This window comes from Enterobacter sp. 725m/11 (genome assembly GCF_011683705.1).
GTDB classification, from domain to species: domain Bacteria; phylum Pseudomonadota; class Gammaproteobacteria; order Enterobacterales; family Enterobacteriaceae; genus Enterobacter; species Enterobacter bugandensis.
In genome coordinates, this window is record NZ_JAAQOK010000002.1 from 57,672 (window position 1) to 173,014 (window position 115,343).

Consider the following 115,343-nt stretch of genomic DNA (forward strand, 5'->3'; position numbering starts at 1 on the left):
ACAACCAGCACGATCAGCAGCATGATAATGGAGGCGATCAGCATCGCGGTACTGTGGCGCTGCCAGAACGCCATCGGCAGACGAAGCGTTACCAGCGCCAGGCAGAACGCCAGAATGATGTACAGCCCGTCACGCTTGGCGAACAGAAAGGGATCGTTCGCCAGACGCTGTCCAACGGGCATAGAGGCCGACGTCACCATGATAAAGCCGATCGCCGCCAGCCCCAGCGTCAGCCAGAACAGGGTGCGGTCGTACATAATCAGGCTATCGGAATCTTTATCCCGGGAAGCCATCACCCAGCCTTTCAGCGCCGCAAACAACCACACCAGAATTCCAAATCCTGGCAGGCGCGGCATTTTCAGGTGAGGGAGAGATAAACGCATCAGCCTAACTCCTTCGCAAGGCGGATAAAGACATCGCCACGCTGTTCGAAATTTTTAAACTGATCGAGGCTGGCGCACGCCGGGGAGAGCAGAACCATGTCGCCAGGCTGCACGCGCGGGGCAATCAGGCGCATCGCCTGTTCCATCGTTTCAGTTTGCTCAGCAACTTCCGGGCGTAGTTCAGCCAGCTCGCTGCCGTCACGGCCAAAGCAGTACAGGCGGATGTTATCGCCGGTGAGGTACTGTTTCAGGGAGGAGAAATCAGCAGATTTGCCGTCGCCACCCAACAGAAGATGCAGGGTGCCGTCAACGTGCAGACCGTTCAGCGCGGCCTCCGTGCTTCCCACGTTGGTCGCTTTAGAGTCGTTAATCCAGCGAACGCCGTTATGCTCCAGCGCCAGCTGGAAACGGTGTGCCAGGCCGGAAAACGTGGTCAACGCTTTCAGGCTGGAAGAGCGCGGCAGCCCTACGGCATCTGCCAGCGCCAGCGCCGCCAGGGCATTGGTATAGTTGTGCTGGCCGGAAAGCTTCATCTCCTTCACGTTCAGCACCTTTTCACCTTTCACGCGCAGCCAGGTTTCGCCCAGCTGGCGGTTCAGATGATAATCACCCATGGTGATACCAAAGCTGATGCAGCGCTCGTCCGCGCCGCGCACCGGCATGGTCAGCGCGTCGTCGGCGTTAACCACGCAAACTTTGGCATTTTCGTAAACACGCAGCTTGGCCGCGCGATACTGCTGCAGACCAAACGGATACCGATCCATATGATCTTCCGTCACGTTGAGGATCGTTGCCGCCGCCGCATGCAGGCTGGAGGTGGTTTCAAGCTGGAAGCTGGAAAGTTCCAGAACGTAAAGCTCGCAGCCTTTGTCCAGCAGCATCAGCGCGGGCAGGCCGATATTGCCGCCTACCCCTACGTTCATGCCCGCTGCTTTCGCCATTTCACCCACCAGGGTAGTGACGGTGCTTTTGCCGTTAGAACCGGTGATCGCGATAACCGGCGCCTGCGCTTCGCGGCAGAACAGCTCGATATCGCCGACAATCTCAACGCCCGCATCCGCAGCAGCGCTCAGTGAAGGGTGCGCCAGCGCCATACCCGGGCTGGCGACAATCAGATCGGCTGCCAGCAGCCAGTCATCATTCAGACCACCAAGGTGGCGTTCAACCTGTTCCGGCAGTTTGTCCAGACCCGGCGGAGAGACACGCGTATCCATCACGCGCGGAGTAACGCCGCGCGCAAGGAAAAAGTCCACGCAGGAGAGGCCGGTGAGGCCTAACCCGATGATAACGACTTTTTTACCCTGGTAATCTGCCATGATTAACGTACCTTCAGCGTTGCCAGGCCAATCAGCACCAGCATCAGCGAAATAATCCAGAAGCGCACAATCACGCGCGGCTCCGGCCAGCCTTTCAGTTCATAGTGGTGGTGGATCGGCGCCATACGGAAGATGCGCTGACCGCGCAGCTTGAAGGAGCCGACCTGCAAAATCACCGACAGGGTTTCAACCACAAACACGCCGCCCATGATCACCAGCAGGAACTCCTGACGCAGCAGCACGGCGATAATGCCCAGCGCACCGCCCAAAGCCAGAGAACCGACGTCACCCATAAAGACCTGCGCCGGATAGGTGTTGAACCAGAGGAAGCCCAGCCCCGCGCCGACAATCGCCGTACAGACGATCACCAGCTCACCCGCGTGACGCAGATAAGGAATGTGCAGGTAGTTCGCAAAGTTCATGTTACCGGTCGCCCACGCCACCAGCGCAAAACCAGCCGCCACGAAGACGGTTGGCATAATCGCCAGACCATCCAGGCCATCGGTCAGGTTAACGGCGTTACCGGTACCAACAATCACAAAGTAGGCCAGCAGGATGTAGAACAGCCCCAGCTGCGGCATCACGTCTTTAAAGAAGGGCACCACCAGTTCGGTGGCAGGCGTATCTTTTCCTGCCAGATACAGCGCGAAGGCAACGCCCAGCGCAATCACTGACATCCAGAAATACTTCCAGCGTGCAATCAGGCCCTTCGTGTCTTTGCGGACGACTTTACGGTAATCATCCACAAACCCGATAATGCCGTAGCCCACCAGTACGGTCAGCACGCACCAGACGTACGGGTTAGACGGATAGGCCCACAGCAGTACGGAAACGACGATCGCGGTCAGGATCATGATCCCGCCCATCGTCGGCGTACCGCGCTTGCTGAAGTGCGACTCCGGACCGTCGTTACGTACGACCTGACCGAAAGAGAGTTTTTGCAGACGGGCAATCATGCGCGGGCCCATCCACAACGAGATGAACAGCGCAGTCAGCAGGCTGACGATGGCGCGAAACGTCAGATACGAAAAGACGTTAAAGCCTGAATAATATTTGACCAAATGTTCGGCCAGCCAAACTAACATGTCCCGTTCTCCTGTAATGCGTGCACAACCTCTTCCATGGCGGCACTACGTGAACCTTTCACTAACACTGTCACAATTTGTTTTTCTGTAATTAATGCCTTAAGGCGCTCAATCAACGCGGCTTTGTCGGCAAAATGTTCGCCAACGCCGCTGGCATGGCTAATCGCCTGGCTCAGTTTTCCTGCGCTCAGCACGCAGTCCAGTCCCGCCGCTTTCGCCGCTTCACCCACCTGGGTATGACAGGCTTCGCTTTCATCGCCCAGCTCCGCCATGTCGCCAACCACCATGACGCGGTAGCCCGGCATTTCAGATAGCACCTGCACCGCCGCCGTCATTGAGCCGACGTTCGCGTTGTAGGAGTCATCAAGCAGCAATTTGTTTTCTGCAAGCGGGATCGGGTACAGGCGTCCCGGCACGGCTTTCAAATTCGCCAGCCCGGTTTTAATCGCCTCGTGTGACGCTCCCACCGCCGTCGACAAGGCCGCTGCCGCCAGCGCATTGGCGATGTTATGGCGTCCCGGCAGCGGTAACAGCACGTCTACGTCACCCGTTGGGGTAGCAAGCGTGAATTCCGTACCGTGCGACGTCACATGGATATTGGTCGCGGTAAAGTCACTGTTGGCCGCGTTCGGCGAGAAGCGCCAGGTTTTACGCGAGCCAATGATGCTCTGCCAGTTCAGCCAGTCGTTGTTGTCGGCATTGAGAATGGCAATGCCGTCAGCAGGCAGACCGGTGTAGATTTCGCCTTTCGCTTTCGCCACGCCTTCCAGCGAGCCAAAACCTTCCAGATGCGCTGCCGCAAGATTATTCACCAGCGCCGCTTCCGGGCGAGTCAGGCTCACGGTCCAGGCGATTTCGCCCTGGTGGTTTGCCCCTAACTCGATCACCGCAAACTCATGCTCTTTGGTCAGGCGAAGTAATGTCATCGGCACGCCGATGTCATTATTGAGGTTGCCTGAGGTATAAAGCGTATTACCGCACTGGCTGAGGATGGCCGCCGTCATCTCTTTCACTGACGTTTTGCCCGATGACCCGGTCAGCGCGACAACGCGAGCAGGCACCTGCTGACGAACCCAGGCGGCCAGTTCACCGAACGCGAGACGCGTATCGCTCACCACTATCTGCGGCAAATCGATATCCAGCCTGCGGCTGACCAGCAGCGCGCCAGCGCCGTTTTCTTTGGCCTGTCCGGCAAAATCATGCGCGTCAAAACGTTCGCCTTTCAGCGCCACAAACAGACAGCCCGCGGTCACTTTGCGGGTGTCGGTGGTGACCGCGTCAATGGTCAGATCCTGGCCCAGCAGCTCGCCGTGCAGTACCGCAGCGGCCTGGCTTAAGGTGATGCTAATCATGCGACGACTCCCAGCAGACGCGCTGCCGTTACGCGGTCGGAGTAGTCCAGACGACGATTGCCAACAATCTGATAGTCTTCATGACCTTTACCGGCCAGCAGAACGACATCATTTTCTTTTGCCTGCATGATGGTGTTTGTCACGGCTTCCGCGCGGCCTTCCACCACACGGGCGCGACCGGCGTCCAGCATACCCGCCAGAATGTCGTTGATGATGGCGCGCGGCTCTTCGGTACGCGGATTGTCATCGGTGACCACAGGAATGTCCGCGAACTGCTCCGCAATGGCGCCCATCAGGGGACGTTTACCTTTGTCGCGATCGCCACCGCAGCCGAAGACGCACCAGAGTTTACCGGTGCAGTGCAGGCGTGCCGCTTCCAGCGCTTTTTCCAGCGCATCCGGCGTGTGGGCATAATCGACAACCACGGTCGGTTTGCCCGGCGCGCTAAACACTTCCATACGGCCGCAAACCGGCTGTAGACGCGCTGACGTTTTCAGCAGTTCCGCCATCGGATAACCCAGCGCCAGCAGCGTTGCCAGCGCCAGCAGCAGGTTGCTGACGTTGAACGCCCCCATCAGGCGGCTTTCGATTTCACCGTCACCCCAGGAAGAGGCAAAGCGGATCGTCGCGCCACTGTCGTGATAGTTAACGTCAACGGCCTTCAGCCAGCGGCCGTGGCAGTTCGGATTGATATGGTCTTCCATCGACACCGCTACCGCGTCTGGCAGCTTCGCAAGCCAGCGGCGGCCCACTTCGTCGTCGGCGTTGATAATGGCATGGCCGTAATGGTGAGTTGAGAACAGCAGCCATTTCGCGGCTTCGTAGTGTTCCATATCACCATGATAATCAAGGTGATCGCGGCTCAGGTTGGTGAACACTGAAGCAGCAAACTTCAGTGCCGCAACGCGGTGCTGTACCAGGCCGTGCGAAGAAACTTCCATCGCGGCAAAGGTTGCCCCCTGCCCTGCCAGACCGGCAAGCACGTGCTGTACGTCAACCGCAGAACCGGTGGTGTTTTCCGTCGGGCTCACTTTGCCCAGCAGGCCGTTACCCACGGTACCCATCACCGCACCGGTTTCACCCAGCAGCTGAGCCCACTGCGCCATCAGCTGCGTGGTGGTGGTTTTTCCGTTCGTGCCCGTCACGCCAACCAGACGCAGCTGGTCGGAAGGTTCGTGATAAAAACGTCCAGCCAGTGCAGAGAGACGCTCATTCAACTGGCTGAGATAGATAACCGGCACCCCGTGCATTTCACGGATCTCACCGTCGGTTGCCTCGTCTTTAGCCTCAGCAATAATGGCAGCCACACCTTGCGCAATCGCCTGCGGGATATAACGACGCCCGTCCGCCTGATGACCAACCACCGCCACAAAAAGATCGCCAGAAGCAGCCACGCGGCTGTCCAGTACCATCTCTCGCAGTGCTCGCTCCGGTGCATTTGGCACCCACGGAGCGAGAAGGTCGCGCAAATTACGATCTGCCACCTGTACCCTCGCCTTGATTAATTACAAATTCACTTTTTTCGCCCGTCGCCAGCGCATCTGGTTCAACGTTCATGGTGCGTAACACGCCACCCATGATGGCGCCAAACACAGGCGCGGAAACGGCGCCGCCGTAGTATTTACCCGCCTGTGGATCGTTAATCACGACCACCAGCGCAAAACGCGGATTGCTTGCAGGCGCAACGCCTGCGGTATAGGCAATGTATTTGTTGATGTAGCGGCCGTCTGGCCCCACCTTTTTCGCCGTACCGGTTTTAATGGCGATGCGATAGCCTTTGATGGCCGCCTTCACGCCGCCGCCGCCCGGCAGCGCCACGCTTTCCATCATGTGCACAACGGTACGAACTATGGATTCCGGGAAGATACGCTCGCCCGGAACCGGTGGATCAACTTTGGTGATGGACAGCGGGCGATAGACGCCATAGCTGCCAATCGTTGCGTAGACTCGCGCTAACTGTAACGGGGTTACCATTAGCCCGTAGCCGAAAGAGAAGGTGGCCCTCTCTATGTCAGACCACCGTTGTTTTTGAGGATATAAGCCACTGCGTTCTCCGACCAACCCCAAATTGGTCGCCTTTCCAAGTCCAAAACGTGAGTAAGTCTCTACTAACGCTGAGGACGGCATCGCTAACGCCAGCTTTGAAACACCGACGTTACTCGACTTCTGTAACACCCCGGTCAGGGTCAATTCGCTGTAGCGCGCCACGTCTTTAATCTCGTGGCCGTTAATACGGTAAGGGATCGTGTTCAGGACCGTGTTTTCATTGACGATACCGCGCTGAAGCGCCGTCATCACCACCATCGGCTTCACCGTGGAGCCTGGTTCGAACACGTCGGTAATCGCCCGGTTACGCATCGCATCTTTTGCGGTGCCGGTAAAGTTGTTCGGGTTGTAGGAAGGACTGTTGGCCATGGCCAGCACTTCTCCGGTGCTGACATCCACCAGCACGGCGCTGCCGGATTCTGCCTTGTTAAACGCCACGGCGTTGTTCAGCTCGCGGTAGACCAGCGCCTGCAGGCGCTCGTCGATACTCAGAGCCAGGTTGTGCGCAGCCTGGCTGTCCGTAGAGGAGATATCTTCAATGACGCGCCCGTAGCGGTCCTTACGCACAATTCGCTCGCCAGGCTGCCCGGTGAGCCACTTATCGAAGCTTTTTTCAACGCCTTCAATCCCCTGGCTGTCGACGTTGGTGAAGCCGATGAGGTGAGCGGTTACTTCGCCGGACGGATAGTAACGACGGGATTCTTCGCGCAGATGAATGCCCGGCAGCTTCAGTTTTCGAATGTAGTCCGCCATGTCAGGGTTAACCTGGCGCGCCAGATAGATAAAACGCCCTTTCGGGTTCGCGTTGACGCGGGAGGCTAGCTGATCCAGCGGCATTTTGAGCGCATCTGAAAGCGCTTTCCAGCGGTTATCAAGCGTGATGCCACCGGCGTCGTGCAGCTCTTTCGGGTCGGCCCAAATCGCTTTCACCGGCACGCTCACCGCCAGCGGGCGACCTGAACGGTCAGTGATCATTCCGCGAGAAGTCGACACTTCCTGAACGCGAAGGGAGCGCATATCTCCCTGGCGTACCAGCATGTCAGGGGCGATGATTTGCAACCACGCCACGCGTCCCAGCAGGAAACCCAGCGCCAGTAAAATGCAGCCGCAAAGCAACGCAAAACGCCAACTGATGAAGTTGGCCTGTTCTTCCTGACGTTTTGGTTTAAGCGTTTTTGCCGCTGCTTTCATGCGTCGCGTGTTCCCTTATTTTTGTACTACGATATTTTCCTGGGAAGGATCAACATGCTGCAGTTGCAGCTTTTCCGTTGCGATCCGTTCAACCCGGCTGTGATCGCCGAGCGCGTTTTCTTCAAGGATCAGATTTCGCCATTCAATATCCAGCGCATCGCGTTCCAGCACCAGCTGCTCGCGTTGCGCAGTCAATAAACGTGTATGGTGAGCTGTGGTCACCACCGTAACTGCCGTAACAATGATGCAAATGAACAGGCAGAGTGGCAGTTTCCCGAATCGCAAAAGATCGTCGCCGATCACGCCAGGCAAGGCATGGCGCTCGTTGCTTCCTAACGATCCCTTAACTTTGCTTAGGGTTTCTGTCACTCTGCCGATCATGCGTTCGTCCTCTCTGCAACTCGCAGCACTGAACTACGGGCACGTGGATTCTCTGCCACCTCTTCTTCGCCCGGCATCAACTTGCCTAATGCTCGCAACTGACGGCCCCCCAGCTTCCTGAGTTGTTCTTCCGTCATCGGCAGCCCCGCTGGAACCTGAGGACCGCGGCTCTGTTCACGCATGAAGCGTTTTACAATGCGGTCTTCCAGCGAATGGAAGCTGATGATGGATAACCGCCCACCCGGGGCTAGCACGTCGAGCGAGCTTTTTAGCGCCAGCTCTATTTCCTCCAGTTCACTGTTTACCCAGATGCGAACCGCCTGGAAGGTACGGGTCGCGGGATGTTTGTGCTTATCCTTCACCGGCGTCGCCGCCGCAATCACTTCGGCCAGCTCTTTGGTGCGGGTCATTGGCTCAACGCGGTTGCGCTCAACGATGGCGCGCGCAATGCGCTTGCCAAAACGTTCTTCGCCGAAGGTTTTGATCACCCAGGCAATATCTGCTTCGTCAGCGGTCTGCAGCCATTCGGCGGCAGACTGGCCGCGCGTCGGGTCCATACGCATGTCCAGCGGACCGTCGCGCATAAAGGAGAAGCCGCGTTCTGCATCATCAAGCTGGGGTGAAGATACGCCAAGATCGAGAAGAATCCCGTCGATCTTGCCCGTGAGACCGCGCTCGGCCACGTAATCCGCGAGCGCAGAAAAAGGTCCATGCACGATGGAAAAGCGTGGGTCATTGATGGTCTGTGCCACGGCAATCGCCTGCGGATCGCGATCGATTGCCAGCAGTCGCCCTTCCTCTCCAAGCTGGGAGAGGATCAAACGCGAGTGACCACCGCGACCAAACGTGCCATCAATGTAGATGCCATCCGGACGAATATTCAGGCCGTTCACGGCCTCGTCCAGTAACACCGTTTTATGTTTATAATTTTCCATCATATTTATAGAGACAAGTCCTGCAGCCGTTCCGATAAAGTTGCGGAATCAGACTGCTCAGCGTCGATATCTTCCTTGACCTGTTGATACCAGGTCGTTTCGTCCCACAGTTCAAACTTGTTGAACTGCCCGACCAGCATCACTTCTTTGGTCAGACCGGCATGTTGCCGCAGCACGGGCGCAATCAGTAATCGCCCGGCGCTATCCATCTGACACTCACTGGCATGTCCCAATAACAGCCGCTGCACGCGGCGCTCTTGCGGGTTCATGCTCGACAGTCGCGACAGCTTTTGCTCAATGATTTCCCATTCAGGTAAGGGGTAAAGCAGCAGGCAGGGGGAGTTGATGTCAATGGTGCAAACCATTTGACCCGAAGCATACTCAATCAGCTGGTCGCGGTATCGGGTTGGGACCGATAAACGCCCTTTGCTGTCGAGATTGACTAACGTAGCTCCACGGAACATGCCAGTCTCACCCCTCCTCACCACTTTAACCCACAAATTCCCACCTAAAGGAGTTTACGGAGCGAGGGAAAAGCTTGTCAAGCCAGGACTCTCCCTGTAGAGACCCGAAAGCCCTCTATTTACAGAGATAAACTGTCCTGGTTAATAACTGCACAACTGGCGAGGCAAATTAACGTTATGAATATTTGTAAGAAAAAAACCGAATATGCACACTAGCGTTAAGGCTCACTCAATATCATCGCAGATAAATATAAAGTGTCAGTTTGCGACGCGGGCAGCATTTTATGACAGATTGTCAGGGGATAACAGCGCCAGATTCACTCAATCGGTCGGTGGAAGCGGCGGTTGCGTTGCTGGCCGGTCGGGGGGAAGGAAAAACGTCTGAATATTCATCGACCGAAGAGGGTTTGTAACAAAGTAATACAAAGAGAGGCTTTTAAAAATCGCTTCATGATTCTTTAAGGACCATTTTAAACGGCAAAATGAATTAAGAAAAATAGTAGATTAGGATCTCTCAAGAATTATCCTAATTTCACTGCGGGAATTAACTCGGCGAATTATTCCAGTAAAAAGGGGCGGTTTTTCGCCGCCCCGTCATTTCATTTATGGCGGCTCAAAATTCCGCGATGATAGAGATTACGTTTGATACGCGTCAGACCCGGCTTCGGTTTGCGCGGCTCATCCAGGCTCGCCAGAACAATCTCCAGGACGCGTTCCGCTACATCTCGGTGACGCTGGGCCACCGCCAGCACCGGGCACTGAAGGAAATCGAGAAGCTCGTTATCCCCAAAAGTGGCGATCGCCAGGTCAGAGGGAAGCTTGCCTTCACGACGCAAGGTGACATCCATTACCCCCTGCAGAAGGGCAAATGACGTGGTGAACAGCGCCTGGGGCATTGGGTGCGTCTCCAGCCATTTTTCGAACAGCTGCGCAGCGGCTTCGCGTTCATAGCTGTTGGCATAGAGATAGTGGACTTCACGCGGATCGTCTTTCCAGGCGGTTCTGAACCCTTGCTCACGCAGGAAGCTTACGGAAAGCTCGGGCAGCGCGCCAAGATATAGCACCGTTTCAGCGGGGAAGGTTCTCAGCTCAGCGGCCAGCATTTCCGCGTCATCCTGATCGGCACCCACTACGCTTGTGAAATGCTCACGATCGAGCGCGCGGTCCAGCGCCACGATGGGGAACGGATCGTTCGCCCAGCGCTGGTAAAACGGATGCTCCGGCGGTAAGGAGGTCGAGACGATGATGGCATCGACCTGACGCTGGAGCAGATGTTCAATGCAGCGCATCTCGTTATCGGGCTGGTCTTCAGAACAGGCTATCAGCAGCTGGTAACCGCGCTGGCGGGCCTGACGTTCAAGATAGTTGGCGATACGGGTATAGCTGGTGTTTTCCAGATCCGGGATCACCAGACCAATAGAGCGGGTGCGCCCGGCACGCAGGCCGGCAGCGACAGCATTCGGATGGTAGTTATGCTCACGAACCACCGCCATAACTTTTTCAACGGTCTTATCGCTGACGCGGTACTGCTTTGCTTTGCCGTTAATCACATAGCTGGCCGTTGTTCGTGACACGCCGGCTAGCCGGGCGATTTCATCCAGTTTCACAATTGCCCCTTAAAAAAAGAAAAGAGTCCATGGCCCTGTCAAGGTTATGGTTAAATCTTTTAACATCTAAACGCAGAAAAGCCTTCGCGGCAACCGCTTTTATCTGCGTTGTCGGCTGATTACGCAAAAAAAGCCCGGCTTTGGTGACCGGGCTGAAAGAGGCGAACCTTTTTAACAACTACCGCATGATTTTCTCGCCGCGTGACAGACCAACGATCCCCGATCTCGCCACCTCAACAATTTTTGCTACATCTCGCACAGATGCCAGGAAAGCGTCCAGCTTGTCACTGGTTCCGACCAGTTGAACCGTATAAAGAGAAGGCGTGACGTCGATGATCTGTCCGCGGAAGATATCCGCATTGCGTTTGACCTCTTCGCGCCCGTAACCGCTGGCCTGTATTTTGACCAGCATGACCTCACGCTCAACGTAAGCGCCCTGCCCTAGCTCGCTTACGCGCAGCACATCGACCAGCTTATGCAGCTGTTTCTCGATCTGCTCAATTACCTTGGCATCGCCAACGGTCTGAATCGTCATACGCGACAGCGTCGGATCGTCCGTTGGCGCCACGGTCAGGCTTTCAATGTTATAACCACGCTGCGCAAAAAGCCCAATGACGCGCGACAGTGCGCCAGACTCGTTTTCCAGTAATACCGATAATATCCGGCGCATATCAGGTTCTCTCCGTTTTGCTTAACCACATCTCGTCCATACCGCCGCCGCGAATATGCATCGGATAAACGTGCTCGGTTCCATCAACGATGACATCCATAAAGACGAGGCGGTTGTTTTTAACGTGCTCAAGCGCTTCGGCGAGCTTCGTTTCCAGCTCAGCCGGATCGGTCACCCGCATCCCTATATGACCGTAAGCTTCAGCAAGACGAACAAAATCCGGCAGCGATTTCATATATGACTGAGAGTGGCGGCCCGAGTAGATCATATCCTGCCACTGCTTCACCATACCGAGATAGCCGTTATTGAGGTTGAGCACCAGTACCGGCAGCTCATATTGCAGCGCGGTGGAAAGTTCCTGAATGTTCATCTGAATACTGCCGTCTCCGGTCACGCAGACGACGGTTTCATTGGGCAGCGCCAGCTTCACGCCCAGCGCGGCAGGCAGGCCAAAGCCCATCGTGCCTAAACCTCCCGAGTTGATCCAGTGACGCGGTTTATCAAACGGATAATAGAGGGCGGCAAACATTTGATGCTGGCCCACGTCAGAGGTCACATACGCGTCGCCTTTCGTCAATCGCCATACCGTTTCGATGACCGCCTGCGGCTTAATATGCTCGCTTTGGGTGTCATATTTCAGACACTGCCGCGCGCGCCATTGCTCAATTTGCTGCCACCAGTCACGGATTTCATCCAGCGGTTGCGCTGTGTTTTCCAGCGCCAGCAGATCCAGCATTTGTTCAAGGACCTGTCGCGCGTCGCCGACGATAGGTACATCAGCCGACACCGTTTTTGAAATTGACGTCGGATCGATATCAATGTGCAGCACGGTGGCGTTCGGGCAATACTTCGCCAGGTTGTTGGTCGTACGATCGTCAAAACGCACGCCGACGGCAAAGATGACGTCAGAATGATGCATCGTCATGTTGGCTTCATAGGTACCGTGCATACCCAACATGCCGAGCGCCTGACGGTGGGTGGCGGGAAACGCTCCGAGTCCCATCAGCGATGACGCAACAGGAAGATTGAGCTTTTCAACCAGTTCACGAAGCTGTGCCTCACACGCTGAATTGACGGCCCCGCCACCGACATAGACCACCGGTTTTTTAGCGGCCAGCAGCGTTTGCAGCGCGCGTTTGATCTGACCTTTGTGGCCCTGTGTTGTTGGGTTGTAAGAGCGCATGCTAACCGATTCCGGCCAGACATAAGGCAGCTTGTTTGCAGGGTTCAGGATATCTTTAGGGAGATCGACCACCACCGGCCCCGGGCGCCCGCTTGCCGCCAGCCAGAACGCCTTCTTCAGAATGCCAGGAATGTCTTCGGTTTGCTTGACCAGGAAGCTGTGCTTCACGACGGGACGCGAAATCCCGACCATGTCGCACTCCTGAAACGCATCATAGCCAATCAGTGATGTCGCGACTTGTCCGGAAAGGATCACCAGTGGAATAGAGTCCATGTACGCGGTCGCAATGCCGGTAATGGCGTTTGTCGCACCGGGCCCCGACGTGACCAGGACCACGCCCACTTCACCCGTCGCACGCGCCAGGCCATCGGCCATATGTACCGCCGCCTGCTCATGGCGTACCAGCACATGGTCAATACCCCCTACCGTATGCAGTGCGTCATAAATATCGAGGACCGCGCCGCCAGGATAGCCGAACACTTGCTTTACGCCCTGATCGATCAGCGACCGGACGACCATTTCCGCGCCAGACAACATCTCCATGCTTTGCCTCCAGGCATTTTGTTATAGACGGACCGCCGAATTCATTTCCGCACCGTCTTGCGATCGGGATGAACCCGTCTTCTATTTTGCAGAGTGATACTTACCTTAACCGCTCGTTATGAGGCAGGCAATTCGCAAACCAGGAGAGAGAAGAGGCAGTGAAAGCAGAAAAAACAGACATTGTCAGAGGATATGGTTAATTCATCTGAAATTAGGGGATGAGATGATAAATCATCGCTGAAAAGCGCGGCGATGTAGAAAATCATCTATTTTTACGGGCCTGGCAGCCGCCAGATAAAATACGCAACAGAACAAAATATTAATAAAAGAAACAAAACCAGGATAAATCACATGCAAAGATGCAATTTATCCTGACTCGATTACCGACGGCAGATGCTAATAAGTAGCTCTTCCATCCACTGATGTCCTTTATCCCGTCCAGCAGCTTCATGCCAGGAGAGATAGCAGGTGCGGCTATTTAGCTTGAGCGGCAGAGGCAAAATTTGCAGATTTAACGCGCCAGAGAACTCTTCTGCCAGCCAGCGTGGGGCAATTGCCACCAGCTGCGTCTGGGAAACGACGTTTAACACGCTGACCATGGCCATCCCCTGATAAGCCACGCTCGCCTGTTTCTCCGCAGTGTCGTACCAGGGCAGGCTAAAGGAGGCATATCTGTCGAGCGCAACAACGGCATGCTGTTCGCTATAAACGTCACTTTCTCGTAACGGCGCATTCAGTCGTGGATGTTTTTTGCTGGCAACCAGCACCATTTCATCTTTAAACAGCGGTACACAGGAAAATTCAGGACGGCGGAATTCTTCATAACCCAGGACGAATTCGATTTCCTGGTAACGTAACTGGTGTTCGGTGTTTTGATTTAAGGACGATTTAAAGACGAGATTAATATTAGGTGCGATCTCTTCAACTTTATTATAAATAATTGATGTCAGATAATTATCTAATGGACTGCAGACGCAGAGATGGAATACTCGCTCACTGCTTAAGGGTTCAAAGCCCGAGCCCGGCAGCTCATTTTGCACCAGCTGCAGCGCCTGGCGGATGGAGCCGAAAAGCTGGAAAGCCCGCGCTGTAGGCTGGATCCCTCTTCCATAACGAACAAACAATTCGTCGTTGAACATAACCTTAAGCCTGGCAACGGCATTACTTACGGCAGGCTGTGACATCCCCAGGGCTTGTGCCGCACGCGTGATATTCTGCTCCTGCATGACAGCATCAAACACCGTCAGTAGATTAAGATCCACCGTGCGTAACTGTGGTTTAATTCCATCAGTAATCTGTGGTTGTTTAATATTATTTTCTGGCACTTCTGACTCCACTGTCACGCTACACTCCCTTCGCCAACGCACTGTAATAATTTCGAAAAATATGATTTACCATGCAGATACGACCAGCGAAAGAAAATTGTTTAAAAATCGGAATATATAAAGATTATCTAATAATGCTATAATACAAAACGGCACAAAGGATATGCTTAACTTTAGTGTTTGAATGAAACCATAAACCAAATCAATATACAATAACCATCCAGTTAAGGATGACTTAAGTATAATTAAACTGTTATCGACATTGAGCAGAATTAAGTTAACAATCTGTTATCAATGATTCTATTTGAAGGGAGAAAAAGCTCTCTCAAAAAAAGATAACTCGATGATAGTAAAACGGTTTAAAGAGAAAGCATTTGTGAGGACTGCGTCACCTGAAAAATACCCGTTATGTTTATTCGTTTCTGCAAATGTTTTTTAAGTCCAAAAATAGACAATTAGTTAAGTTAAAAATCAAAAACCCAGCACAATAAGCTAAACAACACACCCTCTCTGTTTAGCCTTCTGGGGCCGTTTTTACCATCAGGGGTTGACATGCACAGCGGTATCCAGTACCACTAAAAGCATATTGAATTTAACGGAGCACGATTCATGACACGCACCATTCGTTTCATCGGTCTACTACTACTAAACGCATCCACTGTGCGCGGTAGACTGGCGGGCGAAATTCAGCGTTGAATCGTCACCAGTAAGACTAAAAACCCGCGCCACTGCGCGGGTTTTTTTATGCTCGTAGCAAGGCGCCCTAAGACTGACAAGGACCTAACCCATGAGCCAGCAAGTCATTATTTTCGATACTACTTTACGTGACGGTGAACAGGCATTACAGGCAAGCCTGAGTGTAAAAGAAAAACTGCAGATTGCGCTGGCTCTCGAGCGTATGGGCGTCGACGTGATGGAGGTTGGTTTCCCCGTCTCCTCTCCGGGTGATTTTGAATCCGTACAGACTATCGCCCGCACCATTAAAAACAGCCGCGTGTGCGGTCTGGCGCGCTGCGTAGAGAAAGACATCGACGTTGCGGCTGAGTCGCTGAAGGTGGCCGAAGCCTTCCGTATTCATACCTTTATTGCAACCTCACCAATGCACATCGCAACCAAGTTGCGCAGCACGCTGGATGAGGTCATTGAACGCGCGGTATACATGGTTAAGCGCGCACGCAACTACACCGATGACGTTGAATTCTCCTGTGAAGATGCGGGCCGTACGCCGATTGAAGACCTGGCGCGCGTAGTCGAAGCCGCCATCAACGCGGGCGCTAAAACCATCAACATCCCGGACACCGTCGGCTATACCATGCCGTTTGAGTTCTCCAACATCATTACCGGCCTGTATGAGCGCGTACCTAACATTGATAAAGCAATCATCTCAGTACATACCCATGATGATTTGGGCCTGGCCGTAGGCAATGCCATCGCTGCGGTGCACGCCGGTGCACGTCAGGTAGAAGGTGCAATGAACGGTATCGGTGAACGCGCGGGCAACTGTTCACTGGAAGAAGTGATCATGGCGATCAAGGTGCGCAAAGACATCATGAACGTGCACACCCGCATCAATCACAACGAAATCTGGCGTACCAGCCAGACCGTCAGCCAGATTTGCAACATGCCGATCCCGGCTAACAAGGCGATTGTTGGAACCGGCGCGTTCGCCCACTCCTCCGGTATTCACCAGGACGGCGTGCTGAAAAACCGTGAAAACTACGAAATCATGACTCCGGAATCCATCGGCCTGAACCAGGTTCAGCTGAACCTGACCTCCCGTTCCGGTCGTGCGGCAGTGAAACACCGGATGGAAGAGATGGGCTATCAGGACAGCGATTACAACATGGATCAGCTGTACGACGCGTTCCTGAAGCTGGCCGACAAGAAAGGCCAGGTATTCGATTACGACCTGGAAGCGCTGGCCTTCATCAACAAACAGCAGGAAGAGCCAGAGCACTTCCGTCTGGACTATTTCAACGTGCAATCCGGCTCCAGCGACATCGCTACCGCCTCGGTCAAGCTGGCCTGCGGTGATGAAATCAAAGCGGAAGCCGCCAACGGTAACGGCCCTGTGGATGCCATCTATCAGGCGATCAACCGCGTTACCGAGTACGACGTAGAGCTGGTGAAATACGACCTGACGGCGAAAGGGCACGGTAAAGACGCGCTGGGTCAGGTGGATATCGTCGTCAACTATAATGGCCGCCGTTTCCACGGTGTGGGCCTGGCGACAGATATTGTCGAATCCTCCGCGAAAGCGATGGTGCACGTCCTGAACAACATCTGGCGCGCCGCTGAAGTCGAAAAAGAGTTGCAACGCAAAGCTCAGAATAAAGAGAACAACAAGGAAACCGTGTAATGTCCAAGAACTACCATATTGCTGTGTTGCCGGGTGACGGTATTGGTCCGGAAGTGATGGCACAGGCGCTGAAAGTACTGGAAGCCGTTCGCTCGCGTTTTGCGATGAAAATTACCACCAGCCACTACGACGTGGGCGGTATTGCGATTGATAACCACGGAACGCCATTGCCGAAAGCCACCGTTGAAGGCTGCGAAAATGCCGATGCCGTGCTGTTTGGATCCGTCGGTGGCCCAAAATGGGAACACCTGCCGCCAGCAGAGCAGCCAGAGCGCGGCGCGCTGCTGCCGCTGCGTAAACATTTTAAGCTGTTCAGTAACCTGCGTCCGGCTAAGCTGTATCAGGGGCTGGAAGAGTTTTGTCCGCTGCGCGCGGATATCGCGGCCAACGGTTTCGACATCCTGTGCGTGCGTGAGCTGACGGGCGGGATCTACTTCGGTCAGCCAAAAGGTCGCGAAGGCAGCGGTCAGCACGAGAAAGCGTTTGATACCGAGGTGTACCACCGTTTCGAAATTGAACGTATCGCCCATATCGCCTTTGAATCTGCACGCAAGCGCCGCCATAAGGTGACCTCTATTGATAAAGCGAACGTGCTGCAGTCGTCCATTTTGTGGCGCGAGATCGTCAGTGAAGTCGCTAAGCAGTACCCGGACGTTGAGCTGTCGCATATGTACATCGACAACGCGACCATGCAGCTGATTAAGGATCCGTCCCAGTTTGACGTGCTGCTCTGCTCCAACCTGTTCGGCGATATTTTGTCTGACGAGTGCGCGATGATCACCGGCTCTATGGGCATGCTGCCATCCGCCAGCCTGAATGAAGAAGGCTTTGGCCTGTACGAACCGGCGGGCGGTTCCGCGCCGGATATCGCAGGCAAGAACATTGCGAACCCGATTGCGCAGATCCTCTCCCTGGCCCTGCTGCTGCGCTACAGCCTCGATGCAGGCGACGCAGCAACCGCAATTGAAAACGCCATTAACCGGGCGTTAGAAGAAGGCGTCCGTACCGGTGACTTAGCGCGCGGCACGGCAGCAGTCAGTACTGATGAAATGGGCGACATCATTGCCCGCTATGTCGCTGAAGGGGTGTAATCATGGCCAAGACGTTATATGAAAAATTGTTTGATGCGCACGTTGTCTACGAGGCGCCAAACGAAACCCCGCTGCTGTACATTGACCGCCACCTGGTGCACGAAGTGACCTCTCCGCAGGCCTTCGACGGCCTGCGCGCGCACAAGCGTCCGGTGCGCCAGCCGGGTAAAACCTTTGCCACGATGGATCACAACGTCTCCACCCAGACCAAAGACATCAATGCTTCCGGCGAGATGGCGCGCATCCAGATGCAGGAGCTGATCAAGAACTGCAACGAATTTGGCGTGGAGCTGTACGATCTGAACCACCCGTATCAGGGCATCGTCCACGTGATGGGACCTGAGCAGGGTATTACGCTGCCGGGCATGACCATCGTCTGCGGCGACTCCCATACCGCGACCCACGGCGCGTTTGGCGCGCTGGCGTTCGGCATCGGCACATCGGAAGTTGAGCACGTTATGGCGACGCAGACTCTGAAACAGGGCCGCGCCAAAACCATGAAGATTGAGGTGAAGGGCAAAGCCGCGCCGGGTATCACCGCGAAAGATATCGTGCTGGCGATTATCGGCAAAACCGGCAGCGCAGGCGGTACCGGTCACGTGGTGGAATTCTGCGGTGAAGCCATTCAGGCGCTGAGCATGGAAGGCCGTATGACCCTGTGCAACATGGCGATTGAGATGGGTGCTAAAGCAGGCCTGGTCGCACCGGACGAAACCACCTTCAACTATGTGAAAGGCCGTCTGCACGCGCCGAAAGGTCAGGATTTTGACGACGCGGTCGCGTACTGGAAAACCCTGAAAACTGACGACGGTGCCAACTTTGATACCGTTGTCACGCTGCAGGCGGAAGAGATTGCGCCGCAAGTCACCTGGGGTACCAATCCTGGCCAGGTCATCTCCGTCAACGACAGCATTCCTGACCCGGCTTCCTTCGCCGATCCGGTCGAACGCGCCAGTGCGGAAAAAGCGCTGGCCTATATGGGGCTGAAACCCGGCGTACCGCTGACCGAGGTGAACATTGATAAGGTGTTCATCGGCTCCTGCACCAACTCCCGTATCGAGGACTTACGCGCGGCGGCAGAGATTGCCAAAGGCCGCAAAGTGGCGCCGGGCGTGCAGGCGCTGGTGGTTCCTGGCTCCGGTCCGGTGAAAGCCCAGGCGGAAGCGGAAGGACTGGATAAGATCTTTATCGAAGCAGGCTTCGAATGGCGTCTGCCGGGCTGCTCAATGTGTCTGGCGATGAACAACGACCGTCTGAATCCGGGCGAGCGCTGCGCCTCCACCAGCAACCGTAATTTTGAAGGCCGTCAGGGCCGGGGTGGACGCACTCACCTGGTCAGCCCGGCAATGGCCGCCGCTGCGGCAGTCACCGGCCATTTCGCCGATATTCGCAGCCTGAAATAAGGAGACAATCATGGCAGAGAAATTTACCCAACATACGGGCCGTGTTGTCCCGCTGGACGCCGCTAACGTCGATACGGACGCGATCATTCCGAAGCAGTTTTTGCAGAAAGTGACCCGCACTGGTTTTGGCGCACACTTGTTCAACGACTGGCGTTTTCTGGACGACAAAGGCGAAGTGCCAAACCCGGAGTTCGTCCTGAACTTCCCGGAATACAAAGGTGCATCCATTCTTCTGGCGCGGGAAAACTTCGGCTGCGGCTCCTCGCGTGAGCATGCGCCCTGGGCGCTGACCGACTACGGCTTTAAGGTGGTTATCGCCCCGAGCTTCGCGGATATCTTCTACGGCAACAGCTTCAACAACCAGTTGCTGCCGGTGACGCTGAGCGACGAGCAGGTCGATGAACTGTTCGCGCTGGTTAAGGCAAATCCAGGGATGGCATTTGAGGTGGATCTGGAAGCGGAAGTGGTGAAAGCCGGGGATAAGACCTACAGCTTCAGCATTGATGCCTTCCGTCGCCACTGTATGTTGAACGGTCTGGACAGCATTGGCCTGACGCTCCAGCACGAGGACGCCATCTCAGCGTACGAGAAAAAACAGCCTGCGTTTATGGGCTAAAGGCAATGGCCCGCAGGGCGCGGGCCATTGATAAGGGTGCGTTGAGGCTCAACCACTCTGGAGAGGCGGGGACACTTCCCCCGCCAATACCGCTAACGTTTCGCTTCGTAAGCCAACACTGCCGCCAGCTCTGTTTTCTCCTGTCTGAAGTGCAACTCACACAGCGAATCACGCACCATCCAGGTGAAGATCAATAGCGTCGTACAGATCAGAAACAAACCTAACAGCAGAGTACGTTTTGGCATTCCAGCCTCCTTATTGCTTTTCGGCAATGAAGAGACTAACCTCGCAATGATCGTTGTGAAGTTTGTCTCCCCATCAGTTTTTTGATGTGGGACTCTCCACTGTTTGCCTCTTGCGAAAGCCTGAGGCAAACAGCCTCAAGCACCCGTCACGCACTCTATGCGCCTTCTCTGTATCTGTCAGAAAATCGTTTCATTTCGTGAAGCCGCCTTCCAGAATCAAACATCCTTGACCCGGCAGGTCAGCCCAAGCGTTACCACCGAAATCGCCGCAATCATCCAGTAAACCGAGGCATGACCATAACTTTGCGCCAGCGCGCCCTGAATCACTCCCGCCAGAATAACGCCCGTCGAAATACTGTTGGTAAAAAGCGTAGTCGCAGAGCCGGCGCGGCCGGGCATGAGATCCTGGAACCAGAGCATGCCGATCCCGGCAACGATGCCAATGAACACGGCATTAAACAGCTGCAGCGCCAGCAACGCTTCACGCGAATGGAAAAGGAGCAGCCCCGCGTAGAACAGCACCCCAGCCGCCACGGCAACGATCATCATCCGACGCTTTCCGAAGCGCTTAACGTAATACCCCGCCAGAATCATCGCCGGAATTTCCAGCCCGGCGGCGGTCCCCATTAAGATCCCCGCAAGCTTGTCCGGTAGGTCTAGATCGCTGCTGATCCACAGCGGCATATCAATAATGTACATGGTGTTGCAGGTCCACATCAGCGTGGAGGCGATAAACAGCATCCGCACGTTTTTATCCTGCCAGCCGCTCACCTGAGTGATGGGCTTATCCGTCGTCTGCTCAACCCGGGCGACAGACGGCAGCGCAAAGGCAATCAGAGCCAGGCTGATAATAAAAATGCCTGCCGCGATAGAAAACATGACCGTAAAGCCATAGTTCAGCGCCAGCATGAAGGCCAGCGGCGGGCCGATGACCCACGCCAGCGAGAGCTGTGCGCGCATCACCGAGCTGAACATCACCACCTCTCGCGCCGAGCTGTCGGCGTATTCACGGGCCAGCGCGAACAGCTGCGGCATGGCGGTGTTCGCCAGAGAGGCCAGCAGCACGCCGCAGGTGATGAGCGTCAGGTAATGACGGTTAAAGGCAAAAAGCAGCGCGTTGCCCACGGCCATGGCGCAGCAAAAGAGGATCAGCCTGCGGCGATCGCCCTGGCTGTCGGATCGTTTCGCCAGCCCCAGGCTAACGAGGATCCCGGCAATTGCGTTAACGGTATAAAACAGGCCCACCCAAAACGGCTGCGCCCCCACCTCACGGCTGAGAAACAGACTCAGCGTCGGCGCCTGTAGCGCACCGGCCACGCCCATCATGAAGGCCACCAGCATAAAAGCGGCGTACACGCCATTCAGGCGGCGCCCCATCGTCATCAACCACAGCATGCGCAAGTCCTTGTGAAAGCGAATCGAAATTGGGTGAAAGAATAAACGAAAAAAGCCAGCAAAAACATTTTGCTGGCGGGTGATAAACACCAATACTCAGTCACACATGATCGAGGCGAGTTAGCGAGAAGAGGTCGGTTTCGTAACGTCCCACTGCATCAGATCTTCCAGGATTCTCAGCCGGTGCTCTGCACACTGGCGGGCCAGCCAGGACACTCCCTTTGTCGCTGAAAAGTACTGCTGATAAAACTGACGTGCGGTAGACCTCTTCATAATTTACCTCCTCACTTCATCGGGAAGCATTATTGGCTTAATATAGGGATTAATAAATTGCTGATTTTTTGTCAGGAGTTCCTCTTTTATGCCATCCGGTCGACTGCAACAACAATTCATTCGCCTGTGGCAGTGTTGCGAGGGTCAATCGCAGGAGACCACGCTTAACGAGCTGGCAGAACTCCTCAACTGCTCTCGCCGCCATATGCGCACGTTACTCAACACCATGCAGCAGCAGGGCTGGCTAAGCTGGGAGGCCGAGGCGGGACGCGGCAAGCGCTCACGCTTGACCTTCCTGTATACCGGCCTGGCGCTGCAGCAGCAGCGGGCGGAGGATCTGCTGGAGCAGGACCGTATCGATCAGCTGGTACAGCTGGTGGGCGACAAAGCCGCCGTGCGCCAGATGCTGGTCTCACACCTGGGACGCAGCTTTCGCCAGGGACGCCACATTCTGCGGGTGCTTTACTATCGTCCGATGAAAAATCTGTTGCCCGGTACGGCATTGCGACGTTCTGAAACCCACATGGCCCGGCAGATATTCAGCGGTCTGACGAAAATAAATGAGGAAAACGGGGAACTGGAAGCGGATATAGCGCACCACTGGCAGCAGATTTCCCCTCTGCACTGGCGTTTCTTTTTACGCCCGGGCATTCACTTCCACCATGGCCGCGAGCTGGAGATGCGTGACGTTATCGCCTCTTTAGAGCGCGCCCGCACGCTGCCGCTCTATTCGCATATCACGCGGATCCACTCCCCAACGGCCTGGACGCTGGATATTGAGCTGTCCCAGCCAGACAACTGGCTGCCGTGGCTTCTGGGCTACGTGCCCTCGATGATCCTGCCTGCCGAGTGGCGATCCCTGAACAATTTTTCCAGCCAGCCGATCGGTACAGGCCCCTACTCCGTTACGCGCAATAACAGCAATCAGCTGAAGATCCGCGCCTTTGATGACTATTTTGGCTATCGGGCACTGATCGACGAAGTGAACGTCTGGGTGTTACCGGACCTCAACGAAGAGCTGAGCGCAGGCCTCACCCTGGAGGGGCCCACAACCAGCGAAAAGGCGTTCGAGAGTCGCCTGGAGGAGGGCTGCTACTATCTTCTTTTTGACAGCCGCAGCCACCGCGGAGCAAACCACGACGTCCGCAAGTGGATCAGCCATATTCTGGCCCCGGCTAACCTGATTTATCACGCTGAAGAACAATACCAGACCTGGTGGTTTCCGGCCTATGGCCTGCTTCCGCGCTGGCACCATGCTCAGCCGGTGCGCAGTGAAAAACCCGCCGGGCTGGAGACCATCACCCTCAGCTACTATCGCGATCACATTGAGCACCGGTTTATCGCGAGGATCATGAGTAAACTGCTGGCGGCCGAAGGCGTGACGCTGGCGATACAGGAAGTCGATTATGATGAATGGCACCGCGGGGATGTCGTCAGCGATATCTGGCTCAACAGCGCGAACTTTACGCTGCCGCTTGATTTCTCGCTCTTTTCACACCTGTATGAAGTGCCTCTTATTCAGCACTGCATCAGCCGGGACTGGCAGCAGGACGCCGCGAAGTGGCGGGCAGGAGAGATGGATCTGGCCGCGTGGTGCCAGGAACTCCTGACCGGGCAGACGATCGTACCGTTGATCCACCACTGGCTGCTGATCCAGGGGCAGCGCAGCATGCGCGGCCTGCGGATGAACACCCTGGGCTGGTTTGATTTTAAATCAGCCTGGTTTGCGCCGCCGGAGCCATAACGCTTTCGTAATATTCACCAAATCATTACAATAGCGCCGTTCTCAACGGGGTGCTGCATCACAGATGTGCGCTGAGATAATACCCGTCGAACCTGATCCGGATAACGCCGGCGAAGGGATTTGAGGCTGTTTCTCAAAATCCTTTGCCACTCAACCCTGAGGTGCAAAGTGTTAAAAAACGTTCTTCCTCTGCTGGCGCTGGTTGCGCTGCCTGTTTTTGCTAAGCCTGTTCTGACGGTCTATACCTACGACTCCTTCTCCGCCGACTGGGGCCCCGGCCCGGTGGTTAAAAAAGCCTTTGAAGCCGACTGCAACTGCGAGCTGAAGTTCGTGGCGCTGGAAGATGGCGTGTCGCTGCTTAACCGCCTGCGCATGGAAGGGAAAAACAGCAAGGCCGACGTGGTGCTCGGGCTGGATAACAACCTGCTGGAAGCCGCCACTCAAACTAAACTGTTTGCCAAAAGCGGCGTAGCGGCAGATGCCGTCAACGTGCCGGGCGGCTGGAAAAACGACACCTTCGTTCCTTTCGATTACGGCTACTTTGCGTTCGTCTACGATAAAAACAAGCTGAAGAACCCGCCGAAGAGCCTGAAAGAGCTGGTCGAAAGCGACCAGAAATGGCGCGTGATATACGAAGATCCGCGCACCAGCACGCCGGGTCTGGGCCTGCTGCTGTGGATGCAGAAAGTCTACGGAGACAAAACGCCGGAGGCGTGGCAAAAGCTGGCTGCGAAAACCGTTACGGTCACTAAAGGCTGGAGCGAAGCCTATGGCCTGTTCCTGAAAGGCGAAAGCGATCTGGTGCTGAGCTACACCACCTCTCCGGCCTATCATATTATTGCCGAGAAGAAAGACAACTACGCGGCTGCGAATTTCGCTGAAGGTCACTACCTGCAGGTTGAAGTGGCTGCCCGCACCGCCGCCAGCAAACAGCCGGAACTGGCCGAGAAGTTCCTGAAATTTATGGTCTCCCCGGCATTCCAGAACGCCATTCCGACGGGCAACTGGATGTACCCGGTTACCGACGCGACGCTGCCGGCAGGCTTTGAGCAGCTGAACAAACCGCAGACCGCGCTGGAATTTACGCCGCAGCAGGTTGCCGCGCAGCGCGCCGCATGGATAAGCGAATGGCAACGCGCCGTCAGCCGCTGATCCCCGGCTGGTTAGTTCCCGGACTGATTGCCGCCATACTGATGGTGGTCGTCAGTCTGGGAGCGTTTCTGGCGCTGTGGTTTAACGCGCCAGAGAGCGATCTTCCCGCGCTCTGGCACGATAGCTATCTCTGGCACGTCATCCGTTTCTCCTTCTGGCAGGCGTTTCTTTCCGCGCTGCTGTCAGTCATCCCGGCCATTTTCCTTGCGCGCGCCCTCTATCGCAGACGTTTCCCCGGCAGGCTGGCCCTGCTGCGCCTGTGCGCCATGACGCTGATCCTGCCCGTACTGGTGGCCGTTTTTGGTATTCTGAGCGTATACGGTCGCCAGGGCTGGCTGGCCTCGCTCTTCGCGTCTTTAGGCCTGGAATGGACCTTCTCCCCTTACGGCCTGAAGGGCATCCTGCTGGCACACATTTTCTTCAATATGCCGATGGCGACGCGCCTCTTTTTGCAGGCGCTGGAGAACATACCCGGCGAGCAGCGCCAGATTGCCGCCCAGCTTGGCATGCGCGGATGGTCATTCTTCCGCTTTGTCGAATGGCCGTGGCTGCGACGTCAGATTGCCCCGGTGGCCGCGCTGATCTTTATGCTCTGTTTCGCCAGCTTTGCGACCGTGCTTTCTCTCGGCGGCGGCCCGCAGGCCACCACCATTGAGCTGGCGATCTATCAGGCATTAAGTTACGACTACGATCCGGGGCGCGCCGCGTTGCTGGCGATCGTACAGATGGTGTGCTGCCTGGCGCTGGTGTTACTCAGCCAGCGGCTGAGCAAAGCGATCCCCGCAGGAAGCAATAATCTTTCTGGCTGGCGCGATCCGCAGGACAGCCTGCACAGCCGCATCTCGGACGTGATGCTGATCGCGCTGGCGCTCCTGCTTCTGCTGCCGCCGCTGCTGGCCGTGATCGCCGATGGCCTCAACAGGAATGTGGTATCGGTACTTCAACAGCCGGTCCTGTGGCAATCCACATGGACCTCATTGCGTATCGCGCTGGCAGCCGGGCTAATCTGCGTGACGCTGACCATGATGCTGCTCTGGAGCAGCCGCGAGCTGTACGCGCGACATGCCCGTAAAGCCGGACACGCGCTGGAACTGACGGGCATGCTGATCCTGGCGATGCCGGGCATTGTGCTGGCGACCGGCTTCTTTTTACTGTTTAACAGCACCATCGGCCTGCCGGAAAGCGCCGACGGCATCGTCATTTTTACCAACGCCTTAATGGCCATACCGTACGCGCTGAAGGTGCTGGAAAACCCGATGCGGGATGTTAACAGCCGGTACAGCGCCCTGTGCCAGTCCCTTGGCATTATGGGCTGGCGGCGGCTGAAAGTGGTCGAACTACGCGCCCTGAAGCGACCGCTCGCCCAGGCGATGGCCTTCGCCTGCGTGCTGTCGATTGGGGATTTTGGCGTGGTGGCCCTCTTTGGCAACGAGGATTTCCGCACGCTGCCGTTCTGGCTTTATCAGCAAATTGGCTCCTACCGCAGCCAGGACGGTGCCGTCACGGCGCTGCTCCTGTTACTGCTGTGCTTTGCCTTATTTACCGTTATCGAAAAACTTCCGGGGCGTGATGTTAAAACTGACTGATGTAACCTGGCTTTACCAGCACCTGCCAATGCGTTTTACCCTCTCCGTTCGTCAGGGAGAGCGAATTGCGGTGCTTGGCCCAAGCGGGGCCGGTAAAAGTACCCTGCTCAATTTGATTGCCGGTTTTTTGCAGCCTGTCAGCGGGTCGATAGTCATTGATAATGGCGAGTATACCTACGCTCCGCCGGCTAAGCGCCCGGTGTCGATGCTGTTTCAGGAAAACAATCTGTTTAATCACCTTACGGTGTGGCAGAACATCGCGCTGGGAATCGATCCGGGGTTAAAACTCAATGCTGCGCAGCGTCAGAAGCTGGAGGCGATTGCCGAACAAATGGGCCTGTCCGCGTTGATTTCCAGACTGCCCGGTGAGCTTTCCGGCGGCCAGCGTCAGCGCGTGGCGCTGGCACGTTGTCTGGTGCGCGAACAGCCGCTGCTGCTGCTCGATGAACCCTTCTCGGCACTCGACCCGGCCCTGCGCCAGGAGATGCTCTCGCTGGTGGAAGAGGTTTGCCAGCGCCAGCAGATCACGATGCTGATGGTTTCGCACAGCATTGAAGATGCCGCACGCATTGCGCCGCGATCGGTAGTGATCGCGGAGGGACGGATTTTTTGGGATGGAGAAACAGAAGAACTTCTGAGTGGTAACGCGGGGGCGTCTTCATTGTTGGGCATTCGTGCGGTCTGACGCCCTCACCCTGGCCCTCTCCCACGGGGAGAGGGAAAACACCTTAACGGCTCACCACCTTCAGCAGGATCTCGCCGTACACCGGCATCAGCGGATGACGAATCAGCGCGACCAGCGCCACCACCGCCACGCCCAGCGTCAGCGGGGCCAGCCATAGCAGGCGCGCGCGCGGGAGATAGCGCGTCAGGCGATCGACGCTGGCTTTCGCGCTGCGCCATAGCCGCCAGCAAAGCCAGGCCGCCAGCCACAGCAGTACCGCCGTTCCCAGCAGCAGCCACTTGAACTCACCGCTTTGCATACCGTCAGGGATATCAATGGCCGCACCCGCGAGGATCCCCGGCAGGAAGTAAAACGGCGGCCAGAATACGCAGCCGATAATGTTCGGCACCACGAATTTTGCGACGGGCAGATCCAGCATCCCCGCCACCATCGGCACCAGCGGACGCGTTGGCCCGACAAAGCGGCCTACCAGAATGGTGAACATGCTGTGCTGGTGCAGCGCATGTTCGGTTTTATCCAGCAGCGCTTTGTTCTTTTTCATGAACGACCAGCGGTGCAGCGGCTTCTTAAAGCGCCAGCCCAGCCAGAAGGAGATCCAGTCCCCCAGCAGGCAGCCGATAATCCCGGCCAGCCACGCCTGCCAGAAATTGACCTCACCGCTGCCGATAAGCGCCCCAAGCCCCGCCATCATCACGGTGCCAGGCAGGATCAGCCCAACCAGCGCCAGCGATTCCAGAAACGCCACCAGCGCCACAGCGATAAGCGAGTACATAACGGACTGGGTAATAAAGTGTTCCAGCAATGCCTGCATAACTATTCCGGTCAGAAAACGAATCAGCGATTCTGCTTAGCGCCCCGCACCGCGTCAAGGCATCAATTGTCTGAATAGTTTACAGGATGCTCCTGAAGTTCACCTGAATGTTTACCGTTTATTCACATCCCGCGCGGAATTCACTGGGACTGGCGCCGGTGCACTTCTTAAACACGCGAGAGAAATAGAGCTGATCTTCAAAGCCCACGTTGCGTCCGACGGTCGCGATAGGCATCCGGGTGGTGCTGAGCAATAGCTTTGCCTGGCTGATGCGCTGATCCTCACGCCAGCTCAGCACGCTCACGCCAAGCTGCTGGCGGAACAGGTGTGACAGGCGGGACGGCGAAAGACAGACGTGCTGGGCAACGCTGGCGATATCAAACTGGCTGTCGGCCAGATGGTCGCTGATGTACTGGCAGGCGTCGCGGACGCGGTTATCCAACGGCGGGTTAAGCGACTCGTTGATCGCCTCCATGCGGCGCAGCAGCACCTGCTCAAGCAGGTTGATCGCCAGCAGTTCGGCATAGCGCCCGCCCGCCTGCCCCGCCTCAATAATTTGTGCGAACAGTTCACGAAACTGCGCCAGATGCGCCTCATCCGGACGATAAAAACCGGTTTGCGCGAAAATAGCCGGCCATGAGAGCCACTCCTGCCAGTAGGCGCGCGGGCGGAAATAGACCCACTGGTGATACCACTCTTTGGCGTCCGGGTGACGCCCGTAGTGGTGGATCTCCCCCGGCGGGAACAGCAGCATATCGCCCGGGCGGCAAACAAACTGCCGATCGCCGTTTTTGATCACCCCTTCCCCGCGTACGGTCAGGTTCAGAATATACCCTTTCATGCCGAGCGGCCGGTCGACGTAAAAATCGAGATACCCCTCGGCCTCAATTGGCGTCAGCCCCGCCACCAGATGGGCGTTAAATGAGTATCCCGGCAGCAGGGGATCGTTTTGCGGTTCGGCCATAGATTCAGTTCTCCCAAGGGTCCTGAAGGAAACCATTTGTCCATATCGTTAAAAGCAGTATAAAAATGGCCTGCGAAAAGATCCAAAAAGCATCACGCCTCTTTTACGTCCGCCATGTTTCAGCCTTTTCCCCTGATTTTTCTGCCGGCACGGGCAGAGAAGCAGTAACAAAAGTGTCTATAAGTGCGGCAGAAATGTCCACATTGAATATTTGCACGGCGTCACACTTTCCGTCGTAACAGCAATTTAGTCCATAAGATTAGCGGATCCTGCCTGACGATTTTTATCCCCAGTCTCTAATGTTCTTCCATACCTGTTTCGGATGGAGCAACACCATGGCAATTGCAATTGGCCTCGATTTTGGCAGCGACTCGGTTCGCGCGCTGGCAGTGGACTGTACGACTGGCCAGGAGATAGCAACCAGCGTTGAGTGGTATCCGCGCTGGCAAGAGGGGCGCTACTGCGACGCGCCAAACAACCAGTTCCGTCACCACCCGCGCGATTACATTGAATCGATGGAAGCGGCGATCAAAACCGTGCTGGCTGAACTGACTGACGCCCAGCGGGCCGACGTCGTGGGGATTGGTGTCGACAGCACCGGTTCAACGCCAGCCCCGGTGGACGCTGAAGGCCGCGTGCTGGCGCTGCGCCCGGAGTTTGCCGACAACCCGAACGCCATGTTCGTGCTTTGGAAAGACCATACTGCCGTGGAAGAGGCGGAAGCCATCACCCGCTTATGCCATCAGCCGGGCAAAACCGACTACTCGCGATACATCGGCGGCATCTACTCCAGCGAATGGTTCTGGGCCAAAATCCTGCACGTTACCCGCGCGGACGCTTCGGTCGCCCAGGCCGCGGCATCCTGGATTGAGCTGTGCGACTGGGTTCCCGCCCTGCTCTCCGGCACCACTCGCCCGCAGGATATCCGCCGCGGCCGCTGCAGCGCCGGGCATAAATCCCTGTGGCATGAAGGCTGGGGCGGTCTTCCTCCGGCAGCGTTCTTCGATGAACTTGACCCGATCATCAACAAAAATCTGAAATACCCGCTCTTTACCGACACCTTCACCGCCGATATTCCGGTCGGCACGCTCTGCGAAGAGTGGGCGACGCGTCTCGGCCTGCCGCAAAGCGTGACCATTTCCGGCGGCGCGTTCGATTGCCACATGGGTGCCGTGGGTGCGGGTGCGCAGCCTAACACGCTGGTGAAAGTGATCGGCACCTCTACCTGCGACATCCTGACGGCAGATAAAGCCAGCGTCGGCGACCGCGCGGTGAAAGGGATCTGCGGCCAGGTTGACGGCAGCGTGGTGCCAGATTTTATCGGCCTCGAAGCCGGTCAGTCCGCGTTTGGCGATATCTACGCCTGGTTTGGCCGGGTGCTGGGCTGGCCGCTGGATCGGCTGGCGGAAACGCACCCTGAACTGAAAACCCAGATTACCGCGAGCAAAAAACAGCTCCTGCCGCAGCTCACCGAAGCCTGGGCAAAAAATCCGTCCCTCGACCACCTGCCGGTGGTGCTGGACTGGTTTAACGGTCGCCGCACGCCGTTTGCCAACCAGCGCCTGAAGGGGGTGATTACCGATCTCAACCTGGCGACCGATGCCCCGGCGCTGTTCGGCGGTCTGATTGCCGCCACCGCGTTCGGCGCGCGCGCCATTATGGAGTGCTTCACCGAACAGGGCATCGACGTGAACAACGTGATGGCGCTGGGCGGTATCGCCCGTAAAAACCCAGTGATTATGCAGGCCTGCTGCGACGTGCTGAACCGTCCGCTGCAGATTGTGGCCTCCGATCAGTGCTGCGCGCTGGGCGCCGCGATTTTCGCTGCCGTGGCCGCAGGCGTTCATGCGGATATCCCGACCGCGCAGCAGCACATGGCAAGCGCCGTCGAAAACACGCTCCAGCCGCGTGTCCAGCAGGCACAACGCTTTGAACAGCTTTATCAGCGCTACCAGCAATGGGCAAAAAGCGCCGAGCTTCACTATCTCCCTGTCGCCGCCCCGGCCAAAAGCACCGCGGACACTACGGCAACCCTGACCCATTAAGGACACGATGATGACCATTTTTAATAATTATGAAGTGTGGTTTGTGATTGGCAGCCAGCATCTGTACGGACCGGAAGCGCTGCAGCAGGTAACGAAACACGCGGAGCACGTGGTTAACGCGCTGAACGCGGAAGCCAAACTGCCGTGCAAACTGGTGCTGAAGCCGCTGGGTACGACGCCGGACGAAATCACCAATATCTGCCGTGACGCCAACTACGACGACAAATGCGCCGGCCTGGTCGTGTGGCTGCACACCTTCTCACCGGCCAAAATGTGGATCAACGGCCTGGCAATCCTCAACAAACCGCTGCTGCAGTTCCACACCCAGTTCAATGCCTCCCTGCCGTGGGACAGCATCGACATGGACTTCATGAACCTGAACCAGACCGCGCACGGCGGCCGCGAGTTCGGCTTCATCGGCGCGCGCATGCGCCAGCAGCACGCTGTGGTCACCGGCCACTGGCAGGACGGCAAGGCGCAACAACGCATTGGCTCCTGGATGCGTCAGGCGGTCTCTAAGCAGGATACCCGTCACCTGAAAGTGGTGCGTTTCGGCGACAACATGCGTGAAGTGGCGGTGACCGACGGTGACAAAGTGGCCGCGCAGATCAAGTTCGGCTTCTCCGTGAATACCTGGGCGGTGGGCGACCTGGTGCAGGTGGTGAATGAAATCAGCGACGGCGACGTGAGCGCGCTGGTGGACGAGTACGAGAGCAGCTATCGCCTGACGCCTGCTGCACAAATCAACGGCGACAAGCGCCAGAACGTGCTGGATGCCGCGCGCATTGAGCTGGGCATGAAGCGTTTTCTGGAACAGGGCGGCTTCCATGCTTTTACTACCACTTTTGAAGACCTCCACGGGCTGAAACAGCTGCCGGGCCTGGCCGTACAACGTCTGATGCAGCAGGGCTACGGCTTTGCGGGTGAAGGCGACTGGAAAACTGCCGCTCTGCTTCGCATCATGAAGGTGATGTCGACCGGTCTGCAGGGCGGCACCTCCTTTATGGAGGACTACACCTACCACTTCGAGAACGGCAACGATCTGGTGCTCGGTTCGCACATGCTGGAAGTGTGTCCCTCCATCGCGGTTGAAGAGAAACCGATCCTTGACGTGCAGTACCTCGGCATCGGCGGCAAAGCGGATCCGGCCCGTCTGATCTTCAACACCCGTACCGGTCCGGCCATCAACGCCAGCCTGATCGACCTCGGCGACCGCTTCCGCCTGCTGGTGAACTGCGTCGATGCGGTTGAAACCCCGCACTCTCTGCCGAAGCTGCCGGTCGCCAATGCCCTGTGGAAAGCGCAGCCGGACCTGCCAACCGCGTCAGAGGCGTGGATCCTGGCGGGTGGCGCGCACCACACCGTCTTCAGCCACGCGCTGGACCTGAACGATATGCGCCAGTTTGCCGAGCTGCACGATATCGAGCTGACCGTGATTGATAACGACACCCGTCTGCCAGCCTTTAAAGATGCGCTGCGCTGGAACGAAGTCTATTACGGTTCAAAACGCTAAGTACGTAATGCCCGGTGGCGCTGCGCTCGCCGGGCAGGGAGACAACGATGTTAGAAGATCTCAAACGTCAGGTACTTGAAGCCAACCTGGCGCTGCCAAAACATAACCTGGTGACCCTGACCTGGGGCAACGTCAGCGCCGTTGACCGGGAAAAAGGGGTATTCGTGATCAAGCCTTCGGGCGTGGATTACACGGTGATGACCGCAGAGGATATGGTCGTGGTCAGCATCGAAACGGGTGAAGTGGTGGAAGGTAACAAAAAACCGTCGTCCGATACGCCCACCCACCGTCTGCTGTATCAGTCCTTCCCGACTATCGGCGGCATCGTGCATACCCATTCGCGTCACGCGACCATCTGGGCGCAGGCGGGCCAGTCCATTCCGGCCACCGGCACCACCCACGCGGACTACTTTTACGGCACCATTCCCTGCACGCGTCTGATGACCGATGCGGAGATTAACGGTGAGTACGAATGGGAAACCGGGAACGTGATCGTCGAAACCTTTGAAAAACAGGGGATCGACGCGGCGCAAATGCCCGGCGTACTGGTGCATTCTCACGGCCCGTTTGCCTGGGGTAAAAACGCGCAAGACGCGGTGCATAACGCAATAGTGCTGGAGGAAATCGCCTACATGGGGATCTTCTGCCGCCAGCTGGCACCGCAGTTGCCGGATATGCAGCAAACCCTGCTGGATAAACACTACCTGCGCAAGCACGGCGCGAAGGCCTATTACGGACAATAAACTGTATATATCCCCAGCATAAAACATTCAACCAGGCTATAATCAGGCCTGGTTTTGTTTTTGGGATAACGGCGTGGCACAAGCGCAAGAAGGCTTTTTACTGACCCGACACTGGCGGGATACCCCTCAGGGCACCGAGGTTGCGTTCTGGCTGGCGACAGACAACGGCCCGCTGCACGTTACGCTTCCTCCTCAGGAGTCCGTGGCGTTTATCCCTGAAGGCCACGTCGAGAAGGTAAAGCAGCTGCTGCGCGGTGAAAACGGCTGGCGCCTCACGCCTCTTGAGCTAAAAGATTTCCATCGTCAGCCGGTGTATGGCCTTTACTGCCGCGCCCATCGCCAGCTGATGCGCTACGAAAAACTGCTGCGCGAAGCGGGCGTGACGCTCTACGAAGCGGACATTCGTCCGCCGGAACGCTTTCTGATGGAGCGGTTTATTACCGCCCCCGTCTGGGTTGACGGCGCTGAGCAAAACGGCACCCTTATCAACGCTCGCCTCAAGCCTAATCCGCATTATCGCCCCCCGCTAAAGTGGGTTTCCCTGGATATCGAAACCACCCGTCACGGCGAACTGTACTGCATCGGCCTGGAAGGCTGCGGGCAGCGGGTTGTCTATATGCTCGGGCCGCCGAACGGCGATGCGTCCGCGCTCGATTTTCAGCTTGAGTACGTCAACAGCCGACCGCAGCTGCTGGAGAAGCTTAACCAGTGGTTTGCCGAGCACGACCCGGACGTGCTGATCGGCTGGAACGTGGTGCAGTTTGACCTGCGCGTACTGCAAAAACACGCAGAGCGGTATCGCATCCCACTGATGCTCGGGCGCGGAAATACGGAGCTGGAGTGGCGTGAGCACGGCTTTAAGAACGGCGTGTTCTTTGCGCAGGCCAACGGCCGCCTGATTATCGACGGCATCGAGGCGCTGAAATCCGCGTTCTGGAATTTCTCCTCCTTCTCTCTGGAAGCGGTAGCGCAGGAATTGCTCGGTGAAGGCAAATCCATCGACAATCCGTGGGACCGCATGGACGAGATTGACCGGCGCTTCAACGAAGACAAACCGGCGCTCGCTACCTATAACCTGAAAGACTGCGAGCTGGTGACGCAGATATTCCACAAAACCGAGATCATGCCGTTCCTGCTGGAGCGTGCGACGGTAAATGGCCTCGCGGCTGACAGGCACGGCGGCTCGGTAGCCGCCTTTAGCCACCTCTATTTCCCACGAATGCACCGTGCGGGCTATGTTGCGCCCAACCTCGGGGACATACCGCCGCAGGCCAGCCCCGGCGGCTACGTGATGGACTCCCGCCCAGGACTGTATGACTCGGTTCTGGTGCTGGACTACAAAAGCCTCTACCCGTCAATTATCCGCACTTTCCTTATTGACCCGGTGGGGCTGGTGGAGGGGATGGCGCAGCCAGACGACGCGCACAGCACCGAAGGTTTTCTCGGAGCACGCTTCTCGCGCGAAAAACACTGTCTGCCGGAGATTGTGGGGAACATCTGGCACGGCCGCGACGAGGCGAAACGTCATGGCAACAAGCCGCTCTCGCAGGCCCTGAAAATTATTATGAACGCTTTCTACGGCGTGCTGGGTACCAGCGCCTGCCGCTTCTTCGATCCGCGTCTGGCGTCGTCCATCACCATGCGCGGACACGACATCATGCGTCAGACCAAAGCGCTGATTGAATCCCGGGGCTATGACGTTATCTACGGCGACACGGATTCAACCTTTGTGTGGCTTAAGGGCGCACATTCAGAAGACGACGCCTCACGAATCGGCAAAGAACTGGTGGCCTTCGTAAACGACTGGTGGCAGGAACATTTGCAAAAAGAGCGGTTAACCAGCGCATTAGAACTGGAATTTGAAACCCACTTTGCCCGCTTTTTAATGCCCACCATCCGCGGTACTGACCAGGGCAGCAAGAAGCGCTACGCCGGGCTGATCCAGGAGGGTGAAAAGCAGAGAATGGTGTTTAAGGGGCTGGAGACGGTGCGCACTGACTGGACGCCGCTGGCCCAGCAGTTCCAGAAGACGCTCTATCTGCGGATCTTCCGCAACGAGCCCTATCAGGACTACATCCGCGAAACCATCGCCAGCCTGATGGCCGGCGAGCTGGATGACCAGCTGGTGTATCGCAAGCGCCTGCGCCGCCCGCTGGCGGAGTACCAGCGCAACGTCCCGCCCCACGTGCGCGCCGCGCGCCTGGCGGACGAAGAGAATGTACGCCGTGGCCGCGCGCCACAGTATCAGAACCGGGGGACGATAAAATACGTCTGGACAACGAACGGGCCGGAGCCCGTTGATTACCAGCAGTCGCCTCTCGATTACGATCACTACCTGACCCGCCAGCTTCAGCCGGTTGCGGAGGGAATTTTACCGTTCATCGACGACGATTTTGCTACACTTGTGACAGGGCAACTTGGCCTATTTTGACGCGTGACGAAATGGCTGCCATCCAGTACCATAGCGCCCTTTCCATTCCCGGACCCATTTTTCGATGACCGTCTTTTTTGACGGGGGTCGAACTATTGCCTGCAATTAAAGATTAGAGCCGAACAACTATGCCTTTTACACTTGGTCAACGCTGGATCAGCGATACAGAAAGCGAACTTGGATTAGGAACCGTCGTTGCCGTTGATGCGCGCATGGTTACCCTCCTCTTCCCTGCTACCGGTGAAAACCGCCTGTACGCTCGCAATGACTCCCCTGTGACCCGCGTAATGTTCAATCCGGGCGACACCGTGACCAGCCACGAAGGCTGGCAGCTAAAGGTTGAAGACGTAAAAGAAGAGAATGGACTGCTCGCCTACATCGGAACGCGTCTTGATACCGACGAGACGAACGTCATCCTGCGTGAAGTGCTGCTCGACAGCAAACTGGTGTTCAGCAAGCCGCAGGACCGCCTGTTTGCCGGGCAAATCGACCGTATGGATCGCTTCTCGCTGCGCTACCGCGCGCGTAAGTTCCAGAGCGAACAGTACCGCATGCCGTGGAGTGGCCTGCGCGGCCAGCGCACCAGCCTGATCCCCCACCAGCTGAATATCGCCCATGACGTGGGCCGTCGCCATGCGCCCCGCGTGCTGCTTGCTGACGAAGTGGGCCTGGGTAAAACCATCGAAGCGGGCATGATCCTACACCAGCAGCTGCTCTCCGGCGCTGCCGAGCGCGTGCTGATTGTCGTGCCGGAAACGCTGCAACACCAGTGGCTGGTGGAGATGCTGCGCCGCTTTAACCTGCGCTTCTCCCTGTTCGACGACGAGCGCTATGCCGAAGCGCAGCACGACGCGGACAACCCGTTTGAAACCGAACAGCTGGTAATCTGCTCGCTGGATTTCGTGCGCCGCAGCAAGCAGCGTCTTGAGCATCTGTGCGATGCCGAATGGGACCTGATGGTCGTCGACGAAGCGCACCACCTGGTGTGGAGCGAAGATGCCCCAAGCCGCGAATATATGGCGATTGAACAGCTTGCCGAGCGCGTGCCCGGCGTCCTGCTGCTGACCGCAACGCCGGAGCAGCTCGGTCTGGAAAGTCACTTCGCCCGTCTGCGCCTGCTCGATCCAAACCGTTTCCACGACTTCGCTCAGTTCGTGGAAGAGCAGAACAACTACCGTCCAGTTGCGGATGCCGTCGCGCTGCTGCTGGCGGGTAAACGTCTCTCAAACGATGAACTTAACACTCTGAGCGATCTGATTGGCGAGCAGGATATCGAGCCGCTGCTGCAGGCTGCGAACAGCGACAGCGAGAATGCGGGATCCGCGCGTAAAGAGCTGATCGACATGCTGATGGACCGTCACGGCACCAGCCGCGTGCTGTTCCGCAACACCCGTAACGGCGTGAAAGGGTTCCCGAAACGCGAACTGCACACCATCAAGCTCCCGCTGCCGACGCAGTATCAGACGGCGATTAAAGTCTCCGGCATTATGGGCGCGCGCAAAACTCAGGAAGAGCGCGCGCGTGACATGCTCTACCCGGAACAGATTTATCAGGAATTTGAAGGCGATACCGGCACCTGGTGGAACTTCGACCCGCGCGTGGAGTGGCTGATGGGCTACCTGACCGCGCACCGCTCCCAGAAAGTGCTGGTGATCTGCGCCAAAGCCGCCACCGCTCTGCAGCTGGAACAGGTTCTGCGCGAGCGCGAAGGCATTCGTGCCGCCGTGTTCCACGAAGGCATGTCCATCGTCGAGCGCGACCGCGCGGCGGCGTGGTTCAGTGAAGAGGACAGCGGCGCGCAGGTGATGCTGTGCTCCGAAATCGGTTCTGAAGGGCGTAACTTCCAGTTCGCCAGCAATCTGGTGATGTTCGATCTGCCGTTCAACCCGGATCTGCTGGAGCAGCGTATCGGCCGTCTGGATCGTATCGGCCAGGCGCATGATATTCAGATCCACGTGCCGTACCTGGAAAAAACCGCTCAGTCGGTACTGGTGCGCTGGTTCCACGAAGGTCTGGATGCGTTTGAGCATACCTGCCCAACGGGCCGCACCATTTATGACCAGGTGCATGGCGATCTGATCGGTTACCTGGCCGCGCCGGAAAATACCGACGGTTTTGACGATCTGATTAAATCCTGCCGCGAGAAACATGAAGCGCTGAAGGCGCAGCTTGAACAGGGGCGCGACCGCCTGCTGGAGTTCCACTCCAACGGTGGCGAAAAAGCGCAGGCGCTTGCCGAGAGCATTGAAGAACAAGATGACGACACCAGCCTGATCGGCTTCTCCATGAACCTGTTCGACATTGTCGGGATTAACCAGGACGATCGTGGCGAGAACCTGATCGTGTTAACCCCGTCAGACCACATGCTGGTGCCCGATTTCCCGGGTCTGCCGGAAGATGGCTGTACCATCACCTTCGAGCGTGACGTGGCGCTGTCCCGCGAAGATGCTCAGTTCATCACCTGGGAACACCCGCTGATCCGCAACGGGCTGGATCTGATCCTCTCCGGAGATACCGGCAGCAGCACCATCTCCCTGTTGAAAAACAAGGCGCTGCCCGTAGGCACGCTGCTGCTGGAGCTGATCTATGTTGTGGAAGCGCAAGCGCCGAAACAGCTGCAGCTCAACCGCTTCCTGCCGCCAACGCCGGTGCGTTTGCTGCTGGATAAAAACGGTACGAACCTGGCAGGACAGGTGGAGTTCGAAAGCTTCAACCGCCAGCTGAGCGCGGTGAACCGCCATACCGGCAGCAAGCTGGTGAACGCGGTGCAGCAGGACGTGCACGCCATTCTCCAGCAGGGCGAAATCCAGATCGAAAAAGCGGCCCGAGACCTGATTGACGCCGCGCGCAATGAAGCCGACGAGAAACTGTCTGCCGAGCTGTCCCGTCTGGAAGCGTTAAAAGCGGTCAACCCGAACATCCGCGACGACGAACTGGCGGCAATTGAAAGCAACCGTCAGCAGGTGCTGGAAAGCCTGAATCAGGCGGGATGGCGTCTCGATGCCCTGCGTCTTATCGTTGTGACGCATCAGTAAACGGAGCGCAAGATGGTGATGGAGCCGTATAATCCGCCGCAGGATCCCTGGCTGGTCATTCTGTATCAGGATGAACACATCATGGTGGTCAATAAACCCAGCGGCCTGTTGTCCGTGCCGGGCCGTCTGGATGAGCACAAAGACAGCGTGATGACGCGCATTCAGCGCGATTATCCGCAGGCCGAGTCCGTCCATCGCCTGGACATGGCCACCAGCGGCGTGATTGTGGTGGCGCTGAATAAAGCGGCGGAGCGCGAGCTGAAGCGTCAGTTCCGCGAGCGCGAGCCGAAGAAGCAGTATGTTGCCCGCGTCTGGGGCCACCCGGCGCAGGCGGAAGGGCTGGTGGATTTACCGCTGATTTGCGACTGGCCGAACAGGCCAAAGCAGAAGGTGTGTTATGAAACCGGCAAGGCCGCGCAAACCGAATATGAAGTGCTGGAGTACGCACCGGATAATACTGCGCGCGTCCTGCTTAAGCCGATTACCGGACGTTCACACCAGCTGCGCGTGCATATGCTTGCGCTGGGTCACCCGATTCTGGGTGACCGCTTCTACGCCCCGCCAGAGGCCCTGGCGTTAGCGCCACGCCTGCAGCTCCATGCGCAGACGCTCACCATCACCCACCCTACTTTCGGTAACGCGATGACGTTTAAAGCCCCGGTGGACTTCTGAAAAAAAAGCCCGACATTGTCGGGCTTTTTCTTATTTGAAACCTTTCTTCTCTTTAATGAGCTCGTACGCCTTCTGGATTTCCTGCGCTTTTTGCTTCGCCATCTCCATCATTTCCGGCGGTAAACCTTTCGCCACCAGCTTGTCAGGATGATGCTCGCTCATCAGCTTACGGTAGGCACGTTTAATCGTGGTTTGATCGTCCGTGGGCTTCACGCCAAGCACGTTGCAGGCATCTTCCAGCGTCGGGCCACGCTGCGCCTGCTGCCATGCACCGCCGGAAGACTGCTGGTGATAGCCGCCGCCAAACTGGGCGCCGCCCTGCATCATGCGCAGGAACTGGTCAAACTGCATACGGGAGATACCCAGTTCTTCCGCAATAACGTACAGGACATCGCGTTCATTGGGGTGAAGCGAGCCGTCGGCAAACGCCGCCTGGATTTGGATTTCCAGAAACATCCGAATTAAATCAAAACGTCCGAAGCAGATGCTGCGGAACTGGCGCATCTTTTCACGCAGCGGATAGTTATCCGATTTACCGATGCGAAACGCATTCTGCGCCGCCAGGCGGGACTCACCATGCAGGTTCATGCGATCCATAAAAACGCTGGCAATCTGAATATCCGCTTCGGTCACGCGGCCTTTGGATTTGGTTAAGTGCCCCATGACCTCAAAGGTGGTGGAGAAAAAGAGCGACTGGCGCTCGCGCTGATTGGCAAACCAGGCCATTTTGCGGCTGCGTGCCTTATCAAACATATGGCCAATGATAAGCCCAAGCACAATTCCCCAGAATCCGGCACCCATGATGATGGCGAACGCAACGCCGATTATTTTACCCCAATACTGCATATACTCCCCGGATAGTCATATTCCCTGCCGACGCAACGTCATCATCACAGTGTTCAAGCCACGGTCAATTGAAGGACATCGCCTATAATTTGCTTTATCATACTCGTCATTCGATAGCGAGCCTAACACTCTGGCGCGCAAACGGGCAGGATTAACGCTGGTACTGCGCTGATGAGTAAGATAGTCTCTGAGCGTTTGTAAGCCGTAGCCACTGATGACGGAACAATAAAATATAACGTATGAAAAAACGTATCCCCACCCTCCTGGCCACAATGATTGGCTCCGCCCTGTACAGTCAACAGGGGCTGGCGGCCGATCTCGCCTCGCAGTGTATGCTTGGCGTCCCAAGTTATAATCGCCCACTGGTGGAGGGCGATACAAATAGCTTGCCGGTAACCATTACTGCCGATAGCTCCAAAGGTACTTATCCTGACAATGCCACGTTTACGGGCAATGTGGATATTAACCAGGGCAATAGCCGCCTGCAGGCTGATGAAGTGCAGTTGCACCAGAAGCAGCCGGAAGGCGCGGTCGAGCCGGTACGAACGGTGGATGCGCTGGGTAATGTGCACTATGACGACAATCAGGTCATCCTGAAAGGTCCGAAAGCCTGGTCAAACCTGAATACCAAAGATACTAACGTCTGGGAAGGTGATTACCAGATGGTGGGTCGCCAGGGACGCGGTAAAGCGGACCTGATGAAACAGCGCGGTGAAAACCGCTATACGATTCTGGAGAATGGCTCCTTTACATCATGTCTGCCGGGTTCAAATACCTGGAGCGTGGTCGGGAGCGAAGTTATCCATGACCGTGAAGAGCAGGTCGCAGAGATCTGGAACGCACGCTTTAAGCTGGGTCCGGTGCCGGTATTCTACAGCCCTTATCTCCAGCTTCCCGTAGGTGACAAGCGTCGCTCGGGCTTCCTGATCCCGAATGCCAAATACAGCACCACGAACTACTTTGAGTTCTACCTGCCGTATTACTGGAACATCGCGCCCAACATGGACGCCACGATCACGCCGCACTATATCCACAAGCGCGGCAACATCATGTGGGAGAACGAGTTCCGCTATCTGACTCAGGCCGGTGCAGGCCTGATGGAGCTGGATTATCTGCCGTCGGATAAGGTCTTCCAGGATGAGCACCCTACAGAAGGCGATAAACACCGCTGGCTATTCTACTGGCAGCATGCCGGAGTGATGGATCAGGTGTGGCGCTTTAACGTTGACTATACCAAAGTTAGCGACTCATCTTATTTTAACGACTTTTCGTCTAAATACGGTTCGAGCACGGATGGCTATGCCACGCAGAAGTTCAGCGTAGGCTATGCGGTGCAGAACTTTGATGCAACCGTCTCAACCAAACAGTTCCAGGTATTCTCTGACCAGTCCACGCCTACCTATGGTGCAGAGCCGCAGCTGGACGTTAACTGGTATCAGAATAATGTAGGTCCATTCGACACCCGGGTTTACGCTCAGGCGGTACATTTCGTGAACACGGATTCGGACATGCCGGAAGCTACGCGTGTTCACCTGGAGCCGACGATCAATCTGCCGTGGTCTAACAACTGGGCAAGCCTGAATACCGAAGCCAAGCTGATGGCGACGCACTATCAGCAAAAAAATGTTGATAATTACAACACCACGAACAATGCGCATCTGGAAGAGTCGGTTAACCGAACGCTCCCGCAGTTCAAAATGGACGGGAAGCTGATCTTCGAGCGTGATATGGGCCTGCTGGCGGATGGTTATACCCAGACGCTTGAGCCGCGTATGCAGTATTTGTACGTGCCATATCGCGATCAGAGCAAGATTCAGAACTACGACTCGTCTTTACTGCAGTCTGACTACAGCGGCCTGTTCCGCGATCGTACTTACGGCGGTCTGGACCGTATCGCATCCGCTAACCAGTTAACGACCGGCGTCACAACACGCGTTTATGATGATGCCGCCGTTGAACGTTTTAACGTTTCTGTTGGTCAAATCTACTATTTCACCGAGTCACGTACCGGTGATGACAACATTCAGTGGGAGAAAGACAACAAAACGGGATCGCTGGTATGGGCGGGAGACACGTACTGGCGCATGACTGACCGTTGGGGCCTGCGCGGTGGTGTGCAATATGACACTCGCCTCGATAATATCGCCACAAGCAGTGCCGCTATTGAGTACCGTCGCGATGAAGACCGCATGGTACAGTTGACGTATCGTTATGCCAGCCCGGAATATATTCAGGCAACATTGCCTTCTTATGCAGGCGCAGAACAGTATAAAGACGGCATCTCGCAGGTTGGTGGTGCAGCAAGCTGGCCTATCGCCGACCGCTGGTCAATCGTAGGCGCTTACTACTTTGACACTAACGCGAATAAGCCAGCGGACCAGATGGTAGGTCTGCAATATAACTCCTGCTGTTACGCGCTGCGCGTCGGTTACGAGCGTAAGCTTAACGGCTGGGACACTGTAAACAATCAGAGCAAATACGATAACGTGATTGGCTTTAATGTCGAACTGCGCGGCCTGAGCTCCAACTACGGCCTGGGCACGCATCAGATGCTGCGTTCGAACATTCTGCCGTACAGTAGTTCTTTGTAATGTGCTTGATTTACAACGTAATCCGCTTTGCGGTTAATTGAAATGGAAAAAGTATGAAGAACTGGAAAACGCTGCTGCTTGGTGTCGCTATGGTTGCGAATACCAGCTTCGCGGCCCCCCAGGTTGTTGATAAGGTCGCCGCTGTCGTTAACAACGGCGTCGTGCTCGAAAGTGACGTTGATGGTCTGATGAAATCCGTGAAGCTCAATTCGGGCGAAGCGGGTCAGCAACTTCCGGATGACGCCACGCTGCGCCACCAGATCCTGGAGCGTCTGATCATGGATCAGATTATCCTGCAGATGGGTCAGAAAATGGGCGTGAAGGTGACCGACGAGCAGCTCGATCAGGCTATCGCTAACATTGCAAAGCAGAACAACATGTCGCCGGACCAGATGCGCAGCCGTCTGGCCTATGACGGCATCAGCTACGCTACCTACCGTAACCAGATCCGTAAAGAGATGCTGATCTCGGAAGTGCGTAACAATGAAGTGCGTCGTCGCGTCACGATCCTGCCTCAGGAAGTGGATGCGCTGGCAAAACAGGTGGGCAACCAGAACGATGCGAGCACAGAGCTGAACCTGAGCCACATTCTGATCCCACTGCCAGAGAACCCAACGTCAGATCAGGCTGCTGAAGCAGAAAGTCAGGCACGTTCAATTGTCGACCAGGCGCGTAACGGCGGCGACTTTGGCAAGCTGGCTATCACCTACTCTGCTGACCAACAGGCCCTGAAAGGCGGTCAGATGGGCTGGGGACGTATCCAGGAGCTGCCATCTATCTTTGCTCAGGCGCTGAGCACGGCGAAGAAAGGCGATATCGTCGGTCCAATCCGTTCAGGGGTGGGCTTCCACATTCTGAAAGTGAACGATCTGCGCGGTCAGAGCCAGAATATCTCCGTGACTGAAGTTCACGCTCGCCACATTCTGCTGAAGCCGTCACCGATCATGACTGACGATCAGGCGCGTGCGAAGCTGGAGCAAATTGCCGCAGATATTAAGAGCGGTAAAACGTCGTTTGCCAATGCAGCGAAAGAGTTCTCTCAGGATCCTGGCTCTGCGAACCAGGGCGGCGATCTGGGCTGGGCGGCTGCGGACATTTACGATCCTGCCTTCCGCGATGCGCTGATGAAGCTGAATAAAGGCCAGATCAGTGCCCCGGTTCACTCTTCATTTGGCTGGCATCTGATCGAGCTGATGGACACCCGCAACGTGGACAAAACGGATGCGGCGCAGAAAGACAGAGCCTATCGTATGCTGTTTAACCGTAAGTTCTCCGAAGAAGCGGCAACCTGGATGCAGGAACAGCGCGCCAGTGCTTACGTGAAAGTCCTGAGCAACTAATGAAACAGCATCGTGTTGTTATCACTCCCGGCGAACCCGCCGGGATTGGGCCTGACCTCGTTGTCCAGCTCGCCCAGCGCAGCTGGCCAGTAGAATTGGTTGTCTGCGCGGATGCAACACTGTTACAAGACCGGGCGAAGCTGCTCGGTCTGCCCTTAACGCTCATCCCTTACGTTGAAGGCCAACAGCCCGCACCACAGCAGGCCGGTACGCTCACTCTTCTTTCTGTTCCCCTTCGTACACCCGTTATTCCAGGCAAGCTCAGCACGGAAAATGGCCACTACGTCGTGGAAACCCTTGCCCGCGCCTGCGACGGTTGCCTGAAGGGCGAATTTGCCGCTCTGATCACCGGCCCCGTGCATAAGGGCGTCATCAACGAAGCGGGCATCCCTTTTACCGGGCATACGGAGTTCTTCGAAGAGCGCTCGCACAGCCCGAAAGTGGTGATGATGCTGGCGACGGAAGCGATGCGCGTTGCTCTCGTGACCACCCATCTACCGATCAAGGCCATTCCTGATGCCATCACCCCGGAACTGCTGCGGGAGATCATCGGGATCCTGCATCACGACCTGCAAACGAAGTTCGGCATCAAGCGGCCGCACGTTCTGGTCTGCGGCCTGAATCCGCACGCGGGTGAAGGGGGTCACATGGGCACCGAAGAGATCGACACCATTATTCCGGTGCTTGAAGAAATGCGCGCCAAAGGGATGAATCTCAGCGGGCCGCTGCCTGCGGACACCCTTTTCCAGCCAAAATACCTGGATAATGCCGACGCCGTCCTCGCGATGTACCACGATCAGGGTCTGCCCGTGCTAAAATACCAGGGCTTTGGCCGCGGGGTGAATATCACCCTCGGTTTACCCTTTATTCGAACGTCCGTTGACCACGGCACTGCGCTGGATCTGGCAGGCCAGGGGAAAGCGGATGTCGGCAGTTTTATTACGGCGCTTAATCTCGCCATCAAAATGATTGTTAATACTCAATGACTAATCGAGTCCATCAGGGCCACTTAGCCCGTAAACGCTTCGGGCAAAACTTTCTCAACGATCAATTCGTGATCGACAGCATCGTCTCTGCTATTAATCCGCAGAAGGGTCAGGCTATGGTCGAAATCGGCCCGGGCCTTGCCGCACTGACCGAGCCGGTAGGCGAACGCCTCGACGAGCTGACCGTTATCGAACTGGACCGCGACCTGGCCGCACGCCTGCAAACGCACCCGTTCCTCGGACCAAAGCTGACCATCTATCAGCAGGATGCCATGACCATGAACTTTGGCGAACTGTCGGAAAAAATGGGCCAGCCGCTGCGCGTGTTCGGCAACCTGCCGTATAACATCTCCACGCCGCTAATGTTCCACCTCTTTAGCTATACTGATGCCATTGCCGACATGCACTTCATGTTGCAAAAAGAGGTTGTTAACCGTCTGGTTGCAGGGCCGAACAGTAAAGCGTATGGTCGTTTAAGCGTGATGGCACAATATTACTGCAACGTGATCCCGGTACTCGAAGTACCGCCATCAGCGTTCACGCCGCCACCGAAAGTAGATTCTGCGGTTGTGCGCCTTGTGCCGCACAAAACGAAACCGTATCCGGTTAAAGATCTGCGTGTACTGAGCCGCATCACCACGGAAGCCTTTAACCAGCGCCGTAAAACGATCCGTAACAGTCTGAGCAATTCGTTTACCGTTGAGGTGTTAGCAGAGCTGGGGATCGACCCGGCAATGCGTGCGGAAAACATTTCCGTAGAGCAGTACTGCAAGCTGGCTAATTACATCAGCGAAAATGCGCCGCCGAAGGAGAGTTAAGCCATGATTGATTCGCCCCGCGTATGTGTCCATGTACAAAGCGTCTATGTTGAATCGCAATCCTCGCCGGATGAAGAGCGTTTTGTCTTTGCTTACACCGTGACCATTCGCAATCTGGGGCGGATGCCCGTGCAGCTGCGCGGGCGCTACTGGCTTATCACCAACGGCAATGGCCGCGAAATTGAAGTTCAGGGTGAAGGTGTGGTCGGTGAACAGCCCCACATCGCCCCTGGCGAAGAGTATCAGTACACCAGCGGCGCGGTAATTGAAACGCCGCTGGGTACCATGCAAGGCCATTATGAAATGGTCGACGTCGATGGCAATGTGTTCCGCGTTGCTATTCCTGTGTTCCGTCTCGCCGTAACCACACTCATTCATTAATCTAATGTCTACATATCTGATTGGCGACGTTCACGGTTGCTACGATGAACTGATCGCATTGTTAAAACAGGTCGACTTTACGCCAGGACAGGACACGCTCTGGCTGACGGGCGATTTAGTCGCGCGTGGCCCGGGCTCGCTTGAGGTTTTACGTTTCGTCAAATCTCTGGGCGACAGCGTGCGCATGGTGCTGGGCAATCACGATCTTCACCTGTTGGCCGTATTTGCCGGGATCAGCCGCAACAAACCTAAAGATCGCCTCTCTCCCCTGCTGGATGCGCCAGACGCGGACGAACTGATTAACTGGCTGCGCCGCCAGCCTTTACTGCAGGTCGATGAGGAGAAAAAGCTGGTCATGGCTCATGCCGGGATCACCCCGCAATGGGATCTTGAGACGGCTAAAACCTGCGCGCGTGACGTTGAGGCGGTGCTGGCGAGCGACTCGTACCCCTTCTTCCTTGATGCCATGTACGGCGATATGCCGAATCACTGGAGCGAGGATCTCAGCGGTCTGGCCCGCCTGCGTTTTATTACCAACGCTTTTACGCGCATGCGTTTCTGCTTCCCGAACGGGCAGCTGGACATGTATTCCAAAGAGACGCCGGAAAGCGCGCCTGCCCCGCTCAAACCGTGGTTTGCCATTCCTGGACCCGTGACAAGCGAGTACAACGTCGTCTTTGGCCACTGGGCTGCGCTGGAAGGAAAAGGCACGCCGGACGGGATCTACGGTCTGGATACCGGATGCTGCTGGGGCGGAGAGTTGACCTGCTTACGCTGGGAAGATAAAACTTACTTTGTTCAGCCGTCCAACCGACAGCTGGACTTAGGGGAAAGTGAGGCCGTTGCCTCCTGAATCATTCCCTCTCCCGGGCGGGAGAGGGACATCACTTAACGACGTTCCAGAATCTCGAAGCAGTAGCTGTGGGAGTTCTGTGCATCCGCGTCGTGGAACTCGCTGAATACCGATTCCCACTCGTCCGGATCGTAATCCGGGAAATGGGTGTCCCCTTCCACTTCAGCATCAATGTGGGTCAGATACAGCTTCTGCGCTTTTGGCAGGAACTGCTCATACACGCGGCCGCCGCCGATCACCATGATCTCTTCGGCGTCACCGCAGGCGGCAATCGCTTCATCAACGGACTTAACCCATTCGACGCGATCGTCAGTGCCCGGCTGGCTACTGATAACGATATTCTTACGGCCCGGCAATGGACGACCAATCGACTCCCAGGTCAGGCGGCCCATCACTACCGGCTTGTTTAACGTAGTACGTTTAAACCATGCGAGATCGGCAGGCAGGTTCCACGGCATGGCATTTTCCATACCGATAACGCGGTCCACCGCCAGCGCTGCAATCAGACTGATCATTGAAAATTTCCCGGATGCAAAAAATTGCCGCCACTATACGGAAAGCTTAATCTTTCGTCGACTGGCGGCAGAGTAAAGATACAGAAATTTTTTATTATTGCTGGCAACTCCACTTCACGCGGAAGGTTTACTCTCGGGCTCGTCAGCCGGATCGCCGGTATGCTTGCCCTCTTCCGTGCCCTGCCAGCCATGACGTTGGATCAGCGACAGGTGATTGCGGTCCTCGTTAATGATTTCTGTCAGCATGGCGCTGGTGCGTTTAAACACCGCCGCACGCTCCGTGGCCGTACTGCCGGCCATCGCCGCCATCTCTTCCACCATCCCGGTGTTAAAGCGGCGGAACAGGTCCGCACGTTCGCGCGCTTCATACGCGCCGAGCCCCAGATTCTCCAGCGCCAGGCGGCCAGACTTCAGCGCGCCTTCGAACGTTTCACGCTCCGGCGCCTCTACGCCCGCCTGACGCAGCCGGATGTAATGATCCACATCGCGCGCGCGGGAGATAATGGTCAGCCCCGGAAAATGCTCTTTTACCAGCTCCACCATCTGCATGCTGGTCTCAGGATCGTCAATGGCGTTAATCAATACCTCAGCTTTTGCCGCCCCGGCGGATTCCAGCAGATCGACGCGAGTCGCATCGCCGTAAAACACCTTCATATCAAATTTACGCAGGGTATCGACATGGTCAGGATCGTGATCGAGAATCACCATTTTCACCCCGCTTGACAGCAGTAAACGCCCGACGATCTGCCCGTAGCGACCAAATCCGGCGATGATGACGCGCGGCTGCTCCTCATCGATCTCGTCGGCTTCGCGCTCCTGCTCGCTGCCTGATTTTTCCAGACGCGTCAGCACCACCAGTAGAACAGGCGTTGCCGCCATCGACAGCGCGACCGCCAGCGTCAGCGCTTTCGCCCACTCGGGATCGAGCACGTTTGCCATCTGCGCGGCACCAAAGACCACGAATGCAAATTCGCTCCCCTGACCCAGCAGTACGGCAAACCAGCGGCGCTGCTTGTTCGGCACCTTCAATGGACGCGCAATCAGCCACAGCATCACCATTTTAATCACCAGGAAACCGACGAGCAGGATGACGATCCGCAGCGGGTGCGTGACCAGCGTGCCGAAGTCGACGGACATCCCCACGCCGATGAAAAACAGCCCCAGCAGCAGCCCTTTGAACGGCTCGATATCGCTTTCCAGGGCGTGACGATATTCAGAGCTCGCCAGCAGAACGCCTGCAAGGAACGCCCCCATCGCCATCGACAGTCCGGCTTCCTCCAGCAGCAAACCAAAGCCAAACACCAGGAACAGCGCCACGGCGCTGAACACTTCGCGCAGACCTGAACGGGCAACAAACCGCAGTAACGGGCGGGTCACGTAGCGGCCAAGCAGGACCACCAGCGCCAGCGCCCCCACGACTTTTAATGCCGACAGCGCAAACGCCCCCAGCGTCGTGGATGAGCCGCTTGCCGCCAGCAACGGGATCATCGCCACCAGCGGAATAGCGGCGATATCCTGGAACAGCAGCACCGAGAACGCGCTGCGTCCCATCTGCGAGACCGTCAGATTTCGCTCGTTCATCGCCTGCATGGCGATGGCCGTCGAGGAGAGCGCCAGCGTCATGCCGATAAGCTCCGCCACTTTCCAGTCCATGCCCAACAGGATGCAGAACCCACCGAGCAGCAGGCCGCAGGCCACCATCTGCAGCGCGCCTCCGCCAAATACCGAGGCGCGAAGTTTCCATAACCTCTGCGGATCCAGCTCCAGACCAATCACAAACAGCATCAGCACGACGCCAATTTCAGCGAAATGGAGGATCGCCTCCGCATCCGTTACCAGTCGAAAGCCCCAGGGCCCAATGACGCAGCCCGCAATCAGGTAGCCGAGAACCGACCCCAGCCCCAGACGTACCGCCACCGGCACAATCAGCGCCGCCGCGCCGAGATAAATCAGCGCCTGTATCAGCGTATGGCTATCCATGGTGCGTCTCCTGCCACTCGAGTAAGCGTTGTTTATAATGGCGAGCCTGCGCCTGCAGCGTTTCATCGTCGCAAACAAAGGTGCAATGCATCGCAAAAGGCGGGAGCCAGTTCAGCCCGCAGTAAAGCGCCGTAGCCTGCAGCGGCTGCGCCAGAACCTCAAACCCCGGGAAGGTACCAATATCAAAGTGGCTTTCCCCACCGCCGGTGGTAACCGCCCACATCAGACTTTTGCCTTTTAGCGCATTGCCGTTGTGACCATACGCCCAGCCGTGGGAGAAGACTTTATCAATCCACAGCTTCAGGAGCGGCGGCGTGCTGTACCACTGCATAGGATGTTGGCAGACGATCAGATCGGCACGGGAGAGCGCCTCCTGTTCAGCGGCGATATCGATATTAAAATCGGGATAGAGTTGATAGAGGGAACGTATCTCTACGTTTTCGAGCGTCCTTGCCTGCTCAAGCATCCGCTTATTCGCATGCGAGTGCTGCGGATAGGGATGGGCATAAATTATAAGAATCATTGATTAGCCTGTTGTTACTGCCTTCTTTTAACAAAAGAGTGTAGTCAGTAATTCAACAGGCTAATAGTGAATATTATTGACGGGCTTACGTCAGAATTCTGAATTAGTTATCCAGCTCGCCCATGGATTTCACCTGGTCGCGATTAATCTGTTCAGTTTGACCGGTTTCGGCGTTTTTGTACGACACCAGGCCGGTATCGTCATCCACCTGCGGTTTCCCGTCAGTCACGATGGTTTTACCATCGGTGGTTTTTACTGCCTGATTGGACGAACAGCCCGCGACGGTAAACATTGCGGTGGCAGCCAGAACGGAAGCGATCAGTAATTTATTTTGCATGGTGTTTTCCCCTGCTCTCAGTTGAATTTTCGTTATCGACCTAACTATTTTAGGCTAACTGACTGAAAGCGGATGAAAAACCAGAAGGTTCTTAAGATGAGAAAATTGCCCGGTAACCGAACGGTACCGGGCAATGGGGGTTACTTGCTAATCTGCGCGTGCATTTCCTGCACCGAAATCACCTTTTCGGTGGCATCCGCATTCAGCGCCATCGCTGTTGCGAAACCGCCGTTCAGGGTGGTGTCGTAGTGCACTTTGTATTGCAGCGCGCTGCGGCGAATCAGCTTGGAGTCTTCAATCGCCTGGCGTCCTGCGGTGGTGTTGATGATGTAGGTATATTCGCCATTCTTGATACGATCCTGAATGTGCGGACGACCTTCATGCACCTTGTTCACCAGACGCGGGTTAATACCGGCTTCACCCAGCACAATCGCCGTACCGTGGGTTGCGTCCAGCTCGAAGCCCTGTTTCAGCAGCTTGGCGGCCAGGTCAACCACGCGCTCTTTATCGCCTTCGCGAACGGAGAGCAGCGCACGGCCCGATTTTCTCATGGTTGAGCTGCTGCCCAGCTGCGCCTTGGCAAACGCTTCTGCGAAGGTGCGGCCCACGCCCATCACTTCCCCGGTTGAACGCATTTCTGGCCCTAACAGCGGGTCAACGCCCGGGAATTTGTTGAACGGCAGCACCACCTCTTTCACCGAGTAATACGGCGGGATGATCTCTTTTGTCACGCCCTGCTGAGCCAGCGTCTGGCCAGCCATCACGCGCGCCGCCACTTTCGCCAGCGGAATACCGGTCGCTTTAGAGACGAACGGTACGGTACGCGCCGCACGCGGGTTGACTTCAATCAGATAAACTTCGTTGTCTTTCACCGCGAACTGAACGTTCATCAGGCCACGAACCTGCAACTCAAAGGCCAGCTTCTGCACCTGCTGGCGCATCACGTCCTGAATTTCCTGGCTCAGCGTGTAGGCCGGCAGAGAACAGGCGGAGTCGCCGGAGTGCACGCCCGCCTGCTCGATGTGCTCCATGATGCCGCCAATCAGCACCATTTCGCCGTCGCAGATGGCGTCAACGTCCACCTCAACCGCGTCGTCGAGGAAGCGGTCAAGCAGTACTGGCGCATCGTTGGAAACGCTCACCGCCGTCTGGAAGTAGCGACGCAGGTCGGCTTCGTCGTAGACGATTTCCATCGCGCGGCCGCCCAGGACGTAGGAAGGACGCACCACCAGCGGGTAACCAATCTCCTTCGCCTTCTCAACGGCCATTTCAATGGCGGTCACCGTGGCGTTCGCCGGCTGCTTCAGCTTCAGACGGTCAACCGCCTGCTGGAAACGCTCACGATCTTCCGCGCGGTCAATCGCGTCCGGGCTGGTACCGATAACCGGTACGCCTGCCGCTTCCAGCGCGCGCGCCAGCTTCAGCGGGGTCTGACCGCCGTACTGCACGATAACGCCTTTTGGCTTCTCGATGCGCACGATTTCCAGCACGTCTTCCAGGGTAACCGGCTCGAAGTAGAGACGGTCAGAGGTGTCGTAGTCGGTAGAAACGGTTTCCGGGTTACAGTTGACCATGATGGTCTCGTACCCGTCTTCGCGCAGCGCCAGCGAGGCGTGTACGCAGCAGTAGTCGAACTCGATGCCCTGGCCGATACGGTTTGGACCGCCGCCCAGCACCATAATCTTGTCGCGGTCGACGGACGGGTTCGCTTCGCACTCGTCTTCATAGGTGGAGTACATGTACGCGGTATCGGTCGAGAACTCGGCCGCGCAGGTGTCCACGCGCTTGTAAACCGGGTGCAGGTCATACTGGTCGCGCAGCTTGCGGATTTCCGCTTCGCGCACGCCCGCCAGCTTAGCCAGACGCGCATCTGCGAAGCCTTTACGCTTCAGCATGCGCAGGAAGTCTGCGTCCAGGCCGTTGATACCCAGCTCCGCCACTTTCTCTTCCAGACGCACCAGCTCTTCAATCTGCACCAGGAACCAGCGGTCGATGTTGGTCAGGTTAAATACGCCGTCGACGGACAGGCCCGCGCGGAAGGCATCGGCGATGTACCAGATACGCTCTGCGCCCGCGTCTTTCAGCTCGCGGCGGATTTTGGTCAGCGCTTCCGGGTCGTCCAGGCTCACTTTCGGGTCAAAGCCGGTGGCGCCCACTTCCAGACCGCGCAGCGCTTTTTGCAGGGATTCCTGCTGCGTGCGGCCAATCGCCATCACTTCACCCACAGATTTCATCTGGGTCGTCAGACGGTCGTTCGCGCCCGCGAATTTCTCGAAGTTAAAGCGAGGAATTTTAGTCACAACGTAGTCGATGGACGGCTCGAAGGACGCAGGCGTGCGGCCACCGGTGATGTCGTTCATCAGCTCGTCGAGGGTGTAACCCACTGCCAGCTTCGCCGCCACTTTCGCAATCGGGAAGCCGGTGGCTTTGGAGGCCAGCGCGGAGGAGCGGGACACGCGCGGGTTCATTTCGATAACAATCAGACGGCCGGTTTTCGGGTTAACGGAGAACTGCACGTTAGAGCCGCCGGTTTCCACGCCGATTTCACGCAGTACCGCCATCGAGGCGTTACGCATGATTTGATACTCTTTGTCGGTCAGCGTCTGGGCTGGCGCAACGGTGATGGAGTCGCCGGTGTGGATACCCATCGCATCGAAGTTTTCGATGGAGCAGACGATGATGCAGTTGTCGTTTTTATCACGCACCACTTCCATCTCGTACTCTTTCCAGCCAATCAGCGATTCATCAATCAGCAGCTCTTTGGTTGGGGAGAGATCCAGACCGCGCTCGCAAATCTCTTCGAACTCTTCGCGGTTGTAGGCGATACCGCCACCGGTGCCGCCCATGGTGAACGATGGACGGATGATGCACGGATAGCCCACTTCAGCCGCAACGGCCAGCGCCTCTTCCATGTTATGCGCAATACCGGAACGCGCGGTGTCGAGGCCGATTTTCTTCATCGCCACGTCAAAGCGGCGACGGTCTTCGGCTTTATCAATCGCGTCGGCGGTCGCACCAATCATGGTGACGCCAAATTCTGCCAGCACGCCCTGACGCTCCAGCTCCAGCGCGCAGTTCAGCGCCGTCTGGCCGCCCATGGTTGGCAGCACCGCGTCCGGGCGCTCTTTTTCGATGATTTTACGCACCACTTCCCAGTGAATCGGCTCGATGTAGGTGGCATCCGCCATTTCCGGGTCAGTCATGATGGTCGCCGGGTTAGAGTTAACCAGGATAACGCGGTAACCCTCTTCGCGCAGCGCTTTACACGCCTGCGCGCCGGAGTAGTCGAATTCGCAGGCCTGGCCGATGACGATCGGTCCAGCGCCAAGGATCAGGATGCTTTTTATGTCTGTACGTTTTGGCATGGTCTTCTCGGCTCCTGATTATTTAGCGGTCTTACGGTATTGCTCGATAAGTTCGATGAAGTGATCGAACAGCGGCGCGGCGTCGTGCGGGCCCGGGCTGGCTTCCGGGTGGCCCTGGAAGCTGAACGCTGGCTTATCGGTACGGTGGATACCCTGCAGGGTGCCATCGAACAGTGATTTGTGCGTCACGCGCAGGTTAGCCGGCATAGAGGCTTCATCGACGGCGAAACCGTGGTTCTGCGCGGTAATCATCACCGTATTGTTATCAATGTCTTTTACCGGGTGGTTACCACCGTGGTGGCCGAACTTCATCTTGACGGTGTTCGCACCGCTCGCCAGCGCCAGCAGCTGATGGCCGAGGCAGATGCCGAATACCGGGATGTCGGTTTCCAGGAAGGACTTGATGGCGTCGATAGCGTAATCGCACGGTGCCGGGTCGCCTGGGCCGTTAGAGAGGAAGATGCCGTCCGGGTTCATCTTAAGCACCTCTTCAGCGGAGGTTTTCGCCGGTACCACCGTCAGGCGGCAGCCGCGGTCAACCAGCATGCGCAGGATGTTGCGCTTGGCACCAAAATCATAGGCCACCACGTGGAACGGCAGTTCGCTCTCTTTTTTCGCTTCCGGCAGGTCGCCTTCCAGCGTCCAGCTCCCCTGCGTCCAGCTGTAGGCTTCGGCGGTAGTCACTTCTTTCGCCAGGTCCATACCGTTCAGGCCCGGGAAGGCTTTCGCTTTTTCCAGCGCCAGCGTCGCATCGAGGTTATCCCCTGCGATGATGCAGCCGTTTTGTGCCCCCTTCTCGCGCAGCAGACGCGTTAACTTACGGGTATCGATATCGGCAATCGCCACGATGTTATGGCGCTTCAGGTAAGAAGAGAGGTCTTCAGTGTTGCGGAAGTTGCTGGCAATCAGCGGCAGGTCGCGAATGACCAGGCCTTGCGCATGTACCTGAGAGGATTCTTCGTCAGCCGCATTGGTGCCGACATTGCCGATATGAGGATAAGTAAGAGTAACGATTTGGCGAGAATAGGAAGGATCAGTGAGGATTTCTTGATAACCGGTCATTGAAGTATTGAAAACGACTTCCCCAACCGCCGAACCCGTTGCCCCTATGGCCCGACCGATAAACTGGGTTCCGTCTTCCAGAACCAATAGCGCTGACTTAATCAAAACACCCTCCAGAGAATATTCACTCACTTTATTTGCATATTAATTCATGACTATGTCATAGATCAATGCAAATGTGTTGCCAGCGGATTTTTGGCAAACGGCGGCATTCTGGAGATTTGGTGGGTAAAAGTCAACTTAAAACGGATATTTTGTTTATTCTTTTGCAGGACTGGCGGCTTGAATGGGATTTAATGGGCAAAAAGATCAGGTAAATCATCCTAGAAAACGCTTGCGCGGTAGGTTTTATGGAATTTAAGAGATGCGAGCGACAAAAAGTGGACCAAATGGTCAAAATTTACATTCAATTCACATAATAATGGCATAAAACTCAGATTTATGACCATTAACAATCAAAATCCATTTAAAACAAATAAAATAAGAGGGCAATAAATTATTGCCCTATGCAATCAATACATTACGACTGCAATAACCACATCACGATGGGTAATAAAGCTTACAAATTGTTGAGATCCAGCACATCTCGCATATCAAAAAGACCCTTTTCTTTCGATTTCAGCCACAATGCGGAGCGTACTGCGCCATTGGCGAACGTCATGCGGCTTGACGCTTTGTGCGTAATCTCAACACGTTCGCCAATATCGGCGAACATCGCCGTGTGTTCGCCGATGATATCGCCCGCCCGGACGGTTGCGAAACCAATGGTGCCCGGCACGCGTTCTCCGGTATGCCCTTCACGGGAATAGACCGCGATGTCTTTTAAATCTTTATCCATTGCATAAGCAATCGCTTCGCCCATCGCCAGCGCCGTGCCTGATGGAGCATCAACTTTATGGCGATGGTGCGCTTCAATAATCTCAATGTCGGTGTAGTCGCCCATCACCTTCGCCGCTTTTTCCAGCAGCTTCAGCATGACGTTAACGCCTACGCTAAAGTTCGCGGCAAAGACAATCGCAATGTCGGTGGCTGCATCCTGAATGGCCTGTTTACCCGCATCATCGAAGCCGGTGGTGCCAATCACCATCCCTTTACCGTGCTGGCGGCAAAACGCCAGGTGAGTCAGGGTGCCTTCGGGACGGGTAAAGTCGATGAACACGTCAAAGTCATCGTTCACCGCATCAAGGCTGCTCTGAACGGTAACACCTGTCTTGCCCGCGCCGGCCAGTTCACCCGCATCGGATCCCAGCAGGGATGAACCTTCACGCTCCAGCGCCGCGCCGAGTGCCACGCCATCCATTTGTATTGCCGCCTGAATCAGCTGGCGACCCATACGTCCACCCGCGCCCGCAATGGCGACACGGATCTGTGCATCATGCATAGTTATTCTCTTACGTTAAAATGATGTAAACCGTTTTCAGATTAACCAGCCTTCATAAAGGCTGCCAACTGAAAACACCAATAATTAGAATTTAACGTGAAACCGACTCAGATATCAGTAAAAGACATGATTTTGTCGTCACGATAAAGTCCGGGGCAAAAAAAAGGCCAGCACAGGAGGTGCTGGCCTTTCATCAGAAAAGAAATTATTCCACTTCGCGGGCGTCGATACGCAGCTCTTTCGGCACTTCGAAGACGATATTCTCTTCGCGTCCTTCCAGCGGAACCGCTTCGCCCCCGCCCAGCTCCTGCAGACGAGCAATCACGTTCTGCACCAGGATATCCGGCGCGGAAGCGCCTGCGGTAACGCCAACGCAGGCCGCATTTTTCACCCACGCTTCCTGGATGTCCGTCGCGTCGTCGATTAAAAACGCCGCTTTCCCCATACGCTGCGCCAGTTCGGCCAGACGGTTGGAGTTAGAGGAGTTTTTAGAGCCGACAACCAGCACCACGTCCGCCTGTTCAGCCAGCGCGCGCACCGCTTCCTGACGGTTAGTGGTGGCGTAGCAGATATCATCCTTACGCGGCCCGACGATTTTCGGGAAGCGCTGGCGCAGGGCGTCAATCACGTCTGAGGTGTCGTCTACGGAGAGCGTGGTCTGGGTCATAAACGACAGACGCGCTTCGTTTTTCACGTTCAGCGTCAGGACATCTTCCGGCGACTCCACCAGGTACATTCCCCCTTCCGGGTTGCTGTACTGGCCCATGGTGCCTTCAACTTCCGGGTGACCGGCGTGGCCAATCAGAATCGACTCTTCACCGCGACGGCTGGCGCGCGCCACTTCCATATGCACTTTTGTCACTAATGGACAGGTGGCATCGAATACGGTCAGATCGCGGCTTTTCGCTTCGTTACGGACCGCCTGAGAGACGCCGTGCGCGGAGAAGATCAGGATCGCGCCGTCCGGCACTTCGCTGATCTGCTCGATGAAAATCGCCCCGCGCTCGCGCAGGCTGTCCACCACATAGCGGTTATGCACCACTTCGTGACGCACGTAAATCGGCGCGCCGTAAATCTCCAGCGCGTTTTCAACAATGCTGATAGCGCGGTCTACACCGGCGCAGAAGCCGCGCGGGTTAGCCAACAGGATCTGCATTTCAGGCCTCCAGTGCCGGATCGATCTCCAGCACTTCAACATCAAAATGAACGGTACGCCCGGCAAGCGGATGGTTGAAGTCAACGGTAATAGAGTCGCCGTTAATCTCGCGGATCACGCCAGGCATTTCGCTGCCGTCCATAGCGGTAAAGAGCATAATCGCCCCGATTTCCGGTTCGCCCGCGTCCATAAACTCGCGGCGCGAGAAATACTGAATCAGGTCCGGGCTTGGCACGCCAAACGCGGCATCCGGCTCCAGCGAGAACGCTTTTTTCTCACCCTCTTTCAGGCCCAGGAGCTGCTGCTCAAGACCTTCAGACAGGGAGGTATCGCCGAGACGAAACAGGGCAGGTTTGCCGTTATTGCGGGTGGATTCAGCCGTGGAGCCGTCATCCAGCTTCAGCGTGAAGTGAACGAGAACCGCGCTGTTGCTCTGTACGGATTTAGACATACACATTGCTCTTTAATGTTGTGCCGGGTGGCGCAGCGCATCACCCGGCATTGACAATTACGCCTGCTCTTTCGCTGCGGGTTTAGGCAAGAAGCCTTCCAGCACGATTAACGCCGCACCGATGCAGATGGCGGTGTCGGCCAGGTTAAAGGTCGCGAAGTGCCAGTCGCCGACGTAGAAGTCAATCATATCGACCACAAAGCCGTGCCACAGGCGGTCAAACAGGTTGCCCAGCGCGCCGCCAATGATCAGCGCGTAGGCGATGTTATTCAGCTTTTGCGTGGCCTTCGAGCGGTACATCAGCACAGCCAGTACCACGCAGATACCGAGAGCGATACCCGCGAAGAACCAGCGCTGCCAGCCACCGCTGTCGGCAAGGAAGCTAAACGCCGCGCCGTAGTTGCGCGCATAGTGCAGGTTAAGCGACGGGAACAGCGAAACCGTCTCCCCCAGAGCGAAATTCTGGAGGATCAGGAACTTGCTGCCCAGATCGATAATCAGCACCACCACAACCAGCCACAGCCAGCGCAGTCCTGTTGAACAGAGAGTTTTACTCATCAGGCAAACTTACGTTTTTCGCCGTCACCGGCGACGTTGCTTACACAGCGTCCGCAGATGTCTGCGTGTTCCGCCACCTGGCCGATATCGGTAGTGTAATGCCAGCAGCGCGGGCACTTCTCACCTTCGGCTTTGCTCAGTGCGACTTTCAGGCCTTTGAGCAACTCGCTCTGCTGAGCATCAGCAGAAGCCTCGGCATAATCCGCAACTTTTGCACCAGAGGTCAACAGGACAAATCGCAATTCATCGCCCAGCGCGGTCAGCTTCGCCGCCAGCTCCGGTTCGGCGTACAGGGTCACTGCCGCTTCCAGAGAGCCACCAACTTTCTTATCCGCACGCGCCTGCTCGATAACCTTGTTCACTTCGCCACGCACTTTCAGCAGCTCGTCCCAGAAGGCATCGTTCATTGCTTCGGTGCTGGAGAGATCGAACAGACCTTCATACCACTCGCCGGTGAAGACATACTTCTCACGGTCGCCCGGCAGATAGCCCCAGATTTCATCCGCGGTGAAGGACATGATCGGCGCCATCCAGCGTACCAGCGCTTCTGCGATGTGGAACAGCGCGGACTGGCAGCTACGGCGCGCCACGCTGTCCGCCTTCGCGGTGTACTGGCGATCTTTGATGATGTCGAGGTAGAACGAGCCCATCTCGATGGAGCAGAAGCGCATCAGGCGCTGCACCACTTCGTGGAAGTCGTAAGACTCATAGGCTTTCAGGATATCTTCCTGCGCCGCTTTCGCGCAGCCTACCGCCCAGCGGTCCAGCACGACCATCTCTTCCGGTTTCACCATGTCTTTCACTGGATCGAACCCGTTCAGGTTCGCCAGCAGGAAGCGCGCGGTGTTACGGATACGACGATAGCTGTCGGCAGCACGCTTCAGGATCTCGTCAGACACCGCCATTTCGCCAGTGTAGTCGGTTGAGGCTACCCACAGACGCAGGATGTCCGCGCCCAGCTTGTTCATCACGTCCTGCGGCGAAACGGTGTTGCCGATAGATTTAGACATCTTACGGCCCTGACCATCCACGGTGAAGCCGTGGGTCAGTACCTGACGGTAAGGCGCTTTACCTTTCATCGCGGTGGAGATCATCAGGGATGACATGAACCAGCCGCGGTGTTGGTCGGAACCTTCCAGATACATGTCGGCAGCGTGACCGGCAAACTCCGGACGCACGTCAACTACGGAGGCGTGAGTCGACCCGGAGTCAAACCACACGTCCAGGGTGTCTGGCACTTTCTCATAGTTGTCCGCGTCCGCGCCCAGGATGTCGCGGGCGTCGAGATCCCACCACGCCTGAATGCCGTCAACTTCGACGCGCTTCGCCACTTCTTCCATCAGTTCCAGGGTGTTCGGGTGCAGCTCATGCGTCTCTTTATGCACGAACAGCGACATCGGCACGCCCCAGGTACGCTGACGGGAGATACACCAGTCAGGACGGTTAGCCACCATGGATTCGATACGCGCCTGGCCCCAGTCCGGGATCCACTGCACGCCTTTGATCTCTTTCAGTGACTGCTCGCGCAGGCCTTTTTGATCCATGCTGACGAACCACTGCGGGGTCGCACGGAAGATGATCGGCGTCTTGTGGCGCCAGCAGCACGGATAGCTGTGCTGCATTTTCTCAACGTGAAGCAGCGCGCCGCTGGTGCGCAGCATGTCAACGATGATGTCGTTGGCTTTAAAGACGTTGATACCATCCAGCGCCGGATAGGTGCCAGGCAGGTAAGACCCGTCCGGGCCTACCGGGTTGGCAATTTCCAGGCCGTATTTAAGGCTGATGTTGTAGTCGTCAGGACCGTGGCCACCGGCGGTATGTACCGCACCGGTACCCGCGTCCAGCGTGACGTGGTCGCCCAGGATCGCCGGAACGTCGAAGTCCAGGAACGGGTGTTTGAAGCGCATCAGCTCCAGCGCGTCGCCTTTTACGGTGCCCAGCACGGTGTAGTCGGTGATATTCGCGCGTTTCAGCACGCTTTCAACCAGATCTTTCGCCAGGATAACCGCGCGGCCATCAATCTGCACCAGCGCATATTCGAACTCGCCGGAGAGAGAGATTGCACGGTTGGCTGGCAGCGTCCACGGGGTAGTGGTCCAGATCACCAGAGAGATCGGGCCGCTAACGCCAGGCAGACCGAATTTACCTTTAATGGCATCCTGATCGACCGCTTCGAAGGCCACGTCGATTGAAGGTGAAGTTTTGTCGTAATATTCCACTTCCGCTTCTGCCAGCGCAGAACGGCAGTCCACGCACCAGTGCACAGGCTTTGCGCCTTTATGCAGGTGGCCGTTACCGATGATTTTGCCCAGCGCACGGATGATGTTGGCTTCGGTTTTGAAGTCCATGGTCAGGTACGGGTGCGACCAGTCGCCCAGCACGCCCAGACGGATAAAGTCAGCGCGCTGGCCTTCAACCTGGGTGGCCGCGTATTCGCGGCACTTCGCGCGGAACTCTGCAGCGGTGAACTTCTCACCTGGCTTGCCAAACTCTTGCTCCACTTTCAGCTCGATCGGCAGACCGTGACAGTCCCAGCCCGGCACGTAAGGCGAGTCAAATCCCGCGAGTCCTTTGGACTTCACGATAATATCTTTCAGAATCTTGTTTACTGAGTGACCAATATGAATGCTGCCATTCGCATATGGAGGGCCATCATGCAGAATGAAGGTTTTTTTGCCTTTTTTGGCTGCACGAATGATGCCGTACAGGTCATCATCGGTCCAACGCGCCAGCATTCCCGGTTCACGCTTGGCGAGATCGCCGCGCATCGGGAACCCTGTTTCCGGCAAATTCAGGGTGGATTTATAGTCACTCATCAGATTCTCGGTTCCGTATTTATCACGTAGGCAGTTAAGCCGGTTCTAAAGCCCAAAAAACTCGCGGGCCGTTAATTCATCTCGCGCGATTTGCGCCTTAAGTTCATCCAGCGAAGCAAATCGCTGCTCGTTGCGTATTTTTTTACGCAGTATTACATCTATATGGCGACCATAAAGGTCCATTACAACGTCCAGCAGGTGCACTTCTAGCTGTTGACGCACACCGGCAACGGTAGGACGCGTGCCAATGTTGGCAACGCCGTAAAACGACTTATCGCCCAGTCCTGCCACTTCCACCGCATAGACCCCTTTAACCGGGGAAACCTGACGACGCAGCGGTATATTCGCCGTCGGGAAACCAATCGTGCGGCCCAGCGCATCGCCATGAACCACGCGGCCAGAGATGGTGAACGGATGGCCCAGCAAATTTTCTGCCGTCTCCAGTTCATCATTAGCCAGCGCCTGCCGCACCGCCGTGCTGCTGACGCGCACGCCGCCTTCACAGAAGGTCATCGCGCTGGTGACGTCAAAACCGTACTCCAGACCAGCCTTCTGTAATAGCAAGAAATCGCCCTGACGACCAGCGCCAAAGCGGAAATCATCCCCCACGGCGAGAAACTGAACGCCAAGACGCTTAACCAGCAGGTCGCTGACAAAATTTTGTGCTGTCAGTGCGGCAAAGCGGCGATCGAAACGCACACACAATACGTAGTCCACGCCGGACTCCGCCAGGTAGCGCAACTTTTCGCGCAGGCGAGTGAGGCGCGCGGGAGATTTATCGCCCGCGAACAGCTCCAGCGGCTGTGGCTCGAAAATCATCACCACAACGGGCAGGCCACGGGCCTCCCCTTCTTTACGCAATCCCTGCAACAGCGCCTGATGACCACGATGCACGCCGTCGAAATTACCAATGGTCAGCACGCACCCGTGTGGCGCTCTGCTGAGATTATGTATGCCGCGTATCAGCTTCATGTCTGGCTCAAAACAGTGAAAATCGCCAAAGTATACCTTGTACAGCGGTTAAGGTTAACCGGCGATTGTTCGCGCAAAACAGAAAGCCGTAATGATTTCATCAGGCTGACCTTTCACAGCGAAAAAATCTGCCCGTGAACTGCGATTTTTACGCCGAAAGGCTGTATTCACGAAAGACAAGCTGGTAGAATCCTGCGCCATCACTACGTAACGTAGCGTCGCTAATTAACGGCGCTTATTTGCACAAATCCATTGACAAAAGAAGGCAAAGAGGGCATATTCCTCGGCCTTTGAATTGTCCACATAGAACATATTTGGGAGTTGGACTTGGCTAATATCAAATCAGCTAAGAAACGTGCCGTTCAGTCTGAAAAGGCTCGTAAGCACAACGCAAGCCGTCGCTCTATGATGCGTACTTTCATCAAGAAAGTATACGCAGCAATCGAAGCTGGCGACAAAGCTGCAGCGCAGAACGCATTTAACGAAATGCAACCAATCGTGGATCGTCAGGCTGCTAAAGGTCTGATCCACAAAAACAAAGCAGCGCGTCATAAAGCAAACCTGACCGCGCAGATCAACAAACTGGCTTAATCGCTACTTGTTGTTGCTTGTTTAAAGAACCCGCTTAACGCGGGTTTTTTTATGTCTTCAGAATGCCGGTGGCGTAAACAGCGCCGAGTAATCACGGTTGCAGATTCGCTGCACCGCCGGGTGTTGAATCATCCTTTCGGCGAATATGGCGTGGTACTCCTCCATCACGTTATCTACTCTGCCAATCTCCGTAATCTTATCGTCTGAATAGAGATCGTGCGCGTAGAGCGTTGGCGCCACGAAGATCGCATTATGCGCTTCGCCAAAGGCTTTCATCAGCGCCGCATCGTCGAACTCACCGAGGATCTCCACGTTCAGCCCCTGCGAATTAAACCAGTTCAGCAGCTTACGTCCGAGCATGGAACGCCTGCCCGGCACCAGCAGGCGACGCTCTTCCAGACAGGCCGGGAAAGGTTTCTCCGGCGGTGGATTGATGCACCAGAAGCTCACGCCGCATTCGCCAATTTTCACAGAGAACAGCCCCTCCTGCTGCGTGGAGTCGATGGGGCAATCCGAGATAATCATGTCCAGCTTGTGCTGGCTCAGCTGCTCCAGCAGCATCTCGTGGGTGGATTCAAAGCAGCGCAGATGGATTTGTTCATCCTCTACCACAGCGGCATCCAGCACGCCGCTTACCAGCCGTTTGGACAGTGCATCCGCCACCCCCACATCAAAGAGCAGGTTCGACTCTTTGCGGTAGTTGACGATATCCAGCATCTCCTGGCTGAGAGTGAACATTTTGTCCGCATAGCGGAAAACCAGTTCACCCAGTTCGCTGGGTTCAATCCCACGGCCCTTGCGCTTGAAGAGCTTACCCTGCAGCCGTTCTTCAAGGGCTTTGATTTGCCCGGTGATGGTTTGCGGCGTCAGGTAAAGCGCCTCTGCCGCCCCCACGACCGAGCCCTGTTTGTAAACGTGCCAGAAGTAGTAAAGATGGTTGTAATTCAAATGAGGCATCGCGTCTTCGCTCCCTGAGTGTGTATCGGGAGAAGAGTGACCTTCCCCCGGTGTTCCGTTATGCCTGGACGGCCTGTCGGGACAACTTCACCTTCAACAAAGTATACCCAATCACTGCCGCCAGTAATGACCCGATGAGAATGCCGAGCTTCGCCCAGACGATGAGCTCTGGCGCGTTTGCACCAAACGCCAGCGTCGAGATAAAGATCGACATGGTGAATCCAATACCGCACAGTATGCCGACGGCCATGATCTGACTAAAGGTTGTACCGTTCGGCAACGATGCCAGCTTCATCTTCAGCGCCAACCAGCAGAAGAGGCTGATCCCCAGCGGCTTACCGATAAACAGCCCGGCAATAATGCCCAGCGGCAGGACAGACGTCAGCCCGCCCAGCGTAACGCCCTGCAGGGAAACGCCCGCGTTGGCAAACGCAAACAGCGGCAGGATCATAAAGGCGACCCACGGGTGCAGCACGTGTTCCAGCTGTTTAGCAGGTGACTTACCGTCCTGCGGCTTAAGCGGCACGAAGAAGCCCACAATCACGCCGGCCAGCGTGGCGTGCACGCCGGATTTCAGCACCGCCGTCCACAGCACCATCCCCACCAGGATATAGATACCGATGCGGCGAACGTTGAAGATGTTCAGCACCGCCAACACCGCAATCGCCCCTGCGGCTACACTCAGGGACAGGATCGACAGATCGCTGGTGTAGAACAGCGCGATAATCACAATGGCGCCCAGGTCATCAATGATCGCCAGCGCCATCAGGAAGATTTTCAGCGCAACCGGCACGCGGCTGCCGAGCAGAGCTAAGACACCGAGCGCAAAGGCGATATCCGTTGCGGCCGGGATCGCCCAGCCGTCACGCGCGACAGGATCCTGCCAGGTAAATGCGAGAAAGAGCAGCGCTGGAACGACCATCCCACCGAGCGCGGCAATAGCCGGGAACGCCGCGCGCTGGCGGCTGGCTAGCGAACCTAGCACCAGCTCGCGCTTAACCTCAAGACCAACGAGCAGGAAGAACACCGCCATTAGCGCATCGTTGATCCACAGCAGCATGTTCTTGTTAATTTCCAGCGCTCCGACCTTCAGCTCGACGGGCGTTTCCAGAAATGCGTGATAGAGATCGCGGGTCATGCCCAGGTTAGCCAGCACCATCGCGGCGGCCGCGGCAATAATCAGGATCACACCACCGGACGCCTCACTGCTAAAGAAACGGTGTAGTAATTTCATTTATGTTCTCTCTTTTACAACGATACCTCGATAAAACCATAATACCAAGCCAAATAGCTCGGCAAAAACAGATTAATATTGGGTATAGACTCAGTTTTACCGATCTATAACTGCAAAAAAAAGCCCGGAATCGCTTCCGGGCTTTTTGAAGTTAGACACCAGCTAACGAATTAGCGGGTCAAATCATCGAAGAATTTTTTGACGCCATCAAAGAAGCTTTTGGAGCGCGGGCTGTTTTTCTCACCCGTTGGGCCGCCAAAGCTCTCCTGAAGCTCTTTCAACAGCTGTTTCTGCTTGTCGTTCAGGCCAACCGGCGTTTCCACGACGACACGGCACAGCAGGTCGCCCTGCGCACCACCGCGAACGGATTTCACGCCTTTGCCGCGCATGCGGAACAGCTTGCCGGTCTGGGTTTCACCAGGGATTTTCAGATTGACGCGACCGTCCAGCGTCGGCACTTCGATTTCACCGCCGAGAGCCGCCATCGCGAAGTTGATCGGCACTTCACAGTACAGGTTATTGCCTTCACGCTCGAAGATGGCGTGCTGCTTCACCTGAACCTGAACGTACAGATCGCCTGCCGGCGCGCCGTGCTCGCCTGCTTCGCCCTCACCCGCCAGACGGATGCGGTCGCCCGTATCAACGCCAGCCGGGATCTTAACGGACAGGGTTTTGGTTTTCTCAACGCGACCGTGGCCGTGACACTTGGTGCACGGATCTTTAATCAGCGTACCGCGACCGTGACAGTGCGGACAGGCCTGCTGTACCGCGAAGAAGCCCTGGCGCATCTGTACCTGGCCGGAGCCGTGACAGGTTGGACAGGTCTGTGGCTGGGTACCCGCTTTCGCGCCGCTGCCGTGGCAAACGTCACACTCTTCCAGCGTCGGGATACGGATCTCTTTCGTGACGCCACGAACGGCCTCTTCAAGAGTGAGATCCATGTTGTAGCGCAGGTCTGCGCCGCGCGCTGCGCGCTGACGACCACGACCGCCGCCGAAGATATCGCCGAACACGTCGCCAAAGATGTCGCTGAAATCCGCACCGCCGCCAAAGCCGCCGCCACCGAATCCACCGCCGCCCATGCCGCCCTGTTCAAAGGCCGCGTGGCCGTACTGGTCATAGGCCGCACGTTTTTGTGCATCGGTCAGGACTTCGTAGGCTTCTTTGATCTCTTTAAATTTTGCTTCAGCCTCTTTGTCACCCTGATTACGGTCCGGGTGGAATTTCATGGCCAGGCGCTTATACGCCTTTTTGATTTCACGCTCTTCCGCAGTTTTCGGAACGCCTAAAATCTCGTAATAGTCTTGCTTTGCCATTGGTTTTTTTAAGCCCCTTAACATGCGAGCACGGGCGTGGAGAGTTCTCCTACGCCCGTGCCGATTAATTACCCTGCATCAGGGCGATTATTTTTTGTCTTTAACTTCTTCGAACTCAGCGTCGACAACGTCGTCGTCTTTCGCGTTGTTCGCAGAAGCGTCAGCGCCTGCCTGCTGCTGTGCGTGCTGCTGCTGAGCGATTTCCATCAGCTTCTGGGAAGCCTGTGCCAGCTCCTGCATCTTCGCTTCGATATCCGCTTTGTCTTCGCCTTTCAGAGACGTTTCCAGCGCGGTCAGTGCAGCTTCGATAGCAGTTTTGTCTTCCGCTGGCAGTTTATCGCCCGCTTCTTCAACCTGCTTACGGGTGCTGTGCAGCAGATGGTCACCCTGGTTACGGGTCTGAACCAGCTCTTCGAACTTACGGTCGGATTCCGCGTTAGCTTCGGCATCGCGAACCATTTTTTCGATTTCCGCTTCATTCAGGCCAGAAGATGCCTTGATGGTGATCTTCTGCTCTTTACCGCTGTTTTTGTCTTTCGCAGACACGTGCAGGATACCGTCAGCATCGATGTCGAAGGTAACTTCGATTTGCGGCATGCCGCGCGGTGCCGGGTTGATGCCGTCCAGGTTAAACTGCCCCAGAGACTTGTTATCAGACGCACGCTTACGCTCACCCTGCAGCACATGGATGGTTACCGCAGACTGGTTGTCTTCAGCGGTAGAGAACACCTGGCTGTGCTTGGTTGGGATGGTGGTGTTTTTGTTGATGAGCGCAGTCATCACACCGCCCATAGTTTCGATACCCAGAGACAGCGGGGTAACGTCCAGCAACAGTACGTCTTTCACTTCACCGGTCAATACACCACCCTGAACCGCCGCACCGATAGCTACCGCTTCGTCCGGGTTCACGTCTTTACGTGGCTCTTTACCAAAGAATTCAGCCACTTTCTTCTGAACCATTGGCATACGGGTCTGACCACCCACCAGGATAACGTCCTGGATGTCAGATACGGACAGGCCAGCATCCTGCAGTGCAACTTTCAGCGGCTCGATAGAACGGTTCACCAGGTCTTCTACCAGGCTTTCCAGTTTCGCACGGGTCACTTTGATGTTCATGTGTTTAGGACCGGTCGCGTCTGCGGTGATGTACGGCAGGTTCACGTCGGTCTGCTGAGCAGAAGACAGTTCGATCTTCGCTTTCTCAGCGGCTTCTTTCAGGCGCTGCATCGCCAGCGGGTCGTTACGCAGGTCAATGCCCTGATCTTTCTTGAACTCGTCAACGAGGTAGTTGATCAGACGGGTATCGAAGTCTTCACCACCCAGGTGGGTATCACCGTTGGTTGCCAGAACTTCGAAGGTTTTTTCGCCGTCAACTTCGTCGATTTCGATAATAGAGATATCGAAGGTACCACCACCCAGGTCGTAAACCGCGATAGTACGGTTGCCGACTTCTTTATCCAGACCGTAAGCCAGTGCAGCCGCGGTTGGTTCGTTGATGATACGTTTTACTTCCAGACCTGCGATACGGCCAGCATCTTTGGTTGCCTGACGCTGAGCATCGTTGAAGTAAGCAGGAACGGTGATAACAGCTTCAGTTACCGGCTCACCCAGGTAATCTTCAGCGGTTTTCTTCATTTTTTTCAGCACTTCAGCAGAGATCTGCGGTGGTGCCGTTTTGGTGCCTTTCACATCAAGCCACGCATCGCCGTTATCTGCTGCGATGATTTTGTAAGGCATGATAGAAACGTCACGCTGAACTTCTTCGTCCTGGAAGCGGCGGCCAATCAGGCGTTTGATCGCAAACAGGGTGTTTTGCGGGTTTGTCACTGCCTGACGTTTAGCCGGCTGACCAACCAGAGTTTCACCATCCTGGGTATAAGCAATGATAGAAGGCGTGGTGCGATCGCCCTCGGCGTTCTCCAGCACGCGTGCAGTAGTGCCGTCCATAATCGCTACACAAGAGTTGGTAGTACCCAGGTCGATACCAATAATTTTACCCATCTAAACGTCTCCACTAAAAATTCAGTCAACATGTGGTTGTGTACCTGTAATAAGGGCAGAACGTGCTTTTTCAACTGCCCAGATTTGATTTTTTTTCAGGTCCACACACTGCGGTTGACTACAAGATGGGGTCGCGACGGCATCCATCAAGGGGCAAGCATAAAAAAAATTTTAATTTCACCCTGATGAGATCATAGACGGCGTCGATGCCGCCCATTATGATGCCGCGCCCCGTCAGGGAGTATTGACGCGGGTTTAACCATTTCACCATTTTAATGATGATTTTTTTTGAGGACTTATGGGCAACACTAAGTTGGCTAATCCGGCTCCGCTGGGCCTGATGGGGTTTGGCATGACCACCATTCTGCTGAACCTGCACAACATCGGGATGTTCCCGATGGACGGCGTAATCCTGGCGATGGGCATTTTTTACGGCGGTATCGCGCAAATCTTCGCGGGCCTGCTGGAATATAAGAAAGGCAACACCTTCGGCTTAACCGCCTTCACCTCTTACGGCTCGTTCTGGCTGACCCTGGTCGCCATCCTGCTGATGCCTAAAATGGGCCTGGCAGACGCGGCAAACGCCCACTTCCTGGGCGTCTATCTGGGCCTGTGGGGCGTCTTTACCCTGTTCATGTTCTTCGGCACCCTGACAGGCAACCGCGCGCTGCAGTTCGTCTTCCTGAGTCTGACCGTGCTGTTCGCCCTGCTGGCGATTGGCCACCTGGCGGATAACGAAGGCATCGTTCACGTAGCAGGCTGGATTGGCCTGGTGTGCGGCGCAAGCGCTATCTACCTGGCAATGGGTGAAGTGCTGAACGAACAGTTTGACCGCACCATTTTACCTATTGGTGAAAAACACTGATCCCTCTGTCGTGCCCGCCTCGCGGGCACGATATTCCCCCGCCTGCCGAAGCCAAACGCCTAATCCCAGCCCCATCAGCGAGAGCGCGAGTACATACCAGGCAGGCGCCATCGGCGACACCCCCATCATGACCGTGACCACTATCGGCGTCAGCCCGCCGAAAATGGCATACGCGACGTTATAAGAGAACGATATCCCGGTGAAGCGAACCTCCGGCGGGAAGGCGCGCACCATGACGTAAGGCACAGCCCCCACGACGCCCACGCACAGTCCGACCACGCCGTAAAGCAGGAACAGCTGTTCAGGATGACTGCCCGCAAGATGGTAAAACGCCCAGCTCGACGCGGCCAGCAGCAGGCTGCCGACAATAAAGGTCAGGCTGGCACCGAAACGATCCGCCGCCAGCCCGGCGGCCAGACAGCCAAAGCAGAGCATAATTGTCGCAATACTGTTTGCCTGTAAGGTCACGGCAGGGGCGAAACCGTACTGTTTCTGCAGCCACACCGGCGACATCAAAATCACCACCACGATGCCCGCCGACAGCAGCCAGGTGAGCAGCATCGACACCACCACCGCTTTTTTATGACGCACCACAACGGCTTTGACCGGCAACTCCTGCGCCAGCGCTTTACGCTGCTGCATTTCGAGGAAAATCGGCGTCTCCTGCAGCCAGCGGCGCAGGTACATTGCCACCAGGCCAAACGCCCCGCCCAGCAGGAACGGAATACGCCAGCCCCAGTCGTGCACGGCCTGCTGCGTCATGCTGGTGTTGACTATCGTCGCCACCACCGACCCCAACAGGATCCCGACGGTCAGCCCCGCCGTTAACGTTCCGCAGGCGATCCCGATGCGGCGGGCAGGAACGTGCTCCGCCACAAACACCCAGGCCCCCGGCACTTCCCCGCCGATGGCCGCGCCCTGAAGAATGCGCATCAGCAGCAGCAATAGCGGGGCGAGAATGCCCATGGAGGCATAGGTGGGCAGCAGGCCGATGGCCAGCGTCGGCACCGCCATCAGCAGGATGCTCAGGGTAAACATCTTCTTACGCCCGACAAGATCGCCAAAGTGGGCCATGACGATGCCGCCCAGCGGACGTGCCAGATACCCGGCAGCAAAGATGCCGAAGGTTTGCACCTGACGCAGCCATTCCGGAATATCCGCCGGGAAGAAGAGCGCCCCCACCACGGCGGCGAAGAAGACAAAGATGATGAAGTCGTAAAACTCCAGCGCGCCACCTAAGGCGGCGAGCGTAAGCGTTTTGTAGTCCTGTCGATTCAGAGGTCGGGTGTTATGTGACATAGCGAACCATTGTGCATGTGTTGTGGATTATTTTTTACAGCAATCGTAAAGAAAAAATTACTATATCGTAAATCCATTTACACGCTACTGCGGCTGGCGCTAATGTCACATTTTAGTAAATTTCAGGAGATTGTCTCGCGGCGTGCGCTTTTAGGACGAAATGCTGCTACCACTTTGTCGTCAGTTTCCACGTACGGCCCGTCAAGCAGCTGTATACAATACGGTACACTTGCAAATATGCCGTGCACGATGACGCGACCGTCCTCGGCTTTTAATCCTTCCAGCGTCTCTTTGATCGACTTTGGCTGCCCCGGCAGGTTCAGTATCAGCGCCTGTTTGCGGATCACCCCCACCTGGCGGGAAAGGATTGCCGTCGGGACAAAGTGTAGACTGATCTGGCGCATCTGTTCGCCGAAGCCCGGCATTTCCCGGTCGGCGATAGCCAGCGTCGCGTCCGGCGTCACGTCGCGACGCGCGGGGCCGGTTCCACCCGTGGTGAGCACAAGGTGACAGCTCATCTCATCCACCAGCTCACACAGGGTCTGCTCAATGATCGGCTGTTCGTCAGGGATAAGGCGAGTCTGGATCTCAAACGGGGTGGTCAGCGCGCTTGCCAGCCACTCTTCCAGAGCGGGGATGCCTTTATCCTGGTAAACGCCGCTGGAGGCGCGGTCAGAAATCGACACTAAGCCGATGCGTAAGGTATTCATATTCATTCCATTCAAAAAGTACTGATTAAAGGGAATGATACACGCAGAGGGAAAATTCAGACAGAGGACAGAAGAAGACGCGTGACCGGGAGCCCGGTCACGCAGAATGATTACAGCAGGTCGCCGATCATTTTTTCCAGTTTTTCCTGGTCGATAGCAAACTTACGGATACCGTCCGCCAGTTTGTCTACAGCCATTGGATCCTGGTTGTGCTGCCACAGGAACTCGGATTCGGTGATGCGCTCCGGGCGCGCCTTCACTTCGCCGGTGTAAGACAGCTTACGCTCGATAGCACCTTCGCTTTCTGCCAGCTCTTTCAGCAGCGCAGGGGCGATGGTCAGACGGTCACAGCCAGCCAGCTCAATGATTTCGCCCACGTTACGGAAGCTTGCACCCATAACCACGGTCTCATAGCCATGCTGTTTGTAGTATTCGTAGATTTCAGTCACGGAAATCACGCCTGGATCTTCAGACGCCGCGTACTCTTTCTTGTCGGTGTTGGCTTTGTACCAGTCCAGAATACGGCCCACGAACGGAGAAATCAGGTACACGCCTGCTTCCGCACATGCACGCGCCTGCGCGAAGGAGAACAGCAGGGTTAGGTTACAGTTGATGCCTTCTTTTTCCAGCTGCTCGGCAGCGCGAATGCCCTGCCAGGTCGACGCCAGTTTGATCAGGATACGGTCGTTGCTGATGCCCGCATCGTTGTACAGTTTGATCAGGCGTTTTGCTTTCGCGATTGACGCTTCGGTGTCGTAGGAGAGACGTGCATCCACTTCGGTAGAGATACGGCCCGGAACCAGCTTCAGGATTTCCAGACCGATGTTCACTGCCAGTTTATCGGTAGCATCCACAACCTGCTGCGCACGGTCATTGCTCTGTGCTTTCGCCCAGGTCACAGCCTCGTCAATCAGTTTGCGATACTCAGGGATCTGTGCGGCGTTAAGGATCAGAGAAGGGTTAGTTGTGGCATCCTGCGGCTGGTACAGCTTCATTGCCGCGATATCTCCGGTGTCAGCTACGACAGTGGTGAACTGACGAAGGGAGGTCAATTTATCCGTCATGATAGTGTTTCTCTTTTAACGTGCCCTGGATAATTCACGCTACCGACAGCATGCCTGCAGCGGAAAAATGACAGGTTTACTTGTTAGGGGGATGTAACCAGTCTGCCCTGATGATAACACGACGGAGGGGTAGCGCAACCGCAGACAGTGCGCTTAGGCAGAGTATGATAAACTCAAAATATTAACAGGCTGCTAAGCAACAGCATGCCCAATCAGTGGTAGCGCTTACATATTCACGTTGGCATCAACAAGAGGGACGTTAATGCCTGATTTCCTTTTCTTTATTAACGAAGTCCTCTGGGGTTCGATAATGATCTACCTGCTTCTGGGAGCAGGTATCTGGTTTACGCTACGCAGTGGGTTTATCCAGTTTCGCTATATTCGTAAGTTTGGCAGAAGTCTGAAAAACAGCGTCACGCCCCAGCCGGGCGGATTAACGTCGTTTCAGGCGCTGTGTACCAGCCTGGCTGCCCGCCTCGGTAGCGGAAACCTGGCGGGCGTTGCGCTGGCCATCAGCGCCGGTGGGCCAGGCGCGGTGTTCTGGATGTGGGTCACGGCGCTTCTCGGAATGGCTACCTCTTTTGCCGAAAGTTCGCTGGCGCAGCTCTACAAAGAGAAAGACAGAAACGGGCAGTTTCGCGGCGGTCCGGCCTGGTATATGGCGCGTGGCTTAGGAATGCGCTGGATGGGCATTCTGTTCTCGCTTTTTTTACTGCTCGCGTACGGTCTAATTTTTAATACCGTGCAGTCAAACTCCGTCGCCCATGCCCTGCGCTATACCTTCTCCTGCCCGGAGTGGATCACTGGCATCGGTTTAGCCCTCTTTGTTTTGCTCACCATTTCTGCCGGCCTGAAAGGCGTTGCCCGCATGATGCAGTGGCTGGTTCCCATCATGGCGCTGCTCTGGGTTGCCGCGAGCCTGGTCGTCGCTGCGCTACATGCCGACCAGGTTCCGGACGTGATTGCGACCATCTTTAAAAGCGCCTTTGGCTGGCGTGAGGTGGCGTCAGGCGCGCTGGGTTACACCCTGAGCCAGGCGCTGATGGCAGGTTTTCAGCGAGGCATGTTCTCCAATGAAGCCGGGATGGGCTCCACTCCCAATGCCGCCGCGGCCGCCTCTTCCTGGCCGCCGCACCCGGCAGCGCAGGGTATAGTGCAGATGATAGGCGTGTTTATGGATACCGTTATTATCTGTTCCGCCAGCGCCATGATCCTCCTGCTGGCCGGTCCTGTCGCGCATGAGTCGGATATCGACGGAATACAGCTTCTTCAGCAGGCGCTGGTGAACCTGACCGGCGGCTGGGGTTCGGGATTTGTCTCGTTCATTCTGATGCTGTTCGCCTTCAGTTCGATTGTGGTGAATTACCTGTATGCCGAAAATAACCTTATCTTCCTGAAATACGACTCTCGTCCGGCCATCCTCCTGCTTCGCCTGGGCGTAGTACTGATGGTGATCGCGGGCTCCCTTCTGAATATGCCGCTGGTCTGGCAGCTAGCGGATGTCATTATGGCGCTAATGGCAATCACTAACCTGACGGCGATCCTGCTGCTCTCGCCCGTTGTGAACCTTATTGCCAGGGATTATCTTCGCCAGCGCAAGCTGGGCGTTCCCCCGGTATTTGATGCCGCACGCTATCCCGAAATTCAGTCACAGCTTGCCCCCGGCACCTGGGATGATTTGCCCCGGCGATAACAGCTATCGATCAATTCAGGGCGATTTTTTGTTAAAGTCGCTCTAAATTTCCTGCAAGGACTGGATATGCTGATTCTGATTTCACCTGCAAAAACGCTCGACTACCAGAGCCCGCTCGCCACCGAGCGTTATACCCAGCCAGAACTGCTGGACTATTCGCAACAGCTGATCCGCGAAGCGCGCAAACTCTCTGCGCCGCAAATCGCCTCGCTGATGAGCATCAGCGACAAGCTGGCAGACCTGAACGCGACCCGGTTCCACGAGTGGCACCCGGATTTCACCCCCGCCAACGCGCGCCAGGCGATCCTGGCGTTTAAGGGCGATGTTTACACCGGCCTGCAGGCGGAAGATTTTAGCGAAGCCGACTTTGATTTTGCCCAGCAGCATCTGCGAATGCTGTCGGGCCTGTATGGCGTACTGCGCCCGCTGGATCTGATGCAGCCATATCGTCTGGAGATGGGGATTCGCCTGGAAAACGCCAAAGGCAAAGACCTTTACCATTTCTGGGGCGACATCATCACCGACAAGCTGAACGCGGCGCTGCATGCTCAGGGTGATAACGTGGTGGTTAACCTGGCATCCGATGAGTACTACAAGTCGGTGAAGCCGAAAAAGCTGAACGCGGAGATCGTTAAGCCGGTCTTCCTTGATGAGAAGAACGGCAAGTTCAAGGTCATCAGCTTCTATGCGAAAAAAGCGCGTGGCCTGATGAGCCGCTACATCATTCAGAACCGCCTGACGAAGCCGGAGCAGTTAACGGGATTCAACACCGACGGCTATTTCTTTGACGAGGCGTCGTCAGGGAAAGGTGAGCTGGTATTTAAGCGCCACGAGCAGTAAAACTAAACCCCGCCATCTGGCGGGGTTTTGCGTTAATGGTGCTTCCAGTCCGGGCCCGGACGGTGGTCGTCGTGATGATGGTCGTGTCGGTCATCACGATCGCGATGCTCGTCATGCGGACGCCAGTGGTTATCGCGCCAGTCATAATGCGCCTTCCACCAGTCGTGGTCGCGCCAGCGGCCGCCATCCCAGTAATGCCCGCTATTGTCCCGATCGCCAATCTGCAGTTTTACCGCAGGTACGAGAGTAATTTCAGATGCCTGTACCGCCATGGGGGCGACCAGCACCAGAGAAAGCGCGATGAGTGCAGGTTTTAGTGTAGACACAGGTGACTCCTTATTCTTCTTGCCCAACGTGGGCCGATGTAAGGAGAGTACGCGAGGGGAACGGTGGATGTTATTCTCTGCAATCCTAAACGCTAAGTGACCGCATTTATTGGGAATTTCTGCTTTTTTCCTGCAATTTTTCTCCTTAATTTCTTCATAAAAAAGCCGGGTGGCGCTGTGCTTACCCGGCCTACGGTCATCTCGTCGTTGTAGGCCCGGTAAGGCGTAGCGCCACCGGGCAACAAAATTACGCGCGCGTCATCATCAGATTCCGCAGTGCCGCGAAATCCGCCGGCAGCTCATGAGACAGCAGCGGCAGGTCGGCGCGCTCGGCCAGCTCTTTTGGCAGCGGCAGCGTTTCGCCCAGAATATCTTCCACGCTCTCTTTGAACTTCGCCGGATGCGCGGTGCCCAGGAACAGGCCATATTCACCCGGGTTAAGCTGGTCGCGCAGCGCGCGGTAAGCAATTGCCGCGTGCGGCTCAGAGGTGTAGCCCACCGCTTTCAGCTCGCGCATGGTGGCTTTGGTGGTTTCGTCCGTCACCGCAGCGTAGCCCAGGTCACCCAGACGCCACACCTTGCGGCGGAACAGCTCTTCCACGCGCGGCCAGTTGTTCGGCTGCGACACGTCCATGGCATTGGAGAGCGTCGCCTGCGTGGCGTTAGGCGCCCATTTGCCGTCTTTCAGGAAGCGCGGAACAGTATCGTTGGCGTTGGTGGCAGCGATAAAGCGTTTCACCGGCAGACCGAGAGATTTCGCCAGTAGCCCCGCCGTCAGGTCGCCGAAGTTGCCGCTTGGTACGGAAACTACCAGCTGATTGCGCGCTTCCTGCGGCAGCTGAGCCACCGCTTCGAAGTAGTAGCAGATCTGCGCCAGCAGGCGGCTGATGTTGATGGAGTTCGCCGAGTTCAGCCCCAGCGCGGCCTTCAGCTCTTCATCATCGAACGCTTGCTTGACCAGCGCCTGGCAGGCATCGAAATCGCCGTCGATCGCCACGGTTTCAATGTTGCCGCCGAGGGTGCAGAACAGTTTTTCCTGCAACGGGCTGATCTTGCCTTTCGGATAGAGGATCACCACGCGGACGTTTTTCAGGCCGTAGAACGCGTGTGCCACCGCCGCACCGGTATCACCGGAGGTGGCGGTCAGGATGGTCACCGGCTTGTCGCCGCTGATGTGGGTCAGCATCTGCGCCATAAAGCGGCCGCCGAAGTCTTTAAACGCCAGGGTCGGGCCGTGGAACAGCTCCAGACAACCGACGTCAGGCTCAACCTGCTTAACCGGAGCCGGGAAAGCAAACGCCGCACGCACGCGCTCTTCCAGCAGCTCCTGCGGGATTTCATCGCCAATAAACGCAGACAGAATTTTGGTGCTGCGGGTGACAAAGTCCAGCTTCAGCAGCTCATCGATTTCGGTCAGCTGAAATTCCGGCAGGTCGTGCGGGAAAAACAGCCCCTGATTTTTGCCCAGCCCCTGAGTCACCGCCTGCGCGAAGCTGACCTGCTCGTTATGATCTTTAAGGTTGTAGAGTTTCATTCGTTATCCCAGTACTCGTGCGCCAGCCGTGTCCAGACGGCAAATATGAACAAAGCCTTCCTGATTTTGCAGGTAGTGTTTAGAGAGCCAGTCCGCCACGCGCTGCGCGGTGTCTGGCTTATCGCACAGGGCGAACAGCGTCGGGCCGGAGCCGGAGATGCCGCACGCCTGCGCGCCGATATCCATTGAAGCCTGTCGCGCCTCGTTAAAGCCAGGAAGCAGCTTCGTACGGTACGGCTCGGCAATGACGTCTTTCATCAGTTTCGCCGCCAGCTGCGGCTGGCGGGTGTAGCAGGCGTGAATAAAGCCCGCCAGGTGACGCCCGTGGGCGATACAGTCCTGACGACGATACTGCGCCGGCAGGATCGCACGCGCTTCCGCGGTAGAGACCTTGATGCCCGGATACGCCAGCACCCACAGCCACTCATCAAACCCTGGCACCTGCTGGCTGATGATGCCATTTTCTTCAATCATCAGCTGCATGCCGCCGAGGAAGCACGGTGCGACGTTATCGTAATGAATACTGCCGGAGATGCGCCCTTCCAGCTCGCCCATCAGCGCCAGCAGACGGCTATTGTTCAGCGGCTTGCCGCAGTGCTCGTTCATCGCCACCAGCGCGGCGACAACCGAGCAGGCGCTGGAGCCCAGGCCCGAACCAATCGGCATGCTTTTTTCCAGCGTCATGGCGACCGGCACGTTTTTGCCAATCTCCTGACAGAAGCGCTCCCAGCACTGATAAACGATATTCTCGCGTGGTTCAGGCGGCAGCTTACTGGCGAAACGGCCGACGTTATTCAGGCTGAAGCTTTCTGCCGCCTCAACCGTTACCGTATCGCCCAGCAGCGAACCATCCACCGGCGTCACCGCCGCACCCAGCACGTCAAATCCGACGCTCATATTGGCGCTGGAAGCCGGGGCATATACTTTAACCATCTTAAACTCCTAACTTCCATGACAGGGTACGCAGCAGGTCGGCAAACACGCCCGCCGCCGTCACATCATTCCCTGCGCCATAGCCGCGAAGCACCAGCGGCAATGGCTGATAATAGTGGCTGTAAAACGCGAGGGCGTTTTCGCCGTTTTTGACTTTGTACAGCGGGTCGTTACCATCCACTTCGGCAATCTTCACCCGGCATACGCCGTCCTCTTCAATGTTGCCAACATAGCGCAATACCTTACCTTCATCACGGGCTTTCGCAACGCGTGCGGCAAAGGCATCGTCAAGCTGAGGTAAATTCGCCATAAAGGTGCTGACATCGCCGCTGGTGTCAAACTCGGCTGGCAGCACCGGTTCAATCACGATATCCGAAAGCTCCAGCTCGCGGCCCGTTTCGCGCACCAGGATCAGCAGCTTGCGCGCCACGTCCATCCCGGAGAGATCGTCGCGCGGATCTGGCTCGGTGTAGCCCAGCTCGCGCGCGGCACGGGTGGCTTCCGACAGGCTCATCCCTTCATCCAGCTTGCCGAAGATAAACGACAGGGAGCCGGAGAGGATGCCGGAGAAACGCTGCAATTCGTCGCCCGCGTTCAGCAGGTTTTGCAGGTTCTCGATGACCGGCAGGCCGGCGCCGACGTTGGTGTCGTACAGGAACTTGCGGCGCGACTTGCTCGCCGCCAGGCGCAGCTGGTGATAGTAATCCATCGACGAGGTGTTGGCCTTTTTGTTCGGCGTCACCACGTGGAAGCCTTCGCGCAGGAAGTCGGCGTACTGGTCGGCCACCGCCTGGTTCGAGGTACAGTCAACGATAACCGGGTTAAGCAGGTGATACTCTTTCACCAGACGGATCAGGCGCCCCAGGTTGAACGGCTCTTTCGCCTCTTCCAGCTCCGCCTGCCAGTTCTCCAGGTTCAGACCGTGAACGTTAGTAAGCAGCGCTTTCGAGTTCGCAATTCCGCAGACGCGCAGATCGATGTGCTTTTTCTTAAGCCACTCCTGCTGGCGCTTCACCTGCTCCAGCAGCGCACCGCCGACGCCGCCCACGCCAATCAGGAACAGCTCGATAACCTGATCGGTGTTGAACAGCATCTGGTGAACCACGCGCACGCCGGTAGTGGCGTCATCGTTATCCACCACCACGGAGATTGAACGCTCGGACGAGCCCTGAGCAATCGCCACGATGTTGATATTGGCCCGCGCCAGCGCGGCAAAGAATTTGGCGGAGATACCGCGCAGCGTGCGCATACCGTCGCCAACCACGGAAATCACCGCCAGGCGCTCCTGAATGGAGAGCGGCTCCAGCAGTTCCTCTTTCAACTCCAGATAGAACTCTTCTTCCAGCGCGCGGCGGGCGCGCAGACAGTCGACCTGAGGCACGCAGAAGCTGATGCTGTATTCGGAAGAGGACTGGGTGATCAGCACCACCGAGATACCGTTGCGTGACATGGCCGCAAAAACGCGCGCCGCCATGCCGACCATCCCCTTCATCCCCGGACCGGAGACGCTGAACATTGCCATATTATTCAGGTTGGAAATGCCTTTCACCGGCAGACCATCTTCATCGCTGCTGGCACCAATCAGCGTGCCTGGCGCCTGCGGGTTACCGGTGTTTTTAATCAGGCATGGGATCTGGAACTGGGCAATGGGGGAGATGGTACGCGGGTGAAGCACTTTGGCGCCGAAGTAGGAAAGCTCCATCGCTTCCTGGTAGGACATCGACTTCAGCAGCCTGGCGTCCGGCACCTGGCGCGGATCGCAGGTATAGACGCCGTCGACGTCAGTCCAGATCTCACAGCAGTCAGCGCGTAAACAGGCGGCCAGCACGGCGGCAGAGTAGTCGGATCCGTTACGGCCCAGCACTACCAGTTCACCCTTCTCATTTCCTGCGGTAAAGCCCGCCATCAGGATCATATGGTCAGAGGGGATTTTGCTCGCGGCAATACGGCGGGTTGATTCGGCAATATCAACGGTAGATTCGAGGTAGTGGCCCGCTGCCAGCAATTTCTCAACCGGATTGATCACGGTAACGTTGTGGCCGCGCGCTTCCAGCACGCCCGCCATGATGGCGATGGAAAGTTTTTCGCCCCGGCAGATCAGCGCCGCGTTGACGCTGTCCGGGCACTGGCCCAGCAGGCTGATGCCGTGCAGCACATGTTTGATCTGAGCAAACTCCTGCTCAACGAAAGACTTCAGCTGCGCGAGCGGGAAACCAGGCTGTGCCTCTGCCAGCCCCTGCAGCAGCTCGGCGAAGATACGCTCGGCATCGCTGATGTTCGGGAGTGCATCCTGGCCCCCGATGGTCTTTTCAATCATCGCCACCAGATGGTTTGTGATTTTTGCCGGGGCAGAGAGCACGGTCGCAACCTGCCCCTGCCTGGCGTTGCTCTCCAGGATATCGGCAACACGCAGAAAACGTTCTGCATTTGCCACTGATGTACCGCCGAACTTCAACACTCGCATGGTTCTACCTCGTTTCCTTTAGCCGAAAAAAAAGCCCGCACTGTTCAGGTGCGGGCTTTTTTCTGTTTTTCCTGTACGCGTCAGCCCGCATCGTTACCTGTGGTAATGATGATGGTTGTGGTAATGGTGGTGATGCTGATGCTGATGCGTTTCATGGATGTTGTGTACTCTGTCATTATTATCTGTCTGTGCTGTATTCTTTTAGGGTTAAAGGATCGGGCACCTTAAGTCAATGAATTTTTAATTTGATCACAATTCCGCGGACGTTCACGTCACGCTGCGTGACGTTTTATTTTCATCCGAATCCCCCAGTCGCAACCCTCCACGACAGACCATTTCGCCATAGTAAAAAATTATGACAGCATTTTACTCGGCCAATTTTTTTTCAATATCGTGCAGCAAACGGTGCAACATGGCGGTGTCCCGCTGCTCAAGACGTCCAAGGCGCTGCTGTAGCCAGTCGGCCATTTTTTGATCGTCCGCAACGCCAAGGCTCGATAAAAGACGCTCTACGCGAGCACGAAGCGCGGCCAGCTGATTTTCATTGGCGGCTTCTGTCTGGGGTTGAGGGATTTGCATTAGGGAAGCTAATTGATAGCAATAGACCATTACCGCCTGGCCTAAATTCAGGGAAGGATAATCGGCTACCATCGGCGCACCGGTGAGAACGTCCGCCAGCTCAAGCTCTTCGTTGGTGAGCCCGGAATCTTCACGACCAAATACCAGCGCGGCTTTCTCAAGCCACTGGCTTTTCTCTTCCAGCATGGGCACCAGTTCAGCAGGCGTGGCGTAATAGTGGAACTTCGCCCGGCTGCGTGCTGTGGTGGCAACGGTAAATGAAATGTCATGCAGCGCGTCGGCAAGCGTAGCGTAAGTCGTTATATTATCGAGAATATCCCCCGAACCGTGCGCCACCCAGCGGGCGGCAGGCTCCAGGTGCGCAGTGCTGTCCACAATACGTAAATCGGTAAAACCCATGGTCTTCATGGCACGCGCCGCAGCGCCTATATTTTCGGCTCTGGCTGGAGCGACCAGTACAATCGACAGATGCATTTATGCTCTCTTTTTAATCAGTTAGCGGAGAAAAGTGTGATGCACTTCAACATATTACGCAGCACGAATTTACAAATTTGCAACACAAATCACCGAAATAGCGTTTCATAACAAATTAAAGACGCTAAACTATTTTGTGTCTGAACAATCAGTTAGAATGTTAACAGAAGCCTATTATCCCTATGTTTTATAATGATAATGGCAACGTGAATACCCTGTTCTGATTGGATTCGCTTTGTTTATAAATCAATCTCCGCAACTAGTTGGTTTATTGAAAAATTGTGACAAAGGCTAGCATTCGGCTACGATGATTTCATCAAACTGTTAACGTGCTACAATTGAACTTGATATATGTCAACGAAGCGTAGTTTTATTGGGTGTCTGGTGTCACTTAGCCTGTTATGTTGCTGTTAAAATGGTTAGGATGACAGCCGTTTTTGACACTGTCGGGTCCAAAGGGAAAGTACCCAAGACCAAGCTAATGATGTTGTTGACGTTGATGGAAAGTGCATCAAGAACGCAATTACGTACTTTAGTCACGTTAAGCCGATCATGTTAATTTGCGACATGTATCAGGCAGGTCAGGGACTTTTGTACTTCCTGTTTCGATTTAGTTGGCAATTTAGGTAGCAAACATGCAGACCCCGCACATTCTTATCGTTGAAGACGAGTTGGTAACACGCAACACGTTAAAGAGCATTTTCGAAGCAGAAGGCTACGATGTCTTTGAAGCGACCGATGGCGCAGAGATGCATCAGATCCTTTCTGAAAATGATATCAACCTGGTGATCATGGATATCAACCTGCCGGGCAAAAACGGTCTTCTGCTGGCGCGCGAACTGCGTGAACAGGCGAACGTCGCGTTAATGTTCCTGACGGGCCGTGATAACGAAGTTGATAAAATTCTTGGCCTGGAGATCGGTGCGGATGACTACATCACCAAACCGTTCAACCCTCGCGAGTTAACCATTCGTGCACGCAACCTGCTGTCCCGCACCATGAACCTGGGCACGGTCAGCGAAGAGCGTCGTAGCGTCGACAGCTACAAATTCAACGGCTGGGAACTTGATATCAATAGCCGTTCGCTGATTAGCCCGAACGGTGAGCAGTATAAGCTGCCGCGCAGCGAATTCCGCGCGATGCTGCACTTCTGCGAAAATCCGGGCAAAATTCAGTCCCGTGCAGAACTGCTGAAGAAAATGACCGGTCGTGAGCTGAAGCCTCATGACCGTACCGTAGACGTGACCATCCGTCGTATTCGTAAGCATTTCGAATCGACGCCTGATACGCCGGAAATCATCGCCACCATCCACGGCGAAGGGTACCGTTTCTGCGGTGATCTGCAGGAGTAATCCCGCAGTTAACGCATGAAAAAACGGCGCATTTGCGCCGTTTTTTTTATTTCCAGATCCGCATTGTGTCGTTATCAGGCTCTGCGGGCGGCGCAGGTCGCTTCGGCTGTGAAAGCGAATACCAGTCGAAATGACGAGTCAGGTACATGACGGCGAACAGCGCCAGCGCGAGAACCGCAGCCCCCAACAGCAGTGCGCTATCCTCCGAGCGCAGCAGGAACCACATCACCACGTCCAGCCCCAGCAAAGCCAGCACAAACAACCCGCTGCGCTTCCAGCTTTTCAGCACGGCCTGCAGGTACATTCCGTTCATCGCCGCACCAACCAAACTTGCAACTATCCAGGCTGGCGTAAACCCGACATGTTCTGATAGCGCCAATAGCACCAGATAGAACAGCACCAGGGACAGCCCCACCAGCAGATACTGCATCGGGTGCAGGCGCAGCCCGGTTAAGGTCTCGAAAACAAAGAAGGCCATAAACGTCAGCGCAATCAGCAAAATGGCGTACTTGATCGCCCGATCAGTCAGTTGATACTGATCGGCGGGCGTGGCTACCGTAACGCTGAAGGCGGGGATCGACTCCCATGACGGCGACTCGCTTCCGTTGAACCAGCTCTCAAGATTGTTCGCAAACCAGCTGCTCTGCCAGTTCGCCTGAAAACCGGCGTCACCAATTTTATGCTTCACCGGTAGATAATTACCCATAAAGCCAGGATGCGGCCAGTTGCTGTTCAGCGCCATTTCACTGCTACGTCCTACAGGTACCACGGCAAAACTTCCTGTTCCCGTCAGATTCAGCGAAATATCCATAGCAAACGTTTTTAATTCCAGCGCCTTGTCAGTCAGCGGGATATGGATACCGGGAAGCGCGCCATACACGCCTGTACCCGGCTCCACACTTAGCGTCTCGCCGTTGATACTGGAGACGTTCACCGTGCCAATGCCTCGAGCATCGCCCACGCCAACAACGATAAACGGCTGCCCCAGGGTCATCGACTCCCCTTTCAGCTGCGTCATTTTTTCCGTGTTGAATCGGGCTTTTATGTTGAGGTCGGTATTCCAGATCTGTCCGTCATAGATGCCGATATTTCGCGACTCAACGCGCTGGTTACCCTCAACGCGCAGAGACTCCGGCAGGATAAAATGCATATAGCTTTTCTTGTACTCGACTTTTTTCTCATCCTCTAACTTGTAAAAAACCTCGGTTACCGGGATCGCAATCAGCGGGCCGACCAATTTTTGCGGCCCGCTGGTGCTCTGGCGAAGCGTATTTTCGACATCGTTGCGGTAGCTTTCACGCTCTGAAATGAGGTTACTCACCATAAACAGTGGGACTAACAACAGCAGGATGCACCCCAGCAGGGTGCTTACTTTCCAGAACAGGGGGGATTTCATCATTACGTCTCCTTTGTGATGTGGAGAGCGTAACCAGGCTGTGTGGGGCCAGTTTGAAGTTATGTGAAGGGACGGTGAAGTGTCAGCGTGGCTATCACGCCACCTTCATCACGATTACGCAATGTAATCTCTCCGTGGTGCAGACGCGCCACCTCCTGAACAAACGCCAGCCCGAGTCCGCTACTTTTCAACCCGTTCTCGCGCGGCAGGGAATAAAAGCGCTCAAAAATACGTTCCAGCGCATAATCCGGGATCCCGCTTCCGCTGTCGGTGACGCTCAGCCGTATCTGCCCCTGCTCTTCCCGGGCCGCCAGTTCAATGGCACCACCCTGTGGGGTAAAATCGATAGCATTGTCCAGTAAATTACCGAGCGCCTGTTCGAGCAGGTCGGGATCGCCTTCAACAAGAAGCGAAGCGGGCTGGAGGGTCAGTGCAATCTCTTTTGCCGCCAATAGCGCCGAACGCGCGTCGGCAAGCCGTGTAAACAGCAGGTCGACGCGGACGACCTGGGGCGTAATCTCGACCCGATTTTCAAGCCGCGCCTGAGTCAGCAGTTTTTCAACCAGCGACTGCATACGCGCGTTTTGCACCAGAATATTATCGATAAACCGCGCGGCCACCTGCGGCGGCGGCTGCTCGGTGAGAATTTCTGCCGCGCCGCGTATGGCGGCTATTGGGCTTTTCAGCTCGTGGGTCAGCGCATGGACATAGTGTTCAATGTAGTTTTTCCCTTCAAGGCGAATACGCATATTTTCCAGCGCCTGAGCCAGCTTGTGCAGTTCGCTACTACCTGGATTAGGCAGCGGGAGAGGCGTATCAGTGGTCACCGAGTCGGCATAGCGCGATAACGTACTGATGGAACGATTGATCCACCAGGCGACGAGAAAACCGATCAGTAAAGCAATGCCAAGCAGCGCCCCGCCAGCCCACAGAATCCGCCTCTCGCTGCGTTGGATAACCGGCGCCATCGCGCTGTTAGGTTTCCCCACCGACAGCACGCCGATTATCTTGCCCTGCTCCACAACCGGTGCGGCAACATACATCACCGTGCTCTCCAGATCGTCGGGATGGCTCTGGGTACTGCGCGCGCCGTATTGGCCGCGAAGCGTCAGCCAGACATCGTTCCAGCGAGAGTAATCTTGCCCCACGGCCAGGCCGGCAGAATCAAACACGACGCGGCCCTGCGCATCGGTCATGTAGACGTGATACTCGTTGCGCACCTTATGAATGCCGCCGATATTGGCGCGGAAAGGCCGCTGATGGAGCTGTAAAAAGGCCTGCGCCAGTCTGCCCTGCTGCGCATTGCCCGAAAGAAGATCCTCACGCCCAACTTCGGCGAGCAAGGTCGCGGTATCGATCAACGTGCCCTCGGTTGCCCTGCGCACGCCGGGCTTCACTTCCTGAACAAAGATCGACAGCACAAACCATGCGGCGATGGCGACGATCAGGAAGTACCCCAGCAGCAAACGCATTCCGATGCGCATTAATAAAGCCCCAGGCTATAGCCCATACCGCGATGGGTGCTGATGGGTGACAGTTCCTCATTCACTGCCCGCAGCTTGGCGCGCAGGGTCTTGATGTGAGTGTCCACGGTACGATCGTAACTGTCGCCGTCTTCGCCCCACACCTTGTCCATTAACTGTTGCCGAGAGAAAACCCGTCCCGGAGCCTGTAGTAACGTTTTAAGCAGCAAAAACTCATAGCGCGTGAGCGGTAATGCTTCACCGCACCAGCTAATTCGCGCGGCAGCTTCGTTCAGCTCAAACTGTCCGATACGCACCGTCTCCGCTGGGGCGGCGGATTTTTGCATCCGCCGTAAAATGGTCCTTACCCGGGCGCACACCTCACGCGGGGAGAAAGGCTTGGCGACGTAGTCGTCTGCGCCCATTTCCAGGCCGAGAAGTTTATCCACTTCGTCACTGCGTGCCGTCAGAAACAGCACGGGCAGTGACGGATGCTGCGCCAGAAGCTGGCGGCAGAGCTCAAAGCCGCTGATGTCCGGCAGCCCGACGTCAAGAATGGCGAGCGCCGGAGCCTGCTGACGCGCCGCCTCCAGCACCGGTAAACCGCGCTCAAACGCTTTTACTGCAAATCCTTCCTGCTGAAGCATGTAGATAAGCGTATCGGCGATACTGGTTTCGTCTTCAACCAGCCAGACTACAGGTTGTTGCATGGTTCATCCCTGAATTAATGCCAAGGCATAATCGGCACCGCACTAATGGCGTTTTTCGGGGACCCTTCCACCACTTTATCGGAATACGCCAGGTAGGCCAGGGTGTTGCGTTTTGCATCATAGAAACGCACCACCTGCAGCTTTTTAAACACCAGCGAGGTCCGTTTCTGGAACACCACGTCGCCCTGCGCTTTGCCGTTTTTGATTTTATCGCTCAGCTCAACCGGTCCCACCTGCTGACAGGAGATCGCCGCATCGGAAGTGTCTTCCGCCAGCCCCAGGCCGCCTTTAATACCGCCCGTCTTCGCGCGGCTGACGTAGCAGGTGACGTTTTTCACGTCCGGATCGTCAAACGCCTCCACCACAATTTTGTGGTCCGGACCGAACATTTTGAACACGGTATCGACAGAACCAATCTGTTCCGCCTGCGCCGCACGGCCCGCTACCAGCAACAGGGCAGTAAGAAGCAAAGTCTTGTATTTCATATTGTTACCATTCTTTAAAATTGCATTGAGCGATTATTCAACACGTTAGTCAAAAATGTAGCAAGATCACAGGATTAGAATATATTCACCCAAAATGAGAGAGAAAAGGCATTAATGCGCAAAAAAAACACTGAATGCTAAAACATCAAAAAATGCTATTATCCGCTAACCTGTTATCAGGCACCTGCTGTTTTAAGGATGAGGATAGTATATGGATCAGGCTGGAATTATTCGCGACCTGCTCACCTGGCTGGAAGGTCATCTCGACCAGCCTTTGTCACTGGATAATGTGGCGGCTAAAGCGGGCTATTCCAAGTGGCATCTGCAAAGGATGTTCAAGGATGTCACCGGTCATGCTATCGGTGCCTATATTCGCGCACGTCGTTTATCGAAATCTGCGGTGGCATTGCGCCTGACCGCGCGGCCAATTCTGGATATTGCCCTGCAGTACCGTTTTGATTCGCAGCAGACCTTCACCCGCGCCTTTAAAAAACAGTTCTCGTTGACGCCAGCGCTCTATCGCCGCTCGCCTGACTGGAGCTCGTTTGGCATGCGTCCGCCGCTGCGTCTGGGCGAGTTCGCGATGCCGAAATACGAAATGGTCACTCTGCCGGAAACCCATCTGATCGGTACAACCCAGAGCTACTCGTGCTCTCTGGAGCAGATTTCTGAGTTCCGCCATCAGATGCGCGTCCAGTTCTGGCGCGATTTCCTGAGCCATGCGCCGGCCATTCCGCCGATCCTGTATGGCCTCAACGAAACGCACCCAAGCCAGGAAAAAGACGACGAGCAGGAGGTGTTTTACACCACCGCGCTGACGCCGGAGCTGGCGAATGGCTACATTCAGGGTTCGAAGCCGGTCGTGCTGGAAGGCGGCGAGTACGTGATGTTCTCGTATGAAGGACTGGGTACGGGCGTCCAGGAGTTTATCCTGACCGTTTACGGGACGTGCATGCCAATGCTGAATCTCAATCGCCGTAAAGGTCAGGATATCGAGCGCTACTACCCGGCGCAGGATGCCAAACCGGAAGAAGGCCCAATCAATCTGCGTATGGAATTCTTGATTCCTGTCCGTCGTTAACGCTGCAGTTCATCAAGCGCAGGGGCATCGAGATGCGAAATGTCCCCTGCCATTTCCACGACCCAGCCCGACGCCAGCCACGCGCTTTCCTGATAATCAATCCGGGAAATGGAGCAGTTACGCAGGCGTAACCGACGCTCAGCGTAAGCCGGTAACCCCAGAATGGTGCTCACCAGGCAGCCGAGCGCGATACCGTGACTCACCAGCAGCGGACGGCTGCCTGCCGGAAGCTTGAGGCATTCCGCCAGCGCGGCATGCATACGCACGCTCAGCTCCTGCATGGATTCCCCTTCAGGAATACGACCATCTTCGGTACCGTTCACCAGCGTGCGGCGCCAGCCTTCCTCCGTTTCCGTCAGCGTATCAATATGGCGCTTTTCAAGCACGCCCATATCCAGCTCGCGCAGGCGCGGCTCAAGCATCACATCGCAGCCGCAGGCGTCGGCAATGATGCGCGCCGTCTGCTGTGTGCGACCTAAATCGCTGGTAATAACGTGGGTAATGCCCAGCGTTCTGGCGCGTTCCGCCACCTGCCACGCTTGCTGCACACCCTTCTCGGTGAGAGGACTGTCTGACTGGCCTTGAATACGTCGCTCGGCGTTCCACTGCGTTTCACCGTGGCGAACAAGGTATACCTGTAACATGCTTTTTTTCCGTTATACTGCGATGAGTTTTTTTTGAATCGAGCTTAATTATGCACCATGTTGTCTCTGCTACCACCAATCCTGCCAAAATTCAGGCAATTCTAAAGGCTTTTGAAGAGATTTTCGGCGAAGGATCCTGCCATATTGAGGCCATCGGCGTCGAGAGTGGCGTACCTGAACAGCCGTTTGGCAGCGAGGAAACGCGCGCTGGCGCACGAAATCGCGTGGCAAACGCAAAAGCCGCGGCCCCGAAGGCTGACTACTGGGTCGCCATTGAAGCAGGCATCGACGAAGGCGCAACCTTTAGCTGGGTGGTGATTGAAAGCCGTGAGCAGCGCGGCGAAGCGCGCTCAGCCACCCTGCCGCTGCCGGAGATCATTCTGGAAAAAGTGCGTGCAGGTGAAGCGCTCGGGCCGGTGATGTCACAGTACACCGGCATTGATGAGATTGGGCGTAAAGAAGGGGCGATTGGCGTCTTTACGGCGGGTAAGCTCACGCGTTCAGGGGTTTACCATCAGGCGGTGATCCTGGCGCTGAGCCCGTTTCATAACGCCATTTATCGTTGATCGCTCAATAAGACCGACTCGAGCCACTGGCGCAGCTCAACCGGCGCAGACTTCAGGCTGTTCGATCCACGGGTGATCGTCGCGATGCCCGCGCCCAGCTCGTTTTTCAGCTCGCGCTGGCTCATCTCACCGCGCAATAGCTCTTCAATAATCCGAACGCGCGTGCCCAGCGCCTCACGCTCGTCCGGCGTAAGCATCAGCTGCATGAGGGGTAGGTGCAAATCCTGCTCGTAAGACTGGCGAAGCAGCTCCACAAAACGAAGCCACTCCTGGTGACGCTGTTCGGCCATTGCCGAGGAATACGGGGAATGCTGGGTCATGTTATGCTGCCTCTTGTACTCTTTAGCGAGTACAGCATAACACAACCCATGCCGATCAGTAACGTCTCTGCCACTCGGCATCGCTCATCAGGGTATCTTTCTGCCCCATGAAGTAGCGATAGTAGGCGTCATAAGCCAGCACGTTCTTCACGTAGCCGCGCGTTTCCGAGAACGGAATGCTCTCCACGAACGCCACTGCGTCAATGCGTCCTGCACTGTTGCCAAGCCAGGTGCGCACGCGGCCCGGACCGGCGTTATACGCCGCCGACGCGAAGATGCGGTTATTGCCAAACTGCTGATAGACATACTGCAAATAGCTGGTGCCGATGTTGATGTTGGTATCCGGATCGAGAAGCTGTGACGGGCTGCTGTAACCTGGAATGTTGAACATCTTCACCGTATGCGTCGCCGTCCCCGGCATAATTTGCATCAGCCCGCTGGCACCCACCGGTGAACGAACTTTCGGGTTCCAGGCGCTCTCCTGACGGGCGATCGCCATGGCGTAGCTTTGCGGGATATCTTTGCCGCTGGTGTAGCGGTCAAACAGATCTTTATACGCCAGCGGGAAACGCTCTTCGAGATGGTCCCACAGCTTGCCTGAAATCGTCGCCTGCACGCTCAGATCCCACCAGCGATTATCAAACGCATAGCGGGCAAGCTGCGCTTTTTCATCCGTGGTGCGGCTGGTCACCAGGTTGGCCCACTCGCTGCGCGCGGTGTTATCCATGTTCCAGTACATCAGCTCGCGCACGCGCGCCATCTCTGGCCTCTGCGTCAGCGCGGGGTTCGCGTTAGCGGGCGCTTTGTCGATCTTAAGCGTGTACTCCTCGCCCAGCCGTTGCGCCGCCGCCATCGGGTAGAACCCGCGCTGCTGCATCAGCGAGTGAAGAATCTCTTTGGCTTCGTCTTCACGACCGCGCTCCATCAGCAGATCGGCCTGCCAGTAGCGCCATTCGTCCTTCTCTTTGGCTTCCATCGGCAAACGCGCGAGCCAGGTGTTGAGGCCACGGCGGTCGCCGGTGCCCAGCGCCATGCGCACGCGGCGCTCGACAAGCGAGGTCGAGTTTGAGCGCATGATCGCATCGTCACGCCAGCGCGCCTGTTCGTCGGTCACGTCCGTGCCCATCAGTCGCCAGGCCACGATGTCGCGCAGCTCCTGGGTTTGATCTTCATTCAGCTGCTGCGCCTGCACCAGCTGCGGGATCATCAGCCGCGCGTTTTCGACATCGTCACGCGCCACGCTGGCAAAAGCTACCGCCGCCATCTGGCGGGTAAAATCGGTCGAGCCCGTGCTGCGGGCAAAGGTCAGGACGCTGTTCGGATCGTTTGCCAGCGCGATAACCGCCGAGGAGATCGTCTGGTAATCGGACGGCATCTGCCCTGCCAGCGCGGTCACCAGACGCGTGTTGCCGGCTTTCATCGCCAGACGGATGCGCTCAAGGTAGGCCAGCGGATCCTGCTTGCCGGAAGCGCGCCATGCGCCGAACAGGGAATCACAGGCGTTCGGCTGGCTTTTGCCGGTCAGCCACAGATCTTTCGCCCCGGCCCAGGCCTCTTCCTGCTGCCCGGTCGCCCATTTCGCATAGTAGTAATTACACTGCGCTTCGGTGGTATTCGGCTTGTCAGGGCTAAACGCCAGCAGGCCTCGCCAGTCTTCACGCCGCGCCAGCTCATTCACAAAACGAGACTGGAGATTTCGGGCAGGCGGCAGGGTCGGGTTCGCCTGAATGAAATTATTCACGGTGACGGTCGGCTGGTTCATCAGATCGTCGGTAATCTGGCGATACTCCAGATACGGATACAGCGGATAATCCTTGAGCGTCGGCATCAGCGCCTGCACGGTATCCATCTGCTTGTTGTCCCACGCCTGTTTAATCTGGGCGTAGCGGTTACGTTGTTCATCCAGTGAATCGGCATGCACCGCCTGGCTTACCGCCATTACGTATACGCTGGCAGCCAGCAGACGCCAGACCACCCGTTTGGCTTTTTCCACAAGCTCTTCCTCATTGTTTTTTCGTCAATTGCAGCGTCTTGCCACGTCAAAGTCACAACAACTTATGCTAACCAGGCATCCAGCAACGCGCCACGTCATGGACACTTTTTTACCTTTCTTGCGCGTTTTAACACTCCCGACGTTCCTGGCTGGGATTAGGGCGTGAAAAAGGCTACACTTCGAGGCTGAAATTCCTTCTCATTTACGATAAAAGAGGCGAAGTCCACGTGGCTCAATTCGTTTATACCATGCATCGTGTCGGCAAAGTTGTCCCGCCGAAACGTCATATTCTTAAAAATATCTCGCTGAGCTTCTTCCCGGGCGCAAAAATTGGTGTGCTGGGTCTCAACGGTGCCGGTAAGTCCACCCTGCTGCGCATCATGGCCGGCATCGATACAGACATCGAAGGTGAAGCCCGTCCGCAGCCAGGCATCAAGATCGGCTACCTGCCGCAGGAACCTCAGCTGAACCCGGAACACACCGTACGTGAATCCGTTGAAGAAGCGGTATCCGAAGTGGTTAACGCGCTGAAAGGTCTGGATGAAGTGTATGCCAAATACGCCGAGCCGGATGCGGACTTCGACAAACTGGCCGCTCAGCAGGGCAAATATGAAGAGATCATCCAGGCGCACGACGGTCACAACCTGAACGTGCAGCTGGAGCGCGCGGCCGATGCCCTGCGTCTGCCGGACTGGGATGCGAAAATCGCGAATCTCTCCGGTGGTGAACGCCGCCGCGTGGCGCTGTGCCGCCTGCTGCTGGAAAAACCAGACATGCTGCTGCTCGACGAACCGACCAACCACCTTGATGCGGAATCCGTGGCGTGGCTGGAGCGCTTCCTGCACGACTTCGAAGGCACCGTGGTGGCAATTACCCACGACCGTTACTTCCTCGACAACGTCGCCGGCTGGATCCTGGAGCTGGACCGCGGTGAAGGTATTCCGTGGGAAGGCAACTACTCTTCCTGGCTGGAGCAGAAAGATCAGCGTCTGGCGCAGGAAGCGTCTCAGGAAGCGGCCCGTCGCAAGTCTATCGAGAAAGAGCTGGAGTGGGTGCGTCAGGGCGCGAAAGGCCGTCAGTCTAAGGGCAAAGCCCGTCTGGCACGCTTTGAAGAGCTGAACAACACCGAATACCAGAAACGTAACGAAACCAACGAACTGTTTATTCCACCTGGAGCACGTCTGGGGGATAAAGTGGTTGAAGTAACCAACCTGCGTAAGTCCTACGGTGACCGCGTGCTGATCGACGATCTGACCTTCTCCGTACCGAAAGGCGCTATCGTTGGCATCATCGGTCCGAACGGCGCGGGTAAATCGACCCTGTTCCGTATGATGTCCGGTCAGGAACAGCCAGACAGCGGCTCAATCACCCTGGGTGAAACCGTGAAGCTGGCCTCCGTAGACCAGTTCCGTGACGCGATGGATAACAGCAAAACCGTGTGGGAAGAAGTCTCCGGCGGTCTGGATATCATGCGTATCGGCAACACCGAGATGCCAAGCCGCGCCTACGTTGGCCGCTTTAACTTTAAGGGCACCGACCAGGGCAAACGCGTGGGCGAGCTGTCCGGCGGTGAGCGTGGTCGTCTGCACCTGGCGAAGCTGCTGCAGGTGGGCGGTAACGTTCTGTTGCTCGATGAACCGACCAACGACCTGGATATCGAAACCCTGCGCGCACTGGAAAACGCCCTGCTGGAGTTCCCGGGCTGCGCCATGGTTATCTCGCACGACCGCTGGTTCCTGGACCGTATCGCGACCCACATCCTGGACTACCAGGACGAAGGTAAAGTGGAATTCTTCGAAGGTAACTTCACCGAATACGAAGAGTACAAAAAACGCACGCTGGGCGCAGACGCGCTGGAGCCGAAGCGTATTAAGTACAAGCGTATTGCGAAATAAAAGCAAAACGGCAACCTCGGTTGCCGTTTTTTATTCAGGGTGAGGGCATCAGGCCGCACAACATCACCCACCCACGTAATACCGCTTCACCTCATCAAACTGCATCGCAAACTCGATATAGCTCATCAGCGCGGGCGAATTCAGCTTCCGGCTCGGATAGGCCAGCCAGAGATCGTTACCTTCAACGCGCCATTCCGGCAGCACCTGAACCAACGCCCCCTTTTCGATCTTATCTTCCAGCAGAAATGCGGGTAACAGCGTGATCCCCGCCCCGGCAATCGCGCATTCGCGGGCGTACACCAGATTATCGGTCATGTGGCCGTTGTCCGGCAGGTAGCGGTAATCCTCACCCTCGCTTCGCAGCAGCCACTCCGACCACGCCCGGTGCGTAATACAGCGGTGCTCCACCAGCTGTCGGGGATGGATTAACGGCTCCCGGCGTGCCAGATAATCCGGCGAGGCCAGCATGTAGCGCGGGCAGTGCCCGATCATTCTGCCTATCAGTGAGGAGTCCTGCGGCTTGCCGGTGCGCAGCGCCACGTCAAAACCGGACTCGACCAGGTCCACCACGTCGTCAGAGATCGATACATCGAGCGACACGTCAGGATAGCGAAGCTGAAACTCGGCATTCATATGCGCCAGCAGGGTCGCGCCAATCCCCGCCGGGCAGGTAATACGCAGCCGGCCGCTGGGGTTTTCACGCAGGCGCTGAATGGCGTACTCCGCCCGCTCGCTGGCCGCCAGCATCTCCCGACAGTGCACCAGATAGTGCTCGCCCGCGAACGTCAGGCTGATCCTGCGTGTGGTGCGGTTAAGCAGACGGATCCCCACCTGCTGCTCCAGCTGGCTGATCCGCTGGCTGACGCTGGATTTCGGCAGTTCGGCTTTCTGCGCCGCCGCGGTGAAACTGCCCATCTCCGCCACCAGCGCAAACAGCGCCATATCCTGCAGCTGTTTAAACATGATTGTTCACTCTGTACGAACGCTGAGTTCATGATTGTCCATCTTATCATGCGGCTGGCCACTTAATAGACTAGCCTCAACAAAACGCATTCCATTGAGGAGCACACCATGTCAGTGAAAGCCATTGCCGTTAACCCAGAAAATCCGTCCACCTTCATTGAAATCACCCCGCCAATGCCGACGCCCGGCGAACACGATCTGCTGGTAGAGGTGAAAGCCGTATCGATTAACCCGGTTGATACCAAAGTGCATGCAGGCATCGCCAAAAATGGGCTGAACGAGCCGCGAATTCTGGGGTGGGATGCCAGCGGGGTCGTCAAAGCCGCTGGAGCTGGCGTCACCGGCTTCAAACCAGGTGATGAGGTGTGGTACGCGGGCGACATCACCCGCCCGGGCAGCAATACCACTCATCAGCTGATAGATGCGCGCATTGTCGGCCACAAGCCTGCCAGCCTCGGCTGGGCGGCAGCCGCTGCGCTACCCTTAACTGCGCTCACCGCGTGGGAAGGTCTGTTTGAACGGCTGAACATTCAGGATGCCGAAGCGGACAAAACCCTGCTGATCATCGGCGGCGCGGGCGGCGTGGGATCGCTGGCGATCCCGTTTGCGAAGCACAACAGCAAGGTGAAGATTATCGCAACCGCTTCACGAGAAGATTCCGCCCAATGGTGCCGCGATCGCGGTGCTGACGTAGTGGTCAACTACCGCGATCTAAAAGGCGAGCTGGCGAAGCAGGGACTTACCTTCGTGGATTATATTTTCATCCTCAACGACACCGACGGGCATTGGGATGCGGTCAGTGAACTGATTGCGCCGCAGGGGCATATTTGTTCCATCGTTGAGAATGAACATCCGCTGAACCAGGACAAGCTGAAGTCCAAATCCGCCGCCCTGCACTGGGAGTTTATGTACACCCGCAGCATGTACAAGACGGCTGATATGGCGCGTCAGGGTGAGATCTTAAATGAGGTGGCGAAGCTGGTAGATAACGGCGTGGTGGAAAGCTCGCTCAGCGAAACGCTGCACGGGCTGAGCGTGGAAAGCATTACCGAAGCGCACCGTAAGGTGCTGGAGGGGCATATGCGCGGGAAGGTGGTGGTTGAGTTCTGAGGTATTCCCCCCTCACCCCAAAAGGGCGAGGGGGAAGTTATTACCCCTGCTCCCCCATCATCTCCTTCACCAGCTCGACGCAGCGCAGGAAGCGGGTGTCATAATCAGACTCTTCCACATGCACAAACTCAACGTTGTTCTCGTTGAGCATCTCCACCAGCATGGTCTGGAACTCGCGCCTGTCCACCGAGCTGCCCAGGCTGCGCATGCCGTCGGCCACCCACGGGGTGTTGTTTTCCAGCAGGATCACCAGGTCAAAGCGGTATTCGTCAATCAGCGCCTGCACGAACGGGTGCTCACGCCCCTCGTACTTTTTACAGAACGCCTGCGTGGTGACAAAATCGGTATCAATAAACGCCACTTTGTTAGCGTATTTCACCGCGAAATCAATGTACTGGGCGTGCCCGAGCGCGATTTTATCGTAGTCGGAATACTGCAGTGCCATCTCGTCGCCGCCGAGGTGAGAGAAGACGTAATCGCGTCCATACTCCCACGCGCTGGTGGTGTTGAAGATGTTCGCCAGCTTGTTGACCAGCGTTGATTTACCGCTCGACTCGCCGCCCAGAATAGCCACCGTACGCACGAAGAACGGCTTCACTTCGGTCGGAATATAATCCCAGTAGCGGAACGGGTTCTCGCGGATCTGCGCCCCGCTGATGTTCATAAAGGTGCGTTTCGGGTCGATCAGCACCGTCTCGATGCCCAGATGCTCGCGGAACTGCGGCGCGTCGGACTCTTCAGAGGTGTAGATCCAGTTAGGCGCAATGCCCTTCTCTTCCATAAACGCTTTGATGCCGTTGCTCCACACGTCCCAGCCGTGCGGATACGGCTCCATGCCCTCTTCGTTAAAGGCATGAATGCGAATGTTTTTCTGGTACTTAAAGGTCTGAAGCAGCCAGCGCAGACGGTCAGGCACGGTGGGCTGCTGCGACATGGCGCTGTCTTCAAAGAGCTGGCGATCGCGCGTTTCGTCGTAGCCCATGATGATGTGCAGCTCGTCCACCTGGCTACAGGCGCGCTGGATCAGATAGATATGCCCGGTATGCAGCGGATAAAACTTGCCGAACACCACGCCGATGTTCTTTTGCATCCGCGGGAACTCCAGCCCCAGAAAGCGGTGCAACGCTTCAAGCTTCTGCGCGCTGGGGCTTTTGATTTTGGCGTTCAGCAACTGGCTCAGGTAGCCTTTGGTCATGCCGCTGGCATCCGCCACCTGCTGCAGCGTGCAGCCCTTCTGGCGGATCGCGGTCTTGATGTAGTCAAATGATGACATAAATTACGGTGCCTCCTGCAAAATCGAATACGTAATTATAAGTCGTCAAAGACATTTAACGCATCTGCGAGTTTCTTAACGCCAAAGACCTGCATCCCTTCCGGGATTTTTTTCGGCACGTTGGCGGCGGGAACGATAGCCCGACGGAAGCCGTGCTTTGCCGCCTCGGAGATACGCTCCTGGCCGCTCGGCACCGGACGGATTTCCCCGGCCAGCCCTACTTCACCGAAGACGACCAGATCCTGCGGCAGCGGTCTGTCGCGCAGGCTGGAGACCATCGCCAGCAGCAGCGCCAGATCTGCGCTGGTCTCAGTGACTTTCACCCCGCCAACCACGTTGACGAACACATCCTGATCCGCCATCTGCAGCCCGCCGTGACGGTGCAGCACCGCCAGCAGGATCGCCAGGCGGTTCTGCTCCAGACCGACCGCCACGCGCCGCGGGTTACCCATCATCGAGTGATCCACCAGCGCCTGAATTTCAACCAACAGCGGGCGCGTCCCTTCCCACAGCACCATTACCGAACTGCCGGAGGTGATCTCATCGCCGCGGCTCAGGAAGATGGCCGACGGGTTGCTGACCTCGCGCAGCCCCTGCTCGGTCATAGCAAACACGCCCAGTTCGTTAACCGCGCCAAAGCGGTTTTTGTGGCTGCGCAGGGTGCGGAAGCGGGAATCCGCGTCGCCGTCGAGCATCACCGAGCAGTCGATACAGTGTTCGAGCACCTTCGGACCCGCCAGAGAGCCATCTTTGGTAACGTGGCCGACCATCACAATCGCCACGCCGCGCGTTTTGGCAAAGCGCGTCAGGTAAGCGGCGGTCTCCCGCACCTGCGCCACGCTGCCCGGCGAGGACTGAATGTCCGCCATGTGCATTACCTGGATGGAGTCGATCACCATCAGCTTCGGCTGCTCTTCTTCGGCGATCATGCAGATCTGCTCGATGCTGGTTTCCGACAGCATGTTCAGGTTACCGGTCGGCAGGCCGAGACGGTGAGCGCGCATCGCCACCTGCTGGAGAGATTCTTCACCCGTCACGTACAGGGTTTTCATCTGTTCAGCGAGCTTGCAGAGCGTTTGCAGCAGCAGGGTCGATTTCCCCGCCCCTGGGTTACCGCCGATCAGAATCGCGCTGCCCGGCACCACGCCGCCGCCGAGCACGCGGTCAAACTCTTTGAAGCCGGTGGAAAAGCGCGGCAGCGCTTCCAGGCTGATATCAGAAAGCTTTTGCACCTTCGACACGCCTGCATTGCCCGCATAGCCGCTCAGGCGCTCATTGCGTGCCACGCTCGGCGAAGCCGCCACACCACGCACTTCGGTGATGGTGTTCCAGGCATGACAGGCGCTGCATTGCCCCTGCCAGCGCGGATAATCCGCACCACATTCATTACAGACAAATGCGCGTTTTGGAGCTTTCGCCACGGTTTACCTCGTTATTTCTGATTAAGGCTGCCGGAGAGAATGCAGAACACCCCCATCAGGTCAGCGTGACGGATAGTGACTTCCGTCTTTTCATTCACTTTTGGTTTGGCATGGTAGGCAATGCCAAGGCCAGCCACTTTGATCATTGGCAGATCGTTCGCGCCGTCGCCAATGCCGACGGTCTGCTCGACCGGAATCTCATACTTTTCCGCCAGGCGCGTCAGGGTATTGGCTTTGTACTGGGCATCCACGATATCGCCGATCACCTGGCCGGTCAGCTTGCCGTCCATGATTTCCAGCTCGTTAGCGACCACCGTGGTCAGATGCAGTTTCTCGCGTAGATAATCCGCAAAGAAGGTAAAGCCACCGGAGGCGATCGCCACTTTCCAGCCGAGGGACTGGAGCTTCAGCACCAGCTGCGTCAGCCCCGGCATCAGCGGCAGCACATCGCGCACCTGGCGCAGGATGTTAGCATCGGCCCCTTTCAGGGTCGCCACGCGCTGGCGCAGGCTGGCGGTGAAGTCCAACTCGCCGCGCATCGCACGCTCGGTGACTTCCGCCACCAGCTCGCCGCTGCCTGCCAGTTTAGCAATCTCGTCAATACATTCGATCTGAATAGCGGTGGAGTCCATGTCCATCACCAGCAGACCCGGCGTTTTCAGGTGCGGAATTTTGCCGAGAGGCGCTACGTCCAGCCCGGCGTCATGCGCCAGACGCGTGGCGCGCTGCGTCAGGGAACCCGCGAGGCGAATAACCTGGTAATCTTCCACGCACCAGGCGGCAACAATGACCATCGCCGCGCCCAGTTTGGTTTGATACTGGGTCAGGCGTTGCTTATCCAGACCGCGTCCATAGAGGAGCCAGCCGCTACGGCCAGCGTGGTAATCCAGAGGCATCACCTCATCGCCACTTAACGAGAGCGGCAATCCTGGCCATAAAGAGACATCCGTTGGCAGGTCACACCAGGTAATGTTCGGCATTAAAGCTCCTGTAATTTTGTTCGCGCCGGAAGGTTCCAGAGGGAAAATAACGCATGAGGCTACCCTGTAACCATCACTTCTGGCAACATTAAGCCCTAAATTTTCAGCAGGTGGAATATGGCTCGCGCAAAACTGAAATTCCGGCTTCATCGCGCCGTGATTGTCCTGATCTGTCTCGCACTGTTAGTCGCATTGATGCAAGGGGCATCGTGGTTTAGCCAGAATCATCAACGGCAGCGCAACCCGCAGTTTGAAGAGCTGGCCCGTACCCTGGCGCGTCAGGTGACGCTCAACGTTGCCCCCCTGATGCGCAATGAAACGCCGGACGATAAGCGGATAGGCCAGGTCTTGCGTCAGCTCACGGAAAACAGCCGCATTCTGGATGCGGGCGTGTACGATGAAAAAGGCGACCTGATTGCCCGCGCCGGTGAGCACGTCGACGTGCGCGACAGGCTGGCGCTGGACGGCAAAAAAGCCGGAGGCTATTTCAACCAGCAGATTGTCGAACCCGTTCAGGGTAAAAATGGCCCGCTGGGGTATCTGCGCCTGACGCTGGATACCCACACCCTGCCAACAGAAGCTAAGCAGGTGGATAACACCACCAATATTCTGCGCCTGATGCTGTTACTCTCGCTGGCGATTGGCGTCGTGCTGGCGCGCACGTTGCTTCAGGGCAAGCGTACCCGCTGGCAGCAGTCGCCGTTCCTGCTGACCGCCAGCAGGTCGGTTCCCGAAGACGAAGAGAGCGAGAAGAAGGAATAGTGATAAAGTAGGCGAAAGATATGGAAAAGGAACTCTGCCATGACGACGTTACGCCTGCTTATCTCTGACTCTCACGATCCCTGGTTTAATCTCGCGGTTGAAGAGTGCATCTTCCGCCAGATGCCCGCCACCCAGCGCGTCCTGTTTCTCTGGCGTAACGCCGATACGGTGGTCATCGGCCGCGCGCAAAACCCGTGGAAAGAGTGCAACACCCGGCGTATGGAAGAGGACAACGTCCGTCTCGCACGCAGGAGCAGCGGCGGCGGCGCGGTGTTTCACGATCTGGGCAATACCTGCTTTACCTTTATGGCGGGAAAACCGGAATACGACAAAACTATCTCTACGTCTATTGTGCTCAACGCGCTCAATGCGCTCGGCGTGACGGCTGAAGCCTCGGGGCGGAACGATCTCGTTGTCAAAACGCCCGAGGGCGACCGCAAGATCTCCGGCTCCGCCTACCGCGAAACAATGGATCGCGGGTTCCACCACGGCACCCTGCTGCTGAACGCCGACCTGAGCCGTCTGGCGAACTACCTTAATCCTGATAAGAAAAAGCTCCAGGCTAAGGGCATTACCTCCGTGCGCGGACGCGTGGCGAATCTGGTGGAGCTGCTGCCGGGGATTACGCACGAGCAGATTTGCGACGCGATTCGTGAAGCGTTCTTTGAACATTACGGCGAGCGCGTGGATGCGGAAGTGATTTCGCCGGATAAGACCCCGGATCTGCCCAACTTCGCCGAAACCTTTGCACGCCAGAGCAGCTGGGAATGGAACTTCGGCCAGGCCCCGGCGTTTTCACACCTGCTGGACGAACGTTTTACCTGGGGCGGCGTGGAGCTGCACTTTGACGTGGAGAAAGGCCACATTACCCGTACGCAGGTGTTTACGGACAGCCTCAACCCGGCACCGCTGGAAGCGCTGGCGGCCCGCTTGCAGGGCTGTTTGTATCGGGCGGATATGCTGCAGCAGGAGTGCGACGCGTTAATGGGGGATTTCCCGGAGCAGAAACAAGAGTTGCGGGACTTATCGGCATGGATTGCGCAGGCAGTACGCTAGTAAAAAAGCCCGCTGGCGCTGCGCTTAGCGGGCCTGGAAAACCGTAGGCCGGGTCAGGCGAAGCCGCCACCCGGCACAACAACTCTTACTCTTTATCGCCCAGCAGAACGGATTCCAGCGCGATTTTGATCATGTCATTGAAGGTGGTCTGACGCTCGGCAGCGGTGGTCTGCTCGTGGGTACGGATGTGGTCAGACACGGTGCAGATGGTCAGCGCTTTCGCACCAAACTCAGCCGCCACGCCGTAGATACCCGCCGCTTCCATTTCCACGCCCAGGATGCCGTATTTTTCCATCACATCGAACATGTCGCCTTCTGGCGAGTAGAACAGATCGGCAGAGAACAGGTTGCCCACGCGCGCGTCAACGCCCAGCGCTTTTGCCGCGTCAACCGCGTTACGCACCATGTCAAAGTCAGCGATTGCCGCAAAGTCATGATCCTTAAAGCGGATGCGGTTAACTTTAGAGTCGGTACATGCGCCCATGCCGATCACCACGTCACGCAGCTTAACGTCCATACGCACCGCACCGCAGGAGCCTACGCGGATGATTTTCTTCACGCCGAAATCGGTGATCAGCTCTTTGGTGTAGATGGAGCAGGACGGGATACCCATGCCGTGGCCCATAACGGAGATTTTGCGGCCTTTATAGGTACCGGTGAAGCCCAGCATGCCGCGAACGTTGTTCACTTCACGCACGTCTTCGAGGAAGGTTTCTGCAATGTGCTTCGCGCGCAGCGGGTCGCCCGGCATCAATACGACGTCAGCGAAATCACCCATTTCTGCATTAATGTGAGGAGTTGCCATCTTCAGTTCCTTTTACATTGTTTATTCTTTTCACCCTCTCCCTGTGGGAGAGGGCCGGGGTGAGGGCATCAGACCGCACCCAACATGATTTAGAACATGGCTTTACCATATTCCATGTCAGACGTACCAAAGTATTTCGCGATAGTCTGGCCGATGTCCGCGAAGGTTTCACGGTGACCCAGCGAGCCCGGCTTCACTTTCGGGCCGTACACCAGTACCGGAATGTGCTCACGGGTGTGGTCGGTGCCGGTCCAGGTTGGGTCGCAGCCGTGGTCTGCGGTCAGGATCAGAATGTCATCTTCCCCCACCAGCTCCATCAGCTCCGGCAGACGGCGGTCAAACAGCTCCAGGCCCGCAGCATAACCGGCTACATCGCGACGGTGGCCCCAGGAGGAGTCGAAGTCCACGAAGTTGGTGAAGACAATGGTCTTATCGCCCGCTTCTTTCATCTCTTTGATAGTGGCATCGAACAGCGCATCCAGACCGGTCGCTTTCACTTTTTTAGTGATACCGCAGTTGGCATAGATATCCGCTATTTTGCCCACGGACACCACGTGACCGCCCTTCTCGTCAACCAGCTTCTGCAGCACGGTTGGCGCCGGTGGCTCAACGGCCAGGTCATGACGGTTACCGGTACGCTGGAAGTTACCCGCTTTGTCGCCGATAAACGGACGTGCGATAACGCGGCCAATGTTGTAGCCGCCTTCGGTCAGCTCTTCACGGGCGATTTCGCACAGTTCGTAGAGTTTATCCAGGCCAAACGTCTCTTCGTGGCAGGCAATCTGGAACACGGAGTCAGCAGAGGTGTAGAAAATCGGCTTGCCGGTTTTCATGTGCTCTTCGCCGAGCTGATCCAGAATCACGGTGCCGGAAGAGTGGCAGTTACCGAGGTAGCCCGGCAGGTTGGCACGCTTCACCAGCTTATCGAGCAGCTCCTGCGGGAAGCTGTTCTCGTGATCGGAGAAGTAGCCCCAGTCAAACAGCACCGGCACGCCGGCGATTTCCCAGTGACCGGACGGGGTATCTTTCCCGGAAGAGAGCTCGTGCGCCCAGGCGTAGGCGCCCACTACTTCCGCGTTGCCGTCCATACCGGCTGCGATTTTACCGGTAGAGCCTTCATGTGCTTTTACCAGCCCGAGGCGGGTCAGGTTAGGTAGAGTCAGAGGGCCTTTACGACCGTTGTCCGCTTCGCCTTTTGCACAGGCTTCCGCGATGTGACCCATGGTATCGGAACCCACGTCACCAAAACGTTCTGCATCTTCGGTTGCGCCGATGCCGAATGAGTCCAGCACCATAATAAATGCACGTTTCATAATTGTTCTCCGTACTTAGTGCTTCATAAAAATGCGATCAGATCAGTATACCGCTATTCGGTGATACGACGATAGACCGTCGGTGTGGTTTCCGGTGCTTTATCGTCAAGAGATATTGCCGCTTTCACCGCTTTCGCCGCGTCCTGCCAGCTGGCTTCGTCTTTCGCGTGGATCACCGCCAGCGGACGTTGGCCGTCGACGCTGTCGCCCAGACGGGCCATATCGGTAAAGCCGACGCTGTAATCAATGGTGTCCGATGCCTGACGACGACCGCCACCCATAGATACAACAGCCATGCCAAGCGCGCGGGTGTCCATGGCGGAGACAAAACCTTCGCCATCCGCATAAACAGCTTTGCTGAGCATCGCGGTCGGCAGGTATTTCGCGTAGTTTTCGACGAAATCGGTCGGGCCTTTCTGCGCCGCCACCATGCGGCCAAAGATCTCCGCCGCTTTGCCGTTGTCCAGCACCGCCTGCAGTTTCGCGCGGGCTTCCGCGTCGTCTTTGGCCAGCTTGCCGGAGATGAGCATCTCAACGCACAGCGCCATGGTGACATCGAACAGGCGCGGGTTACGGTATTCGCCTGTGAGGAACTGCACGGCTTCGCGGACTTCAACCGCGTTACCGGCGCTGGAGGCCAGCACCTGGTTCATGTCGGTCAGCAGCGCGGTGGTGCGCACGCCCGCGCCGTTGGAGACGCCAACGATCGCTTCGGCAAGCTGAGCAGAGAGTTCATAGGTCGGCATAAACGCGCCGCTGCCCACCTTCACGTCCATCACCAGCGCGTCCAGCCCTTCCGCCAGTTTTTTGGCGAGGATAGAGGCGGTGATCAGCGGGATGGAGTCTACGGTGGCGGTAATATCGCGCGTCGCGTAAAAACGCTTGTCTGCCGGAGCAAGAGAGCTGGTCTGGCCGATAATCGCCACACCAACGTCTTTAATAATATCGCGGAAGCGATTGTCATCCGGGAAGATATCGAAGCCCGGAATGGCTTCCAGTTTGTCGAGCGTACCGCCGGTGTGGCCCAGGCCGCGCCCGGAGATCATGGGAACGTAACCGCCGCAGGCTGCCACCATAGGGCCGAGCATCAGGGAGGTCACGTCGCCCACGCCGCCGGTGGAGTGTTTGTCCACAATCGGGCCGTTGAGGTTGAGGCTTTTCCAGTCCAGAACGGTTCCTGAATCTCGCATCGCCATGGTCAGCGACACGCGCTCAGGCATCGACATATCGTGGAAGAAAATGGTCATCGCCAGAGCCGCAATCTGCCCTTCTGAGACGGTGTTGTCACGAATGCCGTTGATGAAAAAGCGAATTTCTTCGTCGCTTAAAGCAAGACCATCACGTTTTTTACGAATAATTTCTTGTGCGAGAAACACGGTAACCCCCATGCGGAATCGGGTGAATGGCGGCGGGTACGCTTACCCGCCCTGCGATCCTGTAGGCCGGATAAGCAAAGCGCCATCCGGCATTGTCTGGCAATCAGTAGCTGCTTGCGCTCTTACCGTCGCCGTGACCCAGCGCCTTCAGCAGGCTTGCCAGCAGGCTGGACGCGCCGAAGCGGTAGTGGCGGGAATCGGCCCAGTCGGCGCCAAACAGCTCGTCAGCGATCGCCAGGAACTGCTGCGCGTCTTCCGCGGTACGTACGCCGCCCGCAGGTTTGAAGCCCACGGTTTTGGACACGCCCATATCGCGGATAACTTCCATCATGATGCGCGCGCTTTCCGGGGTCGCATTGACCGGCACTTTACCGGTAGAGGTTTTGATGAAATCCGCACCGGCTTTGATGGAAATTTCTGACGCCTTACGAATCAGCGCCTCTTCTTTCAGCTCGCCGGTTTCGATGATCACTTTGAGCAGCACGTTTGCCGCCGCACACGCGTCTTTACAGGCTTTCACCAGGTCAAAACCGACCTGCTCGTTGCCGGCAATCAGCGCGCGGTACGGGAACACCACGTCAACTTCGTCTGCGCCGTAGGCAATTGCCGCGCGGGTTTCCGCCAGCGCAATCTCAATGTCGTCATTGCCATGCGGGAAGTTAGTCACGGTTGCAATGCGCACGTCCGGCGTGCCCTGCTCTTTCAGCGTTTTGCGGGCAATCGGGATAAAGCGCGGGTAGATACAGACGGCGGCGGTGTTACCCACTGGCGTTTTCGCCTGATGGCACAGGGCGATGACTTTCTCATTGGTGTCGTCATCGTTCAGGGTGGTCAGGTCCATCAGCTTCAACGCGCGCAGGCTGCTTGCAGTTAAATCGGTCATAACATTCTCCAACGGCAGTGCCGTATAAATTTTACCTTGCGGGTCTGTGAGTATTCTAACATTCACCCGCATCCACACTTCGACATTCATCACAGTTAATGAAAACTGCGTACAAATTTGCATTACTGTAATGAGATCTTCTTCAAACTTTAGCGTGCAAATTGCTGACTAAAGCAGCGATACCCCTTGTTGGATCAAAAGCGCCGGCAGGCTGGCTTTCTACAATCCGTTCATCATCCGCAGAACATTCAAGGAAGTGAACATGCCCGACGCCCTGCAACAACGTTGCCAGCACATTGTGACAAGCCCGCTGTTAACCCCGGAGCAAAAACGTCATTTTTTGGCGCTGGAAGCGGAAAATTATCTGCCCTACCCGACGCTATCTCCGGCCGCCCGCGCCGCGCTGGACGAGGGGTTTATCTGCGACATGTACGAAGGCCATGCGCCCTACAAACCGCGCTACGTGCTGCCGGATTATGAAAAATTCCTGGCTAACGGTTCGCAATGGCTGGAGCTGGAAGGGGCGAGAGATCTTGATGACGCCCTCTCTCTGTTAACTATTCTCTATCACCATGTTCCTTCCGTCACATCAATGCCGGTCTATCTGGGGCAGCTTGATGCGATACTGAATCCCTATGTTAGAATTCTAACACAAGAAGAAATCGATAGCCGAATAAAACGTTTCTGGCGCTATCTCGACAGAACGCTGCCCGATGCGTTTATGCACGCCAACATCGGGCCTGCTGACGGCCCCATCACCCGTGCCATTCTGCGTGCCGACGCTGAACTGAAGCAGGTTGCGCCCAATCTGACCTTTATCTACGATCCTGAGATCACCCCAGACAATTTACTGCTTGAGGTGGCAAAAAACATTTGTGAATGCAGTAAACCGCATATTTCAAACGGCCCGGTGAATGATAAAATTTTCACAAAAGGCCGTTTTGGCGTGGTGAGCTGTTACAACTCTCTGCCGCTGGCGGGCGGTGGCAGCACCCTGGTGCGCCTTAACCTCAAGGCAATAGCCGAACACAGCACATCCATTGACGACTTCTTCACCCGCACGCTACCGCACTACTGCCAGCAGCAAATTACCATCATCGATGCGCGCTGCGATTTTCTGTACGGGCAATCCGGCTTCTTTGAGAATAGCTTCCTGGTGAAAGAGGGGCTGATTGATGCCGATCGGTTTGTGCCGATGTTTGGCATGTACGGTCTTGCCGAAGCGGTGAACGTACTGTGTGAGAAAGCAGGCATGGCGGGGCGTTACGGTAAAGACGAGCAGGCCAACGCGCTGGGTTATCGCATCAGCGAACAGCTTGCGGCGTTTGTTGAAAATACGCCGGTGAAGCACGGCTGGAAGCATCGCGCGATGCTGCACGCCCAGTCAGGCATCAGCTCCGATTCGGGCACCACGCCGGGGGCGCGTCTGCCGTACGGTGACGAGCCGGATCCTGTCAGTCATCTGCTGGCCGTAGCGCCGCACCATAAACACTATCATTCCGGGATCAGCGATATTTTAACGCTGGATGAGACGGTAAAACGCAATCCGCAGGCGGTGGTTCAGCTTTGCCTGGGGGCGTTCAGGGCCGGTATGCGTGAGTTCACCGCGAATGTGGCCGGTAACGATCTGGTACGCGTGACCGGCTATATGGTTCGCTTGTCGGATCTGGAGAAATACCGGGAAGCGGGTTCAAGAACGAACACCACGTGGCTGGGGGAAGAGGCCGCACGCAATACCCGTATTCTGGAACGTCAGCCGCGCGTGATAAGCCATGAACAGCAGATGCGCTTTAGTTAGTCAGGTCATCCCCTTCTCCTGCGTGGACGGGCCGGGCAGCCGCCTGGCGCTGTTCCTGCAGGGCTGCAACCTGCGCTGCAAAACCTGCCACAACCCGTGGACCATCGGGCGCTGCAACGACTGCGGGGACTGCGTGCCCCACTGCCCGCACGACGCGCTGACCATTCAGGCCGGACGCGTCTGGTGGCAGGAGAGTCACTGCCAGCAGTGCGACACCTGCCTGCGCCTGTGCCGGCAGCAGGCCACGCCCATGGCGCACCGCCTGAGCGTCGACGAGATCCTCGTTCAGGTCCGTAAATCCGCGCCCTTTATCGAAGGGATCACCGTGAGCGGCGGCGAAGCCACAACCCAACTGCCGTTTTTGATCGCCCTGTTTACCGCGATCAAAACCGATCCTGAGCTACATCATTTAACCTGCCTGGTAGACAGCAACGGTCTGCTAAGCGAAACCGGCTGGCAAAAACTGCTGCCGGTGCTGGATGGCGCAATGCTGGACCTCAAAGCGTGGGGGAATGAACATCACCGCTTCCTGACCGGACGCGAGAACCCGCAGATTAAGGAGAGTATTCGCTGGCTGGCAGACCGTCACCGTTTGACGGAGCTCCGCTTGCTGGTCATCCCGGAACAGTGTGATTATCTGAAACATATCAAACCGTTGATCGCGTTCATCCACGGGCTGGGGAATGTTCCGGTGCGTATTAACGCATTTCATGCACACGGGGTCTACGGCGAGGCGGCGTCATGGCGCAGCGCCACGCAGGAGGATATTGAACCGCTGGCGCGGGCGCTGGAAAAACAGAAGATAACGGTGATTCGTCCGGCGCTTTATCTATAGCGTGATGCCAAAAACCGAACGGGTATTTTCGAGCAGCGCGCTGGCAATGACCTCTTCAGGTTCCTGACGCAATTCGCACAGCACGTCAAATACCCGCGCCGCCTGTTCCGGGCGATTCGGCTGCCCCTGAAAACCATTCAGCGGCATATCGGGGGCATCCGTTTCCAGTAACAGCGCAGAGAGAGGCAGTTGCGCCATTACGTCACGGGTTTTACTGGCGCGCGGATAGGTGATGGTGCCACCGACGCCAATTTTATAGCCCAGTTCAATAAAACGCTGCGCCTGCTGCAGGCTGCCGGAAAAACCATGCACTACGCCTCTTCGCGGCAGGTCGATGCGCTTCAGGTGCATCGCCAGTTTGTCATGAGTGCGTCGGGAGTGGAGGATCACCGGCAGATCGTGACGCTTTGCCAGCCGAAGCTGCGCGTCCAGGATCGTCTGCTGACGTTCAAACTGCGGATCTTCGCGATAGAGATCGAGGCCGATCTCGCCGATGGCGACAAGTTTCTCTCCTGCACGTTGCAGCACCCGATCCAGCTCTTCAAGATGCTCATCACGATGGCGCTCAATTACAATCGGATGCAGGCCGAGCGCGGCATAAAGCGCGGAGTATCGCGCGGAAAGATCCAGCACGCGGGTAAAATAGGCCGCTTCAACCGACGGCACAATGATGGCCTGCACGCCGGCTTCGGCAGCTTTCGCAATGCTTTGCGCTTCATTCCCCGTAAACGGCGGAAAATCAAAGTGGCAGTGGGTATCAACAAAGCGGTGCGTCACGCCAGATCCTCGTTATCTAATAAAGCGTCATTCGCCTGCGGAATGTCCACCAGCGGCATGGTCAGGGCGTCATTGGCGACAATTGCAGGTGGCGTAATAATGCGTTTATGCCGATGCAGAGGCGGTTGCTCGGCCAGCATTTTCCCGACGGTCGCCAGGAAGTAACGCCCGCACAGCCGCCCCGTTTTGTAATCCATACGCAACGCAGGCAGCCGGCTGCCCAACGCCATGCTCAGCAGCGGCTTAGGCGGATAAATTTCAAAGATGCGCAGCTTGCCCGGGGGTTTTTCAATAAAGCGCTGCATCGCGCCGTAGGTGGTTTCATGCTGCTTCGCGATGTTCACCAGCGGCTGCAGGCTGCTGTCGCCCAGCCAGCGCTCCATCCGCTTAAACCACTGGGGGGTGTAATACATTTGCGACGGAACGGTACGGATCACCACGATGGTTTTCGCCCCGCGTCGCGCGGCTTCCTGAACCGGCACCGCGTCGCTGATGCCGCCGTCCAGATAGCTGATGCCGTCCAGCAACGCGCCGGTACGATAAAAACCGGGAATGGCGCTGGAGGCGCGGATGATGTCGAGCCAGTTCTCCTTCTGCGGTGAGAAATAGCCCGGCGAATAGTCATCCCCCCGGCTGGCGCACATCCAGAATTCTTTGCCGCTATCAAACAGGCGGGCAGCGGTATCCATGGCCAGCGGCATCTGGCTGGAGGTCGACTCCAGCAGCCAGTCGAGATCGATCAGGTTGCCGCCGCGCACGAAGCGCACCGGGTTAAAAAATTCTTTCGCCGTGGTGAAGCGCATGATCACTTTTCGCGCGTAGCCGGGCTGGTTACAGACATACGCAGAGAGATTCTGCGCCCCGGCGGACGTGCCGAAGTAGAGGTCAAACGGGTTGAACTGCGCGCGCATAAATTCATCCAGCACGCCAGCGGTGAAAATGCCGCGCTGTCCTCCCCCCTCGCAGACAAGTGCGAGTTGACCCGCACTAAACGGTTTTAACGTCAGCGGCGCAATATTGCCGAGCGTAACGGGAATTCGTTGCCCCACCTCTGCTTTCCTGTTTTGATTATTTTATCACTCCACAGTAACGCACCCGACCTGTAACGCAAATAAGAAAAAGCCAGTCGCAGTGACTGGCTTTATTTTGTTGAAGGAATATTGCGTTTGCTACGGACGTCTACGACCCGTAAACAGGCTGACCAGGAACAGAATAATACCGACGACGAAGACAATTTTAGCTGCCCATGCCGCCGTACCTGCCAGACCACCAAAGCCCAATGCGGCGGCAATTAACGCGATAACCAGAAATATAATGCCCCAACGAAACATAAGCTTCTCCTTTACCATAGTTAATGTCGGCCGCTAAACGTGAGCGCTCAGGTCACTCACCGGCGTTTTTCCAGAGTCGTTCTTATTTCGCCCGCAGGGTTAAACCTTACGGGCGAATGGTCCAGAATTACTTCGTTTTCAGATCGTTTTTAACGCTTTTAACACCATCAATGGCTTTCGCAATTGACTCGGCGCGTTCACTTTGCGCCTGTGAATCAACCGTACCGGAAAGCTGAACCACGCCATCGGTAGTTTCCACTTTCACCTTACGAGACGGCACGATGTCATCTGCTAACAGTTTAGCTTTGATTTCGCTGGTAGTAGCGGCATCACCGGCATAACCTTTCACCGAGGCGTTTTTACCGTCGCGAACGTGCAGTTTATCGCTCACGGATGCGACACCTTCGACACCCTTCGCCACCTTCACAGCCTGTTCGGCCTGGGCCTGGCTTTCAACAAAGCCACTCAGGGTAACGACCTTTTTGTCGGTCTTAACGGAAATATCGGTGCTCTTGATGGCTTCATCATCCACCAGTGCGGCTTTCACTTTTGCTGTGATAGAGCTGTCGTCCATGAAATTACCGACTTTATTCATAGAGCTATCGATTTTTTGCCCTGCGGTGTCGGCCGTGGACTGTGCTTTATCCATGGTGCTGCTTTCCGCCAGGGCGGAACCGCTAACCAGAACGCTACCCAGTGTTACAGCCAGCAGAGTTTTAGAAATCTTCAGTCTTGTCATATTCATCGATGTATTCCTGTGTTTTACCCGTTATTCGGGCTAAATACTTCCTTAGTAGTTTTATATATCGCGAATAAACACACGGGTGAAATGGAGAACCAATCGACATGCATTGAACAGTTAATTCATCCATACCCGGTGCTAAACACTGAGTTAAATATAGATCACTCTCACAATGCCGCTTTCAGAATTGCGTAAAAAACGCGCGAATAGCGTGAATTTGCGGTGAATTAAGAACATTCCGCAAGGGACTAATAAGACAGGAATAAAAGAAGAGCACGGCGATTGCCGTGCTCCGGGAGGGGATTAGTGTTCGCGCGTTTTGCGGAACTGAACGTCTGGATAACGTTCCTGCGTCAGGTTCAGGTTGACCATCGTTGGCGCGATATAGGTCAGGTTGTCGCCGCCATCGAGCGCCAGCTGAATTTCGTTCTTACGCTTAAATTCTTCGAATTTCTTCACGTCAGAACACTCAACCCAGCGCGCGGTCGCCACGTTGACCGATTCGTAAATCGCTTCCACGTTGTATTCGCTCTTCAGGCGCGCAACCACCACGTCGAACTGCAGCACACCGACCGCGCCGACAATCAGATCGTTGTTGGCGATTGGACGGAACACCTGCACGGCGCCCTCTTCAGAGAGCTGAACAAGACCTTTCAGCAGCTGTTTCTGCTTCAGCGGATCGCGCAGACGAATGCGACGGAACAGCTCCGGTGCGAAGTTCGGAATACCCGTGAACTTCATCATCTCGCCCTGGGTGAAGGTATCGCCGATCTGGATCGTACCGTGGTTGTGCAGACCGATGATGTCGCCCGGATATGCCTCTTCAACGTGCGAACGGTCGCCCGCCATAAAGGTCAGCGCGTCGGAAATCACGACATCTTTACCGATGCGCACCTGGCGCAGCTTCATGCCCTTCTCATACTTACCGGACACCACACGCATGAAGGCCACGCGGTCGCGGTGTTTCGGGTCCATGTTGGCCTGAATTTTAAAGACGAAGCCGGTGAACTTCTCTTCCTTCGCTTCCACTTCGCGGGTGTCGGTTTTACGCGGCATCGGCTGAGGTGCCCACTCCACCAGACCGTCCAGCATGTGGTCAACGCCGAAGTTACCCAGCGCGGTACCGAAGAAGACCGGGGTAATTTCGCCGCTCAGGAACAGTTCTTTGTCGAACTCGTGAGACGCGCCCTTCACCAGCTCCAGCTCGTCGCGCAGCTGCGCGGCCAGCTCTTCGCCAACGGCGGCATCGAGATCCGGGTTGTCCAGACCTTTCACAATGCGCACTTCCTGAATGGTGTGGCCTTTACCGGTCTGATACAGGTAAGTTTCGTCTTTATAGAGGTGATAAACCCCTTTGAACAGCTTACCGCAGCCAATTGGCCAGGTGATTGGCGCACAGGCGATCTTCAGCTCGTTTTCCACTTCATCCATCAGCTCCATCGGATCGCGGATGTCACGGTCGAGTTTGTTCATAAAGGTGAGGATCGGCGTATCGCGCAGACGGGTAACTTCCATCAGCTTGCGGGTACGATCTTCTACACCCTTCGCGGCGTCGATCACCATCAGACAGCAGTCCACCGCCGTCAGGGTACGGTAAGTATCTTCGGAGAAGTCTTCGTGCCCCGGGGTGTCCAGCAGGTTCACCAGGCAGTCGTGATACGGGAATTGCATCACGGAGGTGGTAATCGAAATACCACGCTGCTTTTCCATCTCCATCCAGTCAGATTTTGCATGCTGGCTGGAGCCACGGCCTTTAACGGTACCCGCAGTCTGGATCGCCTGTCCGAACAGCAATACCTTCTCGGTGATGGTCGTTTTACCGGCATCCGGGTGCGAGATAATGGCAAAAGTACGGCGCTTGGCCACCTCTTGCAGATAAGGAGACAACGTCATAATTAAATCTTCTTTTATAAGCGCGGCAGCACGCCACGCATCATGGAATACAAAATTGCGGCTATTTTACCCATCAACGGGGGGCAGGCAATCATTGTTTACACAGGAGTTGCTCCAGTTCGGTCAATGACGTGACGGTCCAGGTTGGCTCGATGCCTTCAGGCTTCACGCGGCCATGCGCATTCAGCCAGACGGTCGACAAACCTGACTTCATACCGCCAAGAATATCAGACTCTGCGGTATCACCCACCATCAGCACGCGATCGCGGTCGGGATTACCGGCCTGCCCCAGCGCATAATCGAAAATTCGCGGATCCGGTTTCGGCACCCCAACCTCTTCGGAGATCACCAGTGCGTCAAAATGATCGCGCAGGCCGGTGCGCTCCAGGCGGATCTGCTGCAGGGCGGTAAAACCGTTGGTGATGATCCCCAGTTTCACCTTGCCTTTCAACGCATTCAGCAGGGAAACCGCGCCCGGCAGGGGCGCACAGATATCGGCCATGGCGTTAAGGAAAGCCTCGTTCAGCGTCCCCGGACTGACCTTTAAGCGCTCCGCCCAGACGTCAAATCGCTGGTGCTGTAGCTGTAACGCGGTGATGGCACCGTTCTGGTAATCCACCCACAGTGGCTTGTTCACCGCCTGATAGTCCTGAAAATCTTCGGCGGTGAAGGTCACGCTATAGTCGAGAAACATCCGCTGTAGGCCGCCGAACGAGTCAAACGTAAACAGCGTTTCGTCGGCATCAAAGAAAATCCAGTCCCATTTCATCGTTACAACCTTAAATTCGTTATCCAATTGGCAGAGCCATGATAATGGCGTCTTCACGTCCCTCTGCGGTGGGGTAGTAGTTACGTCGGACTGTCGCCTCGTTAAAGCCTAAGCTTTCATAGAGCGCGATGGCGGCGACATTCGACGCGCGCACCTCCAGCCACAGGGTGAAAACGTCGCGGGTTTCGAGCTCACGAATGAGATGCTCAAGCAGTTCTCTGCCCAGCCCACGGCGCTGAAACGCCGGGTCGACGGCGATGTTAAACAGCGTCGCCTCGTCAAGAACCACCTGCGTGATGGCAAACGCGGCCAGAGTGCCGTCAACGTCCAGACGGTAGTTCAGATAGCGCTCGCCCTGATTGCTGGCAAACGTTTTTTCGCTCCACGGAAAAGCGTGGGCGCGTGTTTCAATCGCGAACGCTGCGGTCAGGTCAGGCGTCGTGAGGGAAGAAATCGTGTTCATATTCGCAGATTTGTTGCCATAGCGCGCTGCGCGCCTTTGGATTGGCTTTCAGCTCGTCCAGCGCTGGTGAGCTGATTTGGCTCCCCTGAAGAGAGATGTCGTTTGTCTCTCCGATGCGCCAGCTGTTACAGCGGCTATCAGGAGGAAGCATGGCAACCCGTTCCGGCGTCAGCTGTAAGACCTGGTCGGGCGTCAGCTTCAGGCTGCGAAGGACATCACCGATCAGGGGCTCATTCAGGGCAGGCAGTTCTTCCGCCACCATCACCAGCCGAACGTGCGCGGGGATGGAGATGGCGATTTCGCCCTGCAACGCCGTCGGGCGACGCAAAGCCCACTGGGTGATGCCCAGTTGCTGCAACTGCCAGTCTCGTCGGGATGTCATAGGGATAACTCCTGTCTCTCAGGCGCGCAAATATAGCAAATGTGTCGAAAGTGCGCCATCTACCTACTATAATCCCCGCCTGAGTTTATTGAGGAACAATTCATGTCTGCATTTACCCCGGCAAGTGAAGTCTTGCTGCGTCACAGTGATGATTTCGAAGAAAGCCGTATTCTGTTTGCCGGAGATATGCAGGATGACCTGCCCGCGCGTTTCGACTGTGCTGAAAGCCGTGCCCACACCCAATACTACCACCACTGGCAGGTGCTGAGCCGCCAGATGGGCGAGCGCGCACGCTTCAGCCTGGTGGCGGAGCAGAGCGATATTGCCGACTGCGATACGCTGATCTACTACTGGCCGAAGAACAAGCCGGAAGCCCAGTTCCAGCTGATGAACTTGCTCTCCCTGCTGCCGGTTGGCTGCGATATTTTCGTGGTCGGTGAAAACCGCAGCGGTGTCCGTAGCGCCGAGCAGATGCTGGAAGCCTACGCGCCGCTGACCAAAGTCGACAGTGCACGTCGCTGCGGTCTGTATCATGGCCGTCTGGAAAAACAGACAACGTTTGATGCGCAGGCATACTGGGACGAGTACCAGCTTGACGGTCTGACCATCAAAACCCTGCCGGGTGTCTTCAGCCGTGACGCGCTGGATACGGGCAGCAAGCTGCTGCTCTCCACCCTGACACCGCACACCAAAGGCAAAGTGCTGGACGTGGGCTGCGGCGCGGGCGTGCTTTCAACGGTGCTTGCCAGCCATTCACCAAAAGTGCGTTTAACCCTGTGTGACGTGAGCGCCCCGGCGGTAGAAGCCAGCCGCGCAACGCTTGCGGCCAACGGCATTGAAGGCGACGTGATTGCCAGCAACGTCTTCTCTGACGTCACCGGCCGCTTTGACATGATCATCTCTAACCCGCCGTTCCACGACGGGATGGAAACCAGCCTCGAAGCTGCGCAGACCCTGATCCGTGGCGCGACTCGCCACCTCAACAGCGGCGGCGAGCTGCGCATCGTGGCGAACGCATTCCTGGCGTACCCGAAAGTGCTGGACGAAACCTTCGGCTTCCACGAAGTGATCGCCCAGACGGGCCGCTTTAAGGTCTACCGCACCGTGATGACGCGTCAGGCAAAGAAATAATTCGCCATACAATGCAGGCCGGATAAGCGCCAGCGCCATCCGGCAAGCAGGCGTCGCAATTCCGTCCATTTTTGCAGCAATCAATAAAAGGTGCGCACTTTTCTGTTGACGTAAAGCTGAAAACATCTAGAATGCGCCTCCGTGGTTACGATACTTTTACAGTATCGATGGTATGCGAAGGTGGCGGAATTGGTAGACGCGCTAGCTTCAGGTGTTAGTGTCCTTACGGATGTGGGGGTTCGAGTCCCCCCCCTCGCACCAATTATCTTATCTCCCTTCTGTAATACCTCTTATTTTCCCTGTTATTTCAAACTCATCAT

General features: G+C 56.4%; 103 protein-coding genes, 1 tRNA gene, 1 pseudogene, 1 riboswitch and 1 other annotated feature (2 of these 107 cut by a window edge). Of the genes and pseudogenes, 35 read left to right on the plus strand and 70 right to left on the minus strand.

Annotated features, from left to right (window positions below):
* The 13 genes from ftsW to leuO all read right to left on the minus strand — a co-directional run.
* Nucleotides 1-383 carry the 5' portion of a cell division protein FtsW gene (gene ftsW, locus HBA26_RS01125; protein WP_126345446.1) on the minus strand. 862 nt of this gene lie to the left of the window's left edge, so the window shows 383 of its 1,245 coding nt (coding positions 1-383); its start codon is at nucleotides 381-383; its stop codon lies beyond the left edge, outside the window.
* Nucleotides 383-1,699, minus strand: a complete 1,317-nt coding sequence (murD, locus tag HBA26_RS01130) for a UDP-N-acetylmuramoyl-L-alanine--D-glutamate ligase (protein WP_126345445.1) — start codon at nucleotides 1,697-1,699, stop codon at nucleotides 383-385. The genes ftsW and murD overlap by 1 nt, the downstream gene beginning before the upstream one ends.
* Before the next feature lie 2 nt (nucleotides 1,700-1,701).
* The gene (gene mraY / locus HBA26_RS01135; protein WP_008501985.1) at nucleotides 1,702-2,784 is read right to left on the minus strand and encodes a phospho-N-acetylmuramoyl-pentapeptide-transferase; all 1,083 of its coding nucleotides are present in this window, start codon (nucleotides 2,782-2,784) and stop codon (nucleotides 1,702-1,704) included.
* Nucleotides 2,778-4,136: a UDP-N-acetylmuramoyl-tripeptide--D-alanyl-D-alanine ligase gene (gene murF, locus HBA26_RS01140; protein ID WP_088204373.1), complete on the minus strand. Its 1,359-nt coding sequence runs from the start codon at nucleotides 4,134-4,136 to the stop codon at nucleotides 2,778-2,780. Before murF ends, mraY begins: the two co-directional genes overlap by 7 nt.
* Nucleotides 4,133-5,620 (minus strand): UDP-N-acetylmuramoyl-L-alanyl-D-glutamate--2,6-diaminopimelate ligase, encoded by a 1,488-nt coding sequence (gene murE, locus HBA26_RS01145; protein WP_028015505.1) that lies wholly within the window; start codon nucleotides 5,618-5,620, stop codon nucleotides 4,133-4,135. Before murE ends, murF begins: the two co-directional genes overlap by 4 nt.
* On the minus strand, nucleotides 5,607-7,373 hold the full coding sequence (locus HBA26_RS01150; protein ID WP_028015504.1) for a peptidoglycan glycosyltransferase FtsI: 1,767 nt from the start codon (nucleotides 7,371-7,373) through the stop codon (nucleotides 5,607-5,609). Before HBA26_RS01150 ends, murE begins: the two co-directional genes overlap by 14 nt.
* A 15-nt stretch (nucleotides 7,374-7,388) precedes the next feature.
* Nucleotides 7,389-7,754 carry a cell division protein FtsL gene (gene ftsL, locus HBA26_RS01155; RefSeq protein ID WP_006173860.1) on the minus strand — a complete coding sequence of 122 codons (366 nt, stop codon included), beginning with the start codon at nucleotides 7,752-7,754 and terminating at the stop codon, nucleotides 7,389-7,391.
* On the minus strand, nucleotides 7,751-8,692 hold the full coding sequence (rsmH, locus tag HBA26_RS01160) for a 16S rRNA (cytosine(1402)-N(4))-methyltransferase RsmH (RefSeq protein WP_014882538.1): 942 nt from the start codon (nucleotides 8,690-8,692) through the stop codon (nucleotides 7,751-7,753). Before rsmH ends, ftsL begins: the two co-directional genes overlap by 4 nt.
* A gap of 2 nt (nucleotides 8,693-8,694) precedes the next feature.
* A complete protein-coding gene (mraZ, locus tag HBA26_RS01165; protein WP_126345444.1) occupies nucleotides 8,695-9,153 on the minus strand; it encodes a division/cell wall cluster transcriptional repressor MraZ in 459 nt (152 codons plus the stop codon).
* A gap of 599 nt (nucleotides 9,154-9,752) precedes the next feature.
* Nucleotides 9,753-10,760 carry a catabolite repressor/activator gene (gene cra / locus HBA26_RS01170; RefSeq protein WP_014168621.1) on the minus strand — a complete coding sequence of 336 codons (1,008 nt, stop codon included), beginning with the start codon at nucleotides 10,758-10,760 and terminating at the stop codon, nucleotides 9,753-9,755.
* Nucleotides 10,761-10,938: 178 nt separating this feature from the next.
* Nucleotides 10,939-11,430, minus strand: a complete 492-nt coding sequence (gene ilvN / locus HBA26_RS01175) for an acetolactate synthase small subunit (RefSeq protein ID WP_045259452.1) — start codon at nucleotides 11,428-11,430, stop codon at nucleotides 10,939-10,941.
* 1 nt (nucleotide 11,431) lies between these two features.
* Nucleotides 11,432-13,156 (minus strand): acetolactate synthase 3 large subunit, encoded by a 1,725-nt coding sequence (gene ilvI, locus HBA26_RS01180; RefSeq protein ID WP_028015500.1) that lies wholly within the window; start codon nucleotides 13,154-13,156, stop codon nucleotides 11,432-11,434.
* Nucleotides 13,157-13,536: 380 nt separating this feature from the next.
* Complete coding sequence (leuO, locus tag HBA26_RS01185) at nucleotides 13,537-14,481, minus strand: transcriptional regulator LeuO (RefSeq protein WP_041911249.1); 945 nt, start codon at nucleotides 14,479-14,481, stop codon at nucleotides 13,537-13,539.
* A 787-nt stretch (nucleotides 14,482-15,268) separates the two neighbouring features.
* Between leuO and leuA the strand changes: the two genes are divergently transcribed.
* Genes leuA through leuD form a run of 4 tightly spaced genes read left to right on the plus strand, consistent with a single transcriptional unit; the run spans nucleotide 15,269 to nucleotide 19,950 of the window.
* Entirely contained in the window at nucleotides 15,269-16,840 is a 1,572-nt protein-coding gene (leuA, locus tag HBA26_RS01195; protein ID WP_028015499.1) for a 2-isopropylmalate synthase, read from the plus strand.
* Nucleotides 16,840-17,931, plus strand: a complete 1,092-nt coding sequence (gene leuB / locus HBA26_RS01200) for a 3-isopropylmalate dehydrogenase (RefSeq protein ID WP_014882533.1) — start codon at nucleotides 16,840-16,842, stop codon at nucleotides 17,929-17,931. Before leuA ends, leuB begins: the two co-directional genes overlap by 1 nt.
* A gap of 2 nt (nucleotides 17,932-17,933) precedes the next feature.
* On the plus strand, nucleotides 17,934-19,334 hold the full coding sequence (gene leuC / locus HBA26_RS01205; protein WP_126345443.1) for a 3-isopropylmalate dehydratase large subunit: 1,401 nt from the start codon (nucleotides 17,934-17,936) through the stop codon (nucleotides 19,332-19,334).
* 10 nt (nucleotides 19,335-19,344) lie between these two features.
* Nucleotides 19,345-19,950, plus strand: a complete 606-nt coding sequence (leuD, locus tag HBA26_RS01210) for a 3-isopropylmalate dehydratase small subunit (protein ID WP_028015497.1) — start codon at nucleotides 19,345-19,347, stop codon at nucleotides 19,948-19,950.
* Nucleotides 19,951-20,042: 92 nt separating this feature from the next.
* Here the strand turns inward: leuD and HBA26_RS01215 are convergent, their stop codons facing one another.
* The 3 genes from HBA26_RS01215 to sgrT form a co-directional block, all read right to left on the minus strand.
* The gene (locus HBA26_RS01215; RefSeq protein WP_010427008.1) at nucleotides 20,043-20,195 is read right to left on the minus strand and encodes a Hok/Gef family protein; all 153 of its coding nucleotides are present in this window, start codon (nucleotides 20,193-20,195) and stop codon (nucleotides 20,043-20,045) included.
* 216 nt (nucleotides 20,196-20,411) lie between these two features.
* On the minus strand, nucleotides 20,412-21,590 hold the full coding sequence (locus tag HBA26_RS01220; RefSeq protein ID WP_126345442.1) for a sugar efflux transporter: 1,179 nt from the start codon (nucleotides 21,588-21,590) through the stop codon (nucleotides 20,412-20,414).
* 120 nt (nucleotides 21,591-21,710) lie between these two features.
* Nucleotides 21,711-21,863, minus strand: a complete 153-nt coding sequence (gene sgrT, locus HBA26_RS01225) for a glucose uptake inhibitor SgrT (protein ID WP_032644974.1) — start codon at nucleotides 21,861-21,863, stop codon at nucleotides 21,711-21,713.
* Nucleotides 21,864-21,951: 88 nt separating this feature from the next.
* Between sgrT and sgrR the strand changes: the two genes are divergently transcribed.
* The 4 genes from sgrR (at nucleotide 21,952) to thiQ (ending at nucleotide 27,030) form a co-directional block, all read left to right on the plus strand.
* Complete coding sequence (sgrR, locus tag HBA26_RS01230; protein WP_063438137.1) at nucleotides 21,952-23,607, plus strand: HTH-type transcriptional regulator SgrR; 1,656 nt, start codon at nucleotides 21,952-21,954, stop codon at nucleotides 23,605-23,607.
* Nucleotides 23,608-23,643: 36 nt separating this feature from the next.
* Nucleotides 23,644-23,744, plus strand: a riboswitch (TPP riboswitch).
* A 31-nt stretch (nucleotides 23,745-23,775) separates the two neighbouring features.
* On the plus strand, nucleotides 23,776-24,759 hold the full coding sequence (thiB, locus tag HBA26_RS01235) for a thiamine ABC transporter substrate binding subunit (RefSeq protein WP_047363449.1): 984 nt from the start codon (nucleotides 23,776-23,778) through the stop codon (nucleotides 24,757-24,759).
* The gene (gene thiP / locus HBA26_RS01240; protein ID WP_063438139.1) at nucleotides 24,735-26,345 is read left to right on the plus strand and encodes a thiamine/thiamine pyrophosphate ABC transporter permease ThiP; all 1,611 of its coding nucleotides are present in this window, start codon (nucleotides 24,735-24,737) and stop codon (nucleotides 26,343-26,345) included. Before thiB ends, thiP begins: the two co-directional genes overlap by 25 nt.
* The gene (thiQ, locus tag HBA26_RS01245; RefSeq protein WP_045631146.1) at nucleotides 26,329-27,030 is read left to right on the plus strand and encodes a thiamine ABC transporter ATP-binding protein ThiQ; all 702 of its coding nucleotides are present in this window, start codon (nucleotides 26,329-26,331) and stop codon (nucleotides 27,028-27,030) included. Before thiP ends, thiQ begins: the two co-directional genes overlap by 17 nt.
* A 43-nt stretch (nucleotides 27,031-27,073) precedes the next feature.
* Here the strand turns inward: thiQ and HBA26_RS01250 are convergent, their stop codons facing one another.
* Together HBA26_RS01250 and araC are read right to left on the minus strand one after the other, a co-directional pair.
* The gene (locus HBA26_RS01250) at nucleotides 27,074-27,841 is read right to left on the minus strand and encodes a DedA family protein (RefSeq protein WP_045259445.1); all 768 of its coding nucleotides are present in this window, start codon (nucleotides 27,839-27,841) and stop codon (nucleotides 27,074-27,076) included.
* 118 nt (nucleotides 27,842-27,959) lie between these two features.
* Nucleotides 27,960-28,805: an arabinose operon transcriptional regulator AraC gene (araC, locus tag HBA26_RS01255; protein WP_028015490.1), complete on the minus strand. Its 846-nt coding sequence runs from the start codon at nucleotides 28,803-28,805 to the stop codon at nucleotides 27,960-27,962.
* A gap of 335 nt (nucleotides 28,806-29,140) precedes the next feature.
* Between araC and araB the strand changes: the two genes are divergently transcribed.
* The 6 genes from araB to rluA all read left to right on the plus strand — a co-directional run bounded on the left by araB (nucleotide 29,141) and on the right by rluA (nucleotide 39,244).
* The gene (araB, locus tag HBA26_RS01260) at nucleotides 29,141-30,850 is read left to right on the plus strand and encodes a ribulokinase (protein WP_126345441.1); all 1,710 of its coding nucleotides are present in this window, start codon (nucleotides 29,141-29,143) and stop codon (nucleotides 30,848-30,850) included.
* Between the two features lie 10 nt (nucleotides 30,851-30,860).
* The gene (gene araA, locus HBA26_RS01265) at nucleotides 30,861-32,363 is read left to right on the plus strand and encodes an L-arabinose isomerase (RefSeq protein ID WP_041911255.1); all 1,503 of its coding nucleotides are present in this window, start codon (nucleotides 30,861-30,863) and stop codon (nucleotides 32,361-32,363) included.
* Between the two features lie 47 nt (nucleotides 32,364-32,410).
* On the plus strand, nucleotides 32,411-33,106 hold the full coding sequence (gene araD / locus HBA26_RS01270; protein WP_028015487.1) for an L-ribulose-5-phosphate 4-epimerase: 696 nt from the start codon (nucleotides 32,411-32,413) through the stop codon (nucleotides 33,104-33,106).
* A 73-nt stretch (nucleotides 33,107-33,179) separates the two neighbouring features.
* Nucleotides 33,180-35,537: a DNA polymerase II gene (gene polB / locus HBA26_RS01275; RefSeq protein WP_166720741.1), complete on the plus strand. Its 2,358-nt coding sequence runs from the start codon at nucleotides 33,180-33,182 to the stop codon at nucleotides 35,535-35,537.
* A 128-nt stretch (nucleotides 35,538-35,665) separates the two neighbouring features.
* Entirely contained in the window at nucleotides 35,666-38,572 is a 2,907-nt protein-coding gene (gene rapA, locus HBA26_RS01280; RefSeq protein ID WP_126345439.1) for an RNA polymerase-associated protein RapA, read from the plus strand.
* A 12-nt stretch (nucleotides 38,573-38,584) separates the two neighbouring features.
* Nucleotides 38,585-39,244 carry a bifunctional tRNA pseudouridine(32) synthase/23S rRNA pseudouridine(746) synthase RluA gene (gene rluA, locus HBA26_RS01285; RefSeq protein ID WP_028015484.1) on the plus strand — a complete coding sequence of 220 codons (660 nt, stop codon included), beginning with the start codon at nucleotides 38,585-38,587 and terminating at the stop codon, nucleotides 39,242-39,244.
* A gap of 30 nt (nucleotides 39,245-39,274) precedes the next feature.
* On the opposite strand, the gene djlA is transcribed toward rluA, so the two are convergent.
* Nucleotides 39,275-40,090, minus strand: coding sequence for a co-chaperone DjlA (djlA, locus tag HBA26_RS01290; protein WP_028015483.1), 816 nt, complete (start codon nucleotides 40,088-40,090; stop codon nucleotides 39,275-39,277).
* A 239-nt stretch (nucleotides 40,091-40,329) separates the two neighbouring features.
* Between djlA and lptD the strand changes: the two genes are divergently transcribed.
* Genes lptD through apaH form a run of 6 tightly spaced genes read left to right on the plus strand, consistent with a single transcriptional unit; the run spans nucleotide 40,330 to nucleotide 47,059 of the window.
* Nucleotides 40,330-42,681 carry an LPS assembly protein LptD gene (lptD, locus tag HBA26_RS01295; protein WP_048999034.1) on the plus strand — a complete coding sequence of 784 codons (2,352 nt, stop codon included), beginning with the start codon at nucleotides 40,330-40,332 and terminating at the stop codon, nucleotides 42,679-42,681.
* 53 nt (nucleotides 42,682-42,734) lie between these two features.
* A complete protein-coding gene (gene surA, locus HBA26_RS01300; protein WP_028015481.1) occupies nucleotides 42,735-44,021 on the plus strand; it encodes a peptidylprolyl isomerase SurA in 1,287 nt (428 codons plus the stop codon).
* Nucleotides 44,021-45,007 carry a 4-hydroxythreonine-4-phosphate dehydrogenase PdxA gene (gene pdxA, locus HBA26_RS01305; RefSeq protein WP_126345438.1) on the plus strand — a complete coding sequence of 329 codons (987 nt, stop codon included), beginning with the start codon at nucleotides 44,021-44,023 and terminating at the stop codon, nucleotides 45,005-45,007. The genes surA and pdxA overlap by 1 nt, the downstream gene beginning before the upstream one ends.
* Nucleotides 45,004-45,825, plus strand: a complete 822-nt coding sequence (rsmA, locus tag HBA26_RS01310) for a 16S rRNA (adenine(1518)-N(6)/adenine(1519)-N(6))-dimethyltransferase RsmA (protein ID WP_028015479.1) — start codon at nucleotides 45,004-45,006, stop codon at nucleotides 45,823-45,825. The genes pdxA and rsmA overlap by 4 nt, the downstream gene beginning before the upstream one ends.
* Before the next feature lie 3 nt (nucleotides 45,826-45,828).
* The gene (apaG, locus tag HBA26_RS01315) at nucleotides 45,829-46,206 is read left to right on the plus strand and encodes a Co2+/Mg2+ efflux protein ApaG (RefSeq protein ID WP_014882505.1); all 378 of its coding nucleotides are present in this window, start codon (nucleotides 45,829-45,831) and stop codon (nucleotides 46,204-46,206) included.
* Nucleotides 46,207-46,210: 4 nt separating this feature from the next.
* Nucleotides 46,211-47,059 (plus strand): bis(5'-nucleosyl)-tetraphosphatase (symmetrical) ApaH, encoded by an 849-nt coding sequence (apaH, locus tag HBA26_RS01320; protein ID WP_028015478.1) that lies wholly within the window; start codon nucleotides 46,211-46,213, stop codon nucleotides 47,057-47,059.
* 35 nt (nucleotides 47,060-47,094) lie between these two features.
* On the opposite strand, the gene folA is transcribed toward apaH, so the two are convergent.
* The 13 genes and pseudogenes from folA to HBA26_RS22825 form a co-directional block, all read right to left on the minus strand.
* Nucleotides 47,095-47,574: a type 3 dihydrofolate reductase gene (gene folA / locus HBA26_RS01325; RefSeq protein ID WP_006173915.1), complete on the minus strand. Its 480-nt coding sequence runs from the start codon at nucleotides 47,572-47,574 to the stop codon at nucleotides 47,095-47,097.
* 114 nt (nucleotides 47,575-47,688) lie between these two features.
* Entirely contained in the window at nucleotides 47,689-49,554 is a 1,866-nt protein-coding gene (kefC, locus tag HBA26_RS01330; RefSeq protein WP_048999031.1) for a glutathione-regulated potassium-efflux system protein KefC, read from the minus strand.
* Nucleotides 49,547-50,077: a glutathione-regulated potassium-efflux system oxidoreductase KefF gene (gene kefF, locus HBA26_RS01335; RefSeq protein ID WP_126345437.1), complete on the minus strand. Its 531-nt coding sequence runs from the start codon at nucleotides 50,075-50,077 to the stop codon at nucleotides 49,547-49,549. Before kefF ends, kefC begins: the two co-directional genes overlap by 8 nt.
* A gap of 103 nt (nucleotides 50,078-50,180) precedes the next feature.
* Nucleotides 50,181-50,414 carry a YgdI/YgdR family lipoprotein gene (locus tag HBA26_RS01340; RefSeq protein WP_003856439.1) on the minus strand — a complete coding sequence of 78 codons (234 nt, stop codon included), beginning with the start codon at nucleotides 50,412-50,414 and terminating at the stop codon, nucleotides 50,181-50,183.
* A 140-nt stretch (nucleotides 50,415-50,554) separates the two neighbouring features.
* Nucleotides 50,555-53,779 (minus strand): carbamoyl-phosphate synthase large subunit, encoded by a 3,225-nt coding sequence (carB, locus tag HBA26_RS01345; protein ID WP_041911263.1) that lies wholly within the window; start codon nucleotides 53,777-53,779, stop codon nucleotides 50,555-50,557.
* Nucleotides 53,780-53,797: 18 nt separating this feature from the next.
* Nucleotides 53,798-54,946: a glutamine-hydrolyzing carbamoyl-phosphate synthase small subunit gene (carA, locus tag HBA26_RS01350; RefSeq protein ID WP_059357855.1), complete on the minus strand. Its 1,149-nt coding sequence runs from the start codon at nucleotides 54,944-54,946 to the stop codon at nucleotides 53,798-53,800.
* A 454-nt stretch (nucleotides 54,947-55,400) separates the two neighbouring features.
* Complete coding sequence (dapB, locus tag HBA26_RS01355) at nucleotides 55,401-56,222, minus strand: 4-hydroxy-tetrahydrodipicolinate reductase (protein WP_126345436.1); 822 nt, start codon at nucleotides 56,220-56,222, stop codon at nucleotides 55,401-55,403.
* A gap of 205 nt (nucleotides 56,223-56,427) precedes the next feature.
* Nucleotides 56,428-57,378 carry a 4-hydroxy-3-methylbut-2-enyl diphosphate reductase gene (gene ispH, locus HBA26_RS01360; RefSeq protein WP_028015471.1) on the minus strand — a complete coding sequence of 317 codons (951 nt, stop codon included), beginning with the start codon at nucleotides 57,376-57,378 and terminating at the stop codon, nucleotides 56,428-56,430.
* A gap of 1 nt (nucleotide 57,379) precedes the next feature.
* A complete protein-coding gene (gene fkpB, locus HBA26_RS01365; protein WP_003856450.1) occupies nucleotides 57,380-57,829 on the minus strand; it encodes an FKBP-type peptidyl-prolyl cis-trans isomerase in 450 nt (149 codons plus the stop codon).
* 57 nt (nucleotides 57,830-57,886) lie between these two features.
* The gene (lspA, locus tag HBA26_RS01370) at nucleotides 57,887-58,387 is read right to left on the minus strand and encodes a signal peptidase II (RefSeq protein ID WP_028015470.1); all 501 of its coding nucleotides are present in this window, start codon (nucleotides 58,385-58,387) and stop codon (nucleotides 57,887-57,889) included.
* Entirely contained in the window at nucleotides 58,387-61,203 is a 2,817-nt protein-coding gene (gene ileS, locus HBA26_RS01375) for an isoleucine--tRNA ligase (protein WP_045631133.1), read from the minus strand. The genes lspA and ileS overlap by 1 nt, the downstream gene beginning before the upstream one ends.
* Before the next feature lie 45 nt (nucleotides 61,204-61,248).
* Nucleotides 61,249-62,175: a bifunctional riboflavin kinase/FAD synthetase gene (gene ribF, locus HBA26_RS01380; protein ID WP_028015468.1), complete on the minus strand. Its 927-nt coding sequence runs from the start codon at nucleotides 62,173-62,175 to the stop codon at nucleotides 61,249-61,251.
* 7 nt (nucleotides 62,176-62,182) lie between these two features.
* Nucleotides 62,183-62,401 (minus strand): annotated as a pseudogene (locus HBA26_RS22825) (DUF2575 domain-containing protein).
* A 101-nt stretch (nucleotides 62,402-62,502) separates the two neighbouring features.
* Here HBA26_RS22825 and rpsT point away from each other — a divergent pair.
* Nucleotides 62,503-62,766, plus strand: a complete 264-nt coding sequence (rpsT, locus tag HBA26_RS01390) for a 30S ribosomal protein S20 (RefSeq protein WP_003856458.1) — start codon at nucleotides 62,503-62,505, stop codon at nucleotides 62,764-62,766.
* A 57-nt stretch (nucleotides 62,767-62,823) separates the two neighbouring features.
* On the opposite strand, the gene nhaR is transcribed toward rpsT, so the two are convergent.
* From nhaR to dnaK, 4 genes are all read right to left on the minus strand, one after another.
* Entirely contained in the window at nucleotides 62,824-63,723 is a 900-nt protein-coding gene (gene nhaR, locus HBA26_RS01395) for a transcriptional activator NhaR (protein WP_028015467.1), read from the minus strand.
* Nucleotides 63,724-63,781: 58 nt separating this feature from the next.
* Nucleotides 63,782-64,957, minus strand: coding sequence for a Na+/H+ antiporter NhaA (gene nhaA / locus HBA26_RS01400; protein WP_166720743.1), 1,176 nt, complete (start codon nucleotides 64,955-64,957; stop codon nucleotides 63,782-63,784).
* A gap of 170 nt (nucleotides 64,958-65,127) precedes the next feature.
* A complete protein-coding gene (gene dnaJ / locus HBA26_RS01405) occupies nucleotides 65,128-66,273 on the minus strand; it encodes a molecular chaperone DnaJ (RefSeq protein WP_008502040.1) in 1,146 nt (381 codons plus the stop codon).
* 87 nt (nucleotides 66,274-66,360) lie between these two features.
* Entirely contained in the window at nucleotides 66,361-68,274 is a 1,914-nt protein-coding gene (dnaK, locus tag HBA26_RS01410; RefSeq protein ID WP_028015465.1) for a molecular chaperone DnaK, read from the minus strand.
* A gap of 298 nt (nucleotides 68,275-68,572) precedes the next feature.
* On the opposite strand from dnaK, the gene satP reads away from it, so the two are divergent.
* Entirely contained in the window at nucleotides 68,573-69,139 is a 567-nt protein-coding gene (gene satP / locus HBA26_RS01415; RefSeq protein ID WP_063154833.1) for an acetate uptake transporter, read from the plus strand.
* On the opposite strand, the gene HBA26_RS01420 is transcribed toward satP, so the two are convergent.
* The 3 genes from HBA26_RS01420 to tal all read right to left on the minus strand — a co-directional run bounded on the left by HBA26_RS01420 (nucleotide 69,116) and on the right by tal (nucleotide 72,212).
* On the minus strand, nucleotides 69,116-70,438 hold the full coding sequence (locus HBA26_RS01420; RefSeq protein WP_028015463.1) for an MFS transporter: 1,323 nt from the start codon (nucleotides 70,436-70,438) through the stop codon (nucleotides 69,116-69,118). The genes satP and HBA26_RS01420 overlap by 24 nt on opposite strands.
* A 122-nt stretch (nucleotides 70,439-70,560) precedes the next feature.
* Nucleotides 70,561-71,148 carry a molybdopterin adenylyltransferase gene (mog, locus tag HBA26_RS01425; protein WP_028015462.1) on the minus strand — a complete coding sequence of 196 codons (588 nt, stop codon included), beginning with the start codon at nucleotides 71,146-71,148 and terminating at the stop codon, nucleotides 70,561-70,563.
* Nucleotides 71,149-71,258: 110 nt separating this feature from the next.
* Nucleotides 71,259-72,212, minus strand: coding sequence for a transaldolase (gene tal / locus HBA26_RS01430; protein WP_003856481.1), 954 nt, complete (start codon nucleotides 72,210-72,212; stop codon nucleotides 71,259-71,261).
* 262 nt (nucleotides 72,213-72,474) lie between these two features.
* Between tal and HBA26_RS01435 the strand changes: the two genes are divergently transcribed.
* Both HBA26_RS01435 and yaaA read left to right on the plus strand, forming a co-directional pair.
* Nucleotides 72,475-73,905 carry a sodium:alanine symporter family protein gene (locus HBA26_RS01435; protein WP_063154834.1) on the plus strand — a complete coding sequence of 477 codons (1,431 nt, stop codon included), beginning with the start codon at nucleotides 72,475-72,477 and terminating at the stop codon, nucleotides 73,903-73,905.
* Between the two features lie 66 nt (nucleotides 73,906-73,971).
* Entirely contained in the window at nucleotides 73,972-74,745 is a 774-nt protein-coding gene (yaaA, locus tag HBA26_RS01440; protein ID WP_028015460.1) for a peroxide stress protein YaaA, read from the plus strand.
* A 32-nt stretch (nucleotides 74,746-74,777) separates the two neighbouring features.
* On the opposite strand, the gene HBA26_RS01445 is transcribed toward yaaA, so the two are convergent.
* The 7 genes from HBA26_RS01445 to yjjY form a co-directional block, all read right to left on the minus strand.
* Entirely contained in the window at nucleotides 74,778-75,071 is a 294-nt protein-coding gene (locus HBA26_RS01445) for a DUF2502 domain-containing protein (RefSeq protein ID WP_028015459.1), read from the minus strand.
* A 247-nt stretch (nucleotides 75,072-75,318) separates the two neighbouring features.
* Nucleotides 75,319-76,605, minus strand: coding sequence for a threonine synthase (gene thrC / locus HBA26_RS01450; protein ID WP_045259424.1), 1,287 nt, complete (start codon nucleotides 76,603-76,605; stop codon nucleotides 75,319-75,321).
* Nucleotides 76,606-76,608: 3 nt separating this feature from the next.
* Nucleotides 76,609-77,538: a homoserine kinase gene (thrB, locus tag HBA26_RS01455; RefSeq protein ID WP_041911275.1), complete on the minus strand. Its 930-nt coding sequence runs from the start codon at nucleotides 77,536-77,538 to the stop codon at nucleotides 76,609-76,611.
* Nucleotide 77,539: 1 nt separating this feature from the next.
* Nucleotides 77,540-80,002, minus strand: a complete 2,463-nt coding sequence (thrA, locus tag HBA26_RS01460; protein ID WP_028015456.1) for a bifunctional aspartate kinase/homoserine dehydrogenase I — start codon at nucleotides 80,000-80,002, stop codon at nucleotides 77,540-77,542.
* Nucleotides 80,003-80,026: 24 nt separating this feature from the next.
* Nucleotides 80,027-80,144: a sequence feature (Thr leader region), on the minus strand.
* A complete protein-coding gene (gene thrL / locus HBA26_RS01465) occupies nucleotides 80,083-80,178 on the minus strand; it encodes a thr operon leader peptide (RefSeq protein ID WP_202820751.1) in 96 nt (31 codons plus the stop codon). It overlaps the preceding feature by 62 nt.
* Nucleotides 80,179-80,368: 190 nt before the next feature.
* Nucleotides 80,369-81,055 (minus strand): tRNA/rRNA methyltransferase, encoded by a 687-nt coding sequence (locus tag HBA26_RS01470; protein WP_045259421.1) that lies wholly within the window; start codon nucleotides 81,053-81,055, stop codon nucleotides 80,369-80,371.
* Between the two features lie 399 nt (nucleotides 81,056-81,454).
* Nucleotides 81,455-81,595 (minus strand): protein YjjY, encoded by a 141-nt coding sequence (gene yjjY, locus HBA26_RS01475; protein ID WP_085928893.1) that lies wholly within the window; start codon nucleotides 81,593-81,595, stop codon nucleotides 81,455-81,457.
* A gap of 95 nt (nucleotides 81,596-81,690) precedes the next feature.
* On the opposite strand from yjjY, the gene arcA reads away from it, so the two are divergent.
* Nucleotides 81,691-82,407, plus strand: coding sequence for a two-component system response regulator ArcA (gene arcA / locus HBA26_RS01480; protein ID WP_003856501.1), 717 nt, complete (start codon nucleotides 81,691-81,693; stop codon nucleotides 82,405-82,407).
* Nucleotides 82,408-82,453: 46 nt separating this feature from the next.
* On the opposite strand, the gene creD is transcribed toward arcA, so the two are convergent.
* From creD to creA, 4 genes are read right to left on the minus strand one after another with little or no spacing between them, the layout of a single operon-like run.
* A complete protein-coding gene (gene creD, locus HBA26_RS01485; RefSeq protein ID WP_126345434.1) occupies nucleotides 82,454-83,806 on the minus strand; it encodes a cell envelope integrity protein CreD in 1,353 nt (450 codons plus the stop codon).
* 56 nt (nucleotides 83,807-83,862) lie between these two features.
* The gene (gene creC, locus HBA26_RS01490) at nucleotides 83,863-85,287 is read right to left on the minus strand and encodes a two-component system sensor histidine kinase CreC (protein ID WP_126345433.1); all 1,425 of its coding nucleotides are present in this window, start codon (nucleotides 85,285-85,287) and stop codon (nucleotides 83,863-83,865) included.
* Complete coding sequence (gene creB / locus HBA26_RS01495; RefSeq protein WP_049137697.1) at nucleotides 85,287-85,976, minus strand: two-component system response regulator CreB; 690 nt, start codon at nucleotides 85,974-85,976, stop codon at nucleotides 85,287-85,289. The genes creC and creB overlap by 1 nt, the downstream gene beginning before the upstream one ends.
* A gap of 14 nt (nucleotides 85,977-85,990) precedes the next feature.
* Nucleotides 85,991-86,461, minus strand: coding sequence for a protein CreA (gene creA, locus HBA26_RS01500; RefSeq protein WP_014882476.1), 471 nt, complete (start codon nucleotides 86,459-86,461; stop codon nucleotides 85,991-85,993).
* Nucleotides 86,462-86,672: 211 nt separating this feature from the next.
* On the opposite strand from creA, the gene robA reads away from it, so the two are divergent.
* Nucleotides 86,673-87,542, plus strand: a complete 870-nt coding sequence (robA, locus tag HBA26_RS01505) for an MDR efflux pump AcrAB transcriptional activator RobA (RefSeq protein ID WP_028015450.1) — start codon at nucleotides 86,673-86,675, stop codon at nucleotides 87,540-87,542.
* Here the strand turns inward: robA and gpmB are convergent.
* Nucleotides 87,539-88,186, minus strand: coding sequence for a 2,3-diphosphoglycerate-dependent phosphoglycerate mutase GpmB (gene gpmB, locus HBA26_RS01510; protein WP_008502057.1), 648 nt, complete (start codon nucleotides 88,184-88,186; stop codon nucleotides 87,539-87,541). The genes robA and gpmB overlap by 4 nt on opposite strands.
* Nucleotides 88,187-88,236: 50 nt before the next feature.
* Here gpmB and yjjX point away from each other — a divergent pair, with 50 nt between their 5' ends.
* Entirely contained in the window at nucleotides 88,237-88,752 is a 516-nt protein-coding gene (gene yjjX, locus HBA26_RS01515) for an inosine/xanthosine triphosphatase (protein WP_045259419.1), read from the plus strand.
* On the opposite strand, the gene trpR is transcribed toward yjjX, so the two are convergent.
* Both trpR and sltY read right to left on the minus strand, forming a co-directional pair.
* Entirely contained in the window at nucleotides 88,743-89,072 is a 330-nt protein-coding gene (gene trpR, locus HBA26_RS01520) for a trp operon repressor (protein WP_024907404.1), read from the minus strand. The genes yjjX and trpR overlap by 10 nt on opposite strands.
* 55 nt (nucleotides 89,073-89,127) lie before the next feature.
* Nucleotides 89,128-91,065 (minus strand): murein transglycosylase, encoded by a 1,938-nt coding sequence (gene sltY / locus HBA26_RS01525; protein WP_126345432.1) that lies wholly within the window; start codon nucleotides 91,063-91,065, stop codon nucleotides 89,128-89,130.
* Between the two features lie 227 nt (nucleotides 91,066-91,292).
* On the opposite strand from sltY, the gene ettA reads away from it, so the two are divergent.
* Nucleotides 91,293-92,960 (plus strand): energy-dependent translational throttle protein EttA, encoded by a 1,668-nt coding sequence (ettA, locus tag HBA26_RS01530; RefSeq protein ID WP_003856515.1) that lies wholly within the window; start codon nucleotides 91,293-91,295, stop codon nucleotides 92,958-92,960.
* Between the two features lie 63 nt (nucleotides 92,961-93,023).
* Here ettA and HBA26_RS01535 read toward each other — a convergent pair whose 3' ends face one another.
* Complete coding sequence (locus HBA26_RS01535) at nucleotides 93,024-93,923, minus strand: LysR family transcriptional regulator (protein ID WP_047367295.1); 900 nt, start codon at nucleotides 93,921-93,923, stop codon at nucleotides 93,024-93,026.
* Between the two features lie 108 nt (nucleotides 93,924-94,031).
* Here HBA26_RS01535 and HBA26_RS01540 point away from each other — a divergent pair, with 108 nt between their 5' ends.
* Nucleotides 94,032-95,033 carry a zinc-binding alcohol dehydrogenase family protein gene (locus HBA26_RS01540; protein WP_049137695.1) on the plus strand — a complete coding sequence of 334 codons (1,002 nt, stop codon included), beginning with the start codon at nucleotides 94,032-94,034 and terminating at the stop codon, nucleotides 95,031-95,033.
* Nucleotides 95,034-95,073: 40 nt separating this feature from the next.
* Here HBA26_RS01540 and nadR read toward each other — a convergent pair whose 3' ends face one another.
* From nadR to serB, 3 genes are read right to left on the minus strand one after another with little or no spacing between them, the layout of a single operon-like run.
* Nucleotides 95,074-96,306, minus strand: a complete 1,233-nt coding sequence (gene nadR / locus HBA26_RS01545; protein ID WP_003856522.1) for a multifunctional transcriptional regulator/nicotinamide-nucleotide adenylyltransferase/ribosylnicotinamide kinase NadR — start codon at nucleotides 96,304-96,306, stop codon at nucleotides 95,074-95,076.
* A gap of 35 nt (nucleotides 96,307-96,341) precedes the next feature.
* Complete coding sequence (gene radA, locus HBA26_RS01550; RefSeq protein WP_003856523.1) at nucleotides 96,342-97,727, minus strand: DNA repair protein RadA; 1,386 nt, start codon at nucleotides 97,725-97,727, stop codon at nucleotides 96,342-96,344.
* Nucleotides 97,728-97,738: 11 nt separating this feature from the next.
* A complete protein-coding gene (gene serB, locus HBA26_RS01555; RefSeq protein WP_028015444.1) occupies nucleotides 97,739-98,707 on the minus strand; it encodes a phosphoserine phosphatase in 969 nt (322 codons plus the stop codon).
* A gap of 117 nt (nucleotides 98,708-98,824) precedes the next feature.
* Here serB and HBA26_RS01560 point away from each other — a divergent pair, with 117 nt between their 5' ends.
* Complete coding sequence (locus HBA26_RS01560; protein ID WP_028015443.1) at nucleotides 98,825-99,469, plus strand: YtjB family periplasmic protein; 645 nt, start codon at nucleotides 98,825-98,827, stop codon at nucleotides 99,467-99,469.
* A gap of 39 nt (nucleotides 99,470-99,508) precedes the next feature.
* A complete protein-coding gene (gene lplA / locus HBA26_RS01565) occupies nucleotides 99,509-100,525 on the plus strand; it encodes a lipoate--protein ligase LplA (RefSeq protein WP_126345431.1) in 1,017 nt (338 codons plus the stop codon).
* Nucleotides 100,526-100,610: 85 nt separating this feature from the next.
* Here lplA and deoD read toward each other — a convergent pair whose 3' ends face one another.
* The 4 genes from deoD to deoC all read right to left on the minus strand — a co-directional run bounded on the left by deoD (nucleotide 100,611) and on the right by deoC (nucleotide 104,902).
* Nucleotides 100,611-101,330 (minus strand): purine-nucleoside phosphorylase, encoded by a 720-nt coding sequence (gene deoD, locus HBA26_RS01570; RefSeq protein WP_003856538.1) that lies wholly within the window; start codon nucleotides 101,328-101,330, stop codon nucleotides 100,611-100,613.
* 89 nt (nucleotides 101,331-101,419) lie between these two features.
* Nucleotides 101,420-102,643: a phosphopentomutase gene (gene deoB / locus HBA26_RS01575; protein ID WP_028015441.1), complete on the minus strand. Its 1,224-nt coding sequence runs from the start codon at nucleotides 102,641-102,643 to the stop codon at nucleotides 101,420-101,422.
* A 53-nt stretch (nucleotides 102,644-102,696) separates the two neighbouring features.
* Nucleotides 102,697-104,019, minus strand: a complete 1,323-nt coding sequence (gene deoA, locus HBA26_RS01580) for a thymidine phosphorylase (RefSeq protein ID WP_041911290.1) — start codon at nucleotides 104,017-104,019, stop codon at nucleotides 102,697-102,699.
* A 103-nt stretch (nucleotides 104,020-104,122) separates the two neighbouring features.
* Nucleotides 104,123-104,902, minus strand: a complete 780-nt coding sequence (deoC, locus tag HBA26_RS01585; protein WP_003856543.1) for a deoxyribose-phosphate aldolase — start codon at nucleotides 104,900-104,902, stop codon at nucleotides 104,123-104,125.
* 262 nt (nucleotides 104,903-105,164) lie between these two features.
* Between deoC and HBA26_RS01590 the strand changes: the two genes are divergently transcribed.
* Together HBA26_RS01590 and HBA26_RS01595 are read left to right on the plus strand one after the other, a co-directional pair.
* Complete coding sequence (locus HBA26_RS01590; protein ID WP_126345430.1) at nucleotides 105,165-106,700, plus strand: YjjI family glycine radical enzyme; 1,536 nt, start codon at nucleotides 105,165-105,167, stop codon at nucleotides 106,698-106,700.
* Complete coding sequence (locus HBA26_RS01595) at nucleotides 106,675-107,535, plus strand: YjjW family glycine radical enzyme activase (RefSeq protein WP_126345429.1); 861 nt, start codon at nucleotides 106,675-106,677, stop codon at nucleotides 107,533-107,535. The genes HBA26_RS01590 and HBA26_RS01595 overlap by 26 nt, the downstream gene beginning before the upstream one ends.
* On the opposite strand, the gene HBA26_RS01600 is transcribed toward HBA26_RS01595, so the two are convergent.
* From HBA26_RS01600 to HBA26_RS01635, 8 genes are all read right to left on the minus strand, one after another.
* Entirely contained in the window at nucleotides 107,530-108,312 is a 783-nt protein-coding gene (locus HBA26_RS01600) for a TatD family hydrolase (RefSeq protein ID WP_126345428.1), read from the minus strand. The two genes, HBA26_RS01595 and HBA26_RS01600, sit on opposite strands and share 6 nt — an antisense overlap.
* Nucleotides 108,309-109,361 (minus strand): patatin family protein, encoded by a 1,053-nt coding sequence (locus HBA26_RS01605; RefSeq protein ID WP_032644971.1) that lies wholly within the window; start codon nucleotides 109,359-109,361, stop codon nucleotides 108,309-108,311. Before HBA26_RS01605 ends, HBA26_RS01600 begins: the two co-directional genes overlap by 4 nt.
* A 120-nt stretch (nucleotides 109,362-109,481) precedes the next feature.
* On the minus strand, nucleotides 109,482-109,643 hold the full coding sequence (locus tag HBA26_RS01610; protein ID WP_003856556.1) for a DUF1328 domain-containing protein: 162 nt from the start codon (nucleotides 109,641-109,643) through the stop codon (nucleotides 109,482-109,484).
* A gap of 127 nt (nucleotides 109,644-109,770) precedes the next feature.
* Complete coding sequence (gene osmY / locus HBA26_RS01615; RefSeq protein ID WP_028015434.1) at nucleotides 109,771-110,388, minus strand: molecular chaperone OsmY; 618 nt, start codon at nucleotides 110,386-110,388, stop codon at nucleotides 109,771-109,773.
* Nucleotides 110,389-110,688: 300 nt separating this feature from the next.
* Nucleotides 110,689-112,278, minus strand: a complete 1,590-nt coding sequence (prfC, locus tag HBA26_RS01620) for a peptide chain release factor 3 (RefSeq protein ID WP_028015433.1) — start codon at nucleotides 112,276-112,278, stop codon at nucleotides 110,689-110,691.
* A 91-nt stretch (nucleotides 112,279-112,369) separates the two neighbouring features.
* The gene (gene yjjG / locus HBA26_RS01625; protein WP_126345427.1) at nucleotides 112,370-113,047 is read right to left on the minus strand and encodes a pyrimidine 5'-nucleotidase; all 678 of its coding nucleotides are present in this window, start codon (nucleotides 113,045-113,047) and stop codon (nucleotides 112,370-112,372) included.
* 19 nt (nucleotides 113,048-113,066) lie between these two features.
* Entirely contained in the window at nucleotides 113,067-113,510 is a 444-nt protein-coding gene (gene rimI, locus HBA26_RS01630; protein WP_028015431.1) for a ribosomal protein S18-alanine N-acetyltransferase, read from the minus strand.
* The gene (locus HBA26_RS01635) at nucleotides 113,479-113,892 is read right to left on the minus strand and encodes a DNA polymerase III subunit psi (protein WP_041911296.1); all 414 of its coding nucleotides are present in this window, start codon (nucleotides 113,890-113,892) and stop codon (nucleotides 113,479-113,481) included. The genes rimI and HBA26_RS01635 overlap by 32 nt, the downstream gene beginning before the upstream one ends.
* A 102-nt stretch (nucleotides 113,893-113,994) precedes the next feature.
* On the opposite strand from HBA26_RS01635, the gene rsmC reads away from it, so the two are divergent.
* Both rsmC and HBA26_RS01645 read left to right on the plus strand, forming a co-directional pair.
* Entirely contained in the window at nucleotides 113,995-115,023 is a 1,029-nt protein-coding gene (gene rsmC, locus HBA26_RS01640) for a 16S rRNA (guanine(1207)-N(2))-methyltransferase RsmC (protein WP_047367286.1), read from the plus strand.
* Between the two features lie 174 nt (nucleotides 115,024-115,197).
* Nucleotides 115,198-115,284: transfer RNA gene (locus tag HBA26_RS01645), tRNA-Leu, on the plus strand.
* 41 nt (nucleotides 115,285-115,325) lie between these two features.
* Here HBA26_RS01645 and HBA26_RS01650 read toward each other — a convergent pair.
* Nucleotides 115,326-115,343, minus strand: the final stretch of a protein-coding gene (locus HBA26_RS01650) for a DUF1435 domain-containing protein (RefSeq protein ID WP_032644970.1). The gene runs 252 nt beyond the window's last position; 18 of the gene's 270 nt are visible here — the last part of the coding sequence; its start codon lies off the right edge, out of view; it ends in the stop codon at nucleotides 115,326-115,328.

What these genes read in the sequence shown, in the direction of transcription:
- ribF (WP_028015468.1), bottom strand. Translation starts at nt 62,175, where the DNA reads ATGAAGCTGATACGCGGCATACATAATCTCAGCAGAGCGCCACACGGG.
- kefC (WP_048999031.1), bottom strand. Translation starts at nt 49,554, where the DNA reads ATGGATAGCCATACGCTGATACAGGCGCTGATTTATCTCGGCGCGGCG.
- leuB (WP_014882533.1), top strand. Translation starts at nt 16,840, where the DNA reads ATGTCCAAGAACTACCATATTGCTGTGTTGCCGGGTGACGGTATTGGT.
- tal (WP_003856481.1), bottom strand. Translation starts at nt 72,212, where the DNA reads ATGACGGATAAATTGACCTCCCTTCGTCAGTTCACCACTGTCGTAGCT.
- HBA26_RS01610 (WP_003856556.1), bottom strand. Translation starts at nt 109,643, where the DNA reads ATGTTTCGTTGGGGCATTATATTTCTGGTTATCGCGTTAATTGCCGCC.
- rsmC (WP_047367286.1), top strand. Translation starts at nt 113,995, where the DNA reads ATGTCTGCATTTACCCCGGCAAGTGAAGTCTTGCTGCGTCACAGTGAT.
- gpmB (WP_008502057.1), bottom strand. Translation starts at nt 88,186, where the DNA reads ATGTTACAGGTATACCTTGTTCGCCACGGTGAAACGCAGTGGAACGCC.
- rimI (WP_028015431.1), bottom strand. Translation starts at nt 113,510, where the DNA reads ATGAACACGATTTCTTCCCTCACGACGCCTGACCTGACCGCAGCGTTC.
- HBA26_RS01470 (WP_045259421.1), bottom strand. Translation starts at nt 81,055, where the DNA reads ATGCATCTGTCGATTGTACTGGTCGCTCCAGCCAGAGCCGAAAATATA.
- apaH (WP_028015478.1), top strand. Translation starts at nt 46,211, where the DNA reads ATGTCTACATATCTGATTGGCGACGTTCACGGTTGCTACGATGAACTG.
- HBA26_RS01250 (WP_045259445.1), bottom strand. Translation starts at nt 27,841, where the DNA reads ATGCAGGCATTGCTGGAACACTTTATTACCCAGTCCGTTATGTACTCG.
- serB (WP_028015444.1), bottom strand. Translation starts at nt 98,707, where the DNA reads ATGCCGAACATTACCTGGTGTGACCTGCCAACGGATGTCTCTTTATGG.
- nadR (WP_003856522.1), bottom strand. Translation starts at nt 96,306, where the DNA reads ATGTCATCATTTGACTACATCAAGACCGCGATCCGCCAGAAGGGCTGC.
- murD (WP_126345445.1), bottom strand. Translation starts at nt 1,699, where the DNA reads ATGGCAGATTACCAGGGTAAAAAAGTCGTTATCATCGGGTTAGGCCTC.
- fkpB (WP_003856450.1), bottom strand. Translation starts at nt 57,829, where the DNA reads ATGTCTAAATCCGTACAGAGCAACAGCGCGGTTCTCGTTCACTTCACG.
- thrB (WP_041911275.1), bottom strand. Translation starts at nt 77,538, where the DNA reads ATGGTTAAAGTATATGCCCCGGCTTCCAGCGCCAATATGAGCGTCGGA.
- thrC (WP_045259424.1), bottom strand. Translation starts at nt 76,605, where the DNA reads ATGAAACTCTACAACCTTAAAGATCATAACGAGCAGGTCAGCTTCGCG.
- rapA (WP_126345439.1), top strand. Translation starts at nt 35,666, where the DNA reads ATGCCTTTTACACTTGGTCAACGCTGGATCAGCGATACAGAAAGCGAA.
- dnaK (WP_028015465.1), bottom strand. Translation starts at nt 68,274, where the DNA reads ATGGGTAAAATTATTGGTATCGACCTGGGTACTACCAACTCTTGTGTA.
- HBA26_RS01435 (WP_063154834.1), top strand. Translation starts at nt 72,475, where the DNA reads ATGCCTGATTTCCTTTTCTTTATTAACGAAGTCCTCTGGGGTTCGATA.
- nhaR (WP_028015467.1), bottom strand. Translation starts at nt 63,723, where the DNA reads ATGCCTCATTTGAATTACAACCATCTTTACTACTTCTGGCACGTTTAC.
- araB (WP_126345441.1), top strand. Translation starts at nt 29,141, where the DNA reads ATGGCAATTGCAATTGGCCTCGATTTTGGCAGCGACTCGGTTCGCGCG.
- rsmA (WP_028015479.1), top strand. Translation starts at nt 45,004, where the DNA reads ATGACTAATCGAGTCCATCAGGGCCACTTAGCCCGTAAACGCTTCGGG.
- HBA26_RS01635 (WP_041911296.1), bottom strand. Translation starts at nt 113,892, where the DNA reads ATGACATCCCGACGAGACTGGCAGTTGCAGCAACTGGGCATCACCCAG.
- yjjG (WP_126345427.1), bottom strand. Translation starts at nt 113,047, where the DNA reads ATGAAATGGGACTGGATTTTCTTTGATGCCGACGAAACGCTGTTTACG.
- rluA (WP_028015484.1), top strand. Translation starts at nt 38,585, where the DNA reads ATGGTGATGGAGCCGTATAATCCGCCGCAGGATCCCTGGCTGGTCATT.
- araA (WP_041911255.1), top strand. Translation starts at nt 30,861, where the DNA reads ATGACCATTTTTAATAATTATGAAGTGTGGTTTGTGATTGGCAGCCAG.
- HBA26_RS01220 (WP_126345442.1), bottom strand. Translation starts at nt 21,590, where the DNA reads ATGCTGTGGTTGATGACGATGGGGCGCCGCCTGAATGGCGTGTACGCC.
- araD (WP_028015487.1), top strand. Translation starts at nt 32,411, where the DNA reads ATGTTAGAAGATCTCAAACGTCAGGTACTTGAAGCCAACCTGGCGCTG.
- lplA (WP_126345431.1), top strand. Translation starts at nt 99,509, where the DNA reads ATGACGACGTTACGCCTGCTTATCTCTGACTCTCACGATCCCTGGTTT.
- deoD (WP_003856538.1), bottom strand. Translation starts at nt 101,330, where the DNA reads ATGGCAACTCCTCACATTAATGCAGAAATGGGTGATTTCGCTGACGTC.
- mraY (WP_008501985.1), bottom strand. Translation starts at nt 2,784, where the DNA reads ATGTTAGTTTGGCTGGCCGAACATTTGGTCAAATATTATTCAGGCTTT.
- trpR (WP_024907404.1), bottom strand. Translation starts at nt 89,072, where the DNA reads ATGACCCAGCATTCCCCGTATTCCTCGGCAATGGCCGAACAGCGTCAC.
- folA (WP_006173915.1), bottom strand. Translation starts at nt 47,574, where the DNA reads ATGATCAGTCTGATTGCAGCGCTGGCGGTGGACCGCGTTATCGGTATG.
- ftsL (WP_006173860.1), bottom strand. Translation starts at nt 7,754, where the DNA reads ATGATCGGCAGAGTGACAGAAACCCTAAGCAAAGTTAAGGGATCGTTA.
- creA (WP_014882476.1), bottom strand. Translation starts at nt 86,461, where the DNA reads ATGAAATACAAGACTTTGCTTCTTACTGCCCTGTTGCTGGTAGCGGGC.
- thrL (WP_202820751.1), bottom strand. Translation starts at nt 80,178, where the DNA reads ATGACAGAGTACACAACATCCATGAAACGCATCAGCATCAGCATCACC.
- ileS (WP_045631133.1), bottom strand. Translation starts at nt 61,203, where the DNA reads ATGAGTGACTATAAATCCACCCTGAATTTGCCGGAAACAGGGTTCCCG.
- leuD (WP_028015497.1), top strand. Translation starts at nt 19,345, where the DNA reads ATGGCAGAGAAATTTACCCAACATACGGGCCGTGTTGTCCCGCTGGAC.
- pdxA (WP_126345438.1), top strand. Translation starts at nt 44,021, where the DNA reads ATGAAACAGCATCGTGTTGTTATCACTCCCGGCGAACCCGCCGGGATT.
- nhaA (WP_166720743.1), bottom strand. Translation starts at nt 64,957, where the DNA reads ATGAAATTACTACACCGTTTCTTTAGCAGTGAGGCGTCCGGTGGTGTG.
- HBA26_RS01560 (WP_028015443.1), top strand. Translation starts at nt 98,825, where the DNA reads ATGGCTCGCGCAAAACTGAAATTCCGGCTTCATCGCGCCGTGATTGTC.
- prfC (WP_028015433.1), bottom strand. Translation starts at nt 112,278, where the DNA reads ATGACGTTGTCTCCTTATCTGCAAGAGGTGGCCAAGCGCCGTACTTTT.
- deoC (WP_003856543.1), bottom strand. Translation starts at nt 104,902, where the DNA reads ATGACCGATTTAACTGCAAGCAGCCTGCGCGCGTTGAAGCTGATGGAC.
- rsmH (WP_014882538.1), bottom strand. Translation starts at nt 8,692, where the DNA reads ATGATGGAAAATTATAAACATAAAACGGTGTTACTGGACGAGGCCGTG.
- HBA26_RS01420 (WP_028015463.1), bottom strand. Translation starts at nt 70,438, where the DNA reads ATGTCACATAACACCCGACCTCTGAATCGACAGGACTACAAAACGCTT.
- apaG (WP_014882505.1), top strand. Translation starts at nt 45,829, where the DNA reads ATGATTGATTCGCCCCGCGTATGTGTCCATGTACAAAGCGTCTATGTT.
- murF (WP_088204373.1), bottom strand. Translation starts at nt 4,136, where the DNA reads ATGATTAGCATCACCTTAAGCCAGGCCGCTGCGGTACTGCACGGCGAG.
- thiP (WP_063438139.1), top strand. Translation starts at nt 24,735, where the DNA reads ATGGCAACGCGCCGTCAGCCGCTGATCCCCGGCTGGTTAGTTCCCGGA.
- leuC (WP_126345443.1), top strand. Translation starts at nt 17,934, where the DNA reads ATGGCCAAGACGTTATATGAAAAATTGTTTGATGCGCACGTTGTCTAC.
- robA (WP_028015450.1), top strand. Translation starts at nt 86,673, where the DNA reads ATGGATCAGGCTGGAATTATTCGCGACCTGCTCACCTGGCTGGAAGGT.
- djlA (WP_028015483.1), bottom strand. Translation starts at nt 40,090, where the DNA reads ATGCAGTATTGGGGTAAAATAATCGGCGTTGCGTTCGCCATCATCATG.
- leuA (WP_028015499.1), top strand. Translation starts at nt 15,269, where the DNA reads ATGAGCCAGCAAGTCATTATTTTCGATACTACTTTACGTGACGGTGAA.
- yjjX (WP_045259419.1), top strand. Translation starts at nt 88,237, where the DNA reads ATGCACCATGTTGTCTCTGCTACCACCAATCCTGCCAAAATTCAGGCA.
- mog (WP_028015462.1), bottom strand. Translation starts at nt 71,148, where the DNA reads ATGAATACCTTACGCATCGGCTTAGTGTCGATTTCTGACCGCGCCTCC.
- sgrT (WP_032644974.1), bottom strand. Translation starts at nt 21,863, where the DNA reads ATGAAGAGGTCTACCGCACGTCAGTTTTATCAGCAGTACTTTTCAGCG.
- lspA (WP_028015470.1), bottom strand. Translation starts at nt 58,387, where the DNA reads ATGAGTAAAACTCTCTGTTCAACAGGACTGCGCTGGCTGTGGCTGGTT.
- ispH (WP_028015471.1), bottom strand. Translation starts at nt 57,378, where the DNA reads ATGCAGATCCTGTTGGCTAACCCGCGCGGCTTCTGCGCCGGTGTAGAC.
- mraZ (WP_126345444.1), bottom strand. Translation starts at nt 9,153, where the DNA reads ATGTTCCGTGGAGCTACGTTAGTCAATCTCGACAGCAAAGGGCGTTTA.
- ilvN (WP_045259452.1), bottom strand. Translation starts at nt 11,430, where the DNA reads ATGCGCCGGATATTATCGGTATTACTGGAAAACGAGTCTGGCGCACTG.
- HBA26_RS01535 (WP_047367295.1), bottom strand. Translation starts at nt 93,923, where the DNA reads ATGTTTAAACAGCTGCAGGATATGGCGCTGTTTGCGCTGGTGGCGGAG.
- araC (WP_028015490.1), bottom strand. Translation starts at nt 28,805, where the DNA reads ATGGCCGAACCGCAAAACGATCCCCTGCTGCCGGGATACTCATTTAAC.
- HBA26_RS01595 (WP_126345429.1), top strand. Translation starts at nt 106,675, where the DNA reads ATGAACAGCAGATGCGCTTTAGTTAGTCAGGTCATCCCCTTCTCCTGC.
- yaaA (WP_028015460.1), top strand. Translation starts at nt 73,972, where the DNA reads ATGCTGATTCTGATTTCACCTGCAAAAACGCTCGACTACCAGAGCCCG.
- HBA26_RS01215 (WP_010427008.1), bottom strand. Translation starts at nt 20,195, where the DNA reads ATGCCAAAACGTACTCTGCTGTTAGGTTTGTTTCTGATCTGTACGACG.
- creD (WP_126345434.1), bottom strand. Translation starts at nt 83,806, where the DNA reads ATGATGAAATCCCCCCTGTTCTGGAAAGTAAGCACCCTGCTGGGGTGC.
- thrA (WP_028015456.1), bottom strand. Translation starts at nt 80,002, where the DNA reads ATGCGAGTGTTGAAGTTCGGCGGTACATCAGTGGCAAATGCAGAACGT.
- creC (WP_126345433.1), bottom strand. Translation starts at nt 85,287, where the DNA reads ATGCGCATCGGAATGCGTTTGCTGCTGGGGTACTTCCTGATCGTCGCC.
- creB (WP_049137697.1), bottom strand. Translation starts at nt 85,976, where the DNA reads ATGCAACAACCTGTAGTCTGGCTGGTTGAAGACGAAACCAGTATCGCC.
- osmY (WP_028015434.1), bottom strand. Translation starts at nt 110,388, where the DNA reads ATGAATATGACAAGACTGAAGATTTCTAAAACTCTGCTGGCTGTAACA.
- dapB (WP_126345436.1), bottom strand. Translation starts at nt 56,222, where the DNA reads ATGCATGATGCACAGATCCGTGTCGCCATTGCGGGCGCGGGTGGACGT.
- lptD (WP_048999034.1), top strand. Translation starts at nt 40,330, where the DNA reads ATGAAAAAACGTATCCCCACCCTCCTGGCCACAATGATTGGCTCCGCC.
- dnaJ (WP_008502040.1), bottom strand. Translation starts at nt 66,273, where the DNA reads ATGGCAAAGCAAGACTATTACGAGATTTTAGGCGTTCCGAAAACTGCG.
- HBA26_RS01340 (WP_003856439.1), bottom strand. Translation starts at nt 50,414, where the DNA reads ATGCAAAATAAATTACTGATCGCTTCCGTTCTGGCTGCCACCGCAATG.
- deoB (WP_028015441.1), bottom strand. Translation starts at nt 102,643, where the DNA reads ATGAAACGTGCATTTATTATGGTGCTGGACTCATTCGGCATCGGCGCA.
- kefF (WP_126345437.1), bottom strand. Translation starts at nt 50,077, where the DNA reads ATGATTCTTATAATTTATGCCCATCCCTATCCGCAGCACTCGCATGCG.
- arcA (WP_003856501.1), top strand. Translation starts at nt 81,691, where the DNA reads ATGCAGACCCCGCACATTCTTATCGTTGAAGACGAGTTGGTAACACGC.
- HBA26_RS01150 (WP_028015504.1), bottom strand. Translation starts at nt 7,373, where the DNA reads ATGAAAGCAGCGGCAAAAACGCTTAAACCAAAACGTCAGGAAGAACAG.
- ilvI (WP_028015500.1), bottom strand. Translation starts at nt 13,156, where the DNA reads ATGGAGATGTTGTCTGGCGCGGAAATGGTCGTCCGGTCGCTGATCGAT.
- surA (WP_028015481.1), top strand. Translation starts at nt 42,735, where the DNA reads ATGAAGAACTGGAAAACGCTGCTGCTTGGTGTCGCTATGGTTGCGAAT.
- HBA26_RS01590 (WP_126345430.1), top strand. Translation starts at nt 105,165, where the DNA reads ATGCCCGACGCCCTGCAACAACGTTGCCAGCACATTGTGACAAGCCCG.
- sgrR (WP_063438137.1), top strand. Translation starts at nt 21,952, where the DNA reads ATGCCATCCGGTCGACTGCAACAACAATTCATTCGCCTGTGGCAGTGT.
- thiQ (WP_045631146.1), top strand. Translation starts at nt 26,329, where the DNA reads ATGTTAAAACTGACTGATGTAACCTGGCTTTACCAGCACCTGCCAATG.
- HBA26_RS01540 (WP_049137695.1), top strand. Translation starts at nt 94,032, where the DNA reads ATGTCAGTGAAAGCCATTGCCGTTAACCCAGAAAATCCGTCCACCTTC.
- satP (WP_063154833.1), top strand. Translation starts at nt 68,573, where the DNA reads ATGGGCAACACTAAGTTGGCTAATCCGGCTCCGCTGGGCCTGATGGGG.
- carB (WP_041911263.1), bottom strand. Translation starts at nt 53,779, where the DNA reads ATGCCAAAACGTACAGACATAAAAAGCATCCTGATCCTTGGCGCTGGA.